The 115,343-nt window shown below is 47.3% G+C and carries 87 protein-coding genes (2 of these 87 cut by a window edge); 29 read left to right on the forward strand and 58 right to left on the reverse strand.

Annotation, left to right across the window (positions count from 1 at the left end):
* A protein-coding gene (locus ACYVF1_RS07190; protein WP_461077040.1) for a bifunctional 3,4-dihydroxy-2-butanone-4-phosphate synthase/GTP cyclohydrolase II crosses the window boundary here: on the reverse strand, nucleotides 1-33 show its 5' end (the start). It extends 1,269 nt beyond the left edge of the window; the window shows 33 of its 1,302 coding nt (coding positions 1-33); it begins with the start codon at nucleotides 31-33; its stop codon lies beyond the left edge, outside the window.
* 1,138 nt (nucleotides 34-1,171) lie between these two features.
* On the opposite strand from ACYVF1_RS07190, the gene ACYVF1_RS07195 reads away from it, so the two are divergent.
* Nucleotides 1,172-2,248 carry a gliding motility-associated C-terminal domain-containing protein gene (locus ACYVF1_RS07195; protein ID WP_461077042.1) on the forward strand — a complete coding sequence of 359 codons (1,077 nt, stop codon included), beginning with the start codon at nucleotides 1,172-1,174 and terminating at the stop codon, nucleotides 2,246-2,248.
* A gap of 73 nt (nucleotides 2,249-2,321) precedes the next feature.
* Complete coding sequence (locus ACYVF1_RS07200) at nucleotides 2,322-3,131, forward strand: GntR family transcriptional regulator (protein ID WP_461077044.1); 810 nt, start codon at nucleotides 2,322-2,324, stop codon at nucleotides 3,129-3,131.
* Nucleotides 3,132-3,135: 4 nt separating this feature from the next.
* Here the strand turns inward: ACYVF1_RS07200 and ACYVF1_RS07205 are convergent, their stop codons facing one another.
* From ACYVF1_RS07205 to ACYVF1_RS07240, 8 genes are all read right to left on the reverse strand, one after another.
* Complete coding sequence (locus ACYVF1_RS07205) at nucleotides 3,136-3,843, reverse strand: SGNH/GDSL hydrolase family protein (RefSeq protein ID WP_461077046.1); 708 nt, start codon at nucleotides 3,841-3,843, stop codon at nucleotides 3,136-3,138.
* The gene (locus tag ACYVF1_RS07210) at nucleotides 3,836-6,664 is read right to left on the reverse strand and encodes a glycosyl hydrolase (RefSeq protein WP_461077048.1); all 2,829 of its coding nucleotides are present in this window, start codon (nucleotides 6,662-6,664) and stop codon (nucleotides 3,836-3,838) included. The genes ACYVF1_RS07205 and ACYVF1_RS07210 overlap by 8 nt, the downstream gene beginning before the upstream one ends.
* A gap of 12 nt (nucleotides 6,665-6,676) precedes the next feature.
* Nucleotides 6,677-9,436, reverse strand: coding sequence for a glycosyl hydrolase (locus tag ACYVF1_RS07215; RefSeq protein WP_461077050.1), 2,760 nt, complete (start codon nucleotides 9,434-9,436; stop codon nucleotides 6,677-6,679).
* Between the two features lie 19 nt (nucleotides 9,437-9,455).
* The gene (locus tag ACYVF1_RS07220; protein WP_461077052.1) at nucleotides 9,456-11,993 is read right to left on the reverse strand and encodes a hypothetical protein; all 2,538 of its coding nucleotides are present in this window, start codon (nucleotides 11,991-11,993) and stop codon (nucleotides 9,456-9,458) included.
* Nucleotides 11,994-12,145: 152 nt separating this feature from the next.
* Nucleotides 12,146-13,582, reverse strand: coding sequence for a RagB/SusD family nutrient uptake outer membrane protein (locus tag ACYVF1_RS07225; RefSeq protein WP_461077054.1), 1,437 nt, complete (start codon nucleotides 13,580-13,582; stop codon nucleotides 12,146-12,148).
* A gap of 11 nt (nucleotides 13,583-13,593) precedes the next feature.
* Nucleotides 13,594-16,791, reverse strand: a complete 3,198-nt coding sequence (locus ACYVF1_RS07230) for a SusC/RagA family TonB-linked outer membrane protein (RefSeq protein ID WP_461077056.1) — start codon at nucleotides 16,789-16,791, stop codon at nucleotides 13,594-13,596.
* Nucleotides 16,792-16,848: 57 nt separating this feature from the next.
* Entirely contained in the window at nucleotides 16,849-18,345 is a 1,497-nt protein-coding gene (locus tag ACYVF1_RS07235; protein WP_461077058.1) for an L-fucose/L-arabinose isomerase family protein, read from the reverse strand.
* 229 nt (nucleotides 18,346-18,574) lie between these two features.
* Nucleotides 18,575-19,837: an MFS transporter gene (locus ACYVF1_RS07240; protein ID WP_461077060.1), complete on the reverse strand. Its 1,263-nt coding sequence runs from the start codon at nucleotides 19,835-19,837 to the stop codon at nucleotides 18,575-18,577.
* A gap of 328 nt (nucleotides 19,838-20,165) precedes the next feature.
* Between ACYVF1_RS07240 and ACYVF1_RS07245 the strand changes: the two genes are divergently transcribed.
* A complete protein-coding gene (locus ACYVF1_RS07245) occupies nucleotides 20,166-20,498 on the forward strand; it encodes a YbaB/EbfC family nucleoid-associated protein (protein ID WP_461077062.1) in 333 nt (110 codons plus the stop codon).
* Nucleotides 20,499-20,581: 83 nt separating this feature from the next.
* A complete protein-coding gene (locus ACYVF1_RS07250; RefSeq protein WP_461077064.1) occupies nucleotides 20,582-21,610 on the forward strand; it encodes a glycosyltransferase family 2 protein in 1,029 nt (342 codons plus the stop codon).
* Nucleotides 21,611-21,710: 100 nt separating this feature from the next.
* On the opposite strand, the gene ACYVF1_RS07255 is transcribed toward ACYVF1_RS07250, so the two are convergent.
* Entirely contained in the window at nucleotides 21,711-21,932 is a 222-nt protein-coding gene (locus ACYVF1_RS07255; RefSeq protein WP_461077066.1) for a PspC domain-containing protein, read from the reverse strand.
* A gap of 338 nt (nucleotides 21,933-22,270) precedes the next feature.
* Here ACYVF1_RS07255 and ACYVF1_RS07260 point away from each other — a divergent pair, with 338 nt between their 5' ends.
* Nucleotides 22,271-22,471: a cold-shock protein gene (locus tag ACYVF1_RS07260; protein WP_461077068.1), complete on the forward strand. Its 201-nt coding sequence runs from the start codon at nucleotides 22,271-22,273 to the stop codon at nucleotides 22,469-22,471.
* Nucleotides 22,472-22,591: 120 nt separating this feature from the next.
* Here ACYVF1_RS07260 and lysS read toward each other — a convergent pair whose 3' ends face one another.
* Nucleotides 22,592-24,349 (reverse strand): lysine--tRNA ligase, encoded by a 1,758-nt coding sequence (lysS, locus tag ACYVF1_RS07265; protein ID WP_461077833.1) that lies wholly within the window; start codon nucleotides 24,347-24,349, stop codon nucleotides 22,592-22,594.
* A gap of 209 nt (nucleotides 24,350-24,558) precedes the next feature.
* On the opposite strand from lysS, the gene ACYVF1_RS07270 reads away from it, so the two are divergent.
* Both ACYVF1_RS07270 and ACYVF1_RS07275 read left to right on the forward strand, forming a co-directional pair.
* Nucleotides 24,559-25,416, forward strand: a complete 858-nt coding sequence (locus ACYVF1_RS07270) for an SPFH domain-containing protein (protein ID WP_461077070.1) — start codon at nucleotides 24,559-24,561, stop codon at nucleotides 25,414-25,416.
* Nucleotides 25,417-25,541: 125 nt separating this feature from the next.
* Nucleotides 25,542-25,739: a type II toxin-antitoxin system antitoxin gene (locus ACYVF1_RS07275; protein WP_461077072.1), complete on the forward strand. Its 198-nt coding sequence runs from the start codon at nucleotides 25,542-25,544 to the stop codon at nucleotides 25,737-25,739.
* A gap of 3 nt (nucleotides 25,740-25,742) precedes the next feature.
* On the opposite strand, the gene ACYVF1_RS07280 is transcribed toward ACYVF1_RS07275, so the two are convergent.
* Nucleotides 25,743-26,426 carry a hypothetical protein gene (locus ACYVF1_RS07280; protein WP_461077074.1) on the reverse strand — a complete coding sequence of 228 codons (684 nt, stop codon included), beginning with the start codon at nucleotides 26,424-26,426 and terminating at the stop codon, nucleotides 25,743-25,745.
* Between the two features lie 362 nt (nucleotides 26,427-26,788).
* Nucleotides 26,789-27,556 (reverse strand): type III pantothenate kinase, encoded by a 768-nt coding sequence (locus tag ACYVF1_RS07285; protein ID WP_461077835.1) that lies wholly within the window; start codon nucleotides 27,554-27,556, stop codon nucleotides 26,789-26,791.
* Nucleotides 27,557-27,888: 332 nt separating this feature from the next.
* Between ACYVF1_RS07285 and ACYVF1_RS07290 the strand changes: the two genes are divergently transcribed.
* The gene (locus ACYVF1_RS07290) at nucleotides 27,889-29,472 is read left to right on the forward strand and encodes a Na+/H+ antiporter (protein ID WP_461077076.1); all 1,584 of its coding nucleotides are present in this window, start codon (nucleotides 27,889-27,891) and stop codon (nucleotides 29,470-29,472) included.
* A 19-nt stretch (nucleotides 29,473-29,491) separates the two neighbouring features.
* Here ACYVF1_RS07290 and tsaB read toward each other — a convergent pair whose 3' ends face one another.
* From tsaB to rpmH, 4 genes are all read right to left on the reverse strand, one after another.
* Complete coding sequence (gene tsaB / locus ACYVF1_RS07295) at nucleotides 29,492-30,184, reverse strand: tRNA (adenosine(37)-N6)-threonylcarbamoyltransferase complex dimerization subunit type 1 TsaB (protein WP_461077078.1); 693 nt, start codon at nucleotides 30,182-30,184, stop codon at nucleotides 29,492-29,494.
* A gap of 86 nt (nucleotides 30,185-30,270) precedes the next feature.
* The gene (locus ACYVF1_RS07300; RefSeq protein ID WP_461077080.1) at nucleotides 30,271-31,935 is read right to left on the reverse strand and encodes a S41 family peptidase; all 1,665 of its coding nucleotides are present in this window, start codon (nucleotides 31,933-31,935) and stop codon (nucleotides 30,271-30,273) included.
* Between the two features lie 64 nt (nucleotides 31,936-31,999).
* Nucleotides 32,000-32,419, reverse strand: coding sequence for a ribonuclease P protein component (locus tag ACYVF1_RS07305; protein ID WP_461077082.1), 420 nt, complete (start codon nucleotides 32,417-32,419; stop codon nucleotides 32,000-32,002).
* Nucleotides 32,420-32,533: 114 nt separating this feature from the next.
* A complete protein-coding gene (gene rpmH, locus ACYVF1_RS07310) occupies nucleotides 32,534-32,701 on the reverse strand; it encodes a 50S ribosomal protein L34 (RefSeq protein ID WP_461077084.1) in 168 nt (55 codons plus the stop codon).
* Nucleotides 32,702-32,843: 142 nt separating this feature from the next.
* Here rpmH and ACYVF1_RS07315 point away from each other — a divergent pair, with 142 nt between their 5' ends.
* Nucleotides 32,844-34,427 carry a M61 family metallopeptidase gene (locus ACYVF1_RS07315; RefSeq protein WP_461077086.1) on the forward strand — a complete coding sequence of 528 codons (1,584 nt, stop codon included), beginning with the start codon at nucleotides 32,844-32,846 and terminating at the stop codon, nucleotides 34,425-34,427.
* A gap of 129 nt (nucleotides 34,428-34,556) precedes the next feature.
* On the opposite strand, the gene ACYVF1_RS07320 is transcribed toward ACYVF1_RS07315, so the two are convergent.
* Nucleotides 34,557-35,483: a DUF389 domain-containing protein gene (locus ACYVF1_RS07320; RefSeq protein WP_461077088.1), complete on the reverse strand. Its 927-nt coding sequence runs from the start codon at nucleotides 35,481-35,483 to the stop codon at nucleotides 34,557-34,559.
* 188 nt (nucleotides 35,484-35,671) lie between these two features.
* Between ACYVF1_RS07320 and ACYVF1_RS07325 the strand changes: the two genes are divergently transcribed.
* Nucleotides 35,672-36,763 (forward strand): glycoside hydrolase family 130 protein, encoded by a 1,092-nt coding sequence (locus ACYVF1_RS07325; RefSeq protein WP_461077090.1) that lies wholly within the window; start codon nucleotides 35,672-35,674, stop codon nucleotides 36,761-36,763.
* 27 nt (nucleotides 36,764-36,790) lie between these two features.
* Nucleotides 36,791-38,305, forward strand: a complete 1,515-nt coding sequence (locus ACYVF1_RS07330) for an amidase (RefSeq protein ID WP_461077092.1) — start codon at nucleotides 36,791-36,793, stop codon at nucleotides 38,303-38,305.
* A gap of 600 nt (nucleotides 38,306-38,905) precedes the next feature.
* On the opposite strand, the gene ACYVF1_RS07335 is transcribed toward ACYVF1_RS07330, so the two are convergent.
* Complete coding sequence (locus ACYVF1_RS07335) at nucleotides 38,906-40,450, reverse strand: TROVE domain-containing protein (RefSeq protein WP_461077094.1); 1,545 nt, start codon at nucleotides 40,448-40,450, stop codon at nucleotides 38,906-38,908.
* A 214-nt stretch (nucleotides 40,451-40,664) separates the two neighbouring features.
* Here ACYVF1_RS07335 and ACYVF1_RS07340 point away from each other — a divergent pair, with 214 nt between their 5' ends.
* Nucleotides 40,665-41,624: an amidohydrolase family protein gene (locus tag ACYVF1_RS07340; RefSeq protein ID WP_461077096.1), complete on the forward strand. Its 960-nt coding sequence runs from the start codon at nucleotides 40,665-40,667 to the stop codon at nucleotides 41,622-41,624.
* A gap of 23 nt (nucleotides 41,625-41,647) precedes the next feature.
* On the opposite strand, the gene ACYVF1_RS07345 is transcribed toward ACYVF1_RS07340, so the two are convergent.
* The 5 genes from ACYVF1_RS07345 to ACYVF1_RS07365 form a co-directional block, all read right to left on the reverse strand.
* Nucleotides 41,648-42,589: a hypothetical protein gene (locus ACYVF1_RS07345; RefSeq protein ID WP_461077098.1), complete on the reverse strand. Its 942-nt coding sequence runs from the start codon at nucleotides 42,587-42,589 to the stop codon at nucleotides 41,648-41,650.
* Between the two features lie 83 nt (nucleotides 42,590-42,672).
* Entirely contained in the window at nucleotides 42,673-43,914 is a 1,242-nt protein-coding gene (locus ACYVF1_RS07350; RefSeq protein WP_461077100.1) for an MFS transporter, read from the reverse strand.
* A 107-nt stretch (nucleotides 43,915-44,021) separates the two neighbouring features.
* On the reverse strand, nucleotides 44,022-46,460 hold the full coding sequence (locus tag ACYVF1_RS07355; protein ID WP_461077102.1) for an ABC transporter permease: 2,439 nt from the start codon (nucleotides 46,458-46,460) through the stop codon (nucleotides 44,022-44,024).
* Between the two features lie 13 nt (nucleotides 46,461-46,473).
* Nucleotides 46,474-49,236 (reverse strand): outer membrane beta-barrel protein, encoded by a 2,763-nt coding sequence (locus ACYVF1_RS07360; protein WP_461077104.1) that lies wholly within the window; start codon nucleotides 49,234-49,236, stop codon nucleotides 46,474-46,476.
* Nucleotides 49,237-49,303: 67 nt separating this feature from the next.
* Nucleotides 49,304-50,098 (reverse strand): GLPGLI family protein, encoded by a 795-nt coding sequence (locus tag ACYVF1_RS07365; protein WP_461077106.1) that lies wholly within the window; start codon nucleotides 50,096-50,098, stop codon nucleotides 49,304-49,306.
* Between the two features lie 122 nt (nucleotides 50,099-50,220).
* Between ACYVF1_RS07365 and ACYVF1_RS07370 the strand changes: the two genes are divergently transcribed.
* Together ACYVF1_RS07370 and ACYVF1_RS07375 are read left to right on the forward strand one after the other, a co-directional pair.
* Entirely contained in the window at nucleotides 50,221-51,714 is a 1,494-nt protein-coding gene (locus tag ACYVF1_RS07370) for a sensor histidine kinase (RefSeq protein ID WP_461077108.1), read from the forward strand.
* Between the two features lie 23 nt (nucleotides 51,715-51,737).
* Entirely contained in the window at nucleotides 51,738-52,418 is a 681-nt protein-coding gene (locus ACYVF1_RS07375; RefSeq protein ID WP_461077110.1) for a response regulator transcription factor, read from the forward strand.
* 96 nt (nucleotides 52,419-52,514) lie between these two features.
* Here the strand turns inward: ACYVF1_RS07375 and ACYVF1_RS07380 are convergent, their stop codons facing one another.
* The 6 genes from ACYVF1_RS07380 to ACYVF1_RS07405 form a co-directional block, all read right to left on the reverse strand.
* Nucleotides 52,515-54,212, reverse strand: a complete 1,698-nt coding sequence (locus tag ACYVF1_RS07380) for a sodium:solute symporter family transporter (protein ID WP_461077112.1) — start codon at nucleotides 54,210-54,212, stop codon at nucleotides 52,515-52,517.
* A 254-nt stretch (nucleotides 54,213-54,466) separates the two neighbouring features.
* Entirely contained in the window at nucleotides 54,467-55,795 is a 1,329-nt protein-coding gene (locus tag ACYVF1_RS07385; protein WP_461077114.1) for a bZIP transcription factor, read from the reverse strand.
* Nucleotides 55,796-56,261: 466 nt separating this feature from the next.
* Nucleotides 56,262-56,675 carry a hypothetical protein gene (locus tag ACYVF1_RS07390; protein WP_461077116.1) on the reverse strand — a complete coding sequence of 138 codons (414 nt, stop codon included), beginning with the start codon at nucleotides 56,673-56,675 and terminating at the stop codon, nucleotides 56,262-56,264.
* A 112-nt stretch (nucleotides 56,676-56,787) separates the two neighbouring features.
* A complete protein-coding gene (locus tag ACYVF1_RS07395; protein ID WP_461077118.1) occupies nucleotides 56,788-58,038 on the reverse strand; it encodes an MFS transporter in 1,251 nt (416 codons plus the stop codon).
* Between the two features lie 122 nt (nucleotides 58,039-58,160).
* The gene (locus tag ACYVF1_RS07400; RefSeq protein ID WP_461077120.1) at nucleotides 58,161-59,429 is read right to left on the reverse strand and encodes an MFS transporter; all 1,269 of its coding nucleotides are present in this window, start codon (nucleotides 59,427-59,429) and stop codon (nucleotides 58,161-58,163) included.
* A 91-nt stretch (nucleotides 59,430-59,520) separates the two neighbouring features.
* Nucleotides 59,521-60,306 carry a sialate O-acetylesterase gene (locus ACYVF1_RS07405; RefSeq protein ID WP_461077121.1) on the reverse strand — a complete coding sequence of 262 codons (786 nt, stop codon included), beginning with the start codon at nucleotides 60,304-60,306 and terminating at the stop codon, nucleotides 59,521-59,523.
* A gap of 283 nt (nucleotides 60,307-60,589) precedes the next feature.
* On the opposite strand from ACYVF1_RS07405, the gene ACYVF1_RS07410 reads away from it, so the two are divergent.
* Nucleotides 60,590-60,790, forward strand: coding sequence for a hypothetical protein (locus ACYVF1_RS07410; protein WP_461077123.1), 201 nt, complete (start codon nucleotides 60,590-60,592; stop codon nucleotides 60,788-60,790).
* Between the two features lie 39 nt (nucleotides 60,791-60,829).
* On the opposite strand, the gene ACYVF1_RS07415 is transcribed toward ACYVF1_RS07410, so the two are convergent.
* The 8 genes from ACYVF1_RS07415 to hemA form a co-directional block, all read right to left on the reverse strand.
* Complete coding sequence (locus ACYVF1_RS07415) at nucleotides 60,830-62,104, reverse strand: polysaccharide pyruvyl transferase family protein (RefSeq protein ID WP_461077125.1); 1,275 nt, start codon at nucleotides 62,102-62,104, stop codon at nucleotides 60,830-60,832.
* Between the two features lie 111 nt (nucleotides 62,105-62,215).
* Entirely contained in the window at nucleotides 62,216-63,160 is a 945-nt protein-coding gene (locus ACYVF1_RS07420; RefSeq protein ID WP_461077127.1) for a hypothetical protein, read from the reverse strand.
* A 57-nt stretch (nucleotides 63,161-63,217) separates the two neighbouring features.
* Nucleotides 63,218-63,754, reverse strand: a complete 537-nt coding sequence (locus ACYVF1_RS07425; protein WP_461077129.1) for an NADH-quinone oxidoreductase subunit B — start codon at nucleotides 63,752-63,754, stop codon at nucleotides 63,218-63,220.
* Between the two features lie 51 nt (nucleotides 63,755-63,805).
* On the reverse strand, nucleotides 63,806-64,273 hold the full coding sequence (locus ACYVF1_RS07430; protein ID WP_461077131.1) for an NADH-quinone oxidoreductase subunit A: 468 nt from the start codon (nucleotides 64,271-64,273) through the stop codon (nucleotides 63,806-63,808).
* 84 nt (nucleotides 64,274-64,357) lie between these two features.
* The gene (locus tag ACYVF1_RS07435) at nucleotides 64,358-64,972 is read right to left on the reverse strand and encodes an outer membrane beta-barrel protein (RefSeq protein ID WP_461077132.1); all 615 of its coding nucleotides are present in this window, start codon (nucleotides 64,970-64,972) and stop codon (nucleotides 64,358-64,360) included.
* A 132-nt stretch (nucleotides 64,973-65,104) separates the two neighbouring features.
* The gene (locus ACYVF1_RS07440) at nucleotides 65,105-65,674 is read right to left on the reverse strand and encodes a YqgE/AlgH family protein (RefSeq protein WP_461077133.1); all 570 of its coding nucleotides are present in this window, start codon (nucleotides 65,672-65,674) and stop codon (nucleotides 65,105-65,107) included.
* Between the two features lie 172 nt (nucleotides 65,675-65,846).
* Nucleotides 65,847-66,440 (reverse strand): DUF4230 domain-containing protein, encoded by a 594-nt coding sequence (locus ACYVF1_RS07445; protein WP_461077134.1) that lies wholly within the window; start codon nucleotides 66,438-66,440, stop codon nucleotides 65,847-65,849.
* A 192-nt stretch (nucleotides 66,441-66,632) separates the two neighbouring features.
* Entirely contained in the window at nucleotides 66,633-67,940 is a 1,308-nt protein-coding gene (hemA, locus tag ACYVF1_RS07450) for a glutamyl-tRNA reductase (protein ID WP_461077135.1), read from the reverse strand.
* A gap of 321 nt (nucleotides 67,941-68,261) precedes the next feature.
* On the opposite strand from hemA, the gene ACYVF1_RS07455 reads away from it, so the two are divergent.
* Nucleotides 68,262-69,461 carry a sensor histidine kinase gene (locus ACYVF1_RS07455; protein WP_461077137.1) on the forward strand — a complete coding sequence of 400 codons (1,200 nt, stop codon included), beginning with the start codon at nucleotides 68,262-68,264 and terminating at the stop codon, nucleotides 69,459-69,461.
* A gap of 24 nt (nucleotides 69,462-69,485) precedes the next feature.
* Here the strand turns inward: ACYVF1_RS07455 and ACYVF1_RS07460 are convergent, their stop codons facing one another.
* Entirely contained in the window at nucleotides 69,486-70,037 is a 552-nt protein-coding gene (locus ACYVF1_RS07460; protein WP_461077139.1) for a hypothetical protein, read from the reverse strand.
* 37 nt (nucleotides 70,038-70,074) lie between these two features.
* Between ACYVF1_RS07460 and ACYVF1_RS07465 the strand changes: the two genes are divergently transcribed.
* Nucleotides 70,075-71,196 carry a LuxE/PaaK family acyltransferase gene (locus tag ACYVF1_RS07465; RefSeq protein WP_461077141.1) on the forward strand — a complete coding sequence of 374 codons (1,122 nt, stop codon included), beginning with the start codon at nucleotides 70,075-70,077 and terminating at the stop codon, nucleotides 71,194-71,196.
* Nucleotides 71,197-71,274: 78 nt separating this feature from the next.
* On the opposite strand, the gene ACYVF1_RS07470 is transcribed toward ACYVF1_RS07465, so the two are convergent.
* Nucleotides 71,275-72,426, reverse strand: a complete 1,152-nt coding sequence (locus tag ACYVF1_RS07470) for a sigma-54-dependent transcriptional regulator (RefSeq protein ID WP_461077143.1) — start codon at nucleotides 72,424-72,426, stop codon at nucleotides 71,275-71,277.
* 234 nt (nucleotides 72,427-72,660) lie between these two features.
* Nucleotides 72,661-75,939 (reverse strand): beta-galactosidase, LacZ type, encoded by a 3,279-nt coding sequence (lacZ, locus tag ACYVF1_RS07475; RefSeq protein WP_461077145.1) that lies wholly within the window; start codon nucleotides 75,937-75,939, stop codon nucleotides 72,661-72,663.
* A 138-nt stretch (nucleotides 75,940-76,077) separates the two neighbouring features.
* On the opposite strand from lacZ, the gene ACYVF1_RS07480 reads away from it, so the two are divergent.
* Nucleotides 76,078-77,025: an alpha/beta hydrolase gene (locus ACYVF1_RS07480; RefSeq protein ID WP_461077147.1), complete on the forward strand. Its 948-nt coding sequence runs from the start codon at nucleotides 76,078-76,080 to the stop codon at nucleotides 77,023-77,025.
* Between the two features lie 16 nt (nucleotides 77,026-77,041).
* Here the strand turns inward: ACYVF1_RS07480 and ACYVF1_RS07485 are convergent, their stop codons facing one another.
* Nucleotides 77,042-77,569 carry a DUF2911 domain-containing protein gene (locus tag ACYVF1_RS07485; RefSeq protein WP_461077149.1) on the reverse strand — a complete coding sequence of 176 codons (528 nt, stop codon included), beginning with the start codon at nucleotides 77,567-77,569 and terminating at the stop codon, nucleotides 77,042-77,044.
* 222 nt (nucleotides 77,570-77,791) lie between these two features.
* Nucleotides 77,792-79,813, reverse strand: a complete 2,022-nt coding sequence (uvrB, locus tag ACYVF1_RS07490; protein WP_461077151.1) for an excinuclease ABC subunit UvrB — start codon at nucleotides 79,811-79,813, stop codon at nucleotides 77,792-77,794.
* 106 nt (nucleotides 79,814-79,919) lie between these two features.
* Between uvrB and ACYVF1_RS07495 the strand changes: the two genes are divergently transcribed.
* Nucleotides 79,920-80,513 carry a GNAT family N-acetyltransferase gene (locus ACYVF1_RS07495; protein WP_461077153.1) on the forward strand — a complete coding sequence of 198 codons (594 nt, stop codon included), beginning with the start codon at nucleotides 79,920-79,922 and terminating at the stop codon, nucleotides 80,511-80,513.
* A gap of 82 nt (nucleotides 80,514-80,595) precedes the next feature.
* On the opposite strand, the gene sufB is transcribed toward ACYVF1_RS07495, so the two are convergent.
* On the reverse strand, nucleotides 80,596-82,089 hold the full coding sequence (gene sufB, locus ACYVF1_RS07500; RefSeq protein WP_461077155.1) for a Fe-S cluster assembly protein SufB: 1,494 nt from the start codon (nucleotides 82,087-82,089) through the stop codon (nucleotides 80,596-80,598).
* A 142-nt stretch (nucleotides 82,090-82,231) separates the two neighbouring features.
* Between sufB and ACYVF1_RS07505 the strand changes: the two genes are divergently transcribed.
* A complete protein-coding gene (locus ACYVF1_RS07505; RefSeq protein ID WP_461077157.1) occupies nucleotides 82,232-82,756 on the forward strand; it encodes a hypothetical protein in 525 nt (174 codons plus the stop codon).
* A gap of 50 nt (nucleotides 82,757-82,806) precedes the next feature.
* Here the strand turns inward: ACYVF1_RS07505 and ACYVF1_RS07510 are convergent, their stop codons facing one another.
* The 4 genes from ACYVF1_RS07510 to ACYVF1_RS07525 all read right to left on the reverse strand — a co-directional run bounded on the left by ACYVF1_RS07510 (nucleotide 82,807) and on the right by ACYVF1_RS07525 (nucleotide 84,532).
* Nucleotides 82,807-83,511, reverse strand: a complete 705-nt coding sequence (locus ACYVF1_RS07510) for a hypothetical protein (RefSeq protein WP_461077159.1) — start codon at nucleotides 83,509-83,511, stop codon at nucleotides 82,807-82,809.
* A gap of 67 nt (nucleotides 83,512-83,578) precedes the next feature.
* Nucleotides 83,579-83,968, reverse strand: a complete 390-nt coding sequence (locus ACYVF1_RS07515) for a DoxX family protein (RefSeq protein WP_461077161.1) — start codon at nucleotides 83,966-83,968, stop codon at nucleotides 83,579-83,581.
* Nucleotides 83,969-84,013: 45 nt separating this feature from the next.
* Entirely contained in the window at nucleotides 84,014-84,259 is a 246-nt protein-coding gene (locus ACYVF1_RS07520; RefSeq protein WP_461077162.1) for a hypothetical protein, read from the reverse strand.
* A gap of 12 nt (nucleotides 84,260-84,271) precedes the next feature.
* The gene (locus ACYVF1_RS07525; RefSeq protein WP_461077164.1) at nucleotides 84,272-84,532 is read right to left on the reverse strand and encodes a hypothetical protein; all 261 of its coding nucleotides are present in this window, start codon (nucleotides 84,530-84,532) and stop codon (nucleotides 84,272-84,274) included.
* 113 nt (nucleotides 84,533-84,645) lie between these two features.
* On the opposite strand from ACYVF1_RS07525, the gene ACYVF1_RS07530 reads away from it, so the two are divergent.
* Nucleotides 84,646-85,440 (forward strand): alpha/beta fold hydrolase, encoded by a 795-nt coding sequence (locus ACYVF1_RS07530; protein WP_461077166.1) that lies wholly within the window; start codon nucleotides 84,646-84,648, stop codon nucleotides 85,438-85,440.
* A 16-nt stretch (nucleotides 85,441-85,456) separates the two neighbouring features.
* Here ACYVF1_RS07530 and ACYVF1_RS07535 read toward each other — a convergent pair whose 3' ends face one another.
* The 4 genes from ACYVF1_RS07535 to ACYVF1_RS07550 form a co-directional block, all read right to left on the reverse strand.
* Nucleotides 85,457-86,407, reverse strand: coding sequence for a TIGR01777 family oxidoreductase (locus ACYVF1_RS07535; RefSeq protein ID WP_461077168.1), 951 nt, complete (start codon nucleotides 86,405-86,407; stop codon nucleotides 85,457-85,459).
* Complete coding sequence (locus ACYVF1_RS07540; protein ID WP_461077170.1) at nucleotides 86,404-87,168, reverse strand: thiol-disulfide oxidoreductase DCC family protein; 765 nt, start codon at nucleotides 87,166-87,168, stop codon at nucleotides 86,404-86,406. The genes ACYVF1_RS07535 and ACYVF1_RS07540 overlap by 4 nt, the downstream gene beginning before the upstream one ends.
* Nucleotides 87,169-87,212: 44 nt before the next feature.
* Nucleotides 87,213-87,713, reverse strand: coding sequence for a GbsR/MarR family transcriptional regulator (locus tag ACYVF1_RS07545; RefSeq protein WP_461077172.1), 501 nt, complete (start codon nucleotides 87,711-87,713; stop codon nucleotides 87,213-87,215).
* 73 nt (nucleotides 87,714-87,786) lie between these two features.
* Nucleotides 87,787-88,452 (reverse strand): peptidoglycan DD-metalloendopeptidase family protein, encoded by a 666-nt coding sequence (locus ACYVF1_RS07550; protein ID WP_461077174.1) that lies wholly within the window; start codon nucleotides 88,450-88,452, stop codon nucleotides 87,787-87,789.
* Nucleotides 88,453-88,572: 120 nt separating this feature from the next.
* Here ACYVF1_RS07550 and ACYVF1_RS07555 point away from each other — a divergent pair, with 120 nt between their 5' ends.
* The gene (locus ACYVF1_RS07555) at nucleotides 88,573-90,084 is read left to right on the forward strand and encodes a peptide MFS transporter (protein ID WP_461077176.1); all 1,512 of its coding nucleotides are present in this window, start codon (nucleotides 88,573-88,575) and stop codon (nucleotides 90,082-90,084) included.
* A 61-nt stretch (nucleotides 90,085-90,145) separates the two neighbouring features.
* Here ACYVF1_RS07555 and ACYVF1_RS07560 read toward each other — a convergent pair whose 3' ends face one another.
* From ACYVF1_RS07560 to ACYVF1_RS07585, 6 genes are read right to left on the reverse strand one after another with little or no spacing between them, the layout of a single operon-like run.
* On the reverse strand, nucleotides 90,146-90,481 hold the full coding sequence (locus ACYVF1_RS07560; RefSeq protein ID WP_461077178.1) for a translation initiation factor: 336 nt from the start codon (nucleotides 90,479-90,481) through the stop codon (nucleotides 90,146-90,148).
* A gap of 7 nt (nucleotides 90,482-90,488) precedes the next feature.
* Complete coding sequence (locus ACYVF1_RS07565) at nucleotides 90,489-90,731, reverse strand: hypothetical protein (RefSeq protein WP_461077180.1); 243 nt, start codon at nucleotides 90,729-90,731, stop codon at nucleotides 90,489-90,491.
* 6 nt (nucleotides 90,732-90,737) lie between these two features.
* On the reverse strand, nucleotides 90,738-91,520 hold the full coding sequence (locus tag ACYVF1_RS07570) for a LytR/AlgR family response regulator transcription factor (RefSeq protein ID WP_461077182.1): 783 nt from the start codon (nucleotides 91,518-91,520) through the stop codon (nucleotides 90,738-90,740).
* 12 nt (nucleotides 91,521-91,532) lie between these two features.
* Nucleotides 91,533-93,008, reverse strand: coding sequence for a histidine kinase (locus ACYVF1_RS07575; RefSeq protein WP_461077184.1), 1,476 nt, complete (start codon nucleotides 93,006-93,008; stop codon nucleotides 91,533-91,535).
* A gap of 58 nt (nucleotides 93,009-93,066) precedes the next feature.
* Entirely contained in the window at nucleotides 93,067-93,204 is a 138-nt protein-coding gene (locus ACYVF1_RS07580; protein ID WP_461077186.1) for a hypothetical protein, read from the reverse strand.
* Nucleotides 93,205-93,228: 24 nt separating this feature from the next.
* Nucleotides 93,229-93,690 (reverse strand): SgcJ/EcaC family oxidoreductase, encoded by a 462-nt coding sequence (locus ACYVF1_RS07585; protein WP_461077187.1) that lies wholly within the window; start codon nucleotides 93,688-93,690, stop codon nucleotides 93,229-93,231.
* Between the two features lie 349 nt (nucleotides 93,691-94,039).
* Between ACYVF1_RS07585 and ACYVF1_RS07590 the strand changes: the two genes are divergently transcribed.
* The 7 genes from ACYVF1_RS07590 to ACYVF1_RS07620 form a co-directional block, all read left to right on the forward strand.
* Nucleotides 94,040-94,594, forward strand: coding sequence for a GNAT family N-acetyltransferase (locus ACYVF1_RS07590; RefSeq protein WP_461077189.1), 555 nt, complete (start codon nucleotides 94,040-94,042; stop codon nucleotides 94,592-94,594).
* A 119-nt stretch (nucleotides 94,595-94,713) separates the two neighbouring features.
* The gene (gene cmk, locus ACYVF1_RS07595) at nucleotides 94,714-95,427 is read left to right on the forward strand and encodes a (d)CMP kinase (protein ID WP_461077191.1); all 714 of its coding nucleotides are present in this window, start codon (nucleotides 94,714-94,716) and stop codon (nucleotides 95,425-95,427) included.
* 15 nt (nucleotides 95,428-95,442) lie between these two features.
* A complete protein-coding gene (locus ACYVF1_RS07600; protein WP_461077193.1) occupies nucleotides 95,443-96,516 on the forward strand; it encodes an NAD(P)/FAD-dependent oxidoreductase in 1,074 nt (357 codons plus the stop codon).
* A gap of 100 nt (nucleotides 96,517-96,616) precedes the next feature.
* Nucleotides 96,617-99,889 carry a hypothetical protein gene (locus ACYVF1_RS07605; RefSeq protein WP_461077195.1) on the forward strand — a complete coding sequence of 1,091 codons (3,273 nt, stop codon included), beginning with the start codon at nucleotides 96,617-96,619 and terminating at the stop codon, nucleotides 99,887-99,889.
* 997 nt (nucleotides 99,890-100,886) lie between these two features.
* On the forward strand, nucleotides 100,887-111,968 hold the full coding sequence (locus tag ACYVF1_RS07610; RefSeq protein ID WP_461077197.1) for an SdrD B-like domain-containing protein: 11,082 nt from the start codon (nucleotides 100,887-100,889) through the stop codon (nucleotides 111,966-111,968).
* A 5-nt stretch (nucleotides 111,969-111,973) separates the two neighbouring features.
* Nucleotides 111,974-112,954, forward strand: coding sequence for a PorP/SprF family type IX secretion system membrane protein (locus tag ACYVF1_RS07615; RefSeq protein WP_461077199.1), 981 nt, complete (start codon nucleotides 111,974-111,976; stop codon nucleotides 112,952-112,954).
* A gap of 184 nt (nucleotides 112,955-113,138) precedes the next feature.
* Nucleotides 113,139-115,343, forward strand: partial view of a carboxypeptidase regulatory-like domain-containing protein gene (locus ACYVF1_RS07620; RefSeq protein ID WP_461077201.1) — the 5' portion only. 261 nt of this gene lie beyond the right edge of the window; 2,205 of the gene's 2,466 nt are visible here — the first part of the coding sequence; it begins with the start codon at nucleotides 113,139-113,141; the stop codon falls past the right edge of the window.

Genomic DNA, 115,343 nt, shown 5'->3' on the forward strand with positions numbered 1-115,343 from the left:
CGACGCCCCCGTATTGGTACTATTATTGCTCATCTGTTTGGTTGATGCGTATCAAACGAATTATCTTTGATACTTTAATAGTTGTTTGCAGTCCAACATACTATATGCGTGGACGCTGGCAAATTCTACCTGAAAACTGATTTTAGGAAAGATACGTTTCGCCAGACGCGAAAATGTCTGATTTGACGTTTTTTACGAAATAGAAACCATTACTTCCTGGGACGATAAAATTTTACTCTCTGTGCGACTATTACGACTGTGGCTGACTGATGTTAGGGTGAACTCCAACTCGTTGCAAAGAATTGCTATGTTCCTTGCCATCATTTTTGCGTATGGTTATACAACTCAGGCTCAAAATCAGAATGTCTGTAAAAATCCAGGAGCCGCTTCTGAGGGCGCGTTTACTTTGGTGACCCCAAAAATGTGCGTTGGAAGTCCTGTCAATGTCATTAATGGGCCATCTATAGGAACTCCTAAATATATTTTTGATTATGATGGAACTTCAATAACTAACAGTACTACGTTTGCTAATGGAACTAATTGGACTTATACTAGACCTGGTTCTTATACAATACTTCAGGTAGGTAGTAATGGCGCAGGTTCTGTAAAATGTGAAGTAGTAAAGATTGTTCCCATAGATCCCGTCAAGTTTACAACTAAGGTGTGTGCTAATAAGCAGGTTACAATCGCGCTCGATCCTTCGACACTGGGTGAATACGATTTCTATCAACTTCGTTGGGGGGATCAAACACAGCCAGTGACCTTTGATAAAGCCAGTATTCCCTCCCATGTATATACTAATCCTGGATCATACACCATATCTGTTGCAGGAAGTTACTCCACTGCTTCCGGGAATTCGGTTGCTACACTTTGCCCAGGAACATCTACTTCACAAACTGTTAACGTAACAAACTCAGCAGGAGCATCTACTATTACATCTCTCTACATAAGTAATGCTAGTGCAATTGCGATAGGGTATCAAGGGGCGACAGGTGCGAACGTATCGCTTTTTCGTAAAGTTGGAAATACTTATACAGATACAGGTTTAAAATCCACTACTGGTCAGTTTACTATTCAAACTGATGCTACACAAGTGCAGTGCTTTAAGGTAGGGGTGATAAATGAATGCAGTAATTCGCTTGCCCAATCGGAGGAGGTTTGCAGTATACCAATGGTGGTACAAACAGCGAATAAGCAGAACACTATAAACTGGCAACCGTACACAGGCGCAGGCCAATTTGTGAATTATCGTGTACTACGTAACGGATCGCTGACTGGGTCTGTTATTACAAATAAGGCAACAGGAACGTATCAGGATAACGAAAACGTTATTTGCGGCCAGCAGTATTGCTATCAAGTACAGGCTACCCTTCAGGGATCACCAAATGTTACCATTACGTCGAATACAACCTGCGTAACGGGTACCAATACCGAGCCTCCCGGCAACGTAACGAATGCTACGGTGTCTGTTGAAGGCAATCATCCGCGGCTCGTCACTACGCCACCAACCGGCCTGAATACAACTACCTCTACTTATACAATGGTCATTAGCCGCGCGCAGGGCGTCACGGGAACGTATGAACCAATTATCAGCCTCGACCGACGTAGTGCGTATTCAGATACATCCGTTAATGCATCAACCGGTTCGTACTGCTATCAGGTAACGTATCGGAATAGCTGCGGCCTTACTTCGGCTCCCTCAACACCGGTTTGTACCGTATATCTAAGTTCAGAATCGCCGACAAGTATAAAATGGACTTCAGAATCACCTTTTTTAACGGGCGGTGTTACTGAATACAGTGTTGAAATACTTGATTCTACGAACGGGACGCTTCGCGAAGAAAAGAAAGGTATGCTTTTGCGTCATCCTCTTGATCTAAATGATCCGGCCTTACAAACGCAGCGATTTCGGGTGGTAGCATTGTCCAGTAATGGGGTAAGGAGTTATTCTAATTTCTTTTCCATTGAGCTTCAGGCCCGAATTCTGGTGCCGGATGCGTTTACGCCCAATGGCGATGGTATCAATGACGTATTTGTTGCCAAAGGGATTTATGTTGACAAGTTCAGCATGACAATTTACTCCCGTTGGGGCGAAGTCATTTACAACTCAACAGATAAGTCGAAAGGCTGGGATGGTAACGCCAATGGGCAAGTTGCGTCCTCGGGGCAATATATGTACCGAATTGAAATGATTGATTTATTGGGGACGAAAACCGTTCGTACAGGGGCACTGTTACTAGTCCGGTAAGTTCACAGGCGTTACGTTCTCCAATTAATTAGTCCTACTGGTTTGCAAACGATCGAACTACTGTCCACAGCGAATGGGTGACTTGCCAAATAATGAGCTTGCTCTGACTGATAAAAAACGAGTAATCGCTACAGGAAAGGCGAAGTTTATTGCATTGAGTGAACAGATCATCGAGAAAATAAAACGGGGTGAATTACAACCCGGCGACCAGATTCCGTCGGAAAACGAACTCATAAAAACCTTTAATGTAAGTAATACGACCGCTCGCAAAACGCTGCTTGAGATCGAGTCGAAAGGCTGGGCCCGGCGCATCAAGGGGAAGGGTACCTACGTACTGAACCGAACCGAAGACCATCATCTGCTGCGAACATTAGGCTCGATTTATGCTACCCGACGTGGGTTTCACGATAGTCTGATTGCCGAGGGCTTTACCCCCAAGAACATTGTTCTGGAAAAAACGGTGCTACCAGACGGGATTTCGACCGAAATCAATGGACGTCATTTTATCATTGAAGGGCCGGTACTGAAACTGCACCAACTTCGGTATGCCGATGAGTTACTGATCAAAGATGAAGTCAAATACATCTCGATCACGATGTGCCCTAAGATCAACCGGATACCCACGGAAGTGTCTTATTTCAGAGTCTACGAAAATACGTATCATCTGAGAATCACGGAGGTACAACAAACGCTGAGCGTGAAAATTCTGGAGCCGAACACCACCAATTTTGACCTTAGTAAACCAACTCCCGTTTTTGTGCTGGATAGCGCAGTGATCTGTACAGGGGATAAAGTTGTAGAAATTGAGCAGTCGTATTACCACGGCGACAAATACAAATTTGCCGTTATTGCCAATCCTGATCACGCGCTACGTGAGAAGTAGTACGTTATTTCTTAAGCCATTTTATAATTTCATCCGCAATGATTTCATGCCCGGCCTGATTCGGGTGATTAACATGCGACATGTACTTGGTGAGTTCTCCCTGTTTGACAATCTGCTGAAATTTCGGATAGGGGTCAGCCAGACCAATGTGATGCTGACTAGCCAGTTGCCGAATCTGCAATACGTACGGTTCTAATGGATTTTTGGCATCCGAAATGTCTATTCGCTGGTCAGGTGAAGGGGTTAACAGAATGACTTTTACCCCCTTTGCCAATGCCGCCTGAATCATTTTCTCCCAGGCTTCGCGCACTTTGGTAATATCGGAAAAGCGGTCGTTCAGGGCGTAATCAATAAAAAGTACATCGGGCTTGTGATTGAGTACATTCGACTCAAACCGGGTTTGTCCTTTAATGGCGTTTTCCCCTCCGATAGCGGTCACAATTACGTTGATAACCGCGTAAGGATACTGCTTTTTGAGTTTTTGCAGTACCAGATTTGGATACGATTCTAACGTATGAACTTCGTGATCGTGCCAGAACCCGGCCGGCACGGAATGCCCATGAAACACCAGATTGACCGTGCGGTTTTTCGGCCAGACGGTGTTCAGTTCATTCTTTATATCAGCCAGATAAGTAGCGGAATCGGCCTGTTGAGCCTTCACACCAAAAACAGGAATTAGCAGCGTAGTGAATAAAAAAAACAGCTTAATCATTGCGGGTAGTTCTTATCGTTTGAATCGTGACCGGTCCCAATAATCCTGATTCAATCAGCGGAACCTGTTTCCAGGGAGCGCCTTTATAGCCAATCGAAATATTGGCATTGGTATATTTTTCACCCGTTATAGCGTCGCCCGTAAGCCGATTCGACCACGTGTTCGCTACGTCAATTTTAAGCTGATTATCACCTTTCCGTACTACGTTGGTAATATCAAAGCGATACGGTTCGGACCACGTAATACCGAGGTGCTTTCCGTTCAGCCAAACATCGGCAATTTCTGATAGCTTGCCAAGATCTAAGTAAATACGTTCGTTGCTAGATGGGTCGACGGACGTAGTAAAGGAAAACGTTTTTTCATAGGTACCGATACCCGAAAAATACTTGATACCCAACTGTTCGGAGTCTGTCCAGGAAATCAATTGAGGGAACGTAACGGTTTCAGGAGCGCCCCAGTTTTTCGGGAAATGTAGTTGCCAGGAACCGCTTATAGGTTGCGAAATGATTTGCGTTTTGACCCGTTCCGGCGATTTCGCTTTACCGGCTAACTCGACTACGCCCGACGTTAAGAAACGAACTCCATTAGCGGTGTACTCAAATAGAGGTAGCTCGTTCATCGCGTTGATTTTCGTAAAATGAGGCTGGTTGACTAATTTTCGAAAAACGACAAAACAGGAACCATACGGAGGTAACGTAAGCGGTAAACTGAGCTGCTGGCCCTCCTGTGAGTAAATCGAAATTGGCGTAATAGATCCCGTAACGGGGTTCCATAGCTCGGGCGCTTTCCCGCTTTGCCGAAACGCTGTTTGTTTCGAAAGCCACTTTGCCGTCGTATTTCTGACCAGATAAAAATCAGTGTCCTGCTGACGATAATGGACGTAATCCAAGGGTGAAGAAGCCGCGTCTGAATGGCTGAAATCAGGTTTTAAGGCCTGCTTTTGTAGTAACGTCAGCGGAGTTAGGTCAGAGAAAGAGGGACCACTAATAAGTGCCCCTTGTTTTGCTAGCTGACGGAGTTTGGCAAGTACCGCCGGCGGGATTTTTGCCGTTTTATCGAAGGCCAGCACTTTAAATCGGGCACCATTCGACAGCGCTAATTGCCCATTTTTTACGGTCAGATCGTTTAGCAGAATGTCAGTGTTAATGATCTCGTAATCATAGCCTTTCCCCGCAGTGAAACGCGTGTTTTTAGGCGCTACGAAATTCGGTACCTGATCGCCGTAATAATAGACAACATCGGCCACAAAATTGGTGTTTTGCAATACGTGTGACACGCGCCCCAAGTAATCTGTAAACGGCTTGACCTTTGGCCACCAGGTCTGTTTATCATTGAAGTGCGTACCGGCGCTGTAGACAATGCCGGGAAATCCCGTACCCGTCGGATTGTGGCTAAACCCGTGAATAACAACGCGGTTCATCCCTTCGCAAAAGGCACGGTCAGCAATGGGTTTTAGATCGAACGGACCTTCCTGCCAGTGATGAAAACTCGTAAACGATTCTTCCTCCACCATGCGTCGCTTGTAGATGTGCGCAGCGGCCGCAATCTCTTTTACCAGCCACATAATATCCACACTATCAGGCGCTAGATACTCGTATCGGCTCCAGAATTCACCCCGTGGTACATCCAGTGCGCCCAACGCTTTTAATGTTTCGACCGGTACGTTATGAAGTGGTGGTCCCGGCCCGCCAGCTTCGGAAGCAATCTGTAAGCCATTTTCATGACAAATTTCACTCGCTTTTCGGTAGTGATTTTGAATCATCAAATCCGATAAAGTTCGGTTGAAATCTTGTTGGAAATCAGCGGCCAGACTTGGCTTCAGCAGGCTTTTATCGAATAGTGCAGGGAGGAATTTTTCAATGGAATAGCCGTGCAGTTTTTTGAACATGGCCGGTAGCGAAGGCGTCCAGACAAATCCTGTTGCTTCGTAACTCGCTAAATACAACGTTTTTAATGTCGTCTTCGAAAAATCACCCAAACGAGGTTTCAGCTTATTGATGAAATACTGAAAATGCGCTCGCGTGGCCGACGAATCGAAGTGGTCGATGATTGGGCCTTTAGAATTAAAACTAGGCAGTTTCAATTGTTCGCCTGAGTTGGTGCAAACGTAGCGATAAACCTCCCACTGGCCGGGCGGTACGTTCCAAATCAGGACTTCTTTACCCGCATCGAATTGGCGCGACAATGAAACAATCTGGGTCGTATCCAGCGTCGTCGCTTTGTCGTGAAGCGGAAAGGCAATGACGGCAATTTCCTGGTGATAAACGGGTTTCCCATCCGCTCCGTACTCGATCACGCGGGGTTTGCCCTTCTCATCCAGTTTTGAGATTTCTGGAAAGGGTAACTTTATAGTTTGCTGATTTCCGCCGTCAACGACAGTTTTTGAAAAGTAAATCGACTTGGCAGCGTATTTTGGCCCAATCCAACTACCGCCAGCATTCCAGCTACTGGCTAAATTAAGACCCACTTCCAGCTTTAGTCGGGTAGCTTCCCGAATCGCGATTTCGATGGCTTTTAGAGACTCTTTCCCCATAAATGCAGGCCCCGCTTTTACCATGCCATTGGGATTGTTAGCCGCCGACACACCAATCTCGAAGATATCGACGCCACCAATTCCGGCGTTTTTGATAGCGTTTAATTCTTCCTTGATCCTCAACGTATCAACATTTCCGTTAAGCCACCACCAATACACTTTAGGTCGGGCCTGCTGTGGTGGATTCTTGAAGCCCTGCTGAATCTGCTGATACGTAGCATGTTGCGCGTTTGCCAACTGCACCACTACGTTCAAAAAGACAAAAAATACACTGATACTCTTTCTCATCTCGGCGGTAGATTAACGAGTTGTGGAGACTGTATGAATCGTCACAGGGCCTAGCAAACCGGATTCAATCAGGGGTAATTCGCCCCAGGGAACAAGATTTTTATTCGCTTTCGTGATGTTCGTTTTAGTGAATTTTTCACCGGTTATGGCGTCGCCCGTGAGCCGATTTGACCACGTATTTGCTACGTCGATCTTGAGTAAATTCTCGCCTGATTTTAATACGTCTGTGATGTCAACGCGGTAGGGAGAAGTCCAGACGATACCTAACGGTTTATTGTTCAGCCACACTTCGCCCACTTTCGCCACCGAGCCTAAATCGAGATAAATTCGCTGATTTTTAGACGTATTACCTTCCGGTTTGTATTGAAAGGTTTTCTGATACGTAGCAATACCCGAAAAGTATTTAATGCCCTTTTCGTCTGATTTCGTCCAGGAAATTAGCTGCGGTAACGTAGCAGATTCAGGTGCGCCCCAGCCTTTTGGGAATGATAGTTGCCAGGGACCGGTTAGTGTCATAACGGGCTTTGTGTTCCCGAAATTTATGCCATTAGCATTCACTACATTATTATTCGGAGACGTAGCGTTTTTGCTGAAAACGACAAAGTAAGCGCCATAGGGTGGAAGCGAAATCGTTACGTTGGTACGTCCTCCCGCCTGATTATACCCCGTTATAGGCGTTACGTCTCCCAAAACGGGATTCCACAGTTCGGGCGTTTTGCCCTGCTGCCGAAATTGGCATGGTTTGGAAACCCACTGATTGGTTGTATTACGTACCAGATAAAAATCCAGACCGCTACGTTGGTAATGAATGTAATCGATGGGCGTGTGTCGCTGGTCAGCTTTTTGATCGGGATAGCTGAAATCTGGGGCAATGTTTAGGGTTTGTAAAGCGTCCAAAGGTGATGCTGTTGGTTCCACCAGTCGCGCTCCTTTTGCTGTTAACTGCTTTAGTTTCGACCGAACTTCCGCCGGAATTCGCCCTTCATTACCCAGATGCAAAACGGCGTAGCGACCCACACCCGGTAACACCCACTGGCCATTCTCCACCGTCAGATCACGTAGTAATACTTCGGTATTGATGACTTCGTAATCATAACCCGGCCCAACAACGTAGCGCGTATTTTTGGGTGGAATCAGGTTCGGAATGTTATCGCCGTAATAATGCAGTACGTCGGCCACGAAGTCGGTTTTTTGCAGGATGTGCGAAATGCGCCCGAGGTAGTCGTTAAACGGTTTGCTCTTGGGCCACCAGCCGTTTCGGTCGTTGTAGTGGGTACCAGCAAAATAAGCAATTCCCGGATAACCCATGCTCGACGGATTATGCGTAAAGCCATGAATGACAAGACGGTTCAGTCCTTCGCAAAACGAGCGGTCGGCCAGCGGTTTCAGATCGGATGGGCCTTCCTGCCAGTCCCAGTAGCTTGTGAACGATTCCTCTTCGACGATCCCGCGCTTGTAAATGTGCGACGCAGCCGCGATTTCCTTGACCAGATAAATCATATCCACCAGACTATCCTTGTCGGCTTCCATGAAGAAGGTGCGGTTGTACCAGAACTCGCCACGCGGTACGTCCAGCGCCCCTAATGCTTTCAGCGTTTCGACCGGAATATGGTGCAAATGCCCCGGCCCACCCGACTCTGAAATAATCTGTAACCCATAGCTGTTACAGATTTCTTTCGACTTCCGGTAATGATTGTTAATCATCAGTTCGGAGAGCGTTTTATCGAAATCGAACTGAAAACTTTTGGCTAATTCCGGCTGGTACCAATCTTTGTTAAAAATGGCGGGTAGGAACTTGTACAGGTCGTAGCCGTGCAATTTTCGGAACGTAGCAGGTAGGGTAGGGGTCCAGGTGAATTCCTTGGCTTCGTAGCTGGCTAAGTACAGATTTTTAAGTGGGCTCTTGCTAAAATCACCAATGAGCGGCTTCAGCTTGTTAATGAAATACATGACGTGCATCCGCGTCGCCGTCGAATCAAAATGGTCGATGATGGGGCCAACCGAATTCGGTGTGGGACGTATCAATTGCTCGCCCGAATTGGAGCAGACGTAGCGGTAAATATCCCAATTGCCTGCCGGAGCTTTCCAGTTCAGTTGCTCAGTTTTGGGGTCAAAAAAAGCCGATACGTTCACAATTTTGGTCGTATCTATTTGTGATTGCTGGCCCGCTGGTAATGCGATGATGGCAATTTCTTCGTAATAAGCCGGTTTGCCATTTACTCCGTAAGCAATCGGCCGTTTGTTCCCTTGTTTATCGGGTGTGATCGTTGGAAATGGTAGTTTGACTGCCTGTTGGCCAGCCCCTTGAAGCGTCGTTTTTGAGAAATAAATTGTTTTGGCAGCATGTTTTGGCGTCACCCACGTACCACCCGCGTTCCAGCTACTCGCCAGATTTAAGCCCACTTCCAGGCCAAGTTTGCCAGATTCTTTGATTGCCATGTGAATCGTTTTCACCGACGCGTCGCTCATAAACGCTGGCCCCGCCGGAATCACCTGATTTAGGTCGCTGGCTGGTGGTAAGCCAATCTCAAAAATATCGACACCACCCAGCCCGGCATTTTTAATGGACTTCAGTTCTTCTTTCAACCGAACCGTATCGACGTAGCCATTAAGCCACCACCAATACACTTTGGGCCGGGCAGTAATGGGCGGGTTTTTGAAAGCCGCTTTTAACGTAGCGTAATTGATAGGGTCGGCCTCTGGCTTGGCTCCATAAAATGAAACCAACGTGACTAAAAGCCCAAGCCCCAGCAGGTAGGATAAGAGTTTCATGGGGAAGAAAAATTGCTTACTACCAAAACACCACCAGATCGCCGGTTGCGTTTTCGACTACGTAGTGATTGCCGTACTTTTTGTCGCCGGATTTGAAAGGTACTTGTGGCTTTTTACCCCACGGATAGCCCGTATTGGCATAAACGTGGAGTCGCTGTTCCGTAACGCCTTCATCGGGATAGATACGTACCGTCGCGTTCTTGAGGCCGGTTAACCGGACACACCGTTTCATATGCTGCACCCCCGACGTCATTTCCTGACAAGACACAATTCCATCCTGCTGGTCGATGAAGAACCGACTTTCCCGGTGCCAGGCTTTGGGCAAATGATACACAGAATAGCCATTCTCCAACTCTGTTTCGTAGCCAGTTAGAATTGGCGTCCCCTGCGGCATTTTGAATCGGTGGGTGAGGGTAGTATTGGGGCAATAACCCGAAAAGAAAAAGCCGTTGCTGCTACGTGAAATGGTCAGAACCGGGTTTTTGACGGATGGATTTCGTTTATCAATTCGGTAATCGACACCAAACTCTTTTAGGACGTAACGCATCAGCAACGGTCCGGTAAACAGTTGTTCGGGATCGTCGGGAGTCAGGAGTTTGCCACCCGTAAACTTGCTCGAATTGGTGCCTCGCACGTAGGCCACTTTCCCGCCTTTCCAGTCGGGTTTTTCGCGCACCCATACTACGTCGCGACTGTTATTACCTTGCGTCATTGTCGCCAGTACATTGGTATTAGCCACTTTATCCTTCACCTGAGTTGCCACGCCACCCCCCGAAAACAAGGCTCGGTGAGTAATCTTGTCGGGATACGCTTTGGCTAGTTTATCGAACGTAATGCGCGAATTGACCTGGAAATCACCTTCTAGCGCCGTTACGTTCTGCAAATTCAACAGGTTTAAAAACGCTGGTCCCGCATGATCGGCAGGGCCATATATAAGTAGTTTACCACCGTTCTGTACGAACGTAATCAGCGATTTTTCGAGCGGAGAATTAGCTTCAGGAACGATCGAAACTAGGATAGATTCGTTGAAATAAGTGGGTTTCGACGTAATGACTTTCTGGAATGAATTCGTAGAGACAATGGTATTTAGTGGGAAACCGTTGTTAATGGCTTGTCGGATAAGCCAGTCGCCGTAGTAAATTTCCGGTAACCGGTCAGGTTGTTTGTACGCCCAGTTGTGATACTCATCAAACGGATATACCCAGACGAGCGGTCCCGGTGCTGTCGGCGAATCGTAACGGGCTTTCAGAATATGCGGTGTCACTTCGTCGGGGACTTCAGCGGGCATTTCGCCATACGTATTGTCCGCCGTCAGAAAGTTCAGGTGCGTAGGTAGCTTGATCTCGCCTTTTGCGTTGATACGTGCTACGGCCATCGGTAGGTAAATGTCGTGCGGCTCCTGCCCGTATCGATCCAGCCAGGGGCTATTGACCCACCATGGATCATGCGTGTAGTAGCGAAACAGGTAACGCTCGTCAGGCAGCTCGGCCATGCGCGACATATAACCGACCATTTCCAGCCCGAAATCGCCATCCAGCGCGGCCCAGGGCGAATTGGGTGGCGGTAGCATGTTGTAATTTCCACCGTAAATCTGCTTCAAATCCACGCCATCGCGCGCTAAGTCGGCTCCGGTCGACAAGTTGGTGCCCCGCGTCTGGATCTGAAAAGCAGGGCATTCTTTCCGAAACAGGTTCCAGAATCCAGCAATCAGTTCGCGGGTATTCGCCAGTTTTTCGGGTGCAAAAGCCTTCCCGTTAAAAATGGCTCCGGTCGATGACCAGCCCTCTACGCCAAAGCCAAACCCATTACTCAACCAGATGTAATCATAGCCCAAATCGGTGAGAAAATGCTGACTTTGCCGACCCAGAAACGTACCAAAGGACGTATTGGCTGGAATGCCCTTGGGGAAGCCCGCGTAAGCTTGATTGTCGACGTTAAGCGTTGAATAACAGCTAACCATGGTTTTATGACCCATAGCATTGCCGCCCAGAATTTCCGGATGTTTTTTGTACTTGAACTCCGATTTGGCAAACTCCGGCCCCGGATCAAACGTAGCACCGATACGTATCGGTTTTCCTGTAATCTGCTTGCCCGCTTCCTTCAACGATTGGATAATGAACTTCAAATCGCCGTAGGTAAAAGCGGGCGGATTTTCCATGTACAGCAAGGCACGCTGGTGCAACGACAGATCGGCAGGCCCCGAACCCACTTCATGCTCGGTGTTCGGATTACCCATATATTTAGCCCATTCTAGCGGCTGACTCATCTTACCGGTATAATCCAGAATTTCGGAGCCATCCGACGTCCAGAGCATCACCGAAACGGTATCCGTATGACGTAGCAGCGACGACCACTGTGTAAAAAGTTCGGTAGCAACCTGCTGGATGTAAGCTTTGTCGTTCTTTTTGAAAGGCTTAAGCGACAACTCCAGCGTGATGTTGTTGAACGATTTACCACGTAGCGTCGAGTTGTCCAGATTCGGCGTATCGGTGCTGTTTGTAAAGCCGAAAATGGCAATACTCAATACACTGATGAAGGTTAGAAGTTGAGTACGCATGGGTTAATAAGGTTAAGCACTGCCTATTTTTGTCATGCTGACGAAGCCGGGCCGCCGGGGCGGAAGCATCTTAAATTTTACTTACCCTCAAATTTGGAAACCTTAAGATGCTTCCGCCCCGGCGGCCCGGCTTCGTCAGCATGACAAAAACGCTAATATCCCGTATTCTGCTTCAGGGCTGGATTTAGGTCGATTTCGGTTTGTGGGATGGGGAACAGTAATTCGAAATCCTGTACCGAAAAATTGAGCTTTTGAGCCGTATAATGGGCGTTCAGTACCGTTTGAGCCCGACCTGTACGTACCAGATCGAACCAGCGGTGGCCTTCGTAGAGAAACTCGAACCGCCGTTCGCGTTCGAGTGCCAAACGCATGTCTGCCTGCGACAATCCTGACAAAGCCGCTAGTTTCGACCGTTGTCGCACCTGATTGAGGTAAGGCAGCGCATCTGACGTTTTACCCTGTTCGTTTAGCGCTTCGGCATACATCAGTAATACGTCGGCGTAGCGGAGAATCGTAAACGAAACGCTACCATCACCGGGGTCAACTGCTTTAAAGTCAACGAATTTTAATCCGTAGCGGCTGTACGATTTCTTCCCACCGATCAACGTAACGGAATCATTGACAGAAATGGCTTTGCGCGAATCGCCAGTTTCGTAAGACCGAATCAAATCCAGCGTCGGTACGATACGTCCTGAACCCTGTGAATTATTGGGGAAAATAGCCATGCTGGTAATCGCAGGCGTAAACACAGCCGAAAAGTTATTACCCAGCGTTTGCCCCGACAGGAAATCAACTTCCAGAATCGTTTCGGCCAGGTTCGTATTGCCGTTTGTCGAAAGCGTTTTGTAATCGGCAACTAGCGAATACTGTTTGGAATCGATTACTTCTTTCAGCTTCGTCGCGGCTAGATCGTACGATTTCTGCGTCAGATAAACTTTGCCGAGCAACGTTTTGGCGGTCATTTGTGAAGCCCGGGTTCTATCCGTATTCAACGTAGCGGGCAGCAGACTTTCGGCACTGGTCAGATCGGCAATAATCTGTTTGTAAACTTCTGCCTGCGGTTTTAGCGTCAAATCGGCTGACGAAACCTGAGCCGGACTACTGAATGTCTGATTAGTAATGGGCACATTGCCGAACCAACGTACCAGATTAAAGTAGCTGGAAGCCCGTAAAAACTGTGCTTCGCCCTTGATTCGATTTTTCGCCGTTTGATCGAAGTTGACCGCATCGATCCGATTCAGGATATTGCTACTCTGCGCAATGGTGTACAGAGAGGTACTCCAGACGGCCCGCACAAACGCGTTGGTTGGCGTGACGGCATTCTGGTCCATCTGCATTTCATCCGCCGAGGGCGACGACCACTGAATTTCCGTGTTGTCGGTCGTTAACTCGTTCATGTAGAGTAAATTGCTAGAGCTATATAAGCCGCGCGTGGTGCTGTATACGCCTACTAGAGCCGTTTCAAAATCATTCTGATTCTGGTAAAAACTCTGGTCGCTGATCTGATAGTCTGGTTTCAGATTCAGGAATTCGCTACAGGATGATAATGTGGCCATCAGAAATGCGAGGGCCAGTAGTCGATTTTTCATGACAGAGATGATTAAAGGGTTAGCCGAACGCCAAGTGTGTAGGTGCGAGGGTTGGGATAGGCGAAAAAGTCGATCCCGCTACGTGCCAGATTGTCGCCACCTGTGCCGCCTTCCGGATCGTAGCCCGGATATTTCGTGAAGGTGTACAGATTCGTTACGTCGGCATAGACCGAAAGCCCCTGGATTTTGATCTTGCTCAACGTAGTGGCCGGGAATGTGTAGGAGAGATTGACGTCCCGAATGCGCGTAAATGAGCCATCGAACAGATACTTGGTTGTACCCGCGCTGAAGCCAAAAGCGTAATCGTTACGTATCGCTCGGGTATACAATCCTGCTCCCGGATTTTCGGGTGAACGCCAGCGGTCGGCAATGGCGGCCAACTGGTTCTGAACACCCGCATCGTTAAGCGATACCTCGCCACCCTGGAAATAAATCTGGTTGCCATACGTACCGTTTATGCTCACGCTCAGGCTAAGATTTCGGTAGCTAAATCGGTTGCCGAAACCCCAGGTATATTTGGGCCAGGGATTGCCCACAATGGTTCTGTCGGACGTATTGACGGTTCCGTTGCCGTCTACATCCTGATACTTATAATCACCGGGTACTACGCGTGGGTTTTGCAGCGGACTTTTGCTGATTTCTTCCTGCGTCTGGAAAATGCCCAGAATGTTCAGGAGTCGGAAACTGGAAATCGGATAACCGACCTGCGCAACCTGATAATCGGACGTAACGATACGTGCCGCTTCGGAATTTAGGGCCAGAACTTTGTTGCGATTCCAGCTAATGTTGAAATCTGTACTCCACTGGAAAGGCCCTTTCGCAATATTCTGCGAATTGATGGTCAACTCCAGCCCTTTATTCTCCACCTCGCCAATGTTCTGCACCGAGCTACCAAAGCCAGACGCCGAGGGCAACGTAACATTCAGGAGCAGGTTCTTTTTGTAAGCCAGATACGCATCGAACGTAACGGACAGGCGGTTTTGAAACAGAGACAGATCAAGAGCCAGATTCGTTTGCTGCGATTGCTCCCAGGTTAGTTCATCATTCGCCAAACTCGTGGGAACAATGCCCGATACAATTTGACCATTTGCCACTGTACGCGATACGCCTAGCAGCCCCTGTGTTGCATAATTTGGAATCAAATTGTTTCCGGCAATACCGTAACTAGCTCTGATTTTCAAGTCGCTGATTGCCGAAATCGACTTCATGAAAGCCTCATCCGACAGTCGGTAAGCCAGCGATACGGAAGGGAACGTACCCCAGCGATTTTTCGCACCAAACCGTGAGCTACCATCCTGCCGAATCGTCGCGGTGACCAGATATTTGTTGGCAAAGGCGTAATTCACCCGCGCCAGCCAGGACATAATAGCCCACTCGCTGATATAATTTGTACCCGTCGAAACCGTTCCGGCGGCCAGATAAGGTACGTAATCGGTTGAGAAACCGGTAGCCCCCGCCTGCAAAATCTCGTCGGAGTTTTTCTGAATGGTATATCCCACCAACGCATCTACGTCGTGCTGACCAAACTTGTGCCGGTAGTTAATGGTGTTCTCGTTCAGCCAGTTCAGGCTTTTGCCTTCGGTAGCACCGGCCGTAGCGGCTCCTGTACGGCTAGTAGCCAGCCCTACTTTCGAGGATTTCCACAGGCGTGTTACGTTGTTGGAGTAATTAACACCAACCGACGTTTTTAACACCAGACCCGGCATTAATTCATACTGTAAATAATTGTTGGTGAATACATTGGTGTTGTTACGTTTATCTGAAAATTCGGCAGCAATCACGACTGGATTTTCGACCGGAATACCCGTTGGGCTGGAAAATTCGGAATAAGGGGTACCGTCGGCGTTGTATACCGGGATGGTTGGGTCACTGGCTAAAGCGGCTGAAATCAACCCACGGAATTGCAGGTGACCTTCTGCCCGAGCGAAGTTGCCGTACGAATGCGCTCCCGAAAATGACGCACCGATTTTTAGTTTCTCCGTCAGATGGGCGTCGATATTAGTACGTAGCGTAAATTTGTTGAAGTCGGAGCCAATGACGATGCCTTTGTTGGTAAAGTAGCCTCCTGATACGTAGTAACTAACATCTTTCGCCGTTCCGCTGGTCGATAGCTGGTAATTCTGGACCATGCCTTTTTGGAAAATGACATCCTGCCAATCGGTGCCATAGCCTTGATCCGCAAATTGGCTCGGGTTCCGGAATTCAGGTTTAACCTGGGTAGCCGTACTCCGAACACTATTGGCGTCCGTGGCTTTTCCGCCTGCATAAACCCACGCATTGTCGCGCCCTTCTGCTACGTACTCCGCATATTGGCGCGGAGTCAGCAATTTTAATTTTTTAGCCAATTCTTGCATTCCAACCGAGTATTCGAAGTTGATTGTCGGTTTGCCCAACTTACCGCGTTTGGTGGTGATGATAACGACACCATTAGCACCGCGCGATCCGTAAATAGCCGTCGCCGAAGCGTCTTTCAATACCTGAATCGACTCAATATCAGCGGGGTTGATTACACTGAGGGGATTAATCCGGTTCGTTGAACTGCTACTGGCAATACCGCTGGCGGAATATGAATTAGACGCAAAATTGCTTAGGTCAGAACCGCCACCGCCCGTACCAATTGCGTAGCCGTCTACTACGTATAAGGGTGAATTTCCGCCCGTAATCGAGCTGATACCCCGTATGATGACGTTGACGTTACCGCCCGGCGCACCGGAGTTTTGTGTGATCTGCACCCCGGCCACTTTGCCCTGCATCATCTGATCGACACTTGTAGCGGATGGTACGGGTACAAGATCTTTGTTAGTTAGATTGACAATAGAACCAGTCAGGTCTTTTTTGCGCTGGGTACCGTAGCCAACCACCACTACGTCCTGCAACTGCTGCTGATCGGTTTTGAGGCTTACATTGATCGTCGAACGGGAGGACACCGGAATTTCCTGGGGGGCGTAACCAATGAAACTCACCACCAGCGTAGCGTTGGATGCTACGTTCAGTTTGAAGTTACCGTTTGGGTCAGATGTTGTTCCGTTCGTGGTGCCTTTCTCGGTTACGGTCGCACCCACCAGCGCTTCACCGTCTTCCGATGCCGTTATTTTACCGCTAACCGTCACTTTGGCCGACTGGGCAAATCCAGTGGTTACGGTAGCCAGTATACTCAACATACTGCCAATCACCAGGAGTCGCAGTCGATGAAATAGAAAATGGTCCATGATTAAAAATTAAGGTTTAAGATTTGAGAGGGTTACTAATAGCCAACTGTCTGTTGACTAATGATTTGGGATGATGACAGACTCTATTTTGAGGTAGTTAGCAATTTTTTGGATGGTGGCGGCATGATGTCCCACGCCCAGCGCAAAGTGGTGCGTTGGACCAGCGCTGATCCAGCGTTTCAGGAAGATGCGTACATCCGGTTTGAAGAAACCACGGGTGTTGGTATTGCCCGTTGGCGGAATAGGGCCCGCAATGGATTCGCCCTCGGCAATAACGAATTTCATCTTGCCCTCGAACGTAGAGCTGATACTCAGCATGGTAATCGGCCCTTCCTTAATCTTGAATTCGACGCCCGCTCCAAAGCCTGGTTTTCCGTGGTATTTTTTCAGGCTACGTAGCACCGGCTGGCCCTCGGCTATTGCGATGTTGTGCGGCCCATCGTGCCCCACGAGTACAAAACCCTCTTTGAAATCAACCGGGTGAAACTCCGCGAAACTGCCCCCGATACCCAGCCGTTCCATGATGAGCATAGCAATACAGGTTTTCAGGTCGGATTCGCCACACATTGGGAAACCTGCGCCCTGAAGGAGTGAATTACCCACGATCAGATTCGACATCACCACGCGCGTATCACTGCCATCGGGGCCATCGTAATAGTAGGCCAGCCCGTCCAGTTTTTTCGCTTTGATGAATTTTTCCAACGCCACAGCCGCCTGAGCCGCTATGTGCAAATCAGAGTCGCGAAGTTTTTCGGAGATGGGGTCGGAAACGGGGTCTGGCGTATCGAAAAAATCCAAAATCCGTCCCTTTACACCGTCAACCTCGTTTTCGGTGGCCTGCTGATACTGCGTCACAATTTCGTGCGCTTCACACTGAACAATATGCACGCCAAAGTGTGCCGTCAACATTGTCGAATCGGAGTGCATATCGAGCATGGCCTCGATGGGGTGACCGATATGCCCAATTCGGGAGGTTTTTAGGTCGTGAAGAACAGCCGCTATTCGGCAATATTCTTCGATTTCGGCGTCAGCGGCAGGGTCGTCGTGCAACGTACCAATGATCATTTCCGGTACTTTCTTTCCCATCCGAACAGCTACACCAGCAAATTCGGGGAGCGAACAAATGTCATCGTTGTACAACTGCATGTACGTCGATGCCCGACTGTAATCCATTGCTTTGTCAGGTTGCAGTGCGACTAGTACAATCGGTACGTCGATACTTTTGATAATGACACCGAACGTACTGGACGTAGCGTAGGTGAGCATATCGCAGAAGATTAGGTCGAGGTTGGCCGCGTTCAGTTTAGGCACCATTTCGTAGGCTTTTGCTACGTCATCGACCAGTCCAAAATCAATAATTTCTGCGGCATCGAGCGCTTTGATTTTCTGGATGAATACGTGCTGTTTCCGCATCATGTCATCCAGTAACCCCTCGAACTGCCCCCAGTATTTGAAATACCCAACACCAAATACACCTATTCGCGGGCGGGTCTTTTTTCGTTTTACCAGTTCAGCTTGTTTGACAGCCAATCCATTTAATGGTTGATCTTTCATATTTTTTAGTTTATGCCTTGATATAGTTTACTTAGTGCACTAAGTTGATTTTTGCGCAATCCACTCTTGAACTTTCAGTACGTTAAAAGAGAGCATTGTTTGTCATGCTGAGGCACGAAGCATCTCAAAGTATCCAAACCTGAGAGTGATGAATCTTTAAGATGCTTCGTGCCTCAGCATGACAAAAACGTTGCTTTGAAAAGCTAAAATGGGTTCAGTGAGCCAATCTTTATGAATAATCCTGTATTACGTTTCCTTCTGTTATATTCTGATTATCAGATACTAATAAAGGCTTAATTGTAGGGATCAAAACAATCAACAGTACAAAAGCGAGTGGGTACAATAGCCCCGACGCAATCCATAAGGGTCGATAGGAGTATTGCTGAATGACGACACCCATCAGAGGATTGAGCAATAAACCCGATACAGCCCCCGCCGTTCCTGACAAACCGACGACAGTAGACGTCGCCTTTTGCCCAAACATATCCGATATGGACGTAATGTAATTAGTAATCCAGAAGCCATGCGCAAACATGAATACCGCCATCAGGGCAACCGCTACGTTAACCGACGATACCCATTCGATAGCGGGTGCCGCTAACGTCAGGAAAGCCGCAATGCCCATAACCGTTTTGCGCGCTTTATTGATCGAAAAATTATGGGCGATCAATTGTCCTGAAAACCAGCCACCAATGACGTTGGCAATGCCCAGAGCCAGAAAGGGAATCCAGAATAAACTGCCAATCTGCTCAAACGAAACATGCCGAACGGAACTAAGGTATTTAGGTATCCAGAACATCATGAAATAGAACACCGGATCGAGCAGAAAGCGGATAATGATGAAGACCCAGGTCGCCCGGAGTTTGAGTAAAGTCAGGAAAGGGACGGTTTCCTTTGTGTCCGATTTAATGGCTATATCAGCGGCCATTGCTTCTTTTCTCCAGGGAATAAATAGCCATACAATCACCCAGGCAATGCCAATCAATCCCGGAATTAGAAATCCTCCACGCCAGCCATAATTTTCTGATAACCAGATAGTTAGTGGGGGAGCTACTACCGCGCCAATAGCTGAACCACCAATCGCAATTCCATTGGCCAAAGCACGTTCTTCCTTGTCGAACCAGCGATACACCGTCCAGGCGGCACCCGGAAAGCAACCGCCTTCGCCGATTCCCAGAAAAAAGCGAAAGGTTAATAATTGCGAAAAGCTAGTCATCACGGCATGTAAGCTGTTGGCTACAGACCATACGCCGACCGAAATCGCCAGACCAAGTTTACCACCAACTCGATCAATTAACCAGCCGCCCAGCGTGAACATAAGGGCGTAGCTGATCAAAAAACTGGTGTTGATCATACCATACTGGACGTCCGTAATCTTGAACTCTTCCTGAATCTTGATAATCGCTATCGACAGTACCTGACGATCCAGAAAACTAAGACCTGTGGCGATGAAAAGAAGGAAAACAATGAGCCAGCGTAGAGACTTTTGCATACTACTTAACGCACTAAGTTAGTGTTTGCAAAGATATAAGACTTGGTTGCAGAAAACCTATAACTATGGTACTTTTTTTCTGATAAATAGAAATATCTCCTTGATGTTTTTGTGAAAATAAGCAAGACAGGATCCTGCATTCGTTTGTCATAAAATAAGTTAGCTGCACCAATTGATAGAATAAAGTGCTGAATGGCTCATTAATTCGTTTTAAAGCTATACGTAAAACATTTCCTAAAAACGGTCGAAACGAAAGTTTCTAGGGTAGAGTTATAAAACAAAGATTTTCAACTAAATGCGGACCGAAAGTTTCGCCTATTTTTGTAATATGAACATTATGGACATGTTCGGGAAAATGAAAGAAGTTCAATCCCGAATGAAAGACGCTCAGGAAACACTTAGCACCATTATTGAAACAGGTGAATCTGGAGCTGGGCTGGTTAAAGTAACCGTTAACGGCTTGAAGAACGTATTGAAAATTGACATTGATCCAGAGCTAATTAAGCCTGACGATCGCGAAATGCTCCAGGACCTGATTGTTGCAGCCACCAATAAGGCAATGGCCAACATTGAACCAAAAGCTCGTGAACACCTTCGTCAGGCTACCGAAGGCCTATTACCCAATATCCCCGGCCTAAATCTGGATGGGTTGATGCAGTAAATTGAATTGATACGTTTGTTGGTTGCCATTTGTGAGTCATCGGATCCACAGCGATGGCAATCGACAAAATGTAAGCTTATCTTGTGGATACCCTCGCCATTGTCATTCTGAATTATAACGGGAAACCGTTTCTGGAAAAATTTCTTCCCAACGTATTAGCCCACGCCGACGGCCACCCGGTCTACGTAGCAGACAGTGCTTCCCGCGACGATTCTGTTACGTTCCTTCGTGCTACGTTTCCAACCGTCCGTGTAATTGAACTTCCTCATAATGAAGGTTATGCAGGTGGCTATAATCGTGCACTCGATATTGTTCGCACTACGTACGGCGGTGCTACGTACTACGTCCTGCTTAATTCGGATATCGAAGTAACGGTCAATTGGATTCAGCCGATTTTAACATTGCTGGAGACAAATCAGAACGTGGTGGCTTGCCAGCCCAAAATACGTTCTTACCAGGAGCAGCAGCTGTTTGAACACGCGGGTGCGGCTGGGGGGTTTCTGGATTGGCTAGGGTATGTATTTTGCCGAGGACGCATTTTTGCTACGTTCGAAACCGACCACGGTCAATACGATGATAACCGCTCGGTTTTTTGGGCAACAGGCGCCTGCCTGTTTGTGCGTTCCAGCGTCTTTCATCAGCTTGGCGGTTTTGATGCCGATTTCTTCGCGCATATGGAAGAAATTGACTGGTGCTGGCGAGCGCAGCGATTAGGTTACGAAGTTTGGGCTTGTGGACAATCGACTGTATACCACGTCGGGGGAGGGACGCTCCCTAAAACCAATCCGCATAAAACGTATTTGAATTACCGGAACAGCCTTTACATGCTGTATAAAAATTGGCCAGCCAATGCCTGGTTCTGGCCAAAAATACTCCTCCGACTAACGCTGGACGGACTTTCTTCCATGCTCTTCTTAAAAAATGGGCAATGGCGTGATATACTAGCAATCCTACAAGCTCACTTCGCGTTTTACGGGCGATTACCTACGCTCCATCGTCAGCGTAAACAACTACAACAGCAACAACGTACCAAAGTAACCTTATATCCTCACAGCCTGGTGTGGCAATATTTCGGCGAAGGCAAGAAAACGTTTAGAGAAATAATTCGATGAAGTATATTGTAGGATGTTTGATAGATATGCGATGTACCAATTTTTGCCATCATGAAACCTCATATATACTACTTCGTACATTTTATACAGCTCAAATGTCTCACAGTTCCCAGATAGTAGGATGAGCGTGTCGGCGAAGGTGTTTCCTCATTTCCATCCAGAACGCCAGGATTAGATAAAGGATCACAGGCGAGCCCATTGTCAAGCAAGAAGTATATATAAAATACAGCCGAATGCTGCTAGCCGAGATATTCATTTTCTCGCCAAGCCACGAACAAACTCCAAACGCTTGACTTTCAAGAAAATATCGAATTTTATTCATCGTTTTCTGTTGCGAAGTGTCTACTAAATTCGATTCGTTGACGAAAAAAATAACAGGCCTGTTTAATAGATTGTTTGCCGTTTACACAGAAAACGATGTAAATCTATCGAAAATCGCTAAAAAAAGGGCCTAATCTACTTGTAGTAGGAACATTTTTGTTTTCTTTGTGTTGTAACGACGGTTTCGACCTATGGCTGCCCGTCGGAATACTTATACGCAACAAAGTACGCTGATTCTCAACAATGTTTTCTGAACTATTGAGATACCCTGTGGCTGTTTCGCGTTTTTTGTTAATAACTGACCCTTTAAGTGTTTAATTGTTTAATTGTTTAAGTTTTATGCAAACAGGTGTAGTAAAATTCTTTAACGAAAGTAAGGGCTACGGATTCATTGTTGAAGACGATACCAACCGGGACATTTTCGTGCATATTACCGGCCTGAACGGTATTACGATTCGTGAAAAAGATCGCGTACAGTTTGAAGTTATTGATGGCAAAAAAGGACTTAATGCGGTAAAGGTTAAAAAATTAGAAGATTAAACTTATCGACCTGGCACTTCTGGCTTAGGAAACTGAATAATCTGGACAGTTTATATATGTTAAGAGGGTTGTTTTTTAGCAACCCCAGTTTTTACGTATATAAACTGTCCAGTACTGTTGTTAGCTATTTCCTGTCCAGCTCTTTACCTCGTCGAGGTTCGGCATTTTGATTTCCATTTTTAACTTCTTCCGTACACCCCCCAAATCATTGAAAAGTTTGTTGGGATTGGCGGTACGTAGTTGCTCCACTGTCATAAAACCAAGTTTCTGAACAGCTGGAACCCATTCGGCTGGAACGCCCGCTGATACAAAATCATCCTCACTCGATTGCTCCAGCTTTTTCTCAGGGCGCATCTGCGGAAAGAAAAGTACATCTTGAATCGACGGCTGATTAGTCATAATCATGGCTAATCGGTCAATGCCCAAACCGACACCCGCCGTTGGTGGCATACCGTATTCAAGCGCGCGCAGAAAGTCTTCGTCAAGCGCCATTGCTTCTTCATCACCTCGCTCGGCTAAACGTAGCTGTTCTTCGAAACGCTCACGCTGGTCTAGTGGGTCGTTTAGTTCTGAATACGCATTCGCGATCTCTTTGCCGTTACAAATGGCTTCAAATCGTTCAACCAGACCCGGTTTGCTACGGTGTTTTTTGGTCAATGGCGACATTTCAACGGGATAATCCGTAATAAACGTCGGCTGAATCAAATTGGGTTCGCAGGCATCGCCGAACAATTCATCAATCAATTTTGACTTGCCCATCGTGGAGTCGGTTTTGATACCCCGACTTTCGGCTACCTGACGTAGTGCCGCTTCGTCCATTTCCGATACGTCGACGCCGGTGTATTCCTGAATAGCTTTGAACATTGTCAGGCGTTTCCAGGGGCGCTTAAAATCGATGATGTTCTCGCCAACCGTCACTTTGGTTGTTCCTGCTACGTCGAGCGCTACTTTTTCAACCATCTCTTCGATGGTGTCCATCATCCAGACGTAATCTTTGTATGCTACGTAGAATTCAACTTGCGTAAACTCCGGGTTGTGAGTGCGATCCATTCCTTCATTTCGGAAATCTTTCGCAAACTCGAAAACACCGTCGTAACCACCCACAATCAACCGCTTCAGATACAACTCGTTAGCGATACGCATATACAGCGTCATATCGAGCGAGTTGTGGTGCGTACTAAATGGCCGGGCTGTTGCACCTCCGTGAATCGGCTGAAGAATAGGCGTTTCGACCTCCAGATATCCTTTGTTACTCAGGTACTGACGAATGGAATTGACCAGTTTAGTACGTTTCACAAATACATCACGTACCTGCGGATTCACAATCAGGTCAACGTAGCGCTGCCGATAGCGCTGTTCAGGATCGGTAAAGGCGTCGTATGTTTCTTTCTCGCCCTGCTCATTCACCACTTCTTTAACAACCGGCAACGGACGTAGCGATTTGTTCAGAATCGTAAATTCTTTGACATATACCGACAATTCGCCGGTTTTTGTAGAGAATATATGCCCACGAACGCCAATGATATCACCAATGTCGAGTAACTTCTTAAATACGGTGTTATACAGCGTTTTATCCTCGCCGGGGCAAATGTCGTCGCGCCGGAAATAAAGCTGGATACGTCCAGTCGAATCCTGTAATTCGGCAAATGACGCACTACCACTGATCCGGATAATCATCAAACGACCAGCCAGTTGTACGTTGCCCCAGCGTTCATCACCCGATAAATCCTGCTCAGGCTCTATCGTTTGAAAAGTCGACCGGATATCGGCAACGGTCGTATTTACGTCAAAAAGCGCGGCAGGGTAGGGGTCGATACCCATCCGCATCAGTTCTTCTCGCTTCTGTCGGCGATTTATTTCCTGTTCGCTAAGCTGCATATTGGTCAATACGTTGGTCGGTTTCTCTATCGACCACTCTTTGAGGGCGCAAAAATAACGAAAAGGATTGGCGTTTACAGCCATATGTCAAAAGAAGCCGTTGCCAGATCGCCAGAACCGCTTATACAATTTTGGAAGGAATGCCGTAAAATCTATCTATCATTGTGATATTATTTTGATAGCATACTTCTGAACTAAACTTTACCGTCATGCAAGAGAAAAAGCTTACTTCTGCATCAGGATATGTATTCCTGTTGATTGGCCTGGCCTGCTTTGTTTTGGCTGCCTTAGTTATTATTAATTACGGCAGTAATCCGCTTTGGGGAATACTGCTATTCTTCACTGGCGTGTTTATTCTGAAAGGAATCATTGTGATTTATCCAAACGAAGGCATTGCCGCTACGTTCTTTGGCGACTACGTAGGCACGATGAAAGAAACAGGCCTGCGTTGGGTGAACCCGCTGTATAGCAAAACCCGCATCAGTCTGCGTGCCCGCAACCTGAACGGTCAGCAATTGAAAGTGAACGATAAAATGGGGAATCCCATCGAAATTGCGGCTGTGGTAGTATGGCAGGTGGCCGATACGGCCAAAGCGCTCTTCGATGTTGATAATTATGCGAATTTCGTGCAGATTCAGTCGGAAGCAGCGGTCAGGTTTCTGGCTAGTTCGCATGCTTACGATAATATGGAAGATGAGCACGAAACCGTTACGTTACGTGACAATACCGGCCAAATCAACAAATTTCTGGAGCAGGAGCTCGATGAACGACTTGGTCAGGCGGGCGTTCGTGTGATGGAAGCACGTATCAGTCACCTGGCTTATGCGCCCGAAATTGCCGGTGCGATGTTACAGCGTCAGCAGGCAACGGCAGTTGTTTCGGCCCGGAAGCAAATCGTGGAAGGGGCCGTAGGTATGGTCGAAATGGCACTCGCCCGACTCGCCGAAAAAGACGTAGTACAGCTCGATGAAGAACGTAAAGCCGCTATGGTCAGCAACTTACTGGTCGTGCTGTGTGGCGAAAAATCCGTAAGTCCAGTCGTGAACGCAGGAACGCTTTATACGTAGTAAAAAAGTTATAGAGTTATAAGGTTGTAAAGTTATATAGTTGTATTGTGAACAGCTGTTAAGTCTACAACCTTATTTCTCTATAACTTTTCGACTTTATAACTCTACAATCGTACAACTCTCAAATGGCTGCTGAGAAAAAAGCATTTGTGCTGAGGATTCAACCCGAAACGTTGAAAGAGCTGGAGAGATGGGCACAGGAGGAGTTTCGAAGCGTGAACGGTCAAATTGAATTCCTGCTGAACGATGCACTTCGAAAGCGAAAAAAACGACAGAGTTCAACGCTTACCGACGAGACGCCCGAATCTCCAACCGAAACGTAGCATTTATTCCTGCGCCTGAATCAGGTTGCGGGCCGAAGCTGTTGAAGACGACTGCTCCACTAACGTATTATAATGGCTAATCAGAATAAGACGACCCATCAGGGTTCTGTCATTGATGTTATGTGTCTCAGTATACGTATTAATCTGCTTAGCATACGATGTCATGAGAGGCTGATAAATATCCGTGTAATACCGATCAAGTGCGCGTAGTCGACCGGCATCGTGAACGTAGTAGTCGAAGAAATCAGGTTCCTGGGCTAATATAGCAGTGTCATTAAAATGAGTTGGATTTCCGAGAGTTCGCTTCCAGAGGCCGCGTGGACGCTTCAATCGACGAACAACGGCTAGAGGGCCATCCATACAAACTTCATAAATTCGATACGTTTCTGGATGTTCTGCTGCTACGTTAGTAAGGGCCATAAAATCCCGTTGTCTGTTCAACTGTGTATCAAACCAACTAAACTGACGGAGCTGATTGGCTGGAAACAGGCGAATACGTCCATCTTCCTGACGGAACTGAACCGTTTCAACTAACCAGTTGTAGATAAGTTCTCCTTCAAGAATTACATTATCCCATAAAACTACTTTCCCTGAGCGCCAGACGGGTTTGGGAGCGACTGCCTGAGCAAAATGAACACTGGAAAGTACAATTAGGCTAACATTGAGTAGAAAACGTACTGTTTTCATAAGACATGATTGTTTATGAGAAATTGGACAAAAACGTTTTACTCACGGCTTTTTTTTTAATTGTGAGTTAATACGTTTATGCCAAATTAATCATAATATAAAGGTCTGATTAGCCGTATGAAATAGTGATATTTTTGCTTTTGTAACTATATATGGATGGAATAGTAGCGATATGGAAAAAAGTATATAATGTTCTATTTTTCAGCAGAAAGGTCAAAATTGGTCTTAGTAAAAATTTATTAGGTGGTCAGAAAAAATATTCATGATATTTTATTGATATTTAAATAATGCAAAAAGCGACACTTAAATAAGGCGTCGCTTTTTGCATTACAATAAACTTATAAGAGCGCAAAACTATTGAGCTATTTTCTGGCAAATTCGCCGATCAGCCGAACGCCTTCCAGCGTCAGAGATGGAATGATGTCGGTAAAAACACTACGTAGAGAAGGAATTCGGCTCGATAAACCACCAGTAGCCACGGCAATGCAGTCGCCATTGAGCTCGCTCTGGATACGCTCGACCAAGGAACGTACCAGGCCCTCGTATCCAAGTAAAACACCCGCCTGAATCGCGTGAGTAGTGCTGGTACCCAGCGCCGACGCAGGTACTTCAATCGGTACTTCGGGAAGTTGCGCGGTATTCGAAAAAAGTGACCGAATGGCTGTTCGCAGACCGGGCGCAATGGCTACACCAATAATTTTGCCCTCTCCCGAAACCGTTGTAAATGTGAGCGCCGTTCCAAAATCGACGACTACGCAATTCCGTTGGTAACGCGTATACGCGGCCAGTGCATTGGCAACCAGATCGGCGCCGATTTCATGCGGACGTAGCACTTCGATTGGTAAGAGCGGGTAAACACCAGGCCCAACTACAACAGGCTCGAAACCAAACAGATTGGTTAGCATGATACGTAGCGTAGGTGTCAAATCAGGTACTACGCTGCTAATGACCGTATGCTGGATCGCACTCAGCGGGATAGAGGCTTCGAGCAGCCAGAGCCGTAAACGTCGTTCGTAAGCGTCCGGTGATTCTTCCCGCCGGGCGGGTGTTCGCCAGATGTGTGGCCAGGTTGCTTGGTCGTAAAGACCGAAAACGGCATCGGTGTTGCCGATATCGACGATAATCTGCACGGGAGATAGACGGTTGCCGGGACGAAATAAGGACAAAAACCCCAGATTCCCGCATAATTTGATACGTAGTACTCACCGAAACGCTTAATGCTATTTTAGAAAGTGTACTGAACTGCTGATTAGTCAATTTGATAATTGATATTACATAGGGGACAGGCGGATAGATCAATGCTCAAAAAGTTTTGCTAAACGTTCAATTTAACGTATCATTATAAGCCTAGTGCCACACGTGTATGGTGAGTTACCGACCTTCTCAGTCAATTAAGTATCTTAATACAGGTTATTGAAAAGGGTTAATTTCTTAGCTATCAGAATTATATACCATTCATTTAATGCATACCCTATTACCGTTTCTGCTCGCTATGATTGCAGCCATCGTGTTGCTGAACATGTGGGCGAACCACCTGAAAATTGCTTACCCGATTCTGCTGGTGGTAGCAGGTCTGCTCGTTAGTCTTATCCCCGGACTGCCAAGATTACAGATCAATCCCGATCTCATCTTTTTTATTTTTCTGCCGCCACTTTTGTTTGAGGCTTCCTGGACTATCTCGTTCAAAGAGATGAAAAAATGGTGGCGAATCATTGGCAGTTTTGCCTTTCTGGTCGTGTTTTTTACCGCACTGTCGGTAGCGATTGCCGCTAACCATTTCATTCCAGGATTTACGATTGCGTTAGGCTTTTTGTTAGGCGGAATCGTATCGCCACCGGATGCGGTGAGTACGGGAGCCATTACCAAATTTGTAAAAATACCCAAATCCACATCGGCTATTCTGGAAGGTGAAAGCTTACTCAATGATGCATCGTCGCTGATTATTTTCCGCTTTGCACTGGTTGCTGTCGGAACGGGCCAATTTATTTGGCAACAGGCCGCTTTGAGCTTTGTATGGATGGTAATTGGCGGGGCAGGCGTTGGCTTGCTACTGGCCTGGCTTTTTGTTCAGGGACATAAACGTCTTCCTCTCGACGCACAATCACACATTGCCCTGACGCTTATTGAGCCGTATTTTATGTATTGGGTGGCCGAAGAAATTCACTGTTCGGGCGTACTGGCTATTGTAAGTGGTGGCCTGTTTATGTCGGGTAAACGACTTGTTTTCCTCAATAGCGCCAGTCGTATCCAAAGCTTTAGTGTCTGGGAAAGTTTCGTGTTTATCCTGAATGGTGTTGTCTTTTTGATCATCGGCCTGGAGCTTCCCGAAATCGTTGAAGGGCTACGTACCGAAGGCGTTCCCTTACGTACGGCCATTGGCTATGGCGTGTTGGTAACCGGCGTATTAATTGCTGCCCGAATGATTAGCGCTTATGCTGCATTGTTAGCTACGATTATTTTTCGCCCTAGTGTAGTTCCTCAGGCTCGCTCTAACAGAAGGCGTTGGTTGATGCCTATGCTTCTTGGCTGGACGGGTATGCGTGGTGTGGTGTCGCTAGCCGCGGCTTTAGCGATACCAATTACGTTAGAAAATGGCACCGCTTTCCCGCAAAGAAATCTTATTCTGGTTATTACGTTTGTTGCGATACTGCTTACCCTTCTGGTACAGGGACTTACACTCCCTTATTTCATAACCAGGACAAAACTATTCGAAGGCTTAGTCGAAGAAGGATCGGAAGAATTGGTACGGCAGCAAATGAAGCAGGGTTTAAAACAGCATGTCTATCAGTTCCTAAAAACTAAATATGAAAACGAGCTGAATGGTCATACCGGCATGGAGAAATTTCTCAAGCAATGGGAGGAACGGTCAAAAGCCACCGACGACAGTTGGATGAATGTGAAATCGAAGGCAATTTTTGTGGAATTACTTGAAAGTCAGCGGCAGTTTCTTGCCGAACTCAACAAAGACCCAACGATTGACGAAGAAATTATCCGTCAGCAGTTATACCAAATTGATCTGGAAGAAGAACGGTTGAAAATTATTTAATCCCAATGCAAATTCGTGACTAAACAATCGATTTCCGAGGTTGGGTAGTCATGAAATCCTTCAGATAGAACGGTTCGAACGTAGCAACATCCTCAAATTGCCCTTGAGCGAAGGCCAATGTAGCAAGTTTGCCGACTGTCTTAGCCGAAGGCTGAATCACTACGTCCGGAAAGAGCGCGTTTGAAGATTTGTCCAGCAGATGTTTGCATTTGGCGGCACCATCACCAAAAAACACAACTGTTCTAGAAGTAAGCCAGCTATGAAATGAATTCTCGTCGATAATCTCAGCCGATGTTACGTCTAACTCCCGTCCTTGCTGGTCATAAAAGGCACGATAAACCTCCATCCGACGAGCGTCAAGCATGGGACAGAGTGTGTAATTGTCAGGGAAAAAATGACGAACCTGCTCCGTCATAGCTGCTAACGTATTGATAGCTATCAGCGGTTTGTCGAGCGCAAAACACAGTCCCTTCGCCGTAGAAACGCCAATACGTAGACCTGTGTAAGAACCCGGACCCTTAGCTACAGCGATGGCATCTAATTGATGAAGTTCGTGTCCAGTTTGCTGTACTACGTTGTTAATGAGCGTAGTAAGCATAGCCGCCGACGTGCGCTCCGTAAACAATTCATAACTACCTAATAACGTACCATCGCGGTGCAAAGCCACCGAACAAACTGTTGTCGACGTATCGAGGGAAAGCAGTAAAGACATAGGTAATGAGTGATACGAAATGAACGATGAGTTGGCTGACGCATCCATACAATAGGTGCGTCAGCCAACTCATCGTTCATTTCGTATCACTTCTTATTTTCTTTCAGAATGGAATTATACCGGCCCATATCTTTGAAGAGGTCGAGGGCGGCTTTCATTTCGGGGTCGGTCGAGAAGGACGATTCTTTCAGGCCACGTTGCAGATAGTAATTACCCGCAATTTCCTGTTCAAGCAGCGTTTTGATTTCCGACTTGAACGTATTGAGATCGGCATCTTTGCTGTGCGACATCTTCGTTTTCAGCGACTTCAACTGATCCTGAATCTGGTCGAAGTACTTTTCTTTCTTCGCCGACGCTTCCAGCGTGCTCAAATCTTTTTCAACCTGCGTTGTGTAATCATATTCCTTATCCGCTACCCATTTCGTAAAGTCCTGATATTCGGCGTCGGTAAGTTTAAATTCACGAGCTGGTTTAATGGTCGGATGCTCGTGACGATACTTGACCGCGTAGTCGAAAATGTGGCCTTTGTTGGTCAGACTCAGCGCAATAGGTGTAGGCGTTTGGGCTTCAATCACTACGTCGGGTAGTACACCGCCACCGTCATAAACTACGCGTCCGGCTTTGGTTTTGAAAGCCGTTTTCAGCGAATCAGGAATTTTACCAACACTGCCGTCGGGGTTGCGGTGGCTATAGTCGATAGCCTGAATGCAGCGGCCACTTGGGATATAATATTTAGCCGTCGTGATTTTCAGCTTTGTATTGAACGACAGCTCACGCGTGGTCTGCACGAGTCCTTTGCCATAAGTCCGCTGACCAATAAGAACGCCCCGGTCGTAATCCTGAATAACGCCCGAAACGATTTCTGCCGCCGATGCACTGTGATTATTGGTCAAAACAACCATCGGCATTTCCAGATCAAGGGGAGGATTAAGCGCGGTGTATGTTTTATTCCACTCCGTCACTTTGCCTTTCGTCGTAACAACCTCTGAATCTTTCGGAATGAAAATATTCGAGATATCAATAGCCATATTCAGCAGCCCACCTGGGTTTTCACGAACGTCGAGAATAAGCTTTTTCATGCCTTTTCCCTTCAATTCCTGAAACGCCGTGCGAACTTCCCGGGAGGCCGTGGCTGTAAAGTCTTTTAGATCAATGTAACCAACATCTTCCGTAATCATGCCGTAATACGGTACGTTGGTCATTTTCACTACGTCACGCGTAACGCTAAGGTCAAGCGGAGCTTTCTGGCCGTAGCGTTGCACCGTCAATTTCACCGCCGTATTATTCTGCCCCTTCAGCAATTTACCGGGATCGGCGTCTTTCACGTTTTTCAACGTAACTCCGTCAATCTTAATGACCTCGTCGCCAATCTGTAAGCCCGATTTTTCGGCGGGTGTTCCTTCATACACCATAAGCACAATGCTTTTACCCTGCCGCTGACCAATGAGCGCCCCAATGCCATTGTAGCGGCCGGTGGTCATGGTCATATAATCTTCGATTTCGTCTTCGGCGAAGAAGTTGGTGTAGGGGTCAAGTGCCTTCAGCATGGCGTCGATGCTGGTCTTCACCATGCGGTTCGGATTCACCTCATCGACGTAGTACAGATTCAATTCCTTGAATAACGTAGCATAGATGTCGAGGTTGCGGGCGATTTCGAAAAACCGGTCGTCATTTTTGAACGAAAAGAAGCCAATGCCACCCGCAATGAGGGCAGACGAGGTCAGGAGCGTAAATCGTTTAGGGAAGCGCATAGATGAGTCGATAGTAAGAGTCGATAGCCAATGGTCATTAGTCAAAAGAACTGCCGTTGGTATGCTAACGACTGTTGACTGTCGACTGACGACTTTTCTGTATTACTAATTTCATACCTTTTTCTATTTCTTCAAACGAAATAATTTGTTTGGCGGTATACAAAAAGGCAACGTACGCTGGTCCGGGCGAAGTGGGTGCTGCTAAATCTTGGCTAAATAGCTGTTTATTAAGCCGATAAGCTTCACGGACGCGCCGACGAATTAGGTTTCGATCAACGGCCCGTTTGAACGTTCGCTTCGGTACGGTAATGACAATAGCGGGCAGCGAAACGTTGCTTTCAGAAGATAAGTCGGGTTGAGGAAGATAGAGTACCCTAAACGGAAAAAGGTAGAACGTCTTAACAGACGAACTACCTTTTTTGAATAATTCTCCGATGATTTTTTTGCTGCAAAGCCGTTCAGATTTGGAAAAGGTTTGCAGCATTGGAATCGTGAGTTATAGAGTTGTAAAGTTATAGAGTTGTAAAGTGGCTGGCGCATATGAATTGCTTCTGCGCTAGCCACTTTACAACTCTATAACTTTACAACTCTATAACTTTTAAATTTTAAATCTTTCGCCTTTTTTCTCGTCAGAAACGGTTAGTTTCCAGCGGCCTTTGGCCCGACGACGTGCCAGTACTTTACGGCCATTAGCGGTTGACATCCGCTCACGGAACCCGTGTTTGTTTTTACGCTTCCGGTTCGATGGTTGGAACGTTCTTTTCATGATATATCTCTGCCTAAAATCGTTGTTTCCAAAATGAGTCCGCAAAGATAGCTGAATCGTAGCAGTTTACCAAGCCTGCGTTTATAAAAACCATTTGGTATCTTCGGACATTACTTTACCAGAACTACGTTATCCTCTTATCATGCATTATCGCCTGTCTGCTGATCCTTTTTTGCCGAATTATATTGCCGTCGAAGCCCAGTTAACGGATATTACTACGTCGGAAATTGAGTTGCAATTACCCGCCTGGCGACCGGGACGTTATGAGTTACAGCAGTTTGCGAAAAATATCCAGCGGTTCGAGGTGTTTGATGGCGATGGAAACCCACTACGTTTTCAGAAAATTACGAAAGATCGCTGGCGGGTGCAGATGAACGGCGCTACTACGTTGGTGGCCCATTATAATTATTACGCCATACTGCCAACGCTCCATCCGCTGAATGCTGGCAGCAGCTTTATTGGTGATACGTTGCTATACGTGAATCCAGTGAATCTTTGCCTTTACGCGGAAGGACGTATCGATGAGCCTTGTACGCTCGAACTCGCTATTCCCGACGGCTGGACAATTGCTTGTGGTCTGGAGCAAACTGATCCAAAAACGTTACAAGCTTCCGATTTTTATGAGCTAGTTGATTGTCCACTGATTGCTTCACCAGCGTTGCAGCACATCCAATACGTAGTAAACGAGATTCCGTTTAACGTTTGGATTTATGGCGGCTGGCGGAGTGATGATACGCCGGTTTACGACGCCGAACGACTGGTAAATGATTTTAGCCGCTTTACTCAAAAGCAACTCGAACTCTACGGCGAATTCCCTGAAAAGACGTACCATTTCCTAACATTGGTGCTCACAGTGCCGTATTACCATGGCGTCGAACACCGCAATTCGACGGTGCTGGTGCTTGGCCCGAACGACGAAGGAGAGGGACTCTATAATGACCTGCTAGGCGTATCGTCGCATGAGTTGTTTCATGCCTGGAACATCATTCGAATTCGCCCAACCGAGTTGCTGCCATACGACTTCACGAAGGAAAATTACTTCCCGACCTGTTTTGTGGCCGAAGGTGTAACAACGTATTACGGCGATTTAATGCTTCGGCGATCCGAAGTTTTTACCGACGAAGCGTATCTAAAAGAGTTGCAGGTACTTTTCAAACGCCATTTCGAAAATAATGGCCGGGCGTTCCAGTCATTGGTCGAATCATCCTGGGATTTGTGGCTCGATGGGTACGACAAAGGTGTTCCTGATCGGAAAGTTTCGGTTTACCATAAGGGAGCCATTGCTGCGCTAATTCTGGATTTGCACATTCGTCGACTGACTAACCACGCTCGTTCGCTGGATGACGTAATGTTACAGATGTGGCAGCGTTTCGGGAAGCCTTTTGTCGGGTATACGCTGGACGATTATCGGGCCATCACCGAGGACGTAGCAGGTGAATCGCTCGACTGGTACTATGACCTCTGTATTTTTGGTAATCAGCCGCTCGAAACGAAACTGAACGAATACCTGGCCTGGGTTGGTTTGCAGATCGTTTATGAAGAACCCACTGCCGATCATCCAGGCGGCATCCGGTTACTTGAACTGGAAGAGCCTTCTGCTAACGTAACAAATTCACGTCAGCAGCGTGCCTTATGGTTTGGTGCTACGTTGACCGAACCTCCGGTTGAAGAAACTGCGGAGCTGGTGCCGGAAGAAAAAGCCGGAAAGAACGTAGTGGCCAAATAGAATGACGTGATTAAGGCCCAAACAGGCTCCGGCTGTTTGATCCGCAAAGCGGCTAAACGTAACTATAACTTAGCCTTCGGCTCAAACAGCCGGAGCCTGTTTGGGCCTTAACCGCGTCACTCAATACGCCTAAACAATGGGCTTTCTCTTGTGTAAAAAGTGCTGCTTTGCTGTAAAAACAAGGAGGCAGGAGCCGATGATAAACGCTACGTCAAGACAGAATCGTTCGGCTCCTTCGATGGCCAGCTCCCACTGACCGCAGGCTAAGGCCGCACCAATCATGGCGGCTGCAGAGATAATGACCATCGCAATCAGGGCACCGGCAATGATGCTACGTCGATACGAAGCAACAATCAGCGCGCCAGACAACGTACCGCAAATGGATACAATAATATCTTTTGTGGATGGATGCGACATCATTTCTACAGCCTGATTTTGAGCAAGTTCTGCTGCGTCTGTTACGTTCATCCATTGTAAAAGTGCGAAGCTTAGTGCTGCGGCTAGAATCAAAACGCCGTAACCTGACACAAACGACCACAAGCCCCTTTTTATAGTGTGCGGATTCCGTAGAACAAGTCCTAAGGGGATTTTGGCGATGGGTTCAAAGCCGGGCGCAACAATTGACGCAGCAATAAACGCTACAACCTGCGGAACCGGCTCCGATACCAAGCCAACTGCCGACATGACTCCGCCTAAGGCCATCAGTGCCAGGTAATTACTGGTTACCCTCGACTGGTGACGCAGACCGGTTTCCATTTCTTCCCAAATGGCCTCGTCTATATCTTTCTCGATAAGTTCATCCTGTTTTGGATCAATAAAACTAGCTTGTTCAGCGGTGGCAATAGAGTATGGTTCGCCCTTGCAAACGGTGGCAATTTGACGTAGCGATTCATCGACGCCTTTGTTGAGAACCTGAAGAATCACTACGTCGCCGGGAGGTTTGACTGACCCGTTTCTTTGAACGGAAATACTAATTATTGCGTCTAAAGGCTTAAGTTGATCGATTAGCAGAATGGTACGTTCTGAAGGTAATGAAATCGTCAAAGTACGATGCATGCTACGTTGTTTTGTTAATAGGGGCTCCCATAACGTAACAACCCCAGAATGCAGTAGTGGTTATAAATTCCATAAAATCAGTACGTAACACTGGCTTTTTAGGCCCTTGTCAGGCGGAACTTGCCAAAGATGTAGTTAGCATCCAGTGACATTTTGCTTTTGCTACGAAAGCCCTTGTTTCGTCAATCATGCCCAACCGATTACTGCTACTCATTCTGCTTCCAGGCTTCTTATGGGCCCAATCGAAACCTGAAAAGCCCTGGATGCTAGGTCCTTTTCAAAAAGAAAATGCACATAACCCAATTTTAGACGCAAAGACCAGTACTACGTTCAATTGTCCGGTACGTAACGAAACGGTACGTTGGGAGGAAAAAGACGTATATAATCCGACGGCGGTGGTACGTAATGACAAAGTTTACATGCTGTATCGGGCCGAAGATACGGTTCGCCGGGTCGGTGGTACGTCGCGATTAGGCCTGGCAATCAGCGATGATGGCATTCATTTTAAGCGCCAGCCCCAGCCAGTTTTTTACCCAAACAACGATCCCATGAAAACGTATGAGTGGGAGGGAGGTTGCGAAGATCCGCGGCTTGTCGAGAGTCCAAATGGCGTGTATGTGTTGACGTATACCGCTTACGATGGCAAGATTGCCCGGCTTTGCGTAGCTACGTCGACTAACCTGACCGATTGGCAAAAACAGGGGCTGGCGTTTGGTGAATCGGCGAATGGAAAGTATCGAAATAGCTGGTCTAAATCGGGCGCAATCGTTTGTAAACGTGTTGGAAATCGGTTTGTTGCGCAGAAAATCAACGGAAAATACTGGATGTATTGGGGTGATAAACCGCAGCTTCGTCTGGCCACTTCCGACGACTTATTACATTGGAATCCGGTGGAAACGCAAGATGGCAATTTGTTACCAGCGGCTGAATTCCGTAAAGGAAAGCACGATTATCGATTGCTAGAACCGGGGCCGATGGCTATCCTGACGTCAAAAGGTATTCTGCTGATTTACAATGGAATGAACGACGCTAAAAACGGCGATGTGAATCTGCCCGAGGGTGCTTATGCCGGCGGTCAACTGCTATTCGATGCGCAGGACCCAGCTAAATTGATTGATCGCTCCGAAACGTATTTCATTAAGCCCGACCAGCCGTATGAGATTCACGGTCAGGTCAATCAGGTTTGTTTTCTGGAGGGATTGGTACCTTACAAAGGGAAATGGTTTCTGTATTATGGCACGGCGGATTCTAAAATTGGCGTCGCCGTAGCGCCCCAATAAACAATAACTTTTGAACGTATTGACTGTATGCAAACCGCCAATTCTAAAACGCTGTCTTTCGACGAATACGTTAAACACGATGCTACCGCTCTGGCCGAACTGGTTCAGAAAGGAGACGTTACGCCTGACGAATTATTGGAAACCGCCATTGCCCGCGCCGAAGTGGTCAATCCGCAGCTCAATGCGATTGTTACGCCTTTGTATGGTAAAGGTCGGGAAATGGCGAAGCATCTTCCCAAAACGGGCGCTTTTCGTGGCGTACCATTTTTGCTGAAAGATTTGGAAATGGAATGGGAAGGGACGCCCATGAAATCGGGTAGTGCTGCTTATCAGAATTACGTTTCTACGTCTGATAGTGAAGTTATTAAACGACTAAAAGCTGCCGGGCTTGTGTTCTTCGGGAAGACCAATACGCCTGAATTTGGCCTGACGCCTTATACCGAATCCAAACTATACGGACCGGCTCGTAATCCCTGGAACGTAGCGCATTCGCCGGGTGGGTCGAGTGGGGGATCGGCGGCAGCGGTGGCAGCAGGCATTGTTCCGGCGGCTACAGCTACCGATGGGGGAGGTTCCATTCGGATTCCGGCGGCTTGCTGTGGCCTGTTCGGGATGAAGCCGTCGCGCGGACGTGTTACGTTGGGGCCGCGTTATGGCGAACTCTGGAATGGGGCTGTTACGGGATTGGCTGTCACACGTAGCGTGCGCGATAGTGCGAGTTTGCTTGATACGATTGCTGGTCCATTGGCTGGTGATCCATACGGCATTGCTACACCCGAACGGCCTTTTAAAGACGAAGTGGGCCGTGAGCCGGGTAAACTACGTATTGCATTCTCGACGCAGGCGCTGATTGAATCACAACCGACTCATCCTGACTGTGTGAAAGCTGTTCAGGAGGCTGTTACGTTACTCGAAAAGTTAGGCCATACGGTGGAAGAAGTACCTTTGCCGTATGAGAAAACTATCGTTACTGAAGCGTTTTTTCTGAACGTATTGAGTGAAACGGCGGGCGTGTTACGTGAAATAGGGCAGTATTTAGGGCGCCCGGTCCGACGTAGCGACGTAGAGTTAAATACGTGGGCGCAGGCTCGGCTGGCAGAAGGTTTTTCGGCGGCCGACGTAGCGTTTCAGAAACGTCGCTGGAATACCCTCAACCGCGCCATGGGGCAGCTTCACGAAACGTATGACGTGTTTCTGACGCCTACGCTACCCCGTCCGCCTATTACGATCGGTACATTCCAGAATACAGCTTCCGAACAGCGTTTGCTAAAATTGGTCGATTCACTCGGCGGTCTGAAATACCTGAATGGAAGTAAAACTGTCACTGATTTGGCCGAGCGGTCGTTGGGATATATTTCGTTTACAGTGATTACCAATATGACTGGTCAGCCATCTATGTCGGTGCCGCTGCACTGGTCGTCGGATGGGTTGCCAATCGGTGTCATGTTCGCGGCCAAACTCGGCGACGAAGCTACGTTATTCCGTCTGGCAGGACAACTGGAGCAGGAAAAGCCCTGGTTCGATAAACGCCCGAACTTGTAAAAGGCTGCTATGTCCTCCTAAAAAAACAAAACCGGGTAACGGGCGAGCAGACTTCACTCTGGCGTTCTAGCTGTGTTGAACTATCACTGCGTAAGCAATGAGATGGTTTTGACCATCACCTCCAGACGGGGCACGAAGTATTTCTGCTCTACGACACCGGTTTTGTATTGATATATAGCAAGGCAACAAACGAAAAGAGTACGTAGGTGCTCTACCCCTGAGCTACACCGGAAGTTGATTTCCGATGGCTGGATTCGAACCAGCGTCCGCCCGGTTATAGTCGAAGTAACTCTATTCTACGGCACTTGCTAATGTCATACAGGGCAACAATCGAAAAGAGTCTAGGACTCGAACCTAACTTACTCTTGCGAGCTTTCAACCAATCGAAGTAATTCTTCTCTACGGCACCTGCGTAAAATCAAAACAGGAGTAACTAGCGAAATGGGAGCGGGGCATCGCTGGCCGGATTCGAACCGGATCATCTCGCTTCACGTAGGAAGCCACATGATTCCCCCATATCGTGCGAAGTAACCCATCTCTACGCCATCCTGTTTAGTGTCCCACTACGTTCTTGAGTAAATACGAACGTAGTGGGTTATATCAAAGCACAATTTGTTCAATGGCGCTTAGCGTCGTTTGGCCTTCTTCGATGGCCTGCAATACGTCGAAAATTTTATCCGACCAACCTGCAATCAGATACACATCGTTTTTCTCGATACGTAGCGGTGTGTTGCCATGGCCAGCCAGATCGAACAAATACAGGCGGGCATCCGGAAACAGGCTTTTATACTGTAGCCATTTCACCTGAATATTCATTGCTGTATTCTGATGTACTGCAAAGCTGTTCCACAATTGCAGATCGGTAAATAACATTACTTTATCGGCTTTGTACCGGCGCCGAATCAGGTCGTCGATAACCAGGTAACCGTTGGTTGAATACCCCACTTCGCCTGCACGACGGTAAAATTCACCTACGTTGGCTAAGACCGATCTGGAGGGCAACGTAACGGTCTGCCAGCGAGCACCAAACATCCCGCTCACTACGTTCCGACATTTAGATTGCAACAGCATTCCCAGCAATAGCCCAATGTCGTAAAATAACACTTTGCTTCGGGGCGAAACCGGCATCTGCATCGACCCTGATACGTCGCAGGCAATCACTACGTTGGTGTCGGCGCTAAAACCGCGCAGGTTTGCCACGCTTGCAGTAACTGCTTTTTCCAGCGCGTCGATGAGTACCGGAACATGACCAAAAGAAAGCTCCTTGATTTCGCGGTAGGCCGCTAGAAATCGGAAAGGCAATTGTTTTGCGTTCTGGACTGCTTTTTCGCTGGCAAGTATGACACAGACTTTCTCTACGTGCTTTCCGCTGACACCTGCTTCGAGCATGTTGCGCAGATTACGTAGCATAGCCATGTACCCCAATCGTCCACTGTCGATCAGTTCCTCCCACTTGGTACGTACTGCCGCTTCTTTCGCTGCTACGTCCTCGAAGCGAATCTTTCCGAGCGCACTTAATTCCGTTTCCCAGGTATAGGGCGTTTCCAACGTACCAGTCACCATTTTGTTAAAAATAGTCTGCTGGCTTTCGTCTTTTGCTTTTGGGTGTACCAGAAACAAAGCGTCGCGAAGTTTAACGGCGGTATCCCGGTTGTATTTGGCAAATTGGTACTCGTCAAATTTGTTGAACGCTGTGGATAATCCCCGCTGCAACTGCTTCGAGATGCGGTTAAGTTTCTTAGTTCCAGTACGTTGGTTCGTTAGCTGATAGTACGCCAGCAACTCCGTAATTTCGTCAGGACGCTGGATGGTACGTCCAACGGCTTGTCCGACCAGCCCATCGCCGTTGTGCACTTTGGCAAGCTCGCCTAACAGCATAACCGGTGCCGAACGCAGGTACATACGCTCCCGAACATACACCGCCAGTTTAGCGACAAACACCGGATCAACCTTACTGATTAACGCCTGAATGCGCGCTAACCGATCATCAGCGTTCTCGTAGAACGTATCGTTCAGCATGGTTGTAACCACGGCTGTATATAACTCAGCCTCAGGAGTTAACGCATAGGCTTTAGCTCCTTCGTGGTTGACGGTTTTCGTTACGTTACGCTGGAAAAATGGTGCGGCAATCTGAATGAATTTCATGGTCGTCGGTGTTTTGGTAAACTTGACGATACAAAGATTTAGAGCTCCTACGCAGCCTTTTTGCGTAGCTGAAAAATTATTTAGAAATCGTAAAAAACTTTTGATGCTATTTTGCCTGATCGATATGTGGGCCGCTCGAGAAAAGGACGTAGACTGGCATTTGGCAAAGAAAGGGAACCTCTTGAAGTTGCGTTGGAATCACTAATTTCAGGCCATGAACCGCAGACATTTTCTCGCCCTGACCGCAGGTGCTTCCGTGACGGCCCCGTTAGTGAGCTGGAAGGAAGTAGCTGCCATCCCGATAATTGACACACATATTCATTTGTTCGATACGTCTCGCCCACAAGGTGTGCCGTGGCCAACACCAAAAGATACTGTACTTTACAAGCCAGCCCTTCCAGATCGCTATCGTAAAATCGCAGTACCTCTTGGCGTAGTGGGCGCAATTGTCGTAGAAGCCAGCCCCTGGCTTGAAGACAACCAGTGGGTGCTCGATGTGGCTCAAAAGGATAAAATTATTGTTGGAACGGTAGGCAATCTTGAGCCGGGCAAACCAGAATTCCGTCGACAACTCGAACGCTTTCAGCGAAATCCGCTATTTCGCGGCATTCGTTATGGAAACCTTTGGGAAGGCCATGATCTTTCTCGCCAATCGACAAACCCCAAATTTATTTCGGATCTAAAACTTCTTGCCCAGTCGGGGCTAGTACTCGATACGGCCAATCCAAACCCGGCACTACTTGCTGCTGTGATACGTATCACCGATCAGGTGCCAGCGCTGCGGGTAATCATCGATCACCTTCCGCAAATGGTTCTTCCAAAAGACGCAAATGCACTGAAGAGTTACGAAGCGGATTTACGGGAGATGGGAAAACGCCCCCAGATTTATGTAAAGATTTCAGAAGTGCTACGTCGGGTAGACGGTAAAATTCCGCAGAATCTAAGTTTCTACCGGGAGCGGCTGGATATGCTGTATGCTACGTTTGGCGAAGACCGGTTGCTATATGGCAGCGATTGGCCTAACAGTGATCAATGGCTGCCTTTTGATCGCGGACTGAATCTGGTTAAAGAGTACTTTTCGGCGAAAGGGCGAACTGTCGCCGAAAAGTATTTCTGGAGGAATTCACTGGCAGCCTATCACTGGCAAAAGCGCGATTCCTCTCAGCCTAGATAGATACGTAGCAAGCACATTGTGATCTAATTTTTCACCTGCTTGTAAGCAACGGTAAACTCATAGTTCCCGAGTGCGCCCATACTGCAAATTAACTGCGTAGGAAAACCCTGCTCATTCACGGTTACGGCCTGAATATGTGGTTCATCTATTTCACGGCATCCATATTTAGGATCGCAATTCTTACGTTTCGTATAAGTTAAATTATTATTACTCAGGCTGCTACCTAATCCTGATAAACCACTTGAAGGAACGAACCGGTTAACTGAGGCTAATAAACCGTCTAGAAGCTGCATTTCCCGAATCTGACTGAGCACGGCCCGATTAGCATCATAACGCTGTTCAATGATTTCCGTACCGATCGAAGGGTATAGCTTTGATTTCGCGATAAAATCAATGTTCCCTTTGTCATCAAAAAATAATATTTTGAAACTGCTTTTCACGGGGAGGCCTCGCTCATCGAGCGTAAGCGAAGTTTTCTGAACTTCCTTACCCCCAATCAGGAGTCTAGCCTGTACATTCTGATCTGAATACGTTAATTCAAAACGGGCTGGTTTATTCTCTTCGGTATAGTCGCGTGCATCATAATTCACCGAGATAGCTTTTAAATCGATGCCCGTCACCCGATTATCAGTATGAGTGAAACGTACCCAGGTTGAACTTTCGCTACCCGGCCAATCCGTCAGCTGATCAGTAATATTTTGTAGTCTGTTTTGATTATCGTACGTAAAGGTTGAGCGGTAGATCAAATGCTTTAGCGCTCCCTCATCATCATGATAGTCAATAGTGGTTGGTAAAATAACTGACTGAGCAATCGGTTGAAAATCCTTATAGGTTTTCGTTGGCGCTGGATCGGTGGGCGACTGTGGAACAGGTGTTAGTTCAGCCTTCGGTTGGCAGGATGTCAATAGACCAATAGTCAATAAACAGCTGTAGACAACGACGCGAGTAGAAGGTATAGGACTCATAAAAGATGAGTAGTAAAAGTTGAGTTTTATATAACGCACACTGATTTTTAACTATAAATCGCAAAGATGTTAGTTTGTTAATATTACTCACTATAATCCAATTCTTTTCCAAACGTTTCTTCCATCGTGGCCAGCGCCCAGTAGCCGAGTGCGAAACAAATTAGCGCAACGATAGCCGCTGATTGAATGACGCCAAACGAGGGTTTCATAGCCTGAAAAGCGGGAATAGTAAGTAACGTAGTGGCCCGCACGTTGTTGGCAACCGACGTAGTGGCCGTAGCCCGCAGGTTGGTGCCGTAGCTTTCGGCTGTTATGGTCAGGAACATAGCAATGTAGCCAGTACCAAAACCCATGACCATCAGAACAATATAGAACGTAGTGGCCGACGTGATACCACCGAACAGATAAACGACAATACACAGGAGCGTAAAGCTCATCATCAGCCCGACTGCTTTCCGACGAGACTGTAGCCAATGACTTAAAAATCCACTGAATAAATCACCCGCTACAATGCCGATGTAGGTAAACATAACGGCCCGGCCGGGTGGAATAGACTCCTGAACGCCAATGGCTTTACCGAATTCATTGCTGAACGTAGCGAGAATACCGATAACCAGATACGTTGGAATAGCAATACCCATGCAGCGCAGGTAACGTAGCGTTTGCTCCTTCCCGCGAAACAACGCCCAGAAATTTCCACGCGATACGCCTGTCTGTTGCACCCGCTTGAACATACCTGATTCGAGCACGCTGACACGTAACAATAGTAACCCTAAACCAAGTCCTCCGCCAATGAAATAGGTGATCCGCCAGTCAAAAAGTGAAACGGTAAAGTAAGCCACAACAGCCCCTAGCAAGCCCACGCTGGCAACCAGCGATGATCCATAACCTCTCAGTCGAGGTGGTAAAATTTCACTCACCAACGTAATGCCCGCGCCTAATTCACCTGCCAAGCCAAAGCCAGCTACAAACCGCAGCCAGGCATAGAGTTCGGGATTATGAGCGAAACCGCAGGCAATATTGGCCAATGAATACGTAATGATACTCCCAAAAAGCACCGAAAGCCTGCCCCGTTTATCGCCCAGAATTCCCCATAAAATGCCGCCAAGTAACAGGCCAGCTTGCTGAAAATTGAGAATTCGTCCGCCAACTAATGAAATGTCAGCTTCCGACAAATCTAAATCTTTTAAACTTGGAACGCGGACGATATTGAATAGCAGCAGATCATATACATCGACGAAATAACCTAGCGCAGCTACAATGACGGGCAACGCAAAAAGAGGACGTAGTGAGTTAGAGGAAGATACAGTAGAGGTAGGAGACATATTCGGCAAAGGATTATAATGCCGAAAGTACGTTAAAAATTAGAACGCAAATCAGTGATTTGTATGTTTCCAATATGGTATTGACGGTATTAGACTAACCAGCAACCCTATTCACTCTTCAGAACTTCTACTGGATTAGTCTTCGCGGCTTTCAATGTCTGCGATCCGATCATGACGAAGGCAATCAGCAATACCGCCAGCAAGCCAATGAATAACTCGGCTATCTGCACGGGTGCATGATATGGAAAACGGGTGAGTAGAACTTTTTCGAAGAAAAGGTACGTAACTGGTAAGGCGATGAGCGCCGATACGGATAGTTGTACGAGAAAACCGCGACTTAATAAATAGATCAGGCTGCCCGTACTTGCTCCCATCACTTTGCGGACGCTTATTTCCTTCAGCCGGGTTTCGGTTGTGTAGGCTACCATGCCAAATAAGCCCATCGATGCGATCGAAATAGCGAGGAACGAAAGAAAGCCAATGATCTTGATTAGCGTGGAAAACTCGCTGTATGCCTCTTCGATGGCTTCGTCATAGAATTCCGCCTGAAAGGGATGAACCCGATCAATTTCCTTCCAGGCCGACTCAATCTTGGTTCTGGTTGCCAGCATGTCCGTACTTTGTATTTTGGCGTTAATCACGGCTCTATCTTCGGGAGTCCAGTGCATGAACGCTACCGGACCGATGAGGTTATCGACCTTACCATAGTGAAAGTCTTTCATGACGCCAACAATGGTCATTTTGCGTGTTCCACCGAAATTGCGGAATATGATCTCTTTCCCGATTGCTTTCTCAGGATCGTTGTTGCCTATATTAAATCGCTTTAAAACCTGCTGATTAACAATTACTTCCCGCACGGCTGCGGTTGTTGTTGGGCGCGCTTTGAAATTACCCCCAGCAATAAGCTTGTAGTCATGCACAGCCAGGTAATTCTCGTCGACGTTGTTAGTCAAGACCAGTACCGAGTCGCGCGAATCGTTGTATTTCATATAGCCGCCCCATGCATTTCCAACGCTGGTGACGATCAATGACCGGGAAAGGGCGGTCACTTCCGGCATCTCACTCAATTTCTTGACAAACGCATCCGGTTTATTACCCTGCATATTGATATTCAGGATGTTTGCGGTGTTAAATCCCAGATCAAACGCTAGTATATTTTTGTACTGTACGTAGCCAATAGCAGTCGTCGTAATAAAGATCAGTGTGAGCGTATATTGAACCACCACCAAAGTGCGCCGAAGAGTCAGGTGTTTGAATACTTTCACGGACCGGTACGCCGGAGTGGAAACATTCCTGAGTGCACTGATTGCGCTGATTTTCGCAAAGAACAGAGCCGGCATGAAACCAGCAGTAACGCCTACCAGGAGGGCAAAGAGGACGAAGGTTATAATCATCGCTGGCGTTAGGTCGAGCTTCACGGTTTGCTGCATCTCCGGCGCCAGACTTATCAGCAACGGTCGCAATAGGAGAAAGATGAGAAAGGAAAGAACAAGGGCTGACAGCGAAATCATGATTGATTCCGCCAGAAATTGTTGCCGTATCTGGCCTTTTTCAGCACCGATGGCTTTGCGAATACCAATTTCCTTGAAGCGACGTATGGCTCGTGCCATCGACAGATTGGTATAGTTGAAACAAGCCGACAAGATCACAATGAGAGCAAGCCCGCCGAGTATCCAAAGCACCCGGGGAGACATATGGGGACCTACTGATCCAGGACCACCCTCAGAGGGACGGAACCCTTCTCCAACCACGATCTTGTATAAAGGCAACAGCTCAAGCTGGATTTTCGTGGCCTCTTCAGCAAGATTTTCCTGTCTGGCAATGGCATCGAGCTGCGATTGAATTGATGCTACGTCGGCATGCTCCGGCAGCCGGAGATACACAAAATTCGACGACATGCTTGTCCATTTCTCGAAGTTCTTGTCGTTCCTGTTAAGCTGCTCGGCCGTCGACAGTGATACCAACGCTTCGAAATGGATGTGCGAAAAGAAAGGAACGTCCTTCATAACACCGGTCACCTTATAAGCGAGTGTATCGAACGTGATTGCCTTCCCAAGCGCCGATTGACTGCCGAAGAGTTTTCGGGAAGCAGTTTCGGTAAGAACGATCGAGTAAGGGTCTTTCAGCGCCGTTTCGGGATTGCCTTCCAATAGTGGAAACGTAAAAATTTTAAACAGCGACGGTTCCGCCCAAAATCCTTTTATTGGGACAATATCGTCACCAACCTTCGCGTCCTGTGAGAAATCGTTGCGCATAATCGCTACGTCTTCAATGCCAGACACTTTCTCCCGAATAAGCTTTCCGGTCTTTATCGATGTAGTGGCAAACTTTCCGCCCCGCTCTCCATTGAACGTCGCTACGTTGGTGATGCGATAGATGCTGCCGCCACTCTCGTGGAACCTGTCGTATGAACGTAAGTCGAGTACGAATGCGATCAGCAGTAATCCGACAGACATACTGATGGCAAGGCCAATAATATTGATGGCTGAGAACAGCTTATTGTGCAGTAAGTTGCGTCTGGCTGTTTTGATGTAGCTTCCGATCATGTCAGTTAATAGTCTATATTCCAAACTTCCGTAGGTTGTATACAAAGCTGACGAGCAGATACCGACGTAGTATCCGGCTTTGAACGTCTTCAATATACGTATCGGTCGTGTTACGTATCAGGCTGCGATTCTGGTTTAGGACGTCAAAAACCTGTAGCCGTAATTCGCCCGTATTTCCCTTAAAAAACTGCTTTGCTAGTGCTACGTTCCAGAGCGTAAATTGCTGATTATAACCCGCAGACCGGCCCGTAGTGGCTGTGTACGTTACGTCGCTGGTAAGCACGAAACGGAACGGAAGCTTCCAGAACAAGTCGGCGGTGGCGTACTGCGACCAGAAAGCCGTGTTCTGTTTTGGCAGCAGCGAATACGTAGCACTTTGGTACGTTACGTTGCCGCTAATTCCGTATTCCAGCGCATTATTGAAATTAGATTGCAGCCGAACCCCTTGCCCAATGCTGGTGTTTCGGGCTTCGTTCGTTTCGTTGTTGATGAAACTGAGCGCCCGACTTAGTGCTACGTTGGTGGAGAAAGTAAGCCTCAGTTTGGAAGGTTGTAAGGTGCGCCCAATAGACATTGACCCGTTTGCTGACCAAAAACCGCCCACATTTACGGGTTGCGTAGTGAGTACTCCCGACGGACTGACCGTTGTTGACGTAGCAATCCGGTTATGGCTCTGATTTAAACTGGCAAACAGTGAGAAACTTTTAGTGCCAAGACCCGTCGAACCATTATATGACAGAACAATCGTATTATAGAACTCCGGCGCAAGTTGTGGATTCCCGATTCGAATGTTGAGCGGATTAGTATTATCGATAACGGGTTGCAATTGAGTTAGTGAAGGCGGGCTTAATCGGGTTCGATATTGCAGGCGCAGGTTGCGATTGCCGGAAAATGTATAACTGAACAGGGCATTTGGCAACAGATTGACATACTGTCGGCGCTGGCTGGTATCTACCGAACGATTGTCAAGCTGCAATTGCGATTGCTGGATGTCCGCTCCAATGGCAAACTTATAACGTAGTCGTTGCGTCTGGAACGTAGCACCCACCCGGTGATTGGCAAACGTACTGGCAAATTGGTTCGTCAGTAGTAAGTTGAGTCGGTCGTAAATTCCAGTTGATTCATTTCGGTCAGTAACCAGACGGTCGGCCTGGTTGCTGTTTGTCGAATAGGCGTATCGCAACTCCAGTTTTTGGGTGAATGATATCGGTTCGGTATACGATAGCGTCAGTGCGTTTTGCAGGTTGTAAGCCGTTTGTCGATTCCGTTGATCTAATACGTTTGAAACGGAATTAGCACCCGTAGAATCGTAAAACGTATTGATCGATTGGTTCAACGCCTTCGTTTCTGCATCAGCCAGTATGGTATTCAAATTGAACGACAGGGTACGTCCTTCGCGTCGGAATTTACGCATGAGTAACAAGTTATTGTATCCGTTCAAACCGTTGCCAGTCGAACTGTAGGCTGTTTCGCCGGTATTGACTAATTGATTCAATTGCCCTGCCAGACCAGGCAACGTAGAGCGACTGGATAGTTGGCTGGTATAATCGGTATTTTGCCAGGTTAGAGTAGGTGCGATACGGAGACTGGTCATTGAATCGAGTTGCCAGTCGACCCGGAGATTGAATCGATGACTTAACTGATTGTTTTGCGAAAAATGCTGTTGATCGGTCGTGAACGAACGTTCGGGCAAAATGTTGCTACGCCGACTCTGTTGGTCAGTAGTGGTAATAGCTTGATTGAGAAAATAGCTGGTTGCGATCTCAGCCCGCTTTCCCAACTTATCTCGGTAGTTCAATCCAACTGCGCGTACTTCGATGACATTCGTAGTTGTTTGGCTACCGGGTGGCCCTCCGCTCTCCTGACTTCCCACAAAAACTGGCCCTTGTGCCGGTCCAGCACCCAACGTAAAATTTTGCTGGTTGAGGTTGTTGGCCTGACCAATGAGCGAAAGCTGGGTTCCTTTGTTGAAGCGGTTCAGATTCAATCGCCCCTGATACCGATTGGCCTCTCCATCGCGAGCGGTGCCTAAGCCGACCGAATTTTGCCCGAAATAGCCTTTTCGCTTGTCTCTCTTGAGCGTCAGGTTAATGGTACGTTCGCGATTTCCGTCGTCAATACCCGAAAATTGCGACTGATCTGATGACTGATCGTACAGTTGAACTTTATCGACAATATCCGCCGGTAAATTTCGAGTTGCCATTTTAGGATCATTACCAAAAAACGGCTTTCCATCAACCAACACCTTACTTACCGTTTGCCCATTGGCTTTTACCGTACCATCACGACTCACTTCCATACCCGGCAGTTTCCGGAGTAATTCTTCCACGGCGGCATTCTGCTGCGTCTTAAATGATCCGGCATTAAATTCCAGCGTATCCTGCTTCACCTTCACCGGCGCACTTTCCTGCCGAACAACGACTTCCTGAAGCTGATTACTTTGTTCAACCATTCGCAGAATACCCATGCCAGTAATTAATTCTCCTGACTTTACAGTAATCGATTGAGAAACATTACGATAGCCAAGGAACGTAACAAGTATTCGATAATTTCCTGGCGCTACGTTACGTATCTGAAACAGACCATCACCATCGGTAACCGTACCCGTTACGTAGTTCGAATCGCGGGTCGTTAGTAGCGAAATTGACGCCTGCCGTAAGGATTTTCCGTTAACTGAGTCAACCACCATCCCCTGGATATCAGATTTTGTTACATTACGTTGAGCAAATAGCGCTGTTGTCAGAGAAAGACAGAAAAGTAAGAAAAACGCTTTCATGGAATTGCAGAGGGAAATGCAGGATTGCATTTGGTGATGATGTTTCTAAATGGTTACCCGCTGCTACCTAATTCCGGTCATTGAATTGAAGTTGTTGCTGAAAATCGGTGATGGCTTTCTGACGTATATCGGCTAATTGCTCCGGGGTAACGGGTTGAGCCTGCGCGCCCGGTTTAACCGACGACGCATCGGGGGACGTGGTATCCACTTTGGTTGCCTTGAATTGCTCCTTGCTACCTTCGATGAGAAGTACAGTGCCGGTTTGGGGCGTGAGCTCGTGTATGGGTGAATAAGTGACAGGAATTTCAGTAGTTACCCAAACCGTATAGGTTTCTTTTTTGTAAGGTACAGTAGCTTTTCGGCAGGTGTACCCGGCTATTTTTTTAGTTTGTTCGGTTAATTGCCAGCCACTTACGCGCTGAATTGGCGATTCGGCCTGATACGTTTTCGCTTCTGCATCTTTGCCGACTGTGAGCAATGTGACTTGCTTCTGACCTTGCAGGTCCACAAAAACCTGTTCTATAAATGGTCGCGGAAGATTTCGGGTTTGAGGAGGGCCACCGTCGCCCCTTACCCGGATAACGGCGTTTTGTTCATCGCGACTTTCTTTCGCCAACGTACCATTAATTAGTGTTTTCTGACCAAACATACGCGTGTCGGGGATGTCGGTAGGGAAGTTCGGATCGCCGGGTTTTACCTGTTCGCCGTTAATAACGATACGCATTTGGGACGGGTCAACTTTGCGGACACCTTCGTACGTAATTTGCCCAGACCACGTAGCAGAAGCGGTTTGAGCGATAGCTGACTGATTTGTCAAAAAGGGTAGAAAGCAGTTGACAACTACACAAATAAGTGTTTTCATGGAAAAGTGCTGGTTTGATTTGACGGCTCAAAGGTCAGGCGGAGATTTGTAACGCACTGCTACATAGTGTTAAACAGTGTTAACGCCCATCCGAAGCCCGCCCAGACGATGTAGATTTGTATATGAACCGACGCATCCGTTCGATATTCTGGCTGATGACATTGTGCATCATTGGCATCAATGCATTTCAGGGCTATTGGCTCTGGACAACGTATCATGTTAAAAGCCAGCAGTTTAATCAAACAATGAGGGATGCCTTATTTTCGGTCTTACAGCAGCGCCAGATGGTTGAGGCTAACCGCTTATTTGCCAGACAGGGTAATGAGAAGTCATTGAAACCGACACGAATGATTATTCGCCAGTTTGACGGTGCTACTAATCGGGAGCAGATTCGAGTTATTGTCAGACAACCTGGGCCCCCGTTAAGGGGAAAGGGAAATCAAAAATCCGTTATGGGTGCGGTAGCGGTAGGTGGCTTTTATCAGCAAATACCGCCAGGTGCAGAAACGCAGGTATTTGAGTCGCCCGATACGCTTGCTCACCGAATTTCGACTATGTTGATGCTTGATTGGGCCGAAGGTACACGTATCAATTTGACTAAGCTATCGGATGCATATCGCGCTGAGCTTAGTCAACGGGGTATAAACCCTGCTTTTAAACTGGATACGGTGAGCGTTCATCCTCAAAAACCGTCTAAAAAAGTAGTGGTTCTTCAATTGGATTCGCCCTCAAAGCCGAATGATAAGTCGAACGTAATGAACAAGTTAGTTGTGCCTCTCAACCCGATTCGAAACCTGTTTGCGCAGGTAACCTTTGAAACGCCAACGTTCTATTTGCTACGTCGAATGGGTTGGCTGCTGGGTGGTTCGGTGTTTTTAATCTTATTAACGACGGGTAGTTTTCTGTTCATGCTGAGTACAATTCTGCGTCAGAAAAAACTGTCGGAGGTGAAAAATGACTTCATCAACAACATGACCCACGAATTGAAAACGCCGATTGCTACAGTAACGGCGGCTGTGGAGGCCATGCAAAACTTCGGTGCATTGAACGATCCAAAGAAAACGCAGACGTATCTGGCAATTTCACAAAACAACCTGCAACGTCTTTCTGATCTGGTCGAAAAAGTGCTGAATCTGGCCGTCGAGGAAAAAGGCGAATTAGTACTCCATCCAGAATCGACAAACCTGAATAACGTAGTAGCTGACTTAATGACGAGTCATCAGTTGAAGGCGCCCAAACCTGTTAAGTTCCATGTCAATATTCCGGCGGATACGACGGTGACGGTTGACCGGGTTCATTTTGGAAATGCGCTCAACAATCTGATTGACAATGCTATCAATTATTCCAAAGAGCACGTAACGATTCAACTGACGTTCATGAGAAACGTATCGGGCTGGCAACTGGCAGTAGCTGATGATGGCATCGGTATCGCCAGAACGTATCAGTCGGCCATTTTTGATCGATTCTTTCGGGTACCAACGGGCGATCTGCATCCGGTAAAAGGCTTTGGATTGGGACTCGCTTATGTGCGTCAGGTTGTCGAGCGGCACAATGGACAAGTTTCGCTACGTAGTGAACCCGGAAAAGGAAGCGAGTTTTTACTTACATTTTCATAAAACAGCACCAATCTGTTACGTATATGCCCACTGTTTTGCTGATTGAAGATGAACCAGCGTTGGGGATGATTGTGAAAGATAGCCTTGAAGTGCGGGGTTTTACGGTACGGTACGCATCAGATGGCGACGTGGGTCTGGCCGATTTCCGACGAGAGCGTCCGGATATTGTTGTAGCTGACGTAATGATGCCGAATATGGACGGCTTTTCAGTTGCCCACCAGATTCGCCAGACAGACTCTGACGTACCAATTTTGTTTTTGACGGCCCGTTCGCAAACCGCCGACGTAGTACGCGGTTTTGAGTTGGGCGGTAATGATTACCTCAAGAAACCCTTTAGTCTGGATGAATTAATTGTACGAATTAACGCGCTTCTCCGACGTAACGCAGCATCGCAACCAACTGCTACGTCGGATTCGGTACGTATCGGCCGGTATCAATTTGATGCTCCTAAGCAAAAGTTGTCGTTTGATGGGCAGGATACGTTGCTGTCGCACCGCGAGGCCGAATTACTACGTCATTTATACGAGCAGCGGAATCAGGTACTCGAGCGTAATGCCGTGTTGATCGAACTCTGGGGCGACGATAGTTTTTTCAACGGGCGCAGCTTAGATGTATTCATCACTAAACTCCGTCGGCATCTCAGCGCCGACTCCGCCATACAGATTGTTAATGTGCGAGGTATCGGCTATAAACTTATCGTGTAAAAGTTAAATAAGCTGATGTAAGCAGCCTATGTAGCAAAAAACAAGCAGGCGCTTTCTCGATGGAAAAAGCGCCTGCTTGTTTAGTTGATACGTTGGTTACCAGAATCGAACGTACAGTACCGTCAGAATCAGCATAATCACCGTAATCATGGCTGTAGCTGAAGGAGCCAGCTTGAACATTGAGGAGTCGATCTCAAAGGCTTTTGGACTAATCTTCGGACCTGCCAGACTAATTAACACCATTGCCAATACCGTGAATGCAAAGGCCCAGCCCATGGCTACCAGGAACGGAATCTCGTAAACGCCATCTGCATTTTTGAATGCCGTGTACAGAATCGTTTCGTGTCCAAACCATTGTGGAGCGTAGTTATTGAAAAGGGTAGTTAGAGCAAAGCCACCCAGAATGCCCACTATGGCAGCCGCACCCGTAGTACGTTTCCAGAAGAAGCCCAGAATGAAAACGGCAAAAATACCCGGACTCAGATAGCCTGTGTATTTCTGAATGAATGTAAAACCCCCTTCGCGACCAATGCCCAACGCGTCTTTCCAAGTCAGCGCGATAGACAGCAGCATAGCAATGAAAATTGTGATACGTCCCGCCCAGACCAACTGCTTTTCGTTGGCGTCTTTTTTGATGTACTTATGGTATATATCGAGCGTAAAAATCGTCGAGATAGAATTGGCTTTACCAGCTAGTGAGGCTACAATAGCCGCTGTCAACGCAGCCATTGATAAACCTTTCAACCCATTGGGCAGGAAGGAAAGTATGGCAGAGTAAGCATTGTCGGCCAGCAGTTTTCCGCCGGGAGCCATCTCATTTTGAAGTCCACCATTCTTGTACAGAACATAAGCCGCAATACCAGGCAACATCACAATTAGAGGCATAAACAACTTAATCATGGCTGCAAACAGAATCCCAGTACGTGCGGTTTTCAGGTCAGCGCCGAGCGCTCGTTGAGTAATGTATTGGTTACAGCCCCAGTAATTCAGGTTCACAATCCATTGACCCGCAAAGTACATTGTGATGCCTGGCACGGTCAGATATTTGTTTACTTCAACCTGTGACGTATTAGGACCTGGCTTTTCAAAAATCAGGTGAAAATGGTCGTCGGCATCGCGCATCATAGCTGTGAAACCAGATAATACGTCATTGCCTAATCCAAATTTCTGACTAACTAGGGTAAGTGCAATATAGCTTGTCACCAAGCCGCCAATAACCAGCACTACCACCTGAAATACGTCGGTATAGCCAATAACTTTCATGCCGCCTAACGTAATGATCAGAGCAAAAATGCTCAGGCCAATCACAATCGGGTGAAACGAATCGGGACCAACGAGGCTACTAATGGCCAAAGCGCCCAAAAACAGAATGGAAGTAAGATTGACAAAAACGTAAAGAAATAGCCAGAAAATAGCCATAATTAGGCTTACTGTCTCATTATACCGCGTTTTTAGAAACTGCGGCATTGTGTAAATGTGGTTCTTCAAATAAATTGGCATGAACCACACAGCTACTATGATGAGTGCAACAGCTGCCAGCCATTCGTAAGCGGCAACGGCTACCCCAAACGTAAAACCATTGCCCGACATGCCAATAAACTGCTCGGCGGAAATGTTGGAAGCAATTAGAGATGCACCGATGGCCCACCACGTCAGCGATCCTTCGGCTAGGAAAAAGTCTTTTGTATCAAGTTTGGTTTTCTGTTTTTGTTTGTAAATCCAGTATCCGTAGGAGGAAACACCAATGAAATACAGGAAGAAAATAATGTAATCAGTCTGGTTAAGCTGGTTCATATCAACAGCACGGAAAATAAGGTTCGGAATCAGCCTGTAAAAAAGCAATTATTTCTTTAATAAGGCTTACTATCTGATAAAATCATTTGCAAAATAGTGCGATCTAGGATGATTAGACCATACATGAAAGATTAAGAAATACTTTAAAATCAGTAACAAATACTTATTTATTTTTTAGATTGGGGGTTGAAAATCAGCATAAACAAAAACGCCAGCTCCTTTCAGAGCTGGCGTTTTTGTTTATGCTGATTTTATTATTTTTTCTCTACCAATTGCTTAACCAGTTGTTTTAACTGATCGATTTCTTTCTGCTGTTGAATGCTATATAGCGTCAGTTCTTCGATTTTCTCAAGCAGTTTAGCATCGGTTTTATGCAGATCGTTGCCTTTCTCTACCATCTCTTGAGCTGAAGGAACACCTGGCAGGTGCTTGTTAGCCTGGATGAAGTTTTCTACTTCAGACAGTGATTTCAGTTTGTAATCAGACTGGAAAACGTAGTCACTCCAATCCGATGTGTTTTTCAGAGCAACTTTCACTTTCTCGGTCAGGATACCCTGCTCAACGAACAGTTTGTAACCGGCTGGAGTGCGAGCGTTGTTACCAATAACAATTGCATCATCCTGTGTGCTTTGCAGGAGCGAACCATTACGCTTCCAGAACGAATCAGCTACGCCTTCACGAGCTGAACCATTCAAGCTAGCCAGAATCACTTCTCCGTTACCGTTAACGGTCAGGAATTTAGTGACGCTAGTCATCGTGGCTGCATTATTGCTGGTTAGGTTAGTAAGCTTCAAACCAGAAATACCCGAAGTACCTGATACTACCTCCAATCTAGCTGTAGGTATTGCAGTACCGATACCTACGTTCACAGAAGCAGGACCGGTTCCGCCCAGAACAATGGCATTGCTCGCGTTTACGATAGCGTCTGTACCAATAGCAACAGAATTATTAACGGCGGCTACTGCTGAGCGAGCCTGGAAGCCAATAAATGTATTACCCTGACCAGTGGCATTGTTACTTAAACCGGCAGAACGACCAATATAGGTATTGTTCTGACCTGTTGAGTTACCATTACCTGCACCGTCACCGATGAATGTGTTACCTACACCGCCAGTGTTGTTGATGCCAGTACCGTTACCGATAAACAGGTTATATGAACCACCAGCATTGTTAGCACCTGCCAACTGCCCCATGAACATATTCGCAATACCGGTTGTGTTAGCAACACCAGCATTAGCGCCGATAAAGACGTTTGCTTGACCACTGGTATTAGAATAACCCGCTCCAGCTCCTACAAAAACGTTGTTACCCCCGGTGCTAACTCGGCCTGCTGAGTTTCCTAAGAAGGTATTAGCCGTTCCTTGGCCTGAGGTTCCTGCATCTAGACCCATATAAACGTTTCCAGAACCAGTAGCTGGTGCTTTAATGTAATTCGCATTGTTGAGCTGTACAGAGAAACCTGTAGGCAGGTTCAGGTTCCCCTGAATGGTCAAAGGGGTACCAGACGGCACCTCGATTGTTTGGGCCGAAGCAGTCAGGCTGGCAGAAAGGGCAAGGCAACCGACGTAGAGAAAGTGTTTCATTTGTGGTAGATTTTATTATCAAGTCGAAAAGTTAGTGTTCTCGGTTTAATTAACAAAGTTTTCCCCAATACTTTTATTAATAGGTCATTTTTAGAGACAGCTACTAATAGATTGGTATGACTGGCTGAAGGTCTGAGTTATAAGACTCATAAAAGTAACCAACTGTTTTCATACTTGCTAATTTTATTTTTGTTAATTACTACTAAGTATAGTAATAATTTACTTATCACATTAGTTCTGTTAAATTTATAGCGTTCCTAACTCCTTAACTTCTTTTATAGGTCGCATTTGTCTTACATCTGCGCTACGCATAATTCTTATATAGTCTGCTTCTCTGATCAATAGCCCTACCTCTATTTTTTGATTGCGGTAAAAGTATGTAATACATTATCGCCCCTGAAGAGTCAGCTCTAAGCTGACTCTTCAGGGGCGATAATGTGATGAAATGTGGTAGTGTAATTGCGAATTATTTAATAGCAATATGCCGTATCGGGGTAGGCTTTACTTCCTTGGGAGTTGAGAGTTTTAATGTATATTCCTCAACCTGCGTGCCTGCCGTGAGCCGGAAAGTGTAGTTCCCATCTGTCAATTGACTCATATCAAACTGCTGACGGCATGAACTCCGTTTGCTGTTCTTACCAAGTACCGTTTCCTGAAACAATACCTCCCCACGCTGGCCGATCAATTCCAGATTTATTTTATTCTCATTCTTAAATTTCTCCAGATAAAGCCACATCTTGGTCATGTCGGCGGCTGGGAACATGGCCGCAGCAAATACTTTCTTTTGCGATTGTCCATCGTCGGCTAAAGCGAGTGATGATACGGACACGGTTAGTGCCAACAGAAAGGCACTGGCGAGCATTTTGAAGGTGGTTTTCATTGAGCTGTATGATTAAAAGAGAACCTTTAATTGTCAACTCAATGATGGGCAGAAAGAGACGTATCGCCGTCGTTTGGGAGCAACGGCTAAAAAAAATGATAAGCGGTTCGGGTTATTCTACAAAATCTAAATCTTTGCCGAATGTATCGTCCATGCGGCTAAGCGACCAAAATGATAATCCATAAACAATGGCACCCAGCAACCCCGCTGCAAGCAAGGTACCTACCGATGGTTTCAACGCCTGAAACAGAAGCGTCATCGGAATAAGCGTCCCTCGAACTACGCTAGGCACCGACGTAGTAGCCGTGTTACGTAGGTTGGTGCCGTAAAGTTCGGCTACCATAGTTAGGTACATGGCAATATAACCGGTGCAGAAACCAGCTAGTAGACAGATTGTATAAAGACCTTCTGCAGTGCGTATACCACCAAACAGATATACGCTGCTCAACAGCGCACTAGCCATCAATAGACCGGTTATGGTGCGAATACGGGAACGTAGCCACTGGCTCAATGGCCCACTCAGCAGATCGCCACCGGCTAGCCCGACGTAAATCATCATCACGCATCGGCCAGGCTTTACTACGTCGGGTATAGCCAATGCTTCCCCAAACTCATTTGCGAACGTAGCCAGAATACCCACGACGAACCAGGTCGGCATACCAACTGTAACGCAACGTAAATACTTGATTGTTTTCGGCCAACTGCTAAAAAACTGAAGAAAATTCCCCCGACTGACCTCCTGATGTTCGGCTTTCATACGGCTGAATAAGCCCGATTCAAAGATGCTTACACGTAGCAGAAGAAGCACCAGCCCCATGCCGCCACCTACCCAGAACGCCATACGCCAGTTGAAATATTCGACAGTCAGGTAAGCGACCCCTGCGCCCAGATAGCCAATACCAGCCACTACTGAGGAACCATAACTGCGGATTTCTTTCGGAAGAATCTCGGAAACCAGCACAATAGCTGCACCAATCTCACCCGACAGTCCAACCCCCGCAACAAATCGCAGAACAGCATACGTATTGACATCCTGCACAAATCCACAGGCGATATTGGTAAGTGAATACGTCAGGATGCTACCAAACAATACCGACATACGCCCTCGTTTGTCGCCCAATACACCCCACAGGAATCCGCCTAAGACCAATCCAGCCTGCTGAAAATTTAGAATAAACGTACCAGCTTTCGATACGTCGGCAGGCGATAATCCTAGAGATTGCAAACTCGGTACGCGCACAATGCTGAAAATGAGCATGTCATATACATCTACAAAAAAGCCTAACGCCGACACAATCACCGGTAGGCTAAGCAGTGGACGTAGTGAAGGACGTACTGAGGATGGTGGCGAAAGCGTTTCCATTGGCTTCTAAACCGGGATTTTAACAAGATTGGAAAGATTTACACGATTTAGCCACAGTAGAGAAAGTAAACCAGGAAACAAAATCCTGAAAATCTTTCCAATCCGCTAAATCCCGGTTCTGACTACTCTTCCAAATAATTCAAATCTTTTCCGTGGGTTTCAGGGATGGTTAGAATAGAATAGAAACCGAGAATAAACGAAATCAGCCCTACGGCGGCACCGGCATCAATGATACCAAGTGAAGGTTTCAGGTAACCATACAGGCTGGTCATCAGAATAACCGTACCCCGAACCATGTTTGGTACGGTAGTAGCCGCCGTGGCACGAAGGTTAGTTCCGAACTGCTCTGCGCCGATAGTGACAAACATGGCCCAGTAACCAATACCAAATCCCATTGCCAGGCTCAGGCCATACAGCATCGTAGCGCTCTTTATGCCGAAATACAGATAGATCAGCCCGAAAACCAGCGATACGACCATCAGCAACGTAACAGCTTTCTTGCGCGATTCCATTGCCTGACTAATAAAACCACTCGCCAGATCGCCGACGGCCAGACCAACGTAGCACCACATGATCGCCAGACCCGGCTGAATTTCTTCGGTAAGTCCTAAAGCCCGACCAAATTCGTTGCTGAACGTAGCAAGAATACCGATAACAAACCAGGTTGGTAAACCGATGCCGATGCATTTAAGGTAACGGCTTAACCGGTTTCGATTTGTGAAAAAAGACAGGAAATTTCCCCGACTGACGTGTTCCTGCGCTGTTACGTCGGTAAACATGCCCGATTCCACCACGCCGACACGTAGCAGAAGCAGCCCAATGCCAAGCCCACCGCCCACAAAGAATGCCATCCGCCAGTCGAATAATTTAACGGTGAAATAGGCAACTACAGCGCCAAACAAACCAATTCCCGCCACCAGCGACGTACCAATCGCCCGTTTTTCTTTAGGTAATACTTCGCTTACCAACGTAATACCGGCTCCTAATTCACCCGCCAGTCCGATGCCGGCAATGAACCGCATCAGCGCGTAATAGGCAGTCGGATCCATGAACGTAACGTTCGTAATAAATCCGCAGGCAATGTTGGCAATCGAGTACGTAATAATAGAGCCGAATAAGACCGAAAGTCGTCCCCGTTTGTCACCCAACACGCCCCAAAGAATACCGCCTAGCAGCAGCCCTCCCATTTGCCAGTTCAAAATGCTGGCTCCTACTGTCGAAATCTGTTCGGGAGACAGGCCGAGGTCTTTCAGGCTGGGAACGCGTACAATGCCGAACAGTAGCAGGTCGTAAATATCGACGAAATAACCCAGGGCCGCTACAATAACAGGCAGACTAAACAGACCAACAGCCGGGGATTGGGTTTTAGAAGAAACGGTGGAAACAGCCATGCGGCAAAATCAAAGATTAAGAGAGCGAAAGAATTCTGCAATATTACGAAACAGCCAAAGAAGATTAGGAATAAATAGGGCTGTATGTAGTTTAAGGCGCCTGTTTCAGCAGCTTTTTTTGAATAAATACGTCGGCGTAGCGCTGCCCAAGGGTTCGGGCCGAGCGAGTGTCGAAATGAGTCGAGTCACCTTTATCGGTCAGACCTTCTGAAAGAATGTAGTATGCATTTGGAATATGCCGCGTCGCCTTTTGAAGCGCGTCATTCACAGTTTTCGCGTTTGGATTGCGTTTCACCACAAAATCGCCCAACATGCCAACTACAAACGGTACGTCAGGGGCATTTAAATCTTTTCGAAAGCGGGCCACCAGCTCTTCTAGTTTTGCTTCATAAACCGAGGCTTTTTCGGGTGTAGAATCCGATTCGCCCTGATGCCAGATGAACCCCGCTAGCTGCCCATTTTCCAGCGCTTTTTTAGCCCGACGTAGTGCATCATCGTAAGGATGCGATTTGGTCGGATCGTAATACGCTCCTGTTTTCCAGAAGTCAATGCCCGAGCCACCAACGGCGCAGGGAACCAGTCCAATATTCATGGTTGGGTACGTATCGGCCAGTTTTTTGGCGAAAGCAAAGCCCGGCCCTACGCCAATAACGGCTGGTTTGTCAAAATGCATGGGGTCGCGGGCAGGTACCCAGCTTTCAGCTTTATCAAGCATCCAGATACGTGGATGAGATTGCTGATCTGCGGCCTCTGGAACACCCCGTCCTGCCATATTAGACTGTCCGATGAGTAAAAACAGTCGCAGGCGGGGCGGAACATCCTGTCTGAAAGCCAGCGCAATTAGTGTTAATATGCAAATAAGAAAACGGTATTTCATACAAATTTCAGCAAAAGGGTTCTTCCCAAACTTAGTCAAATTACGCTGAATCAGAACGTGGTCTATATAAGCTAGAACCTGATTTTTAACGGCTATATCATTGATCGAGAGGCCTATGTGTCTCATATACAGAGGTCCGTAACCTCACATTCGGAAGCGTAAAGTACGGGCTCTTGTTTATCAGGTAAGACCAATTGGCATTGCTGTCTATGACGATTCAGCAGATTGTTGAACGGATCAATAGACGCTTTCAGAAGAGCTATTAGCCCTAAATAGCACCAGTATGAATCGCTATCTGTTATACCTCCTGAAACAAATTGATGTTCAACGCATAGTCTATGATCAAGCTATGGAGTCAACATTACATGTGATTGAAGTTGGCCGTAAGGCTAAACGAAAGCAAGAAAGAATTCGCCAGCTTGTTGCGGATTTAGAACGGCGATTTGAAAAACTCCAAGCTAGAATTCAGGCTGAATACAAATAGATACGTAGCAGAGTCAAACAAAGACGTCACGTCTTAATCCTAAACTGCCACCACGTTCTTTTTCACATAGCTCATAGTTTCGCGCTGGCGTTGTTCTACAAATTTCCGGGCTTTTGCTGCTTTTACTTTTGCCGCTTTCGGGTCTTTTGCTATCATCAGCACCGCCGGAACGTAGCGCGCTACGTCCTGCTCGTTGTCTATGTCGAAGAGCCAGTCACCCAATCCAATATCTTTCCACATCACACCTTTGCTGGTTTGTTCGGCAAATCGTCCCACAATAGCCGGAATACCATTGCCAATACACATAATAGGTGAGTGCATTTCCAGCCCGAAAAGCCCCGCCGAGCGAATATACGTACTGATTGCCTCGTCAGTAAGCCAGTAGCGATCACGCCAGACTACCTTAGGTTTTACGTCCTCGGGCAACTTATCAAACAGGATTTCTTTGCCCAATTTCACCTGCGTTTCGTCTTCGGGGCAAATCAGGATTTTAAGATTTGTCTGTCGAACAACGGCGATGATGGCGTCCCGAAGGGGCGCGTTGTCATGTTCTTTCATAGCCTGATTTCGGGCATCGCGTGTGGCATCGAACGGAGTGTTTTTAGCCGGAATTTCCCAGTAAGGCGTAAAACGCTGGCGGGGAATGACGCACATAAATTTGCCTTCTTCCAGGCTATGTTCTTTCAGAAACGTAGTGGCGGCCTGCTCGTTACGTAAATCGACACCGAACGCGCCATCCGGGCAGAACTCCATAATCGGGCACGTAACGCCATTCTTTCTGGCAAAATCCAGAGAAATTGAATCACGAAACAAGGCGAAACGGGCTTTGGTCAGTAGCTCTACGTCGAGCGGTTTGGCGGTAACCATGGCTTTGGGGTCGGGGCTGTACACGCCAGGAAACGTAATGCCGTAGACACCATACGGTTTGCCGGTTTCGGTACGCCAGCGATCTACGTCTTTTGCCGCCACCAAAGACGGTCCGGACCCATGTAACAGAAATACACATTCTTTCAGCGCCTGAGCAATTTCGTCGGGTTTTTGAATAATCGGTACATTCGGAAATCGCTTCCGCATCAAATCCTCTACGCCATTGCTAAGACTGGATGGCCATAAGCGCACCTCAACATCAGGCATATATTTTTCAAGCAACGCCAGTACACCGGGCGTATGACCAATATCGCCAATGTTAACCGTCTGCCAGGACGAACGTAGTATAATGGATTTTTTGGTGGCTGATTGCGCCAGCGCCGGAACACTCATAAGGGCGCCCACGAGTGCTGGGGCTTGTTTGAGAAATTCTCTACGGGTAGTCATAGAAGCCATTTACGCGAATCACTGAAAGCCAGAGATAGAAAATATGCTTCCAAAAGGCAGCGTCGACGCTACACTACCCTTATTGTTATAATCGACACCGTTTAGAAAGACTCACTCCGTAGTTGATTCAGGATTGTCTGCGACGGGAGTGGTTTCCTGAGTAGGAGTAGTAATTGGTTGAGGACGTAGCACTGGCTCCGCTTTAGGTAGGGAACCGTATACGTGGTAAGCCGTTCCCAATGCCCAGACTTTCAGGCCGACACGAGCGAAAACTAAGGTTTGCTGAATAACAAACATTAGTAGAATAGTAAGCCAGCCACTCATCAGAACCACTGAATCAAGTAAGAAATAGATTCCGAATAAACCAGTTCCTATTAGGATGAGAAGTAGGTAAAGTCCGTATGTTTTGCCCGGATGACGTAGCACAAGCCGGAGAGCAAGACCAAATGCGCGCAATGCGCTGTGCTGGTCTTCCCGGAACAAAATGACTTTTGCGTAATCGTTAATGCACAATACTAACGTAACGGTCAAGGCAAAAAAAGCAAAAAAGACAACGCCAATCCAGAGCTGACCCTGTTCGGTTACGTCGTTGCTCATGCCGTAGCCTACCAGCGAACCAATTATCAGCCAGATGCTTCCGCTTATGACGGCGAATAGGAACGTAACGCCCAGCAGCCGCATAAACCGACCAACGTAGTGCGTACATCCCTGCCAGAACGTATCGACATTGAATCGTACATTCGGTTGTGCGAAACGTAGTAAAATCCCTCCCGCGAAGAAAACACTCAGGAATAAATATAAAAGTCCTAACCAACGCCCCACACTTATGAGCGGACGAATGGCGGGTTTACTTCGATGCCAGAAGTCTGAAAAAACGGTGTAATCAAATCCACTCAATAACTCCTGAAACGCGAGTGAATTTTGAGTCTCAACATTGAATGTGGAGTAAAAAGGGAGAGCCGCTACAAGCCCCAGCACCAATGTAATACCATAAATAAGCCAGAGCAGCCGGAAACTGCCAAGCGTCTGTCGAAGGGAGGTTAGGAGTGGTGACATGGTGAAAAGAACGAAAGTGTGATGACCGGGCCACCGGAGCGGTGAAAGAGCGACGCGTTAGCCTTTTGCCGTTCCGGCGTTCCGGTCGTTTGTGCTTTCGCTCTTGTCAAGCAGTGGATGTTCGGTTCTGATTTTCTCCTGCAGTTTCAGAAAGCCATCGATCAGGGCTTCGGGACGCGGGGGGCAGCCCGGTACGTATACATCAACCGGAATAATTCGGTCGACGCCTTTTACTACGTGGTATCCATGCTGCCAGTAAGGACCGCCACAATTTGAACATGAGCCCATTGAAATCACGTAGCGCGGCTCAGCCATCTGCTCATAGAGCCGCCGGATGCGATCGGCCATTTTATAGGTTACTGTTCCCGACACAATCATAATATCAGACTGACGAGGGGAGGGGCGAGGGAAAATACCGAACCGCTCCAGATCGTAGTTGGAAGCCATAGCGCCCATCATTTCAATGGCGCAGCACGCCAGCCCGAACGTGAGCGGCCAAAGCGATTTCTCCCGCGACCAGTTGAGTAAATCCTCAGAATGCATCAGCAAAACGCTGGCCTCGCCCGATTTGTCGGCTGTAGAGTGAGACGTCATAGTTTTCAGAACCGTGGTAGAGGCAAAGCATGCCTTGTTTCCTGCAATTGCTCAGCGTTTATACCGCTCGTTTACCTGTTGATACAACTGACTGGGAACTTTGGTTTCTACTGTCGGGATTTTAGGCGTTGGTTTCACCCAATCAAGATAGCCTTTTGCCCATACGTAAGCCAGCCCGAGCGCCAGAATTAACACAAATAGAATGGCTTCGGTCAGTGCAAACCAGCCCCAGAGCCCGTTGGTAGATTTAATGAATTGAGCCTGTCCAAAAACAGTTGCCCAGGGAAACAGAAAAACCAGTTCGACGTCGAACAGCACAAATACCAGGGCGACTACGTAGTACCGAATGTTGAACTGTACATTAGCATTACCAACTGGCTCTTCACCTGATTCATAGGTACTATTCTTCTCAATATTTGGCCGGTCAGGACGTAGCAATCGTGCCGCAAAAAGCACAATCGCAATGAACGCGAACGCAGCCAGAATGAAAAGCAGAATGATGCCGAAATCGGAAAGCATAGATACGTAACGGAGAATGAATAATGTAAAGTGAATAATGAAAAAGCTCTGTTAACAACCTATCAATTATTCATTCTGCATTATTCATTTATTCTTCTTCTTTTTCGGATACAGGTTGTATACCACCGCTATCTGTAGATTGCGATTATAGTAACTGGCTCCAGTTTCTGGTGATACGTTGACGAGGCCGTGGACGTAGCGAACATGCAGGCTGAATTTGTCGAGCATATCCAGAAAATCGTAATGGGCTCCTACGACAACACCAACGTCGTTTTTAGAGCCCGGTCCACCTGTGCGCCCCGCGTTCAGCGCATAACTAAACTCTGGACCGGCCTGAATGGTAATTCCTTCCGTTGGAATAAAACCCGCCAGAATAGGCAGGCTAGCATAGTAGTACGACACACCCGACGTAGACCGGCCACCCGTTGAGAGTTCCTGCTGGAACGTACCACCCCGAACCCCTATAAGTGCTTCAGGCTGTATAACCACCTTATGATACCGATATCGGTACATAACTCCAGCAAGTGGTTCCATTGCCCGGTGGGGAATATTCGGACTAACTCCTGAAATTGATAATTGAGTAAACGATACACCGACTTTTACGCCAAAATGGCCACCTACAGGATTATTACTTTGTGCCCAAACGAAGCGGGGAAGGCTAATCGAAACAAGAAAAAAAAGTAAGCGATACGTATGCATACACGAGTTTTAAATGAGCGTTTACCAATCGATAACGTAATAGTACCGAAACGCTGGTCCTCAAGGATGCACAAAGTTGGTTAAAAAAACTTAAAGAAGCGGTTGATACGTTGTCGATGGGTCGATCCACGGCTAATTCAACCGCGGATCGACCGGGTAATGGGCAATGGATTTATATTCGCCACCCATACGTTTTAACACACCCCGCCAGAATTCTTTCGTTGGCGTCTCAAACAAAAATTCAGCACTGGTCCGGTTGCTGTGACTGACAATCCAGGCTTTCTGACCTAATTCGGCATCTAGCTGGCCTTCGCTCCAACCTGAATAACCGATAAAAAATCGCACATCCCGTTCGGTCAGCGTACCCAGATTCACGTTTTTTTTAATCTGCTCAAAATCACCGCTCCAGTATAAACCATCCAGTATCCTGATGGAACTGTCAATTAGATCGGGCCTGCGGTGAATAAAGTGGAGCGTATTTTGCTGAACCGGTCCGCCAATGAAAAGAGGTAAATCGGTATGTACTTCCTCAATGACGTCGCTAAGGTGAATGTCTGTCAGTTGGTTGAGAACGAGGCCAAAAGTGCCGGAAGCGCCGTGTTCGCAAACCAGCACAACGCTACGTTCAAAGTTATTATCGCCCATGAAAGGCTCGGCAATTAGTAGGTCGCCGTTCATTACAGTTGTTGAGTTCGTGGCCATAGATCAGGCTATTTTAATCTGTTCGTAGCTAATTAACGACTTTTTTGAGCCTATATTGATACAAACTCAGGCTGTCATTACAGGTTTTTGCCGCTCTGTCGAAGCCAGGTGGCTAGTGCCGACAGGTGGTCGCTAGGTTTTATGCAACACTACGGATTTATGAAACAGATGCCTACAATTGAAATGCCAATTTGATTTTCCGGCCCGAGATCCGTTCGAGTAGAGGACGTAGCATCTGATCGGCATTACGGCTCGTTTGTTCCAGAATACCACTGTTAATCGCCGACTCCCGAACCTGACGCTCGGCCTTGCGGTAGGCATCACTAACCAGTTGTGACTCGTTCAGAAACGAAAATCGGGTATCATAAACCCGCGAGCGGTCGTGGTTGATTTTCCAGGTACAAAGTTCGGGTTTAGGTAATAGCACAGTAATCGAATCACCATGAACGGCAATATCAGTCGGCACAATTTTCGTAAGATCCAGGCAGCCTGTAGCCTCTCCTTCGACCAGCAAAATTGCGTTGGCGTTCGGCAAAAACGTATTGGTTTGTTCATGCTCGACAATGTCTTTGAAGGTATAACGTACCAGCTCCAGCTTTCCCATAGCCTTAACTTCTTTTAACACAATACTTTGGGTTGCACTCTCGCCCCGCCGAAACCGGCTCATTATGTCATTGCTACGTACTTGTTCCCAAATGGCGATCAAGCCAGCCACCAGTATAGCAATCAGAAACAGGCGAAACAGAGTACTTATTAGTCGGGTCATGAGTGAAAACCGTTTGAATGCTACGTTCTAGTTAACGCTGAATGAGACTTCATCAATCAACAATTTATAATAGATAATGGATTTCCGTGAAGTCAAATTCTCAACCTTACTTTACTACGTAACACCCTTTTGAATGCAAAAAAGCCCTGCAACTAGTCGGTTGCAGGGCTTTTTTGCGTAATGTAATAGCAATCAATACGTATGTCTGGTTTCTGAAGCGGGTTGTTTTTCCAGATCAAACAAATCATTCAGTACGTCGATAAGCGTTTCGGCTTCACCCCGTTTGCAGGCGGCTTTCAGTTGCAATACCGGCAACTTGATGATTTTCTGCATTATACCCCGAGTGATTTTGTCGATTTTCTCCGATTCGTCGGGAGTAAGGTGCTTCATGTGCCGGGCAATCTCGTCGCGACGAATTTGCTCCAATGCATTTTTTAATTTATTGATCGTTGGTGATACGACCATTTCTTTCGACCAGTCACCAAATTCAGTGATGGCTTGCGTAATGATGGCTTCAACTTGTGGAATAGAGGCCATCCGCTGATTGAGCGCTTCATCGGCCCGATTGCGAATATGGTCGATATTATATACCAACACACCCGGAATCTGCTCAACTAACGCGTCAATGCTACGTGGTACCGAGAGGTCGATAAAGTATTTAAAACTCAGAATTTTAACATTCTTCAGCAACTCAGGCGTAATGAGCGGCTCATCGAGCATGACCGATGATATAATGACGTCGGCGCGGTGAATTTCGCTGGTCAAATCGGCAAAGTCAGCTACGCGGAACCCGTATTCTTGCGCCAGTGCTTCGGCTTTCGATTGAGTGCGGTTGCACAGCGTAATGTGGCTAACATCGCCACCCGCGTGGGCTTCGAGGTTTTTGCAGACATCGGTACCAATTTCACCCAGACCAACTACCAGAATATTCGGATGCTGACGTTCGCCAATGAGTTCGTCAATCAGCTCCACGGCGGCATACGAAACAGAAGCTGCTCCATCGCGAAAGGAAGTTTCCTGCGCTACCCGCTTGTTGGTGAAGAAAATCGTATGCATCAGGCGGTGCAGGAACGGCCCCGCCATGTCGAGGTCGGCCGACCATTGATACGACTGTTTTACCTGGTTCGGAATTTGCATATCGCCAATCACCTGCGAATGCAGCCCTACACAAACTTCGAACAGATGCCGAACGGCATCGTCGTGAGCATCGAAAAGCTGAAAATAAGGTAAGTAAGCGTCGGTATCGGTCAACCCTTTTTCAATAAGTAACAACCGGGCAATATTGGCGTTTACATCGGAGGACGTAGTGCCGGGTTCGAGGGCGTAATAAACTTCGGTACGATTGCAGGTTGAGATGACGAGCAAATCCGTCAGCCCGAAAAAATCACGAAGCCGGAGCATAAAACGCTTAGCTTCATCTTCGTTAAGTGCAATTAGTTCACGAACGCGAAGGGGCGCCGTTTTATGAGATAAACTAATTGCTTTGAACGTATCTAACATTTCCGATAAAACTCACTAAATGGCCGTAGACCTTCACAAATTTACAACACAATCATGGACGTAAAAACATCCCACTCAACCACGCATTCTATTTAGAAAACATCTAAATAGCTTTGGCTTGTCTTTCTACAATCCTATTTACAAAATAAACACATAAGGCAGGCGCTACGTTCTATCTGATGCCATAAAGCGTATTTTTTGACGGGTGAAACAAGCATTTTCAAGCTCAGAATGCGTTATATAACCGGTTGAATCAAACACAAAATCAACTAAACTGCTTTTCAGATAAAATACTGACAATCTGGTGAGCGGAATAACATCATGCTGAAGTCATTTGACATTTACAGCCAGAATAACGTACTAAAAATCATTGTTGCCTTAAATCTGCTATTGGTCGGAACGGCGTCGCTATTGTATACGAACCGACTGATAAGTCAATTAGAGAAGCGAGAAGAGCAATACGTACGATTATACGCCAACAGCATCGCTTTTCTGGTCGATACCAGTCACGCTAGTTCAGGAGACCTGACGTTTGTGACCAGCGAGATTCTGGAGGCTAATCAAAGTGTCCCAGCTATTTACGTCAATCCAGATGGCCACATTGCCATGTATCGCAATTTCGACGTGCCATCGGAGTATGCAGATACACCCGAAGCCAAAAGTGATTTTTTGCGGCAAAAAAAAGATGAAATGCGGAAGAACCACGAGCCGTTGGTGGTTGAGGTTGGTAACGGGGTGCGTGGGTTGGTTTACTACAACAATTCGAACTTACTCAGGCAGTTAAATTATTTCCCATACCTGTTATTAGGTATTCTGGGCGTGTTGAGCGTACTGGCTTACATATCGTTCAGTTCGTCGAGAAGGGCCGAGCAGAACCGGGTTTGGGTAGGATTGGCGAAAGAAACAGCCCATCAGCTGGGTACGCCGATGTCGTCGCTGATGGCCTGGGTAGAGTATATGCGTTCGGACCCTGACCAGTATGATCCCAGTATTACTGACGAGATTGAGAAGGACGTACAACGTCTGGAAACCATTACGGCCCGCTTTTCAAGTATCGGGTCGATTCCGACACTGAAGGAGGAAAACATAAACGACGTAGTCAATCAGTTTACTACGTATCTGTCTCGCCGAATTTCGACCAAAGTAAAAATGAGTTTGCAGAGTCAGATACCCGCTACACAGGAGGTGAAAATCAACAAATTGCTGTTTGAGTGGGTCATCGAAAACATTTGTAAAAATGCGGTCGATGCCATGAAAGGAACGGGTGAATTACGACTTAACATGCTGACGCTGTCGAATCAGCAGGTAGCCATCGATATTACCGATACGGGTAAAGGCATATCGAAGGCTAACATGCAGAAGGTTTTTTCGCCGGGTTTCAGCACTAAAAAGCGCGGCTGGGGATTGGGCCTAACGCTGGCCAAACGTATTGTGGAAGAGTATCATAGTGGAAAACTCTTCGTAAAAAGTTCGGAAGTTGGCAAGGGTACTACGTTCCGAATTGTGCTGAACACAAACTAATACAGCGCACTCCCCGATTAACAGTTAATCGGGGAAAGGAACAGTTATAGTATCAGTTTCAATAACGTTACTCTCATTCAAGGCGCGGTCACGTATTTGAATCCGAAACTTGATTGGGTACAATTTTGCTCGGTTCGTATAGTAATATATCTGCTCAAAATCCAGACTCCCTTCAATGGCGCCTTTGGGTTTGTTGTAAGCCAGATCCGGCAGATAAAGGGAGTTATTTTCTTTTAGCGGATACTCAACATATTTTCCAGCGATTAAACGATACGTCGTTATTTTATAATTACCCCAGCCGCCGTGGGAGGCATAAAGCGCTGAATCGACCTTCGAAATAGGTATCGTGCTGGTGCCATTGCCAAGATTACCATCGCCATCCCGAAACCCAATGGTTATAACCAGCGAATCACGGCGGGTTTGACCAACCCCCTTGCCTGGCTCAAGCTGATAGCGAAATAGGCCTTTAAAGTCGATTTCGGGCGTGTTCGAATAATCTGGTTCGGTGAAACAGGAGGAAAGGAGCAGAGCTGCTCCTACGATAAAAAGATACGGTTGAATTTGTTGCCGTCGCATACTGTTGTACTTGTTACCCAATAAACGCTTAAATCTATTGTCTTTTTCACTCATTCGTTCGGCCGAGGCCGAATCAATTCGACAGTCACTGCGGGAGAAAATTCTGGCGATGAGCAGCCAAACCCCCGATGTTGCTCAATTTAACGAATTGGCCTTGTCTGTATTTTACTATCAATCAACCCACAATCCACTTTATCGCGACTATTTACGGTATCTTAACGTTCGCCCGGAACAGGTTTCGGAAGTACGTCAAATTCCTTTTCTACCAATCGGTTTTTTCAAAAAACACACCGTGCTGACTGGTATTGACGGTCAAGATAGTACGTTGCCTGCTGATACGTTGACATTCGCTAGTAGCGGTACCACTGGCGAACAAACCAGTCGACATTACGTACCCGATTCGGCCCTTTACGAAGCTATCAGCGTCCGGATTTTTGAACAGCTTTACGGGCCACTTCAAAACGTACATATTCTGGCGCTACTGCCTTCTTACCTTGAACGAAATAACTCCTCGCTGGTGTATATGGTTCAGCGATTTATAGACCGAAGTAAACGCATTTCGGTTGGATCGAACGTAGCGCCTGAATCAATAAGTGGTTTTTTTCTCAATAATTACGACGAACTGACGCAAGTGCTACGTTCGCTGACTCAGCGTAACGACCAAAAAAAAATTCTCCTGATTGGCGTTACGTTTGCCCTGCTCGATTGGACTGAATCATCCCCAGACCTGTCGTTCCTGAGCGAATTGCCTAACCTGATTGTCATGGAAACGGGAGGTATGAAAGGCCGTCGGCGGGAGTTGCTACGTGAGGAAGTTCATGCACTTCTTAAGGATCAACTGTGCGTGCAGGCTATTCATTCTGAATACGGAATGACTGAACTTCTGTCGCAGGCGTATTCAATGGGGGAGGGCATCTTTCGACCAAGTCAGACGCTACGTGTGTTCCTGCGCGACATCAATGATCCGTTCTATTTGTTTTCCGAGGAGTTTTCCCGTTCGGGCGGTATTAATGTAGTCGATTTAGGCAATTTAGATTCCTGCTCATTTGTCGAAACGCAGGACCTTGGTCAGTACGTTGGTCAGGAAGGTAATTTCCGCGTTATCGGCCGTTTTGACAACTCCGACGTAAGGGGGTGCAACTTGATGGTTCAGTTATAAAAGAGTAAAAGCGTGAATGAGTGAGCTTGCCAGATGCATACGCTCTTTCACTCATTCACGCTTTCGCTTTTTGTATAACTATGCGTACGACTTCACATCTTCCATCGATATTTCTTCGCCACACATGATGACCAGTCGCTCGATAACGTTTCGTAGTTCTCGAACATTACCGGTCCAGGGAAGCGATTGCAGGTAGGTAATCGCATCGGGTGTAAGTTCCTTAGGCGGGGCGCCGTATTCGGTGGCAATATCATGGAGAAATTTGTCGGCCAGCAGTGGAATATCGACCCGACGTTCGGCCAGGGGCGGCACGTGAATCATGATCACACTAAGCCGGTGGAACAAGTCTTCCCGGAAATTGCCATTAACAATTTCCTGACGAAGGTCTTTATTCGTGGCGGCAATAACCCGAACGTTCACTTTGATTTCCTTGTCGCCACCCACGCGGGTAATTTTGTTTTCCTGCAAAGCCCGCAGCACTTTAGCCTGAGCCGACAGACTCATGTCGCCAATCTCATCGAGGAACAACGTACCGCCATCGGCCTGTTCAAACTTACCAACACGCCGGGCAGCAGCTCCGGTGAATGCTCCTTTTTCGTGACCAAATAGCTCACTTTCAATGAGTTCGCTGGGGATAGCCGCGCAGTTTACTTCAACCAAGGGTTGGTTCGCCCGACTTCCTTTTTCGTGGATCTGTTTCGCCACCATTTCTTTCCCCGAACCGTTGGCCCCCGTAACCAGCACTCTGGCTTCGGTCGCGGCCACCCGATTGATCGTATCTTTAACTTTCTTGATCGGCTCCGATTCGCCGACAATTTCGTTCAGTTTATAGATACGTTTCTTGAGAGTTTTGGTTTCCTGCAACAGCTTGGCCCGCTCGATGGCGTTACGTACCGTTATCAGCAGGCGATTCAAATCGGGTGGTTTAGTGATAAAGTCGTAGGCTCCCCGTTTGGTGGCTTCAACGGCCGTTTCGACAGTGCCGTGCGCCGAAATCATGATGAATTGGGTGGTTTTGCTGGCTTCACTAGCTTTCAACAGAACGTCGAGGCCAGTTAGTTTAGGCATTTTAACGTCGCACAATGCTACGTCGTAGTTGCTGCGGACAATCATTTCCAGCCCCTCTTCACCATCTTTTGCTTCATCGACCTCGTAGCCTTCATATTCCAGGATGTCGCGTAGTGCTGCCCGGATTTTCCACTCATCATCTACGATAATCAGTTTGGCCATAGAACTGGGTATTTTATATGGTAAAGTTAGATCAGATTTTAAATGTGTTAATAATGTGAAATATATAATGCGCAATGTCATTTTGCTGATTACCAGATTACTACTAAGCAATTAAGCATTGTTCATTTTCAATTTTACATTATTCGTTAGTGGCATAGGCCCGAAAATAGGAAATTTATGTCGCATCCGATCAACCGCGAATCAAATTTACCAAAATCCTTTGATGGTTACTGACTACCGGGGAAGCTGCATGCTTACCGCTTCGGCTACGTTGGTACGTTGGTCGATCGGGCGTATACGGAACGAATACGTATACGGTTTGGAAGCAGGCAACTGATATTCTTTATGAACGCGTGGTGACCAGCTATCATCTCCCCCAAGTCCCATCTGAGCCATATCGATGTTCACAACTGTTACGTTACCTCGTTCCACTTCCTGATGATCTGGCTGTTTGGCATCCAGCAAAGCATTGTCGCTGTAATCGCGCGCATTGATATTCAGAAACGTACCGTCGTTTGCATCGGCAACGATAAGAAAGCCAACCCCCATAGCATCAGTTAGTTTAGCCCAGCGTACCTCCGTTTTATTACCATTTTCCTGCGCCATGGTGTACGGAAAAAAATGGTCGGCAATTTTTTGCGTGTAGACGCCAATTTTAGCCGCATCTTTCCGGTCAGCATAGCTTTCGAACGGTCCACGACCGTACCAATTTATGCTGGTGATTGTAGGCACTAAATCGACCTGCACACCCACCCGAGCCAGCGGAGGCAACGTACCCGATGGCGTATACGTAGTGGTAATTTGAACATCGCCCGTGCCGTATACTATGTAGTCATTTTGCTGTGTGATCGTGCCTCCGTTGAGTGTCAGCTCATTCGTACAAATAACTTTTATCATCTGTGGATGAGGTTCCAGTTTGAAATCAACAGGACTGGCTTTGGCTGCATCATAACCAGCCTGTCGCCAGCGGGCTGCAAACGAATTTTTGCCGCCACCTTCGTCGTTGTCCGTAGGAACCCGCCACAGGCTAGGCCGAAATCCTTTTTCTGCTACGTCCGTCGCCAGCATATTTTTGCCTCTGAAGAACCACTGACTCAAGCCACCGGTTGATTTATCAAATATTACGGCGAAATCACGCCCTCGAATCGTTACGTTGGTAGCCGTTGATGTGGCTTTCACAGACTGAAGTCGGTTCATACCAATCACTACAGGCTCCGCTGAGTTAATTTTCACCGGAAACTGTCCACTGGAAACCTCATGACCTGCTGGTGCCCAGGCATGTGCCTGTTTCAACCGAATGCTTACGTTTAGGAAATATTCGCCTGACTGCCCTATTCGATTGGCCAGATTCGGACGGGCGTTACCATCAATCTGCCGCGAGTCGATGTATTCGTCTAACTTCACAGGAAGCGTAAGTACCTGCGTTTGACCGGGTTTAGCTACCAAATTATTTTCGCCACCCCGCTGAACGACTTCGCCGTTACGTAGCAGTTCCCACTCCAGCCGAAATAAATCGAGCGGTAAAAAATTATAAGTATTCCTAACGTTCAGTTTGAAAGGCTGCCCAGCCGAAAGCGCCGTTGGGGGCGTCAGCTTAACGTACTGATAGACGAGTTTTACTTCGTTAAGTTCGGGTTGTGGCATCCGGTCGGGATTAACCAGCCCGTCGCAGGCGTTAGCTCCGTCGATGTAGTTGATATGAGCCATATACTCTTTCCCTGCGCTGTTTTTCAGACGTAATCCCTGATCGACCCAATCCCAGATAAACGCTCCCTGCATCCGTGGATACCGGTCGATAGCGGCCCAGTAGTCTTTCAGATTACCGACGCTGTTACCCATGGCGTGACCATATTCACAAACGATAACGGGCCGATTCGGATCTTTTTCCATCAACTTAACCATCTCATCAACAGACGGATACATCGTTGAGATGATATCGAAATTAGTCAACGACGTAGCGTTGTAGGGCTGGCGGCCTTCGTAGTGAATTGGCCGGGTAGCGTCGATGAGTTTCATAATGTCGGCCATATCGCGGAAGTTCTGTCCCATGCCGGTTTCGTTTCCCAGCGACCATATGACGATGCAAGGGTGGTTTTTGTCACGTTCGACCATCGCTCTTCCCCGCGCCACAAAGGCATCGCGCCATTCAGGCTTGTCGGCTGGCGTCTGACCTTTGCCCCATAACTCATGACTTTCAATATTCGCTTCGTCGATAACGTAGAGGCCGTATTCATCGCAGAGGTCGTACCAATCCGTTACGTTCGGGTAGTGCGAGGTACGTACCGCGTTGATGTTGTACTGCTTCATGAGCTTAATATCCTGAATCATCGACTCCCGACTGATCACGCGCCCAGTGTTCGGGTCGAATTCGTGCCGGTTTACGCCTTTATACGTAACAGGTTTGCCGTTGAGCAAAAGTTGCCCTTCGCTTAGTTTCATTTCGCGGAAACCGATACGTTGGCTGATAGCCTCCGTAGCCTGTCCATCAGAACCCAGCAATTGAGCAGTGAGTGTATACAGCGATGGCGCTTCGGCATTCCACAAAGAAGGCGCTTTTACGTCTTTAGCCAGTCGAAACAGCACTTCCTGTCCGGTATCGGTAGCATTTTCAGATGTCAGTGTTTCCGTGAAAACAACCTCTTTTTTAGGACCGTATAACGTAACGCGCAGCCGATAGGGAGGGGTTGTGCCGACGGCGTTCAGCGTGCGGACATTGGCGTTGATTTTTAACGTAGCGTTCACGTACTGGTCATCAAGGTCAGTAACGAGCGTTAAATCGCGCAGGTACGTTATTGAGCGGGATACTAGAAATACGTCCCGGAAAATTCCGGAAATCCGCCAGAAATCCTGGTCCTCCAGGTAGCTCCCATCCGACCAGTTAATAACTTCAACAGCCAGTAAATTCTCGCCGGATTTAAGCTTATCCGTAATCTGAAATTCGGCAGGTGTCATACCATCTTCGTGATAGCCAACCGCTTGACCATTCAGGAAAACCCGGCAAGTCGACTGAACACCCGCGAAGTGCAGAAATAGGTTGCGGTTCTGAAAATTAGCTGGTAGGGTAAACTTAAGCCGGTATAGGCCAACGGCGTTAGTATCGGACGTAATACGGGGCGGAGTAGCTGGGAACGGATGTTTGATATTGGTGAAAATCGGTCGGTCGTAGGGGCGGCCTTCGCGGGCACCCACAACTTGCCAGTTCGACGGAACGGGTAGATTATCCCAGTTTTGGTCATTCAGCGTTGGTTGATAGAAATCGTTGGGAACCAGACGAGGATGCTTTACCCAGCGAAATTTCCACGTACCATTCAGCAACTTAATATTCGGAGATGTACGCCAGTCGGTTGCAGTAAGGGCTTGCTGCTCAGTTTCGAACGGAACCAGATTAGCGTGTGGTTTTTCGGTGTTGAGACTGATAACCTGTGGATTTTCCCAATCAGGGAGGTTTTGCGCCTGGCAGATTGAGAATAAAAAAAGAGTTAAAAAGAGGTAAATCGGTAAGCGTTTGTGCATAGCGAATGCGTTTATTTCTGTACACAAGCGAAGGCGTGGCGCGAAACCAGCCTTTAAAGAAAGCACCTATTCACGAGCCTTACTGCAAAACAGCGTAAATTACACATATTTTTTACCGCCATTAACCCATCAGACGTTATGCGTATACGTAATCTTGTTTTCTGTTCACTACTGATTTTCCTCCACGTAACGTCGATAGCTCAATCGCGTCGCCGGGCCCAATTGACTACTCCTCAGACTAATGGCCCCGTACCGGTAGTAGCGGCTCCTCAAACGCGTCTTCTCGAAAGTTTAGTGATGAACAGTTCATTGATGAATCAGGCGGTGAAGTTTTCAGTGTATCTACCACCCGATTACTACGTATCAAACCGACGCTATCCGGTAGTGTATCTGTTGCACGGATTGGGGGATGATGAAACCGGCTGGATTCAGTTTGGCGAAGCCGACCGTATTGCTGATACGTGTATCCGGTCTGGCGACGTACCGCCCGTGATTATTGTGATGCCAAATGCAGGCGTTACGTGGTATGTGAATGATTATCAGAATAAAGTCCGTTATGAGGATATGTTTGTGCAGGAATTGATTCCGCACATCGATTCGATGTTTCGAACACGGACCCAGCGCGAATACCGGGCCATATCGGGGCTGTCGATGGGTGGTTTTGGGTCGCTCATGTTGGCTATGCACCATCCTAACCTGTTCAGTTCCTGTGCCGCGCTGAGTGCCGCTGTTCGTACCGACGAAAGCTTTAAAAGCATTCCTGACGAGCGGTATAACACGGTTTTTGGGCCTATTTTCAGTGGACCAGCTAAGGGCGAAGACCGGCTTACGCTTACCTGGAAACGTAACAGCCCTATAAATCTGGCTAAATCAGCGCCAGAAGGCGATTTAACTCGCGTGCGCTGGTATCTCGACTGTGGGGACGACGATGCCCTGACCGTTGGTAATGCCGCCTTGCATGTGTCTTTGCTGGAGCGTAAAATTCCACATGAATATCGTGCCCGTGATGGTGCCCATACGTGGTCCTATTGGCGAACCGGTTTACCCGAAGCCCTTAAATTTATCGGTGCAGGTTTTCGCAGGTAGAAGCGAGGAAGGTTGCTCAACGACGCTGAAACGGGACCGTTGCTTCGGTTGTGTCCCAAATCAGCATCAGGTCGGCTCCATTCGTGGCAGGTACCAGATTGATTGTAAACTGTTCGGCCATAGGAGTGTGTTGACGCGATACGACCGGAACACGTAGTACGTCTTTGGATTGATCGTAATTAGTGCCCCACTGCCCGGTTTCGCTATTAAAAATGGCAATCCAACCAGCCTTTGAAGGTATCGTCCAGAATGAATAATTTCCTGCTTTTAAAGGCTGCCCGGCAACCGTTACGTCCTGACCTAATTCAATGACAGTCGCTTCATTCGCTCCCGTTCGCCAGACTTTTCCGTAGGGGACCAATCCGCCAAAAATTTCTCGTCCTTTCTTATACGGTCGACAGTAGGTTACCTTAATTTTCAGGCCGTTCTGATCTATTTCGGTAATGGCTTCAGGGCTGCCGGATTTGGTCCAGCTACGTAGTGAAAATAAGCCAATCAATATAACGGCAGCGATGATGCCGAGGATGGTAAAAATACGTTTCATAGCTATGAGAGGGCTTCAACCGGACAGGCTGCAAGGTAATAATAATTTGTAATTTGCTATACAGACGCATAGCTGCTACGTATCAGTATCCATAATTATCAACTTATTTTGTTTGCTCATGTTCATAAGCCGTAAAAGACAATGAGGTAATGCGATCGCATTACCTCAAGGAAGGGTTGGGGTTTCTCCCTAACCGCTGCAAAAACAGTCAGCTATAAGTAATTAGGCTGTCTCCTGCTTCAGTTTATCCCGTAATTGAAACAACTCGTCGCGAAGGCGGGCGGCTTCCAGAAAGTCTAAATCTTTGGCGGCTCGTTCCATTTTCGACTGTGTTTCCGTAATTAATTTCTCCAGATCGCTTTTGCCCATGTATTGTACCACTGGGTCGGCGGCAATGCGGATTTCTTCAGGCTCAATGTAAACATGCCTCACCTTCGAATCCGCCACTTTGGTTTGACCCATAATAGCTTCGCGTGATTTCAGAACGGTGGTTGGCGTGATACCATGATCTGTGTTGTATTCCATCTGAATGGCTCGACGACGGTTAGTTTCATCGATAGCTTTCTGCATGGAACCCGTAATGGTATCGGCGTACATAATTACTTTACCGTTAGCATTCCGGGCGGCCCGGCCAATGGTCTGAATCAGCGAACGGATATCGCGCAGGAACCCTTCTTTATCGGCGTCCATAATAGCTACTAGTGACACTTCAGGAAGGTCAAGCCCTTCACGCAGCAGGTTTACACCAACCAGTACGTCAAAATTTCCCAACCGTAAATCTCGCAGAATCTCAACCCGGTCGAGTGTTTTAACTTCAGAGTGGATATACCGAGTTTTAACACCAACCCGGTCGAGGTACTTAGTCAGTTCTTCGGCCATACGCTTAGTCAACGTAGTAACTAATACGCGTTCGTGGTTTTTCACCCGACTGTCGATAGATTCGAGCAGATCATCAATCTGATTCAGACTGGGTCGTACTTCAATTTCAGGATCGAGCAAGCCGGTCGGACGGATAAGTTGTTCAACAACAACGCCTTCGCTACGTCGTAGTTCGTAGTCAGAAGGGGTTGCCGATACGAAAATGGACTGTCCTGATAAATCTTCAAATTCTTGGAACGTCAGCGGGCGGTTATCCATGGCCGACGGAAGCCGGAATCCATAGTCGACCAGAGCCGTTTTTCGGGAGCGGTCGCCCCCCCACATTGCCCGAATCTGGGGAATCGTTACGTGGCTTTCGTCAACGACCAGTAAATAATCGTCTGGAAAATAGTCAAGTAAGCAGAAAGGTCGCTGACCGGGCATACGACGGTCGAAATAGCGGGAGTAGTTTTCGATACCAGAACAATACCCCAATTCGCGCATCATTTCAAGGTCAAATTCAGTACGTTCCCGAATCCGCGTAGCTTCCATTTCGCGAAAGTCAGACTCGAAATAACGTATCTGCGTCATCATATCGTCCTGAATCTGATGAATAGCGCTATGCATGGTTTCGCTACTGGTAACAAACAGATTGGCCGGGAAAATGGTAACGTAACGCTCGTCCGAAATTTTCCGTCCCGTGGACGGGTCGATACGTTGGATGGTTTCGATCTCGTCGCCAAAAAAGATGACCCGGTACGCAAAATCAGCGTATGCTACGTAGAGATCAACCGTGTCGCCTTTCACGCGGAACGTACCCCGGCCAAATTCGCCTTCGGTTCGGCTATACAAAATGCTGACGAGTTGATGCAGAAACTGGTTTCGGCTCAATCGCGCTCCCACTTCAATGGGCACTACGTTCCGTTTGAATTCGTCAGGGTTGCCCATGCCGTAAATACATGACACCGAGGCCACCACAATCACATCACGCCGGCCGCTCATCAGCGCCGACGTAGCGGAAAGACGTAGTTTATCAATTTCTTCATTGATGGCCAGGTCTTTTTCGATGTACGTATTGGTGGTAGCGATGTACGCTTCCGGCTGGTAATAGTCGTAGTAACTGATAAAATACTCGACTGCATTATTTGGGAAAAACTGTTTGAATTCGCCGTAAAGCTGGGCTGCCAGCGTTTTGTTGTGGCTTAATACGAGAGTCGGGCGGTTTGTTTGAGCGATTACGTTGGCTACGGTGAACGTTTTTCCGCTGCCCGTTACGCCCAGCAAAACCTGGGATTGGTCGCCTTCTTTAAGCCCTTTGACGAGTTGTTCAATGGCCTTCGGCTGATCGCCGGTAGGCTGAAATTCAGAGGTTAATTCGAAGTTCATTAGCGCCGTTTAGAATCTGGCTAATTTACGATTTTTTGAATTGGATTCCAAGGAGAGTTTCTAAATTGCTACGTTGTGAATCCGTTACTAACCTTTACTAAAATCGATGACCCCACTTTTTACTGTAGCACCGTTTACACCCGAAACGATCACCTTGTCAGTGGCGGAGCAAGTCACAATTCGGTTGTTGGAATCATCTGATGCGTCGAAATTATCGGCTTATTTCAGTGGTTTATCTGAGCAGACGAAAAGCTATTTTGCTCCGCATCCGTTTATTGTCGAAACAATAGAGCATATCTGCAAGACGCTAAACCCAGAGGAGGTTGTACGGCTGGTCGCTGTGTCTGAAGCCACTGGGAAAATAATCGCTTATTTTCTCCTGTTGGCGGGGGCTACACCTTCGGATACGGCTCGATTTCAAGCCCTGGGAATGCCAATACGTACTGAGACAGATTATTCAATAGCCCCTTCCATTACGGATGAATATCAAAGTCGGGGATTAGGTAATCACCTGATGAAAAAGTCGCTGGCTATTGCCAGAACGATGGGGAAACAGCGCATTATTTTATGGGGTGGCATTCAGGACCGAAACCAACGGGCTATGCACTACTACACGAAGTATGGGTTTATTAAGGCAGGCCAATTCACGAACGATGTGCTGAATTACGATATGTACTTGCCCCTACCGACTGATAAGTAGTAACTTAACTTCAACTAACAGGGTAACAAAAAGCCTCTACGTTTCCGTAGAGGCTTCAATCAAATAATTATTTCTTGAGCAATTAGCCTACGCTACCTTCCAAGCTAATCGCCAGCAATTTCTGCGCTTCAACGGCGAATTCCATTGGAAGTTGATTTAGTACTTCTTTAGCGTAACCGTTGATGATCAGCGCTACGGCCTGTTCAGTCGGAATGCCGCGCTGGTTGCAGTAGAACAACTGATCTTCGCCAATTTTCGACGTAGTAGCTTCGTGCTCGACGGTGGCCGATGGATTGTTGACTTCTAAATAAGGAAACGTATGCGCACCGCACTTATCACCCAACAATAGCGAGTCGCATTGGGAGTAATTACGTGCGTTTTCAGCGCGTTTCAGTACCTGCACCAGACCCCGGTAAGAGTTTTGGCTTTTGCCTGCCGAAATACCTTTCGACACAATCCGGCTTTTGGTGTTTTTGCCGATGTGAATCATTTTAGTACCTGTATCGGCCTGCTGCATGTTGTTCGTAACAGCTACCGAATAGAACTCGCCAATCGAGTTATCGCCTTTCAGAATCACCGACGGATACTTCCACGTAATGGCCGAGCCTGTTTCTACTTGTGTCCAGGAAATTTTGGCGTTCGGCCCTTCGCAGATACCGCGTTTGGTAACGAAGTTATAGATACCGCCTTTCCCTTCTTTGTCGCCTGGGTACCAGTTCTGTACGGTCGAATATTTGATTTCAGCCTCGGCGTGGGCAATCAGTTCGACGACAGCTGCGTGAAGCTGATTCTCGTCGCGCATCGGGGCTGTACATCCTTCCAGATAACTCACATACGAACCTTCGTCAGCAATAATCAGTGTACGCTCAAACTGACCCGTTCCAGCGGCATTGATTCGGAAATAGGTCGACAATTCCATGGGGCAACGAACGCCTTTCGGAATATAACAGAACGAGCCATCGGTGAAGACAGCCGCGTTGAGGGCAGCAAAATAATTGTCTTTTGCTGGCACAACCGAACCTAAATACTTCTTAACCAGTTCAGGGTGTTCGTGAACAGCCTCTGTAATGGAGCAAAAGATAATACCTCGTTCGGCGAGATCTTTCTTGAACGTAGTAGCAACCGAAACCGAATCCATCACCGCATCGACAGCTACGCGCGGGCGATTATCCGGATTGGTATCTGTAGTAATAGTATCAACCACGCCTGCCAACCGTTTTTGCTCACTCAGCGAGATGCCTAGCCGGTTGAACGTATCAAGTAATTCGGGATCGATTTCGTCGAGCGAATTAACAGTTTTCTTCTGTTTGGGCGCTGAATAATACTTAATAGTCTGATAGTCAATTTTAGGGTAATTGACGTTCGGCCATTTGGGTTCGGTCATTCCCTGCCACATCTGGAAGGCCTTCAACCGGTTCTCGAGCAGCCATTCAGGTTCATTTTTCTTGGCAGAAATAAAACGAATGATGCTCTCATCGAGACCAACCGGAGCCTCATCGGCTTCAATCACGGTCTCAAATCCGTATTTATATTCAGCGTTGGTTATGCTTTCTAAAATGTCAGCGTCCTTGCTCATAATCTAGGTTAATGACGTGCCTTTTTGCACCGTTGTGCTATAATTTTAACAATCGGCTGAACGGGTACGTTCCGGGCAGGCTGGACAAATATCGGAAACTTTCCGTTATTTCGGGCATCTCGACGTCATAGTCTATCTAGTTATGCCTGCGCCCAAGAAACGTATCAACATTGAATTACACCTTAGCCTTTCCGCTACGTTCCTAAGTTTAGCTGCCCTGATTGTCTCAATTTTTCAGACGAAGATTGCGCGGGATCAGCAGCATGCCTCTGTCTGGCCATTTTTGCAGATTACAGGCTCTAGTTACGATCAGGAGTTTCATTATGGCCTGGAAAACAAAGGAGTTGGCCCAGCTATTATCAAAGACTATTCGCTGATTTACAAGGGGAAATCGTATTCGAATGTACGTGACTTATTCTGGGAGCATATTGGCCGCTCAACTTCAGGAGCTAAGGGTTTTGGCAACGTATCAATAGGCGACGTCTTTAAATCAGGAGAAGATCTGGAGTTGTTATTTGTAAGTCGAAACGATTCAATCGTTCAGAAGGTAGAACAGATGATGGCTGATACGTCGTTTCTGGTGCGGATTCGCTACGCTGATGTGTATGGTAACTGCTGGTTATTGGAGCAGAACAAAGTAAAGGAGCTAGGCAGTTGTTCTGAATAAAAAAGAATGCCACTACGTAGTGGCATTCAGGAAGTTGAGCAAATCAGAAATTAGTTGAGTGTTACGTTGATACTGCTATAGTAAAGCGTTGTTAGTCCTTCAAAACCAGAATCAGTTCCTACCAGCAACCAGAGTTCGCCTTTCTCGTTCGACCTGGCAATGAAGGGTTTATCAGCATTGCTACGTTTGATAAGTGTGTAATTTTCGGTATCGTCGCTGCTCGCAATATTTCCCAAACGTATCGCATCTTTACCGTCGTTGTTCTGAGCGCCTTTGTCGAGATTGAGCGCATAAAATCCGTCTTTCAATTCTTTGACCGGTTCCACAGGAGAAGCGCCTGCTTTTAACCAGACACTGCTACCGGGCGATCCGCCAATCCCAATCGAATTTTCTGGATATTTCGATGCTAGTTCTACGTTGAAAATCAGCTTGTAATCGGTGTTCGGCTGTAATCCGGTTACTTTCTTTTTCAAAAACATGAAGGCATCGTCGCTGCGGTTCATGCTTTCGATCATCAACGACTTCCGAGTAGAATCGAGCGGAGATGGCAAACCGGTACGTGCTGATTTGAATTCCATTATGTTTTCTTGCGCCGTGCCATAATCGGTGATGTCGGCTGTCCAGCCGTCGGCGTCGCGCTGGAAGGAGGACTGGTAGGGGAGGCCAGCTTGGGTTGGTACGTCGTCCTGTTTGCAGGCTGAAAAACTGAATAAACTGACTGTTAAAATGGCGGTTAACAACAACGTTGATTTCATTCTGAAATTAGATGGTTTCCTATACAGACTCATCCCCGTTGCGAACCGTTGTAAGGTTTGTTGAAAATTATCGGAACCGACTCCGGCCTGCGCCATCCAGACCACGTAGTGCCAAATAGAAAGCGATGATGTAAATCAGCTGGTTACCAGCGCCTGACCAATCTTCTTTGAGCGTTGTTCCAAATAACAACGCACTAATAATTAACCCGCCAAGTAAGTATCCCCACTTGCTGAATTGACCACCAATCAATATCAAAAGGCCGCAGCTTAACTCAAGAAACGGAAGTGTGTACAGAAACGCTTTGGTTAAGAGAGGAGGTAGAATAGTTTGGGCAAAGCCCGCTTCTGTTTTCGCAACAAATGCATGAAGTTTTGGGATACGTACCAGACCGTGCATCAGCATATTGATACCTAGCCCAATACGTATCACAAGTTGAGCTAACTGATTGGCATTCATCGACTATATTGGATAAAGATGTTCTAAAAAATAACAACCGAATGCTTACTCATTTTTTAGAGTCTGATCACCAGACTCGGTTGCTTCTTCGGCCAGTACGTCATCGTTGATACGTTCACCTTCGGGTGAATCGCCATCTTTTTCATTAGCTGATCCCATAGCCGCTTCTGGACTCATTTGGTTAGCCTGTGCTACGCCTGGTTCTGCTGTCTCGCTCTGCGCCAGTAGTTGCACTACGCCCTGGTTATCATCTTCAGCAGGATCATAATTCTGATTATCAGTCGTATTCATAGCGTTACGTTGTTAACTGCTTGAGCGTGTTACGTGTCCTCCCAAAGAATAATTGTCGTCCTGATGATGGTCATGTTCACCAGTAGGGTCGCCGTCTTCGTCGAGCGGCTCATCATATTCTTCCTGATCTGCTACGTCATCATCAACTTCATCCTCGTCATCTTCCATTGCGGCTCCGCTCTGGTTTATAAACGGGTCGGGTGCCATCCGGTCTTCCCACAAACCCGTTTGGGACGTAGCAGTTGCTGTTTCGTCATCCTGAAAGGCGATCATAATCGTTCCGTGATTAGGTGATAGATAGGATAACCCGGTAGAATGGCGAAAGGTTAGACTTAACTACGTTATCCAATTGATTTTTACGCTGATCAGCCAAATCCATGCATCCAATGAAGGTTTATTTATTTGTTATGTGCTTACTAGTAGCCGTTGCAGCGAACGGACAATCGTCTCGCGAGCCGCTCTTTACATCATTCGATGGAACAAAAATTCATTATGATATTGTCGGCGAAGGAAAACCGGTTGTGCTGCTACATGGGTTCATCAGCAACAGTGAAAGCTGGAAACGTTCAGCGGTGCGACAGTCATTAGCCGATGCCGGTTTCAAAGTCGTTACGCTCGATTTGCGCGGAAACGGTTTATCAGACAGACCACATGCTGCCGAAGCGTATCGGGACAATATGGAATTAAAGGACGTAATGGCCTTGATGAAACACCTGGGCCTGACCAATTACGACGTAGTAGGTTACTCGCGCGGGGCAATTTTAACGGCTAAATTGCTGACGATGGACAAACAGGTACGCCGGGCGGTGATGGGAGGAATCAGCGTCGATTTTTCGGACCCAAACTGGATACGTCGTAAAAATTTCTTCGAAGCCCTGACCAAGCCAGGCAGCCATCCCGAACTACAACCCGCCGTCGATAACGCCAAAAAATCGGGTGCTGATACCGTCGTACTGGCACGTTTGCAAGAGTTCCAACCTGTAACCAGCAAAGCTGAATTGGCAAAAATTAAGATACCAGTGCTGGTAGTGAATGGCGATCAGGACAAAGACAACGGCGATCCGCAAACGCTGGTCGATGCTATACCCGGTTCGCGGCTGATCATTGTGCCGGGCAATCACGGCGGTGCCATGCGAACCCCCGAATTTGCTAAAGCAGTGGTCGATTTTCTGAAGAACTGATTATTATTTTTCAGTTCTAAACAGAATGGTATTTAGCAATTAAATCTAAGAACGCTTCCTGCGCAGTAGGGAATTGAAATCGAAAACCAGAATTCAATAATTTTTTGGGTACTAAGTTCCGACTTTTGAGTACTAATTCCGGTTCTGTTCGCAGAAAAAAAGCACCAATGGTAAGCATCCATTCTGTCGATGTCAATCCAAATTTTGCACCCATACTCTTACGTAGCGTCTGCATAAAGGTTTTGTTCCGAATTGGATAAGGTGCTGAGCAGTTGTATGTACCTGTGATTGTATCGTTCTGGATGATAAAGTCAATAATGTTATTTAAGTCTTGCTCATGTAGCCAACTCATGAACTGATTACCCTGCCCCATTTGGCCACCCAATCCAAAGTGGACCAAGCGTTTTAAAACGGGGAATACACCGCCTTGCCGTCCTAAAACGATAGCCATCCGTAAAGCAACTCTCCGAACATGGGTGGGTATTTCAGCTTTCCAGAATGCGTTTTCCCAAGCCTGACATACATCTTCGGAGAACGTATACTGTAATTTGTCTCCGCCGATTTCGCCTGTATTCTCATCCATAGGTTTATCAAGTGAATGTCGATAAATAGTAGCGGAAGACGAGTTGATCCACAATACAGGCGGATTTTTGCTCTGTTGAATAGCTTCTCCCAGCACTTTTGTCGAATTAATCCGAGAACTAATAATCAGTTGCTTATTGCGTTCTGTGTATCGGCAATCCACTGATTTTCCCGTCAGGTTAATTAATACGTCGGTATTATCAACTTCATTTACCCAATCACCCAACGTTTCACCGTCCCACACGACGTATCGGACGTTATTGTGGTTCGGGTGTGGCTGGCGGGATAGGATAATCAGCTCGGTATCAGTGTTTTTCCAGTGTGCGCTAAGCAACTGTCCAATAAAGCCACTGCCACCTGCAAGAATGATTTTGTGCGCTTTCATGGAAATACAATCAAAAGATAAATTACTGTGAAACTAGCACTTAACCACAGGTTCAGACCAAGCCGGTAAGCACGGATAAAGTGTTGGCTGATAGCTAATGAACTGCCAATCAGCACACTAACTGGGAGGTGAAACGCTAAGCCAATAGCCATAATAATACCACCCAGTAGTAAGCTCATTGCCAAATGCCCAGTGTAGTCGAGCAGCGTTTCGAGGAATGAGAATTGTTTTTGGCGCCACAAATACAAAGCGACTAAACCAACTTGCCCGCTTAATAAAGCCATTACTGACCATTCCAGTGTGCCATTGAATACGTAGTGTAGAATAGTAACCAGGCTGAACACGAAGAAAATAAAAGACAGTCGGTAGCCAGCCCGAAACTCAGGTTGTAGGTCCAGTAGTTGCCAGCGGTTGGGCGGAGACGTAATGATTATTCGTCGGTTGAAGGAAATGAAAGCATATAACTTTTGTAGAATTGGTCGCAACCAGCTGAAAGACAGTATTTTTTCGATTGTTTTATTTCGCTGGCCGAATGCATAAATCAAGCTATCGATCCCGTAAAGTGTTTCTCCGCCGTCAAGGTCGATGAGCGGAATCTCGTGGCGAGCGCGTTGTAAATCTAGCTTATCAAGCAGCGGTTTGTCGGTCAGTTGATTATTGCCAATACGACTTAAGCAATTGCCTTTATCGGCTGAGACTAGTCCCTTTGTATACAATCGACACATAGGGCAGCTATTGTCATAAACGATTAACTTTTTCATGATTTCTGTAGTTTCAGAAATTATTGAAATATAACGCAAAAAAATTATCGGAACACTTTTAAAAATTGACTCATTAGCCAGTTTTCTTCGGCTTTGATAACCGCATTAAGCGTATTATCTGCAAAACCCACTACGTTACTCAACCCTTCCATAATACGATGAAATTCCTGCGATTCGGGCGTATCCGTTGGAATCGTTTTAAGGTCGTTCAGTACGTCGAGAACGGGCATGATTTCCCGTCGCCGACGTTCTTTAGCCACTTGCCGAGCCACTTTCCAAATATCTTTTTCGGCTACAAAAAACTCTCTTCGTTCGCCGGGCTTGAGCTGTTTATAAATTAGACCCCAATCCATCAAATCACGGAGATTCATACTGGCGTTACCTCGGGAAATTTGCAATTGCTCCATAACGTCTTCAGTTGCAAGCGGCTCTGGAGCAATCAGGAGTAAAGCATGCAATTGCGCCATAGAACGATTTATACCCCACTGGGTGGCCAGAGTACCCCAGGTATGAATGAATTTGTCTTTGGCTTCATCGAATGTCATGCCCAAAGGTAAATGAAAGTTTCTGTTCTTTCAAAACATTTTGAAAGATTTATTGCAAATACTTGTGTCTTGATTAAGGAAGCCCCTCAATTTCCATCCATTCATTTGGGTTTGGACAGATAGTCAGAAATTTCGCCCGGTCACGTAGCGAACAAACGCCGGGGAAATCGCCTTTCAGGCCAAGCATATCGGTCATTCGCTGAAAATGTAAATGCGGAGGCCAGTCACCGTTTTCAGGGTAGGGACCGATCTCGCCCAATTTCTCTCCTTTATTGAATGGCTTGCCTTCATAAAGACCATCCAGCGATGCGCGAGTTAGGTGGCCGTAAAGCGAGTAATGGGGTTTTTGCGTTACGTTGCTCTGGTGTTCGAGAATGATGGTTGGGCCATAGTCACCAAAGTTGGCGTTGTCCTGAAAACTATGTACGATGCCGTCCATCGGTGCAAAAACGGGCGTTCCAGCTTCTGCCCAAAAATCGATTCCCAAATGAATTTCGCGCGGTCCGTCGTACGGGGCTTCTTCGGTTACTACGTTAAAATGGGCGCTTCGTCGGTAAATAACTCTATGCTCATTGTAGCCACCAACTCCAATTTTGGCGCCAGCCGCGTTTAACTTCCCAAAGACATAATCTGTAAAGGCGGACGTATCAGTTAGATCAAGTGTGGCGAGATCAGGGTTAGTGGCCGAGAAATCAAGTACCAGATACGTATCACTCTGGAAATTAAATGGAAGCAGCATAGAACAACAGATTGAGGGGGCAGGTTAGTTGTCAATATTGGGTGACAACGGTATATTTACAGCTATTTTATTCGTTACTTACACATAATCTTCGGCAAACTAATCAATTTACCCAACCGAATGGAAGCCACTCTTGAAAAACCCATCCGTAATACACCCACCCTATTTGGGCACCCAATAGGCCTTTTCGTGCTTTTCCTTACGGAAATGTGGGAGCGTTTTAGCTACTACGGTATGCGGGCCATTTTGCTGCTGTTCCTGATCGATAATGTTAAGGGCGGAATGGGCCTTACGGAAGGCGATGGAGCTGCCATCTACGGAATTTATACAGCTTCTGTTTATCTGCTTTCATTGCCCGGCGGCTGGGTTGCCGACAACTTGCTGGGGCAGCGCAAATCGATTGTCATTGGTGGTATAATCATTATGCTTGGCCACATTATTCTGGCTTTTCCGGCCGGGCCTGGAATATTTTATGCCGGTTTGTGCACCGTCGCTATCGGGACCGGTATGCTTAAGCCCAACATCAGCACCATCGTTGGCGAATTATATCCAGAAGGGGGTGCTCGTAAGGATTCTGCTTTCTCGATTTTCTACATGGGCATCAACACTGGCTCGTTGCTGGGTATTTCGGTGGTGGGTTATTTAGGACAAAAAGTGGGCTGGCATTATGGTTTTGGCGCAGCTGCAATTGCGATGGCCTTGGGTCTGATTACCTTTCAAACCCTGGGCAAGCGATATCTCGGCAACCTTGGCAATTACACCGCGAAGCAAATCGCAACTGAAACAGAGGCTTCTCCGACGAGTAATCGGCCTATATTGCTATTTGTTGTGGCTTTGGTAATACTGATGGCCGTTCTGCAATTTACGGGCGTACTTGACCTGACAACGGCGCAGGGTTTAGCGAAGGGAATGGGTACGATTATCTCGGCGGTAGCACTGGGGTATTTTGCTTTTCTCATGATCGCCGGTGGTTTAGATACGGTTGAGAAAAAGCGAGTGACCGTCTTATTTGTTTTCTTTCTGGCGTCGGCAGCGTATTGGGCTGGTAATGAGCAGCAAGGCTCTTCACTGCAAATTTTCGCCGATCGCTACACCAACTTGGTGTTTTTCGGTTGGGAAATTCCATCGAGCTGGTTTCAAAACCTGAATCCGGCTTTTATTCTGATCTTTTCGCCCGTGCTGGCTGCTCTATGGCTGTTTCTGGACAATCGGAAAATCAGTTTTCCAGTCCCGGCCAAGTTTGCCGTTTCGCTATTGTTGCTGGGAGTTGCTTACGTAGTGATGGTATTTGCCGCCAAAGTTGCGCTGACCGGCGTCCGTACATCGTCTCTCTATTTAACCGCTACGTATCTGTTTTTTACCTTAGCCGAGCTGTTTTTAAGTCCGGTTGGATTGAGCGCCTTCTCAAAATTATCGCCCAAACGATACAGTAGTCAGTTGATGGGACTATGGTTTATTGGTTCGTCGCTAGGTAACCTGATCGCCGGTTTATTTGCCGGTGGTTTTGAGGAAGAGAATGTGCAGCAAATGCCCGAGTTATTTCAGAGTGTCGCGTATTTCGGCTTAGGCTTTGGTCTATTAATGCTGTTCTTTGTGAAACCTCTAAAACGCTGGATGGGCGGAATCGAATAGATATAAAATGTATGAGATATGACGTATTGCTGAGAACTACATTATATCTCATACATCATTTTCACCCTCCTGCTTTTTTCGCTTTATAGCCTTTGCCGGAGAGCCACGCCAGTACTTTGTCGCGGTGGTCGCCCTGAATCAGAATTTCGTCATCCTTAACCGAACCGCCTGATCCACAGGCGGTTTTTAGTTGTTTGCCAAGGTCGGCTAAATCGGAGCTGCTCCCGATAAATCCACGTATTGACGTAACAACTTTATTGCCCCCCAATTTCACAAGCCAGATTTTGAGATTCTGCTGAGCCGCTGGTAACGTATCAGCTTCGGGCTGGTCGTCAGCTTCGTATTGGAAGTCCGGGTTAGTAGAATATACCACGCCGGTTCGGTTTTTCTTACTCATAAAACGCTTATTTACGGGCGAAATTAACCGGTTTTTGGCTACGTCCCTGTCCAGTACGAAACCATTTCTTAACGTAGTGTCCCAGCCAGAGCCAGAAACCCGATAAAATAACGGCTGGTAAAATAACCATTCGAACGGCGAAAGCAGGCTCTGGCAGTGCAGCCACTGGCCCATAAATGTAGCCCAGAATCGGGAGGCTGGCCAGGATGTGGAACCAGCGGATAATTTTACGTTCGGTTGCCGCTTTCATAAGTTGTCAGAGTTCCATCAACTGCCGGACAGCTTCGCCATACGTACTGCCGGTGGTTAATTTGGTACCTTTTTTATCGTTCATGGCCAGCACAAATTTACCGTCGAAGTGACGGTGGACTTCTGCAATTTTATGCCGATTTACCATCACTGACCGGCTTACACGCACGAACGTATCAGGCAGTTTTTCGTTGAGTGTCGTTAGCGTATAACTCGTCAGATATTTCTGGCCGTCGATCGTTGCTAGAAACACGTATTTATCTTCGGCCTCAAAAAAAGCTATATCTGAAAGAGGCACCAGAATGATTTTTTCGCCGGTTTTTACTGAAATCGAGTAAATCTCTTTCTTAGGCTGCATCTGCTCCAGAAGCTTCATCACGCTCTCAGTCATAGGATTATTTATCGACCGAACTAATTCATTACGTTCTGCCAGGGTTCTGATTTTCTGGGCGGTACGTGCCAGCCGTTCAGCTTCGATAGGCTTCATTAGATAATCGACCGAATTTTCTTCAAAAGCCCGAATGGCGTATTGATTAAAGGCCGTCGCGAAAATAACCATCGGCATATGCGTCAATTTGGCCAGCATTTCAAAACCATTCAGTAAAGGCATTTCAATGTCCAGAAAAATAACGTCTGGTTCTTCGGCTTCTATGAGTGTCAGTCCTTCAGCGCCGTTCGACGCTTCACCAATAATTTCGAACGTATCGTTGTGCTTACTTAACAGACGTTTCAATCGGCTGATAGCCAATGGTTCATCATCAATCAGGAGGGTTTTTAAAGGAAATTGCATAGGGAGTTGAGATTAAGCGTCGGGTAGTATAGCTGTGTCGGTGGCCTTGATTTTATGCATGCTGATGGATATAAGTACCTGCTTAAGCGGCCAATTTTGAAGTTCAACGCGAGCGTTTTCACCGTAAAGCAACTTGAGTTTATCCTGAATGCTACGTAGGCCGTACCCGCCATCCATGTTGTCGGGAAAAGCCGGGCCGTTGTCGTGGACGCAAAGGTGCAATTCTCCACCTTTCTCGTAAATCCTGACGTCAATACGTCCCGTATCGGCTCGTTTAGCGATGCCGTGTTTAATCGCATTTTCAACGATAGGTTGTAGCAAAAACTGCGGTAGTTTCAGTTCGTTCAGGGCTGGGTCCGACACTTCGACACTGAACGTCAGTCGCTTCCCAAAACGCACCTGCTCGACTTGTAAATACGTCTGAACCATCTCCAGCTCGTCGGCCAACGTAGCAAATAGTTCACGGTCGCGGCCGGTTGAATAGCGGAATAATTTCGACAGAAGAAGCGTCATTTCTTCGGCTTTGTCGGGATCGTCGTGCACCAGACTGGCGATGCTGTTGAGTGAATTATAAAGGAAATGCGGGTTTATTTTCGCCTGTAGTGCGTCCAGTTCGGCACGGGTTTTAAGCTTTTCCAGGTTCAGTAGCTGAAATTCCTGTTCCGACAGTTTTCGGGTTAACTGACGCCCTTGCTGTAGTATGTATAAGAAAAAATTGGCAATCAATAAGTCGCCTATCATATAAATAGGCCAGGGAGCAGTCTCTTCAATGGCGCCGGGCCGCTTGGCCAGCTCATCAAGATAAGGCTTACCTAAGAGCAGGTATAGCCCTGTATTGACAATAAAAAAGCTTGTCGTAACTGCAAAGCTAACAAAAAGATGCCGTTGCCAAATAGCCCGAAACTGACGTGTGAGCCAACCCGACAATGCCCAGGTCATTAAAAATACGACGGCTCCGTCGGTAAGGTTTTGGACAATCAAAAAACGGTATAAGCCCGCCATTAGCGGATCTTTGGCCTTGATAATGAGATTTGTAAAAAAAATGACCGCATTGCTTCCGTAGATAAGCAACGCGCCTAGCATTGCTCCGATGAGCGTCCCTAAACCTGGTTTTTGCAAGAGGGTCGTCAACGTAATTGGCTCTGGTCGGTCGGCAGTAGGAGGGCGATATTTGCTACGTCCGGAAAAGTTGAACGTAGCACCCTCTACGTTGGCACCCGTCAGATCTACATCTTCCAGACCGCAAAAATTTAGGTTTGCTTCGAAGAGATCGGCGTCGGCAAACGAAGCGCCTTCAAGATTTGAAAAACTAAGGTCGGCCCCTCGAAGAATGGCCTTCTGAAAATTAGCCCTTTCCAGATTTGAAAAACGAAAATCGGCCTGCGACAGGTCGAGTCCGCTAAAATCGAAATTGGCCAGGTCGGAGCCCATCATATTCAGGCGACGGCCGTTTTTGCCAATGGTACCAATGAGTTGTTCGCGCGTCATAGACGTATAAGTCGGAATTCCTAAGTCGTTGGTCGTCAGTTAGTAGTCTGCTACGTCTTTATTGGCTGACAACAAGTGACTCACGACTATAGGCAGTTGGCCAGTTTAAATGTATCCCATTTTTTCCGGCCTTTTCAGAACGTAGCAGGCTACTGCCATCTAGTAACGTAATGACTGGAATAAGAACTTTTTTCATCGTATTTAACGGGTTTGCAAATAATTATTTTTTTGAGAACGACATCATAAGTCGCTGGAACAAACCCGGTTTCTGAATTCGACAATTATGGAAGGCACGGATTTTCCACGTACCGTTTTCTTTGATCAACACGGTCGTCTGAATCGAAAGCCGATCTAAAGGCGGCTCTTTCTGGAAGCGAAGTTTAATGGTTCCGGTTGAGTGCATAAGAGCAACTGTTTCGCTCAAAAATGAAATGCTTGGTGTTGATGTACCCGTGTGCATGGTCGAGCCATGTAGCGCCCACGAGTGAAATAATTCGTCATGAATTTTCTCATTCTCCTGACGGCCTTTTATATGCTGACCGGCAAACGTTACGTAGTCGCAATCGTCGGTAAGATTTTGACCAAACGCATTCGCATCACCAGCATTCCAGGCGACGGCTAAGTTGTCGAATACCTGTCGAATAGCTGTTTCCTCATCCGTTTTAATCAGTTCGTTTATCATAGCTTTAATCAATAAATAATGACTAATGAAAAATGTATAAGATATTGATAAGCAATCTATTTATGATCGTAGTGCTTCCGATCTGGAAGAGGAGGTAATCAAGCTTCAGGATTTTTCACTACGTTGTTGGTTACTTGCTGGTTGGGTGACCAAAACTAGGTACTCTTTTGGGCTACTAATTGTATTTTCCGACGAATACAGTAAAGCAAGGTGTGAATCAGGGTAGGAGGGAGATGAAGTTATTCGTAGTATTGGCGACGTAATGGCTCACAAACTGCCTGATTAGGCTAACATTTGCCTAAACGTATTGTTACTGACTTACTTAAGAAGGCCTGATTTGACTACTACTTTGATCAATTTTCCTCTATCTATCGGTCAGTTACGCCCCTGGCGGGAAGGTGACGAAGAGTCGCTGGTGCGGCACGCGAACAATCGTAATATTTGGAACAACGTTCGGGATTTTTTTCCCTATCCGTACACGCCCCGTGATGCCAACTCGTGGGTGCGCTCCAATAAATCTTATCAACAGCCTAATAATCTTGCTATCGATATTGACGGTCAGGCTGTTGGTAATATCGGCTTTACGGTAAAAGACGATATTTATCGCTACAACGCCGAAATTGGCTACTGGCTGAGCGAAGACTTCTGGAGACGTGGTATCCTGACCGAAGCCTTGCCCATTATGACCAATTATATCTTTCAGAACTTTCAGGTAAATCGCATTTTTGCCTGCGTACTTGAGGGAAATATCGGTTCAATGAGTGTACTCGAACGAGCATGTTATCGACACGAAGCCATTCTCCGGAAAGCGGCTATCAAGAACAATCAATATCTCGACGAATACATCTTTGCCATACTACGTAGTGATTATGAAAACGTAAGCCATTCAGCTTATGGAGGTTAGCTGACGAAATATGTATGAGCGCGAGAAACGTAGTATAATTGCATTAAAACTTGCTTAACTATACGCCGTTTTTTGAGTTACTTTGTTGTATCACTACCGCTTCGGCGGGCCCCCTATACATGCCGAAGATAGTCATCGCCATTGATGGATATTCGAGCTGCGGAAAAAGTACGACCGCAAAAGCCGTAGCCGCCCGCATGGGTTACGGATACATCGACACCGGCGCCATGTACCGTGCCGTTAGCCTGTTTTTTATTCAGGAACGTATCTCGCTCAACAGCCATCGGGACGTAACACTGGCGCTTGAAAATATCCATATTGCGTTTAAACACAACGCCAAAACAGGTAAAAACGAAACTTGCCTCAACGGGCTGAACGTAGAGGAGGAAATTCGTAAAATGTACATCTCCAACATCGTTAGCGAAGTAAGTGCCATTCCAGAAGTTCGCTGGGCAATGGTAGCTCAACAGCAAAAGATGGGGCGTCGCCGGGGTGTAGTAATGGACGGCCGCGACATTGGTACAAAAGTATTTCCAGATGCGGAAGTAAAAGTGTTCATGACGGCTGATACGTATACCCGCGCCCGACGCCGTCAGCAGGAGTTGCTGGCAAAAGGCGAGATGGTTAATTTGGAAGATATTATCCACAATCTCGAAAAGCGCGATCTCATCGATACTACCCGCGCTGAGAGTCCACTTATTCAGGCACCCGACGCCGAACTGCTTGATACGTCGTATATGACTATTGAAGAGCAGGTCGAATGGGTAATCGAACTAGCTGACCGAAAACTAGCCATTCTTCACCGTGAACGTAACGGAAAGGTAGTGACCTAACCGCGAGCTGCCTCTATGAAAGTCGATTTTTTGATTGTGGGTCAGGGAGTCGCTGGTTCGGTGCTGGCCTGGACCCTCGACCAACGAGGCTGCTCCGTTATCCTGGCCGACGCGCCAACGCTACCTTCTGCTTCGGGGGTGGCGGCTGGCATCGTAAATCCGTTGACGGGCCGTAAGCTAGTTCGTACCTGGAAAGCTGACAACCTATTTCCGTTCCTGCACCAATTCTATTTCGACATCGAGGATCAACTCGGCGTTCATTTCTTCCAGCCCAAAAATATCTACCGTCCATTCCGATCAGAAGCCGAAAAAGTAACGTATCAGAACCTTGTATCGGCAGAGGATATACGGCAATACGTATCACAGTCTGTTGATTATCAAAAATATAGCGGTTTTATTGATAATCCTTTCGGTGGAATAGAGGTTACTCAGGCAGGATGGTTGGATTTAATTGAATTTGTCAGAATTATTAAAGGCTATTTTATTAAAAAAAATCAATACTTTGAGGGCGTAGTTTTAGGTAAAGATTTAGAAATCAGACATAATAAAGCAAAATGGCAAGGTCTTGAAATTAGTAAAGTTATATTTGCGGATGGTGTTTTAGCGCGCGAGAATCCATTATTTGCGTGGTTGCCTTACAATCCTGTGAAAGGACAGATTCTGACGGCGCTTGTTGATAATTACTCTATTAGTAATATAGTTAATCAGGGAATTTTTATCTTGCCTGTCCGGAAAGGGTTAGTAAAAATAGGGGCTACGTATAGCTGGCACGATTTGGACTGGCAAACAACTGACGATGGGCGTCAGTTTCTAGAGTCAAAGGTTCGATCATTGCTAAAAGTACCTTACGAAATAGTTGGCCAGCAGGCCGGTATTCGTCCGTCGACAAAAGATCGGCGTCCGTTTATTGGCATGCATCCCGAGCATCCGGCTGTTGGAATTTTTGGGGGAATGGGTACTAAAGGTGTCTCGTTGGCCCCTTATCTGGCCGACCAATTTGCCCGCCATTTGCTGGATGGAGAAGAATTAGATTCAGAAGTGAATATTCGTCGGTATATATCGTTATTAGAAGGAGCCAGGAATGCATAGGCAGTAACAAGAATACAATACGTTATTATATATACTGGATATATACTGACGAACTGTTCTCAACCTGCTATTTCGACCCTTGCTTCTGACTATTACTCGTATGCGAAATCAATACATTTTGCTGTTGAGCCTGTGGCTGGTTGGCGCGAGCACAGCCATAGCACAAAATTTTCCGTCAATGGAGCGATTTGGGAAAAATCGCATTCAGTATCGCAGTTTTGACTGGAAAATAATCCGCACATCGAATTTTGAGATTTACTACTATCAGGATGGTACCCAGATCGCCAACCTGACCGCCCAGTATGCTGAATCTGAATTCGATCGGATCACCGAATTATTAGGATATACGCCCTACAACCGCGTCAAAATTTTCCTCTTCAATTCACCCGAAGAACTGGCTCAGAGCAACATCGGCCTCAACGCACAGGGCGGCCTTAGCAGCCAGGAACAGGATCTTTCAAAATCACGTATTGAGCTGGCTTTCACGGGCGATCAGGTCAGTTTTCGGAAGCAGATTATCCACGACGTAGCGATGCTGTTCGTCTATGATATGCTTTATGGCGGCAGCCTGAAAGACGCTCTTCAGAGTTCGTTGCTCCTAACACTACCCGATTGGTTCATGCCGGGAATTGCTTCCTACATTGCCGAGGGTAATAGTCTGGAACTGGATGATTACATGCGCGACGTATCACTCACGCGTCCGGTACGTAAACCGTCAATATTGTCGGGGTCGGATGCCGAACGAGTAGGCCACTCAATCTGGAATTACATTGTGCAGCGTTACGGCCGCGATAATATCTCGAACATTCTGAACCTGACGCGTATCATTCGGAATGAGCAGAACAGTATTTCCAGTACGTTAGGAATTCCATACAGCCGTTTTCTGCGCGAATGGCGCGATTATTACACCGGCATGGCTACTAACGTAACACAATCGTACGCCAGCAGTACTGACGATTTGCGTATCAAGGTAAGTTCCGTGAACGACAAAACGTCACTGATTAGCCTTAAGTTAAGCCCTGATAAACAGTTTATTGCCTATACAGTTTTGCACGATGGCCGGTTTCAGGTAAACGTAGTAAACACGTCAAATAAGAAGAAAACGACTATTCTGACGGGCGGTTACCGACTGGATGGGCAAACTTCCCGAACCAGTACGCCACTTGTCGCCTGGCAGCGCGATAATAATCTGCTGGTCATTACCGACGAGTCGGGGCAGACGAACCTGTACCAGTATAGTTTTGAGAAACGGCCTAAGCGCGAGTTTAAGCGAACCGTCAACAACCTGTCGCAGGTTGTTTGGATGGATGCTTCAGAAGATGGAGGCAGTTTAATTTTGAGCGCCGATCACAAGGGGCAAAATGACCTATTTCTGTATAGCATCAATCGGGGAACGTATCAGCAGATTACCAACGACTTGTACGACGATTTGTATCCGGCGTTTGTCGGGCGTACCGCGCAGCAGGTGGTTTTCAGCTCGAACCGGAAAGATGATACGTTGGGTGTCGATAAAGGCTCCTATAAAACAGTACGTGATTATTTAAGCCTCTTCTCACACGAAGGAAGCGCCCGCAATCTATCTGTAACGCGACTAACCGATTCGTTAGCGCACGCAACGCAACCAATTCCGGCTAATGAATCAACTGTTTATTTCCTGAATGATGTCGGCGGAATCCGTAACCTCTACCGACTCAGTACCGAAAGCAAATCGGTACAGCAAGTAACTGCTTTCCCGCAGAGTATTCAACTGTACGACCTGCTCCCAGCCAACGGTGGATTTGTGTACAGCAGCATACGGAATGGAGAAGTTTACATCGGTTTTAAAGCCCAACTGAATTTGTCGCAGAGTGCGCAAACGCCACCTACGCAACGTGTTGCCAGCACACGTCCGGCCTCCCCGGCGGCCGCTCGACAGGCACAGGTTAAGACAGATACGGCGGCTCGTGCTGCTACGTCTCCCGCTGATTCGTCGGTACGTTCTCAAGCTACTTCTGTGCAGGCAACTACCGTTACACCGTTGGCACTTGAAGCGGGTGAAGTAGATACCGATAATTATAAGTTCGATCCCGACGTACTGAAAGCAACCGAAAACCGCCAGCGTCGTTCTGGGGTCAATACGTCCTCTATTGTTACGTCGGCAACCTCGCTACGTAACCGGCGTCGGGAAAATATCACTATTCGCGGGCCGTTCCCGTATCAGGGCTTATTTGGCGTGAATGAAGCACCTTCGAACTGGCGAATCGATCCTATTCGTGGATTCGGTTATGCGCAGGAGGTAACATTGACAGACTTACTGGAAAACCATACGTTGCGTGCCGGTGGGTTTATCAGCCTGACTAACGCCTTGCACAACAGCGATTTATTTGCCGAGTATACCAACTCAACCCACCGCGTTGATTTTGGCGCACGGTTCGACCGGCAGACGCTGTTCATCGACCAGCCGGGTATTAACCAGAAGAACCGGTACAACCGTTTTGCTGTGTCGGCCTCTTACCCGTTGTCCGTAAACAGTCGCTTTACGTTGTCGCCTTTCTACGCCATGACGCGGCTGATTGATATCTCGTCGTTTGCCGACCCTGATCGGGTTTCTGATTACCTGGGATTACGCGGGGAATTCGTTTTCGACAATACCAAAGTCAACGGTATGAATATGATGGTAGGCACCCGGTTAAAACTTCGGTATGAAGAATATTCCGGACTACGTTCTTCGTCTGAAAGCTGGCGACGCCTTTCGCTTGATTTACGTCACTACCAACGTATTCATCGCGACATTGTACTGGCGCTGCGTTTTGCTTTCAGCCAGTCGGGTGGGCCATCGCCGAAGCAAAGTACACTGGGTGGAATGGAAAACTGGATTGGTTACGGTGTGAATCAGCGTGAGAACGTATCGTCGAACCCGTTGCTTGTACCTAATCCGTTTCGTACCGAAATGTACGATTATAGAAACGTGTTTTTCCTTGATTTTGCTGCTCCGCTACGTGGATTCCGGCAGGGAAAACTCACAGGAAACAGCTATATGTTATTTAACGCCGAGTTTCGATTGCCTCTAATCAGATACTTATACCGGGGTAACGTAACGTCGAATTTCCTGCGGAATCTTCAGTTGGTCGCTTTCTCAGACATTGGTACGGCTTGGTCGGGTAGTGGGCCATTTAATCGGGCCAATAGCCTGAATACAGAAATAATTGGAGGGGATAAAATTCCATTCCGAGCTACTGTAACTAACTTCAAAAATCCATTCCTGATCGGTTATGGGGCTGGCGTACGGACTATGATTTTCGGCTACTTTGTTAAGTTCGACTATGGTTGGGGTCTTGAAGATAAAACGGTATCCAAACCAATTGCGTATCTGACTCTGGGGTATGACTTTTAAGCATGATACGGGTGAAAACCTGTAACCGATAACTTTAAATTGCGGGTTTTTATCCGCGTTACGTTTAAAACCGCTTCTCAAGAAGCGGTTTTTTCATTTATACACATGCCGGAAAGTAAATCTATAGGGAACTACGCACCTGGATATTATCTTTGTCAACCCCATAAGTGCGCTACCTACATATTTCAGCAGATGCGTTTTTAATCGCTGAGTATGTTCTTCCTTTAATTGGTCTTTTGAAACGTAACTGTTTCATAAATAGCCTGATAAAAAATCTGCGCTTTAGCTGATGTTAGCTAAGATTGTTCAGCGAAGATTGCAATTGGCATAGTTTTCGCTAAACGGCCTGCGACACATAGAATGGCTAGTAAAGAGCAGTTATAGGCTATCCGATCGCCCATATCTGGTTATATTGTAACTAGTAACCCTGATTAACTCTCTAGAAAAGAGCTTTTTAAAGACTCAGGACCGTAATGAAGACGAACTTAGCCGCTATTTGGCATAGTTTTCGTTGATTTTGTAGTGAGCAAAAAGGTCTTTAAGTGCCAATTAAGATATATAGTGACGAACGGCCATTCTGTTTGTCTGAATAGTTGGTTCAACTTACGAGATGATTTGTTCGTATAAGACCGTCCAAACTAAGTTGCAGATGGAAGAAATGTCTACGCTACACACACAACGTCTTAAACCCTTGATCAGTCGTTCCGACCGGAACGATACGTATCAGTCAGGTAAAATCGCTCGTATTGCAGGACGGTTGATTCAATTTTTTCTGAAATTGATTCATAGTAAACAATTACCATCTTCGGTAGTTGGTTTAGTTGCTTCCCCCATAAATATTTCTAGTCAAAATCTGCTTTTACTGGCAGAGAGTAATTCCTCTGGTTCGGAAATTTCCCGGCCAGACCGGGAACCGCCTGATATACCAGATCCGGGGCCTCCCAAGGCTTTACATCTTACTCAACAACTAGCTTTTAATCTCATAGTGCCTTATCCAATGAATGAGCAATTTTTACTAAACAAGTCACCTCATCACGATTCCCGATTGGCAACTGCCACAGGGAAAAGTCCCAGACTGGCAGAGTCACCGGGGATTGGCAGCTTGACAAAGCTGCTGTCGTCGTTGGCTGGCTATGGACGGTGGGCTTTCATGCCTGCTCTGAAAGGAGCTTGCTCGTTCCTGATGTTTCTGCTGTGCTGGGTGGCCACAACAGCTGCACACGCTCAAGCACCAAGTGTTGATTTAAGTCTTCACAAAAAGATCGATAATCAGTCACCAGCTATTGGTAGTGTTGTTACGTATACAATTACGGTCGTCAATAGCGCCAGTTCAACAACTACAGCAACTGGTATACAGGTGAAGGATGAGCTACCGGTTGGTGGCGCAACCTACCTGCCGGGTTCGGCCAGCGCACTACGTGGTGCCGCTACCTTTACGCCCCCTGCTTCGGCTTCCGTCGGAACAGGGATTTGGTCTATTCCGGCAATTGCTCCCAACGACTCGGTTGTGCTGGTTTTAAAGGCAACTGTAATCGAACGGGGGGTCTGGTTTAATACGGCTGAAATTACCGCTTCTAATCCACAGGATTCCAATTCGGTTCCGGATAATCAGAACCTGACGGAAGATGATTATGACGCCGTTTGTTTCTCCGTCCCAATCCTTTGGTACATTGGCGATGAATATACTGTAACTATACCATCAGGCTACAACCAGATTGTGTGGTACCGCGATGACGTTCCTGTTAGTACGTCGGTTGTATCAACATCGCTGGCCCAGGTAAATAACGATGGGTCTCTGACGATTAAGAGCCCTGGTACGTATCGATTTGTTACGTATCGTAACGGTTGCCCGTCCACGAACTGCTGCGACATCAAAGTCATTCAGGGACCTTATGGTAGCCTGGGCAACTACGTTTGGGCAGATACCAACCATGATGGTATTCAGGGGCCAACAGCCACTGAACCAGGTATCGATGGTGTACGTGTTTACTTATACGATCAGACAGGTACTGTTAAATTAGATTCGACACTAACCGCAGGTGGCGGCAAATATCTGTTTGATAGCCTCACCGATGGTAGCTATGTTGTACGGTTCATCGCTCCATCAGGCTATGCATCGACAAGTGCTAATGTCGGTCTTGATAGCCTGGATAGTGATGCTGGCCTTAATGGTTTTACAGGTATATATACTATTAATACAAGTCAGCCCGAGTCCAGTACGGCTCGAAACAACCCTACAGTTGACGCTGGTTTCTATCTACCGACAGCCACGTTGGGTGACTACGTTTGGTTAGATGCTAACCGCAATGGTCAACAGGATAATGGTGAAGTAGGTATCCCAGGTGTGACTGTTACGTTGATCAGCAATGGTAGTGTAGTTGCCTCTACGACTACCGACGCAGGCGGCTTGTACAGCTTTACGGGTCTGACACCAGGTATTCCTTACTCCGTAAGTTTCACGACACCAGTAGGGATGACGGCCACCCTAGCCAATCAGGGTAATGATGCTACCGATTCTGATCCAGTAGGTGGCATTACCGCACCGGTAACCCTGACAGTAAACGAGAGTAACCTAAGCTTGGATGCAGGCTTCTACTACATTCCTGCTTCGTTGGGTAACCTCGTTTTTGCTGACAATAATAATAATGGTATTCAGGACGGTCCCGATACTCCAATTCCAGGTGTAATTGTTACGTTGATCAGCAATGGCAGTGTAGTCGCCACTACGACTACCGATGCAGGCGGATTATATAGCTTTACGGGTCTGACACCAGGAGTGCCCTATTCGGTAAGCTTCACTGCTCCGACTGGTTATACAGGAACGGCTGCTCAGGTAGGCGGTGTTGACGCTGTTGATAGTGATGCTGATCCGGTAACAGGATTAACACGTAGCGTTACGTTGGCTCCAGGAGAAACGAACAATAATATCGACGCCGGTTATGTTCCACCAACTTCCCCAGTTGCAATAGCTACATTGGGTGATTATGTATGGCTTGACCTGAACGGTGATGGTCAGCAGCAAGTAGGCGAACCACCATTGGCGGGGGTAACAGTTACATTAATTAGTAACGGTACAGTGGTAGCTACCACGACAACAAATGCCTCGGGTCTGTATAGCTTCACCGTACTACCAGGCGTACCTTACTCAGTAAGCTTCACCGCTCCAACTGGATATACGGGAACAGCAGCTAATGCCGGACCTGACGCCACGGATTCAGATCCGGTAGGTGGCATTACGGCACCGGTGACCCTAACTGCTGGACAAGTTGATAACACTATCGATGCAGGCTTCACACCGGTTTACGACGTAGGTATCGCTAAGTCGGTGATCAGTGCAGGTCCATATTACCCAGGCAGCTCGATTCAATATCAATTGACGGTTACCAACAACTCGGTAGTACCTGTATATAATGTACGCGTAGATGACGTACTACCTGCAGGGATAACCTTTGGAAGTGGAACTGGATTTAGCACCTCAGGGGCTAACTCAGTGAGTGCGCTGGTAGCTGGTCCTCTGGCGGCCAACGGTGGTACAGCCAGTCTGACCCTGGCGGTTGCAGTAAGCAACGCCTACTCGCTGAGCAACGTAGTGAACGTTGGCATAGTGAGCCGGTACACGTCTACAACGGATAATGCAGGAACACCAGCCATCGATAGCAACCCCAACAACAACACGGCAACAGTAACAGTGCCGCTGGGTCAGTATGCTACGTTGGGTGATTACGTTTGGTTAGATGCCAATCAAAATGGTCAACAGGATAATGGTGAAGTCGGTATCCCAGGCGTGACTGTTACGTTGATCAGCAATGGTAGTGTAGTTGCCTCTACGACTACCGATGCTGGCGGCTTGTACAGCTTCACAGGTCTGACACCAGGTATTCCTTACTCCGTAAGTTTCACGACACCAGTAGGGATGACGGCCACCCTAGCCAATCAGGGTAATGATGCTACCGATTCTGATCCAGTAGGCGGTATCACAGCACCAGTTACCTTAACAGCAGGTGAGACCAATAACACTATCGATGCTGGCTTCTATTTCCCCGCAACCTGTCCAACGAATTTTGGTCTGCTTGCGTCGAATGACATGAGCATCTGCACAGGTGAAACGGCTTCGCTAACGGCAACGACCACAGTAGCTAATGCGCAAATTCGTTGGTATATGACGCCAGTGGATGGTGTAGCATTCGACACGACGGCGAGTGGACAAGCTTTAATTGTAAATCCGACAGCTGCTGCGACTACTTATTATGCAGAAGCCTTCACAACCGATGGCTGCGTAAGCCCACGCGAACCCGTTAGCGTATCAGTTATTACAGTTGCTACGCCAATTATTGCAGCGAATCTGCGTAATACGTGTCCTGCAACCACAGCTAATTTGAGTAGTGTTCAGATTCAGAACCAGACGGCCGGTGTAACCTATGAATGGCATACGAGCGCTACGACCTCTCAAGCTACGTTGGTTACCAATCTGACCGCAGTTGGTGCTGGACAGTACTACCTATTCGCAAAATCGGGTAATTGCTACAGTAGCCCAGCTGTCCTAACGGTTCAAATTGATAACTGTAACTGTCAGAACGTGGCAGGAGTCACAGTAAGTGGCAGCGTAACGATCTGCTCAGGCGGAACCGTTCCAGTTCGTGCTACGCTATCTGGTTCGGCAACGGCTGTAACCTGGTCAACGAATGGTACGGGCGGATTTGCTAGTCCAACCAGCCTGACCACAACTTATACGCCATCAGTTGCTGACATTGCAGCTGGTACGGTGATGCTGACAGCAACAACCAACGATCCAGACGGTGCAGGTGGGGTTTGCCAAGCGGCAACCAGTTCGCTAATGGTACGTATTACTCCAAAACCTGATGCTCCTGTTGGTGTAGCCTGCGACGATACGTTGGTTTGCCAGGGCAGTAGCACCAAACTGGTAGGTTTTGCGCCGAACGGACGAATCAACTGGTACAATCAGGCTGGTCAATTAATTGGTACAACAGTTAGTGGTGGTAAACTGGTCGTGACTCCAAATACAACAGGACAGGTTGTTTACACCGCCGAAGCTGTTAGTCCGGAAGGATGTATCAGTGACCGCACTTCGCTGACGATTACGGTTGGTCAGTGTCTGGCAGATCTGGCTATCGTAAAAGCAGTTGTTACGCCAGGACCATACACAGTTGGCCAGAAAATAACGTATTCGCTCACGGCATCGAATAATGGCCCAGTTACGGCTACCGATGTTCGGGTAATTGATGTGCTTTCTCCATCGTTGACCTTTGTTAGTTCAACACCTGCTGGTCAATACAGCCCAGCAACGGGTGTGTGGAACATTGGTACGTTGACCGCGGGCTCAAACCGGAACTTGCTGATCGAAGCTACGATTACAGGCGGCACCAGCGCTACGTCGGTTAACAACACGGCTATCATTGGTGGTACGAACAACGATCCGAAGTATCCATTGAACGATACGTCGCGAGTTGTTATCCCAATCAATCCATGTGTTGCGCAGGCACCAGTTATCGATTGTGCAATCACAGAAATTTGCCGCGGTGGAACGACAACACTGAAAGCAACTGGTTGTGATGGTGGTAGTGTAATCTGGTCTGACGGCAAAACCGGTAAGATCATATTTGTAGCTCCAACAACAACAACAACTTACACAGCGAGCTGCGTAGTGGGTAACTGCACCAGTGGCGCATCAAACTCAGTGACTATCACTGTCGTTGATCCGCAAGCTCCAGTTATCACAGCGAGTGCCGATCAGGTTTGCCCAGGTACGTCCGTAACGCTGACTGCATCGGGTTGCACAAGTGGAACAGTTGTCTGGTCTGATCGCGCTCAGACAGGATCGTCGATTGTCGTGATGGTCAATAGCAGAACGACCTACACAGCTCAGTGCCAGGTTGCAGGCTGCTTGAGTAATCCGGCAATCAAGACGATTGAAATTGGTAACAATATTCCAAGACCGACCATCGTGGCTAGCACATCGGTAGTGTGCCCAGGCGAAACGGTAACGCTTACGGTTGGGAACTGTGTCGGTACGCCGGTCTGGAATAGCACTACTGCTACTACGGCCAGCATCTCGGTAATCCCGACGGCTACCAACAATAGCTACTCGGTATACTGTAAGAACGGTGCCTGCACCAGCGTTTCTTCGGCAGTCTACAGCATTAGTGTGGTATCGCCAAGAATACCAACTGTTACAGCTAGTGCCGACACGATCTGTGCTGGTAGTGCAGTAGTACTGACGGCTACGGGTTGCAACGGCACCCTGCAATGGTCGAACGGTGCAACAGGCGTAAGCAGCATTACGGTTAACCCGAATGCCAACGTTAGCTACTACGCAGAATGTAAATTCCGCACCTGCGTAAGTGCTCCGTCTAATACGGTAGATGTTGTGGTGCTTTCTCTGCCAACGCCAGAAATCACTGCTGATAAGTCGATTGTTTGTAGTGGAGAGAAAGTGGTGCTGACGGCCACAGGCTGCATGGGTACCGTACAATGGTATGGTAATGGCATCAACCGGACGGGAGCCAGCATCGAGATCTACCCGACACAAACGACCGAATACTATGCAACCTGTAAGGTAGGCGCTTGCGAAAGCGATCGCTCAACTTCGGTTCGCGTAACGGTGAACACTACACCGGCAACCGCGCCAACAATCGCTGCATCGACAACCTCTATTTGCAGTGGCGGTATCGTATCGCTGACGGCGACAGGTTGCAGCAGCGGCACGGTCATCTGGTCGGATGGACAGACAGGCTCGGTGATTTCGGTAACGCCGACCGTCGGTAACAGCTCGTACTATGCTCTTTGCAAAGTTGGAACAGCATGTGGTTCAGGTCGTTCGAATGTGATTAACATCAACATAACGACAACGCCAAGACCGACTATCGTTCGTTGCATCTGTAGTGCCGATACGGTTTGCGCTGGCGAAGAAGTTGAGTTGTCGGTGAAAAATTGCCAGGGAACTCCGCACTGGAGCACTGGCGAAACCACCAGCACAATATTTGTCTCGCCAACAGTAACGACAGGTTATACCGTTTACTGTCAGGATGGTGTGTGTGTAAGTCCTGTATCGGAAACCTACACGATCACCGTAGTGCCAGTAACGATACCGACAATAACGGCTTCAGCGACATCCGTATCGCCAGGTGGTTCGGTAACGCTGACGGCTTCTGGTTGCAATGGTACGGTAATCTGGTCGGCTAACGACATCAACGGAAATGACATGGGTACGTCTATAGTTGTGCAGCCAGTTGGCACGCAGACCTACTACGCTCGATGCAAATTCCGGGTATGTCTGAGTGAGCCATCAAATACGATTATCATCAATCCAGGCGATTGTGCAGCTCAGACAGGTACGTTGGTACCAGTTAGTGGCACCGTCTGCGGTGGTAATAGCACGACGGTTCTTGTAAGTGCAACGCCAAATGGTGGCCTGATTCAACCAGCCAGCTACTCGGTGGTATTCGCTCTGACTCAGTCTGGTATTGTGCAGGGAGTTAGTGCTCTACCACAGTTCACAGTGCCATCAACGGCGGCTACGTACACCATTCATACGTTGGTCTACAACAGCGATCCGACTAGCCCGAACTACGTTGATCTTTCGGTTATTCAACCGAATGTGACAACGGCTAGCGATCTGCTGTCATTGATTCGCAACAAGTGTGCAGTGCTGGATACGACCGGTGCGTCGGTAGTAGTGAGTCGCATTCCGGCTCCTGTTCTCTCGGCGGGTCCGTCGATCACGGTTTGCTCCGGTGGCGTAGTGTCGATCACTGCTACGGGTTGTGAAGGCGGCACAGTTACCTGGTCGGATAATTCGGTAGGGGCTACAATCCAGAAAACGGTATACAGCAATACCTTCCTGACAGCTACCTGCACCATTAATGGCTGCACAAGCCCAATGTCGGAGCGTGTCGATATCGTTCTTGGCAATTCGACGATCCCTGTGATTGTAACCGACAAGCCAGTTGCCTGTGTGGGTGAGCTAGTTTCACTGACGGCCACAGGCTGTGCCGGTGGTGCATACACCTGGTCTGACGGACAAACTGGTGCGGTCATTTCCTTCAGTGCCACAGCCAATGTGAGCTACCGCGTCAAGTGCGCCATCGGTGACTGTGTCAGCGACTGGTCGGCAACGACAACCATAGAAGTGGGTCAACCAGCTGCACCGACGATCTCGATTGCGGGTGTAACAGGAAACAGCACTACGGCCTGCTTCGGATCGCCAGTGACGCTGACGGCTGAGGGCTGTGGACCGAATAGCTACGTCACCTGGTCTAATAACCAGGTCGGTGCCTCGATCACCGTGTCTCTTGCAAGCAGCGCTACATTTACCGCTCAGTGCTGCAACTCGAATTACTGTAAGAGTGCTCCGTCGAACGTGCTGACCGTGGCGGTGACGCCGAAAGTGGCGCAACCAACGGTGGTTGACAAAACCAATACGTGTCCATTCAATACGGTGGATCTGAGCACGGCAGTAAGCAGCTCAGTAACGACTGCAGGTGGAGTGTTCGAGTTCTACACAGATGCTTCGCTAAGCGCGGCTTCGAAAGTGGCTAATCCTGCCGCTGTTGGTACGGGTACTTACTACGTGGTAGAACGTACTGTGAACGGTTGCATGAGTCTGCCAGTGGCCATCCATGTGCAGATCAACACCTGCCAGGAGCAGACACCTTGTAGCACAACCAATCCTGCTACGGCCAGCGCCGGTCCGGATGCCAGCATCTGTGCGGCTAAAACGTATCAGTTGGCTGGTGTGATGGGCGGAGCAGGTACTACTGCTCACTGGACAACCAGTGGTACGGGTACCTTCGATAATGCCTTTGCTCTGAATGCCGTCTACACCGCCAGTGCGGAAGACGTACTCTCTGGACGGGTTACGCTGACGCTGTCGGTAAGCACTAATAACGCAGCTTGCCCGGTAGCAACCGATGACATGGTACTGACCATAAACGGTAGCCGTTCGGTGCCAGTGGTGACTATAGTAGGCGCTACCAGCTTGTGCTACGGTGATTCGGTGACTCTGAAAGCTCCGGCTGGTGCCGCTGGTTATCTGTGGAGCAACAACGCTCGTACACAGGATATCGTGGTGAAAACCAGTGGTACGTACTGGGTGCAGTTGCTGGATGCTAACGGTTGTAGCTCAGTCAAGTCGGATAACGTAGTCGTGAATGTATCCGATCCGGTTATGCCGCCTTTGGTACATAACCTACGCAACGAGTGTCCGTCGAAAATTGTAGACCTGACCAAGGCGCTTTCGACGACAAACGTGGGTAGCAGCTACATCTATCAGATTTGTGAATGTGTAACCTCGAATATTATTGCCCGTCCAGATTCAGTATGTGAAGGCACATACTGGATCGTGGAGCGGAACGCAGCAGGTTGCCGAAGCCATCCGGCTAAAGTTGTAGTGAAAGTCTTCGACTGCGCATCTGATACGTTACAGGCTGATGTGAGCATTGCTAAACTAGCCAGCACAGCGTTTGTGCAGAATGGCGCACCAGTTACGTATACCTTAACGGTTAGCAACGCTGGTCCGCATACGGCGAAAAATGTCGATGTTCGCGACGTACTGCCGGTAGGTCTGGAACTGGTGAACGCTGGTCCAACGAGCTATACAGTGTCGAATGGCATTATCACTAAGCGGATTGATAGCCTGCAGGTAGGTCAGTCAGAATCGATTGTCTTTGCAGCACGTATTGTCAAGAAAGGTGTTGAAATCGTCAATAAGGCAGAAATCACCTACCTGGATAATAAAGACGCTAATCTGGCCAACAACGCAGCGAGCGTAACGGTGAAAGACACCAGTGCCCATAAAGCTAGTCTGGTTGGTCTGGCTAAAGCTGTAATGGGAACGCCGACTACGATTGGGGACTCGCTTATCAAAGTGTCCTACAATTTTGTAGCGACTAACTTTGGCGACGATACATTGCGGAATGTACAGGTGATGGATGACTTAGGTACTGTCTTCGCACCCAACACGGTAGTTTCGACAACGCTGACAGCCTCAGGTACGAATGTAACATTACAGCCAAATCTGGCCTTCACAGGCACGGGTAGCAATACCAATCTGTTCGACTCGACGAGCTATATTGCTCCTGGTAAGTCGCAGCTGTTCGTACTGGATGTACTGGTGCAACGTACGGCTGGTGATACGACCAGAACGTTCAACAACATGGCGACGATCACGGCGCTCAACAGTATGACGAGCGTATCTGATATGTCGGTCAATGGTGGTGATCCGGATCCAGATGCCGATGGCAATCCTGGCAACAACACCAGTGCGTCTAGCTTCACATTGGGCAACCAGCAACCGTTTGGACCAAGCATTGGCGTGGCGCTGGCCGTTGTCAAAGTAGAACAACAGCCGGATAGCTCTTACAACGTCACCTACAAAGTGACTATTAAGAACAATGGCGACGTAGCACTGAAAGGTGTAAGCGTGACGGATAGTCTGATCCGTGTCTTCACAGCGCCGGCGGCCTACTCCGTAGTGAGTGCACCAGTAGTTGGTGGGGGTAGTACGTTGGTAGCCAACGCAGGTTTCGATGGTAACACCCAGCCTGATCTGTTAACGGGTGCCAGTTCGCTGGCGGCAGGTGCACAGGATACCGTACTGATCACGGTGAACGTGAAAACCAATGGCAACAATGGTCCGTTCTACTCCAATGCCACGGCAACTGGTCACACACCAGATTCGACCCAGACCGTCAAGGATGTTTCCAACGTCGGACTGGATCCTGAAGTGGCTGGTTCTTCACCAACAACGGTACGTTTCGATCTGCCAAAAGCCTTGCTTGGGGTAGCCAAATCGGTAGGTACGCCTACGCTGGTGCAAGATGGTGTGTACGATATTCCTTACACGATCACCTTGGCTAACCTTGGTACTGTAGCGCTGAAAAAGGTACAGGTCGAAGATAAGCTGTCAGAGACTTTCGGTAACGGAGCGATGATTGTTAGCAACCGCATCCCAGTGACCAGCACAGGGTCCGTCGCTGTCGATACAATGTACTCGGGTCAAGGTATGATTACTAATCTGCTGGTAGACTCACTGAGTACGCTGGATGTAGGTGCGAAAGCTTCGTTGAGCTTTATAGTACGGGTTGATGTGAAGAACGCTGATACGCTGACCTTCTACAACACGGCTAAAGCCACCGCCATTGCGCTCGATAGCACAGGTACAATCGTAGAAGATGTGTCGACGGCAGGAACTAACGATGACCCAGATTATGATCTGGATCCACGTAATAACAACCAGCCTACGCCGGTAGCTCTGAATGCCATCTCTAACTCCTCGTTCATTGGGGTAGCCATGGCGGTTCGTGATACAGCGCGGCAGGCCGACGGTACATTTAACGTAACTTATCAGATCGTAGTGAAAAACTTCGGTACGGAGGAGTTGAAAAACGTAACGGTATCGGATTCGCTGGCGAAGGTGTTCAGTATGCAAACGGGAGCAACCTATACCTTGGTGGGTGCGCCAGTAATTACCTCGACAGGCAGCGCCTTGAAACTCAACCCAGGCTTCAATGGTGATTCCGATCCGGTGATCGTGTTGGGCGACAGCACCAGTACACTAGGCGTAGGTAAAGTCGATACGATCCTGGTGGTAGTTAACGTAGCGACCAATGGTACGACAACAACATACCTCAACTCAGCTTATGCTCAGGCAATGGCCAAAGCGGGTCTGGTGAGTGATGTGTCGACTAATGGCCTGAACCCAGACCTCAACGGCAATAATGACCCAACCGATTCGAACGAGCGGGAGGCTACTCCGTTGAACCTGCCAGCAACCAACACAACTGTATTCATCCCACAAGGCTTCTCGCCAAACGGTGATGGTATTAACGACCTGTTCGTGATTCGGGGAATAGCTGGTATGACTGCTAGTCTGGAAGTTTACAACCGTTGGGGTCATATGGTTTACCAGAACAACGATTATAAAAACGATTGGGATGGTAAGCCAAACACAGGCATCGCCATCGGCTCGGATCCGAACGGCTTGCCCGACGGCACGTACTATTACATCATTACGTTGAGCGACGGCCGCAAGTTTGTCCGATACATGACGATTAACCGCTAATAGAGATGGTAACTCAGTTAAAAATGAAACAGTGGGCAGGAGCGCTGCTGGTGATCCTAGGGGTCACCAGTGGCCAAGTGCGGGCTCAGCAGGACAAGATGTTCTCCCAATACATGTTCAACATGATGGCGCTGAATCCGGCGTATGCGGGAAGTCGTGATGTGTTAAGTATGTCGGCCTTGTACCGCAATCAGTGGACGGGGGTTCAGGGGGCGCCCCAGACGGCTACTTTTACTATGGACATGCCTCTAAACCAGGAGCGGGTTGGTGTCGGTCTGCAACTTTACGGCGATAAATTTGGCGAAATGCAGGAAGCAGGTGCGTTTGCTTCGTATGCTTTCCGCATTAAAGTTGGCGCAAAGTCGACGCTGGCATTGGGTCTTCAGGGCGGTGCATCAAGCTTCCAGTGGAATCTCGCTAATGTGCAAACCAGCCCAGATGGTACCGGTCAGGTAGATCCGGCTTTTGCAAGTAACATTTCGAAGGTGCTGCCCAACTTTGGTACAGGAATCTACCTAAGCAACGACCGGTCGTATTTAAGCATTTCGGTGCCTCGTCTGATCAAAAATAAACTGAGCGAATACAATTCAGGGGATTACCGGTCGGTGCAGCGTCGTCATGCCTACTTAGCAGCTGGTTTTGTAGTGGGTCTGAGTCCAGGCATTAAAATGAAGCCTTCGTTTCTGGCAAAATATGCAGAGGGGGCTCCACTTGGTTTCGATGGTAACATCAACTTCTGGTTCGCGGACCGGATTGCGATAGGAGCCTCGATTCGCCGAAACCAGTTTTCATCGTGGACTCAGTACAGTACAGATGCAATAGTAGGTATGGTAGAAGTGCAGTTGACGGACCAATTCCGCTTCGGCTACTCGTATGACCGCACGATGAATAATTTTCAGAGTGTGGCCCCAAGTTCACACGAGATCATGATCCGGTATGAGTTCGGATTTGGTAAAAACCGCATTCTGACTCCGCGTTACTTCTAGGCGGAGAAGGATTAAAATGTATAAAAGCGAAAGATTGAAAAACCTGGAAAAGGGGTTTTATTCTTTCGCTTTTTTTTTAACTCAGTGCTTCCATTTTTTGGATATTTTCAGTAACTAACAGTACGTTTTCGGGCAAAACCTGATGACGCAAGCATCCCATTTTGCTTTCCAACTCTTAAGATTTATGATACGTTCCGTTTCGATAATCGGACTGCTTTGGCTATTAACAAGCCAGGTATTCGCGCAGACGCTTCTTAAGCAAGGCGACCGTCAGTTTGACCAGTTAGCCTATGCCAAAGCTGTCGAACTCTACGAAAAAGCACTAACCAGCCCTGAAAAAATCAACGAAGCTGAACGTAGAGACGCCAGAGCTAAACTCGGCTACAGCTATCAGCAACTACGCGATACGCAGAACGCCGAACGGGTTTACCGCGATCTTATGGGCAATGGCGATATGCCCAACGATTACGCCAAATGTTATCTCTATTATGCACAGGTGCTGGCCAGTAACGGTAAATACCGTGAGGCTCAGGTTGCATATGAAAAATACGGTAAACTTCAGGAATCAGACAAAAGAAGTCCTTCATTTTCCAAACTTTATAAAGACGTTAGTGCATTGACACGTAACGCGGGAAGCTACAGGGTCGAATTCCTGAAAATGAATACGAAGAAGGCTGAATTCAGCCCCATGTTTTACCGGGATGGACTAGTTTTTGTGTCTACGGGCCACGGTGGTAATGGTGTTAAACGGGTGTTTAAGTGGAACAATTCGCCCTTTCTGGATCTCTATTATTTACCAGACCTCAGTAACATAAGGGTTGACAAAGCGTCAAGCTTAGGTGGTAGTAGCACATCTACCGCCAGGCGCAAACGTACTCGGCTCATTCGGCCCTTGGGAAGTGATGATTTCACGGCCGCTACGTCTAACGATACTAAAACCGTTGGCTTTTACGGAGAATATAACATGACGATGGGCTACGAAGACACTCCAATCAGTGAGTCGGACCAGTTCAGTCGTAACCTTAATACGAAATACCACGAGGGACCTTTGACGTTTTCCAAGGATGGCTTACAAGTGATATTCACACGTAATAACTTTAATGAAGGCCATTTCCGGAAAAGTTTGGACGGTATCAATAAACTTAAACTTTACACCGCTACCCAGACCAATGGATACTGGGGCAAAGCTGAAGAGTTGCCTTTCAATAGTGATGAGTATTCAACCGGGCACCCGGCTCTCTCAAAAGACGACCAGCTTCTTTACTTCGTGTCCGATATGCCAGGTGGCTACGGAGGTACTGATATCTACGTATCACGTTGGGCAGATGGTAAGTGGAGCTCACCGGTCAATTTGGGAAAAGAAGTCAATACCAAAGGAAATGAGCTATTTCCGTATGTAGATGAAAAAGGGAATCTTTATTTCTCATCAGACGGTCACCCAGGGTTAGGCGATCTGGATATATTTTATGCTCAGATTGTGTCTGATGGGAAAGAAGGTAAACTTGTACGTAACCTAGGTGAACCGCTTAATTCGCCCAAAGATGATTTCGGGATCGTTACTGATGGCGATCGAAAAAGCGGTTTTTTCAGTAGCAACCGAAAAAATGGCGGTGCTGATGATGACGTATACCGGTTTTCCCGCGAAGGTTCATTGTATCCCTGCCGACAGTTAACTCTAAGTGTATTTGATGCAGAGTCGAGAGAACCATTAGTCAATACGTCTGTGGCATTGGATAATGCAGCTAGTGATGGACAAAAACAACTCAAAACCGATGCCGAAGGGCTGATACGTGTCTGTATCGACGCTGATAATGAGGTGAAATTCTTAGCGTCAAAAGAAGGTTACCTTGATAATAAACTTGGTTTTTCGACAAAGGATCTGTCTGATGATCAGCCTTCGCGAATAGAGATACCACTTACGAAATTAGCTCCGGCAAAGCCCGCTACTTCAACCATCCGTGGTCGTGTGACGACACAAACAGACCAAAAACCGATTGCGGGTGTAAAAGTGATCCTCATTAACGAAACCGACGGAACCCTTCAGGATACGCTCACGGGGGCCGATGGCCGTTATGAATTTGTGGTAAAAGCTGGCAACGATTATCGGCTCGAAGCTATGAAAGATAACATGGGTACCACTGGTAGCCGCATCACTAAAGAAGGTACTGGGGCTACTGACCTGACCATGTTTAAAAAGGGAGATGTTATTAAAATCGATAATATCTACTACGATTTAAATAAAGCGGCAATACGCTCTGATGCCGCCGTCGAACTTGATAAGGTAGTGGAACTGCTGAATAAATACCCGACTATGAGTATTGAAATGCGGTCGCATACGGATAGCCGGTCTTCTGCCAAATACAACAAAACGCTGTCAAGTAATCGGGCC

Source organism: Spirosoma flavus, assembly GCF_054778555.1.

Coding starts and splice junctions, on each gene's coding strand:
- ACYVF1_RS07195 (WP_461077042.1), top strand. CDS start 1,172: ATGGTGGTACAAACAGCGAATAAGCAGAACACTATAAACTGGCAACCG.
- ACYVF1_RS07200 (WP_461077044.1), top strand. CDS start 2,322: ATGGGTGACTTGCCAAATAATGAGCTTGCTCTGACTGATAAAAAACGA.
- ACYVF1_RS07205 (WP_461077046.1), bottom strand. CDS start 3,843: ATGATTAAGCTGTTTTTTTTATTCACTACGCTGCTAATTCCTGTTTTT.
- ACYVF1_RS07210 (WP_461077048.1), bottom strand. CDS start 6,664: ATGAGAAAGAGTATCAGTGTATTTTTTGTCTTTTTGAACGTAGTGGTG.
- ACYVF1_RS07215 (WP_461077050.1), bottom strand. CDS start 9,436: ATGAAACTCTTATCCTACCTGCTGGGGCTTGGGCTTTTAGTCACGTTG.
- ACYVF1_RS07220 (WP_461077052.1), bottom strand. CDS start 11,993: ATGCGTACTCAACTTCTAACCTTCATCAGTGTATTGAGTATTGCCATT.
- ACYVF1_RS07225 (WP_461077054.1), bottom strand. CDS start 13,582: ATGAAAAATCGACTACTGGCCCTCGCATTTCTGATGGCCACATTATCA.
- ACYVF1_RS07230 (WP_461077056.1), bottom strand. CDS start 16,791: ATGGACCATTTTCTATTTCATCGACTGCGACTCCTGGTGATTGGCAGT.
- ACYVF1_RS07235 (WP_461077058.1), bottom strand. CDS start 18,345: ATGAAAGATCAACCATTAAATGGATTGGCTGTCAAACAAGCTGAACTG.
- ACYVF1_RS07240 (WP_461077060.1), bottom strand. CDS start 19,837: ATGCAAAAGTCTCTACGCTGGCTCATTGTTTTCCTTCTTTTCATCGCC.
- ACYVF1_RS07245 (WP_461077062.1), top strand. CDS start 20,166: ATGAACATTATGGACATGTTCGGGAAAATGAAAGAAGTTCAATCCCGA.
- ACYVF1_RS07255 (WP_461077066.1), bottom strand. CDS start 21,932: ATGAATAAAATTCGATATTTTCTTGAAAGTCAAGCGTTTGGAGTTTGT.
- ACYVF1_RS07260 (WP_461077068.1), top strand. CDS start 22,271: ATGCAAACAGGTGTAGTAAAATTCTTTAACGAAAGTAAGGGCTACGGA.
- lysS (WP_461077833.1), bottom strand. CDS start 24,349: ATGCAGCTTAGCGAACAGGAAATAAATCGCCGACAGAAGCGAGAAGAA.
- ACYVF1_RS07270 (WP_461077070.1), top strand. CDS start 24,559: ATGCAAGAGAAAAAGCTTACTTCTGCATCAGGATATGTATTCCTGTTG.
- ACYVF1_RS07275 (WP_461077072.1), top strand. CDS start 25,542: ATGGCTGCTGAGAAAAAAGCATTTGTGCTGAGGATTCAACCCGAAACG.
- ACYVF1_RS07280 (WP_461077074.1), bottom strand. CDS start 26,426: ATGAAAACAGTACGTTTTCTACTCAATGTTAGCCTAATTGTACTTTCC.
- ACYVF1_RS07290 (WP_461077076.1), top strand. CDS start 27,889: ATGCATACCCTATTACCGTTTCTGCTCGCTATGATTGCAGCCATCGTG.
- tsaB (WP_461077078.1), bottom strand. CDS start 30,184: ATGTCTTTACTGCTTTCCCTCGATACGTCGACAACAGTTTGTTCGGTG.
- ACYVF1_RS07300 (WP_461077080.1), bottom strand. CDS start 31,935: ATGCGCTTCCCTAAACGATTTACGCTCCTGACCTCGTCTGCCCTCATT.
- ACYVF1_RS07305 (WP_461077082.1), bottom strand. CDS start 32,419: ATGCTGCAAACCTTTTCCAAATCTGAACGGCTTTGCAGCAAAAAAATC.
- rpmH (WP_461077084.1), bottom strand. CDS start 32,701: ATGAAAAGAACGTTCCAACCATCGAACCGGAAGCGTAAAAACAAACAC.
- ACYVF1_RS07315 (WP_461077086.1), top strand. CDS start 32,844: ATGCATTATCGCCTGTCTGCTGATCCTTTTTTGCCGAATTATATTGCC.
- ACYVF1_RS07320 (WP_461077088.1), bottom strand. CDS start 35,483: ATGCATCGTACTTTGACGATTTCATTACCTTCAGAACGTACCATTCTG.
- ACYVF1_RS07325 (WP_461077090.1), top strand. CDS start 35,672: ATGCCCAACCGATTACTGCTACTCATTCTGCTTCCAGGCTTCTTATGG.
- ACYVF1_RS07330 (WP_461077092.1), top strand. CDS start 36,791: ATGCAAACCGCCAATTCTAAAACGCTGTCTTTCGACGAATACGTTAAA.
- ACYVF1_RS07335 (WP_461077094.1), bottom strand. CDS start 40,450: ATGAAATTCATTCAGATTGCCGCACCATTTTTCCAGCGTAACGTAACG.
- ACYVF1_RS07340 (WP_461077096.1), top strand. CDS start 40,665: ATGAACCGCAGACATTTTCTCGCCCTGACCGCAGGTGCTTCCGTGACG.
- ACYVF1_RS07345 (WP_461077098.1), bottom strand. CDS start 42,589: ATGAGTCCTATACCTTCTACTCGCGTCGTTGTCTACAGCTGTTTATTG.
- ACYVF1_RS07350 (WP_461077100.1), bottom strand. CDS start 43,914: ATGTCTCCTACCTCTACTGTATCTTCCTCTAACTCACTACGTCCTCTT.
- ACYVF1_RS07355 (WP_461077102.1), bottom strand. CDS start 46,460: ATGATCGGAAGCTACATCAAAACAGCCAGACGCAACTTACTGCACAAT.
- ACYVF1_RS07360 (WP_461077104.1), bottom strand. CDS start 49,236: ATGAAAGCGTTTTTCTTACTTTTCTGTCTTTCTCTGACAACAGCGCTA.
- ACYVF1_RS07365 (WP_461077106.1), bottom strand. CDS start 50,098: ATGAAAACACTTATTTGTGTAGTTGTCAACTGCTTTCTACCCTTTTTG.
- ACYVF1_RS07370 (WP_461077108.1), top strand. CDS start 50,221: ATGAACCGACGCATCCGTTCGATATTCTGGCTGATGACATTGTGCATC.
- ACYVF1_RS07375 (WP_461077110.1), top strand. CDS start 51,738: ATGCCCACTGTTTTGCTGATTGAAGATGAACCAGCGTTGGGGATGATT.
- ACYVF1_RS07380 (WP_461077112.1), bottom strand. CDS start 54,212: ATGAACCAGCTTAACCAGACTGATTACATTATTTTCTTCCTGTATTTC.
- ACYVF1_RS07385 (WP_461077114.1), bottom strand. CDS start 55,795: ATGAAACACTTTCTCTACGTCGGTTGCCTTGCCCTTTCTGCCAGCCTG.
- ACYVF1_RS07390 (WP_461077116.1), bottom strand. CDS start 56,675: ATGAAAACCACCTTCAAAATGCTCGCCAGTGCCTTTCTGTTGGCACTA.
- ACYVF1_RS07395 (WP_461077118.1), bottom strand. CDS start 58,038: ATGGAAACGCTTTCGCCACCATCCTCAGTACGTCCTTCACTACGTCCA.
- ACYVF1_RS07400 (WP_461077120.1), bottom strand. CDS start 59,429: ATGGCTGTTTCCACCGTTTCTTCTAAAACCCAATCCCCGGCTGTTGGT.
- ACYVF1_RS07405 (WP_461077121.1), bottom strand. CDS start 60,306: ATGAAATACCGTTTTCTTATTTGCATATTAACACTAATTGCGCTGGCT.
- ACYVF1_RS07410 (WP_461077123.1), top strand. CDS start 60,590: ATGAATCGCTATCTGTTATACCTCCTGAAACAAATTGATGTTCAACGC.
- ACYVF1_RS07415 (WP_461077125.1), bottom strand. CDS start 62,104: ATGACTACCCGTAGAGAATTTCTCAAACAAGCCCCAGCACTCGTGGGC.
- ACYVF1_RS07420 (WP_461077127.1), bottom strand. CDS start 63,160: ATGTCACCACTCCTAACCTCCCTTCGACAGACGCTTGGCAGTTTCCGG.
- ACYVF1_RS07425 (WP_461077129.1), bottom strand. CDS start 63,754: ATGACGTCTCACTCTACAGCCGACAAATCGGGCGAGGCCAGCGTTTTG.
- ACYVF1_RS07430 (WP_461077131.1), bottom strand. CDS start 64,273: ATGCTTTCCGATTTCGGCATCATTCTGCTTTTCATTCTGGCTGCGTTC.
- ACYVF1_RS07435 (WP_461077132.1), bottom strand. CDS start 64,972: ATGCATACGTATCGCTTACTTTTTTTTCTTGTTTCGATTAGCCTTCCC.
- ACYVF1_RS07440 (WP_461077133.1), bottom strand. CDS start 65,674: ATGGCCACGAACTCAACAACTGTAATGAACGGCGACCTACTAATTGCC.
- ACYVF1_RS07445 (WP_461077134.1), bottom strand. CDS start 66,440: ATGACCCGACTAATAAGTACTCTGTTTCGCCTGTTTCTGATTGCTATA.
- hemA (WP_461077135.1), bottom strand. CDS start 67,940: ATGTTAGATACGTTCAAAGCAATTAGTTTATCTCATAAAACGGCGCCC.
- ACYVF1_RS07455 (WP_461077137.1), top strand. CDS start 68,262: ATGCTGAAGTCATTTGACATTTACAGCCAGAATAACGTACTAAAAATC.
- ACYVF1_RS07460 (WP_461077139.1), bottom strand. CDS start 70,037: ATGCGACGGCAACAAATTCAACCGTATCTTTTTATCGTAGGAGCAGCT.
- ACYVF1_RS07470 (WP_461077143.1), bottom strand. CDS start 72,426: ATGGCCAAACTGATTATCGTAGATGATGAGTGGAAAATCCGGGCAGCA.
- lacZ (WP_461077145.1), bottom strand. CDS start 75,939: ATGCACAAACGCTTACCGATTTACCTCTTTTTAACTCTTTTTTTATTC.
- ACYVF1_RS07480 (WP_461077147.1), top strand. CDS start 76,078: ATGCGTATACGTAATCTTGTTTTCTGTTCACTACTGATTTTCCTCCAC.
- ACYVF1_RS07485 (WP_461077149.1), bottom strand. CDS start 77,569: ATGAAACGTATTTTTACCATCCTCGGCATCATCGCTGCCGTTATATTG.
- uvrB (WP_461077151.1), bottom strand. CDS start 79,813: ATGAACTTCGAATTAACCTCTGAATTTCAGCCTACCGGCGATCAGCCG.
- ACYVF1_RS07495 (WP_461077153.1), top strand. CDS start 79,920: ATGACCCCACTTTTTACTGTAGCACCGTTTACACCCGAAACGATCACC.
- sufB (WP_461077155.1), bottom strand. CDS start 82,089: ATGAGCAAGGACGCTGACATTTTAGAAAGCATAACCAACGCTGAATAT.
- ACYVF1_RS07505 (WP_461077157.1), top strand. CDS start 82,232: ATGCCTGCGCCCAAGAAACGTATCAACATTGAATTACACCTTAGCCTT.
- ACYVF1_RS07510 (WP_461077159.1), bottom strand. CDS start 83,511: ATGAAATCAACGTTGTTGTTAACCGCCATTTTAACAGTCAGTTTATTC.
- ACYVF1_RS07515 (WP_461077161.1), bottom strand. CDS start 83,968: ATGAATGCCAATCAGTTAGCTCAACTTGTGATACGTATTGGGCTAGGT.
- ACYVF1_RS07520 (WP_461077162.1), bottom strand. CDS start 84,259: ATGAATACGACTGATAATCAGAATTATGATCCTGCTGAAGATGATAAC.
- ACYVF1_RS07525 (WP_461077164.1), bottom strand. CDS start 84,532: ATGATCGCCTTTCAGGATGACGAAACAGCAACTGCTACGTCCCAAACG.
- ACYVF1_RS07530 (WP_461077166.1), top strand. CDS start 84,646: ATGAAGGTTTATTTATTTGTTATGTGCTTACTAGTAGCCGTTGCAGCG.
- ACYVF1_RS07535 (WP_461077168.1), bottom strand. CDS start 86,407: ATGAAAGCGCACAAAATCATTCTTGCAGGTGGCAGTGGCTTTATTGGA.
- ACYVF1_RS07540 (WP_461077170.1), bottom strand. CDS start 87,168: ATGAAAAAGTTAATCGTTTATGACAATAGCTGCCCTATGTGTCGATTG.
- ACYVF1_RS07545 (WP_461077172.1), bottom strand. CDS start 87,713: ATGACATTCGATGAAGCCAAAGACAAATTCATTCATACCTGGGGTACT.
- ACYVF1_RS07550 (WP_461077174.1), bottom strand. CDS start 88,452: ATGCTGCTTCCATTTAATTTCCAGAGTGATACGTATCTGGTACTTGAT.
- ACYVF1_RS07555 (WP_461077176.1), top strand. CDS start 88,573: ATGGAAGCCACTCTTGAAAAACCCATCCGTAATACACCCACCCTATTT.
- ACYVF1_RS07560 (WP_461077178.1), bottom strand. CDS start 90,481: ATGAGTAAGAAAAACCGAACCGGCGTGGTATATTCTACTAACCCGGAC.
- ACYVF1_RS07565 (WP_461077180.1), bottom strand. CDS start 90,731: ATGAAAGCGGCAACCGAACGTAAAATTATCCGCTGGTTCCACATCCTG.
- ACYVF1_RS07570 (WP_461077182.1), bottom strand. CDS start 91,520: ATGCAATTTCCTTTAAAAACCCTCCTGATTGATGATGAACCATTGGCT.
- ACYVF1_RS07575 (WP_461077184.1), bottom strand. CDS start 93,008: ATGACGCGCGAACAACTCATTGGTACCATTGGCAAAAACGGCCGTCGC.
- ACYVF1_RS07580 (WP_461077186.1), bottom strand. CDS start 93,204: ATGAAAAAAGTTCTTATTCCAGTCATTACGTTACTAGATGGCAGTAGC.
- ACYVF1_RS07585 (WP_461077187.1), bottom strand. CDS start 93,690: ATGATAAACGAACTGATTAAAACGGATGAGGAAACAGCTATTCGACAG.
- cmk (WP_461077191.1), top strand. CDS start 94,714: ATGCCGAAGATAGTCATCGCCATTGATGGATATTCGAGCTGCGGAAAA.
- ACYVF1_RS07600 (WP_461077193.1), top strand. CDS start 95,443: ATGAAAGTCGATTTTTTGATTGTGGGTCAGGGAGTCGCTGGTTCGGTG.
- ACYVF1_RS07605 (WP_461077195.1), top strand. CDS start 96,617: ATGCGAAATCAATACATTTTGCTGTTGAGCCTGTGGCTGGTTGGCGCG.
- ACYVF1_RS07610 (WP_461077197.1), top strand. CDS start 100,887: ATGAATGAGCAATTTTTACTAAACAAGTCACCTCATCACGATTCCCGA.
- ACYVF1_RS07615 (WP_461077199.1), top strand. CDS start 111,974: ATGGTAACTCAGTTAAAAATGAAACAGTGGGCAGGAGCGCTGCTGGTG.